At 72.1% G+C, this 91,498-nt stretch carries 86 protein-coding genes (1 of these 86 only partly in view); 30 read left to right on the forward strand and 56 right to left on the reverse strand.

Going from position 1 to position 91,498, the window contains the following annotated elements:
• Together ABZ899_RS13615 and ABZ899_RS13620 are read left to right on the forward strand one after the other, a co-directional pair.
• Positions 1-755, forward strand: the 3' portion of a protein-coding gene (locus ABZ899_RS13615; RefSeq protein WP_361345082.1) for an FtsX-like permease family protein. Its footprint begins 1,582 nt before the window's first position; 755 of the gene's 2,337 nt are visible here — the last part of the coding sequence; the start codon falls outside the window, past its left edge; it ends in the stop codon at positions 753-755.
• Between the two features lie 126 nt (positions 756-881).
• Positions 882-1,421 (forward strand): carboxymuconolactone decarboxylase family protein, encoded by a 540-nt coding sequence (locus ABZ899_RS13620; protein WP_361345083.1) that lies wholly within the window; start codon positions 882-884, stop codon positions 1,419-1,421.
• 15 nt (positions 1,422-1,436) lie between these two features.
• Here the strand turns inward: ABZ899_RS13620 and ABZ899_RS13625 are convergent, their stop codons facing one another.
• From ABZ899_RS13625 to ABZ899_RS13645, 5 genes are all read right to left on the reverse strand, one after another.
• Complete coding sequence (locus ABZ899_RS13625) at positions 1,437-2,828, reverse strand: AI-2E family transporter (protein ID WP_361345085.1); 1,392 nt, start codon at positions 2,826-2,828, stop codon at positions 1,437-1,439.
• 140 nt (positions 2,829-2,968) lie between these two features.
• On the reverse strand, positions 2,969-3,661 hold the full coding sequence (locus ABZ899_RS13630; RefSeq protein WP_361345087.1) for a transglycosylase SLT domain-containing protein: 693 nt from the start codon (positions 3,659-3,661) through the stop codon (positions 2,969-2,971).
• A gap of 438 nt (positions 3,662-4,099) precedes the next feature.
• Complete coding sequence (locus ABZ899_RS13635) at positions 4,100-5,425, reverse strand: PhoH family protein (protein WP_361345089.1); 1,326 nt, start codon at positions 5,423-5,425, stop codon at positions 4,100-4,102.
• 323 nt (positions 5,426-5,748) lie between these two features.
• Positions 5,749-6,522, reverse strand: coding sequence for an isoprenyl transferase (locus ABZ899_RS13640; protein ID WP_361345090.1), 774 nt, complete (start codon positions 6,520-6,522; stop codon positions 5,749-5,751).
• A 649-nt stretch (positions 6,523-7,171) separates the two neighbouring features.
• Positions 7,172-7,957 (reverse strand): class I SAM-dependent methyltransferase, encoded by a 786-nt coding sequence (locus ABZ899_RS13645; protein WP_361345092.1) that lies wholly within the window; start codon positions 7,955-7,957, stop codon positions 7,172-7,174.
• A 50-nt stretch (positions 7,958-8,007) separates the two neighbouring features.
• Here ABZ899_RS13645 and ABZ899_RS13650 point away from each other — a divergent pair, with 50 nt between their 5' ends.
• Positions 8,008-8,523 (forward strand): DinB family protein, encoded by a 516-nt coding sequence (locus ABZ899_RS13650; RefSeq protein ID WP_361345094.1) that lies wholly within the window; start codon positions 8,008-8,010, stop codon positions 8,521-8,523.
• 36 nt (positions 8,524-8,559) lie between these two features.
• On the opposite strand, the gene ABZ899_RS13655 is transcribed toward ABZ899_RS13650, so the two are convergent.
• Positions 8,560-9,477 carry an LLM class flavin-dependent oxidoreductase gene (locus tag ABZ899_RS13655; protein WP_361345241.1) on the reverse strand — a complete coding sequence of 306 codons (918 nt, stop codon included), beginning with the start codon at positions 9,475-9,477 and terminating at the stop codon, positions 8,560-8,562.
• Between the two features lie 27 nt (positions 9,478-9,504).
• On the opposite strand from ABZ899_RS13655, the gene ABZ899_RS13660 reads away from it, so the two are divergent.
• On the forward strand, positions 9,505-9,870 hold the full coding sequence (locus ABZ899_RS13660) for a DUF192 domain-containing protein (protein WP_361345095.1): 366 nt from the start codon (positions 9,505-9,507) through the stop codon (positions 9,868-9,870).
• 18 nt (positions 9,871-9,888) lie between these two features.
• On the opposite strand, the gene ABZ899_RS13665 is transcribed toward ABZ899_RS13660, so the two are convergent.
• The 13 genes from ABZ899_RS13665 to ABZ899_RS13725 all read right to left on the reverse strand — a co-directional run bounded on the left by ABZ899_RS13665 (position 9,889) and on the right by ABZ899_RS13725 (position 19,620).
• Positions 9,889-10,503, reverse strand: coding sequence for an OmpA family protein (locus ABZ899_RS13665; protein ID WP_361345097.1), 615 nt, complete (start codon positions 10,501-10,503; stop codon positions 9,889-9,891).
• A 7-nt stretch (positions 10,504-10,510) separates the two neighbouring features.
• Positions 10,511-11,098, reverse strand: a complete 588-nt coding sequence (locus ABZ899_RS13670; protein WP_361345098.1) for a hypothetical protein — start codon at positions 11,096-11,098, stop codon at positions 10,511-10,513.
• A 16-nt stretch (positions 11,099-11,114) separates the two neighbouring features.
• Positions 11,115-11,732 (reverse strand): pilus assembly protein TadG-related protein, encoded by a 618-nt coding sequence (locus tag ABZ899_RS13675; RefSeq protein ID WP_361345099.1) that lies wholly within the window; start codon positions 11,730-11,732, stop codon positions 11,115-11,117.
• On the reverse strand, positions 11,732-11,929 hold the full coding sequence (locus tag ABZ899_RS13680; RefSeq protein WP_361345101.1) for a hypothetical protein: 198 nt from the start codon (positions 11,927-11,929) through the stop codon (positions 11,732-11,734). Before ABZ899_RS13680 ends, ABZ899_RS13675 begins: the two co-directional genes overlap by 1 nt.
• Positions 11,930-12,062: 133 nt before the next feature.
• Positions 12,063-12,788, reverse strand: a complete 726-nt coding sequence (locus tag ABZ899_RS13685; RefSeq protein ID WP_361345103.1) for a response regulator transcription factor — start codon at positions 12,786-12,788, stop codon at positions 12,063-12,065.
• Between the two features lie 10 nt (positions 12,789-12,798).
• Positions 12,799-13,692 carry a DUF5936 domain-containing protein gene (locus ABZ899_RS13690; protein WP_361345105.1) on the reverse strand — a complete coding sequence of 298 codons (894 nt, stop codon included), beginning with the start codon at positions 13,690-13,692 and terminating at the stop codon, positions 12,799-12,801.
• A 12-nt stretch (positions 13,693-13,704) separates the two neighbouring features.
• Complete coding sequence (locus ABZ899_RS13695) at positions 13,705-14,652, reverse strand: type II secretion system F family protein (protein ID WP_361345106.1); 948 nt, start codon at positions 14,650-14,652, stop codon at positions 13,705-13,707.
• A 10-nt stretch (positions 14,653-14,662) separates the two neighbouring features.
• Entirely contained in the window at positions 14,663-16,000 is a 1,338-nt protein-coding gene (locus tag ABZ899_RS13700; protein ID WP_361345108.1) for a CpaF family protein, read from the reverse strand.
• 12 nt (positions 16,001-16,012) lie between these two features.
• A complete protein-coding gene (locus ABZ899_RS13705) occupies positions 16,013-16,363 on the reverse strand; it encodes a TadE/TadG family type IV pilus assembly protein (RefSeq protein WP_361345109.1) in 351 nt (116 codons plus the stop codon).
• A gap of 1 nt (position 16,364) precedes the next feature.
• Positions 16,365-16,691 carry a pilus assembly protein gene (locus tag ABZ899_RS13710; protein WP_361345243.1) on the reverse strand — a complete coding sequence of 109 codons (327 nt, stop codon included), beginning with the start codon at positions 16,689-16,691 and terminating at the stop codon, positions 16,365-16,367.
• 47 nt (positions 16,692-16,738) lie between these two features.
• Entirely contained in the window at positions 16,739-18,019 is a 1,281-nt protein-coding gene (locus ABZ899_RS13715; RefSeq protein ID WP_361345111.1) for a P-loop NTPase, read from the reverse strand.
• A 9-nt stretch (positions 18,020-18,028) separates the two neighbouring features.
• Positions 18,029-18,736, reverse strand: coding sequence for a Flp pilus assembly protein CpaB (gene cpaB, locus ABZ899_RS13720; protein WP_361345113.1), 708 nt, complete (start codon positions 18,734-18,736; stop codon positions 18,029-18,031).
• 74 nt (positions 18,737-18,810) lie between these two features.
• The gene (locus tag ABZ899_RS13725) at positions 18,811-19,620 is read right to left on the reverse strand and encodes a hypothetical protein (RefSeq protein WP_361345245.1); all 810 of its coding nucleotides are present in this window, start codon (positions 19,618-19,620) and stop codon (positions 18,811-18,813) included.
• A gap of 279 nt (positions 19,621-19,899) precedes the next feature.
• Here ABZ899_RS13725 and ABZ899_RS13730 point away from each other — a divergent pair, with 279 nt between their 5' ends.
• A complete protein-coding gene (locus tag ABZ899_RS13730) occupies positions 19,900-21,603 on the forward strand; it encodes a glycoside hydrolase family 18 protein (protein ID WP_361345115.1) in 1,704 nt (567 codons plus the stop codon).
• Positions 21,604-21,610: 7 nt separating this feature from the next.
• Here the strand turns inward: ABZ899_RS13730 and ABZ899_RS13735 are convergent, their stop codons facing one another.
• On the reverse strand, positions 21,611-22,054 hold the full coding sequence (locus ABZ899_RS13735; protein WP_361345117.1) for a hypothetical protein: 444 nt from the start codon (positions 22,052-22,054) through the stop codon (positions 21,611-21,613).
• 124 nt (positions 22,055-22,178) lie between these two features.
• Here ABZ899_RS13735 and ABZ899_RS13740 point away from each other — a divergent pair, with 124 nt between their 5' ends.
• Positions 22,179-22,694 carry a SigE family RNA polymerase sigma factor gene (locus ABZ899_RS13740; protein ID WP_361345119.1) on the forward strand — a complete coding sequence of 172 codons (516 nt, stop codon included), beginning with the start codon at positions 22,179-22,181 and terminating at the stop codon, positions 22,692-22,694.
• A 42-nt stretch (positions 22,695-22,736) separates the two neighbouring features.
• The gene (locus ABZ899_RS13745; protein WP_361345121.1) at positions 22,737-23,966 is read left to right on the forward strand and encodes a hypothetical protein; all 1,230 of its coding nucleotides are present in this window, start codon (positions 22,737-22,739) and stop codon (positions 23,964-23,966) included.
• A 7-nt stretch (positions 23,967-23,973) separates the two neighbouring features.
• Here the strand turns inward: ABZ899_RS13745 and ABZ899_RS13750 are convergent, their stop codons facing one another.
• Both ABZ899_RS13750 and ABZ899_RS13755 read right to left on the reverse strand, forming a co-directional pair.
• A complete protein-coding gene (locus ABZ899_RS13750) occupies positions 23,974-25,293 on the reverse strand; it encodes an Nramp family divalent metal transporter (protein ID WP_361345122.1) in 1,320 nt (439 codons plus the stop codon).
• 99 nt (positions 25,294-25,392) lie between these two features.
• Positions 25,393-26,307: an MEDS domain-containing protein gene (locus tag ABZ899_RS13755; RefSeq protein ID WP_361345124.1), complete on the reverse strand. Its 915-nt coding sequence runs from the start codon at positions 26,305-26,307 to the stop codon at positions 25,393-25,395.
• 341 nt (positions 26,308-26,648) lie between these two features.
• Between ABZ899_RS13755 and ABZ899_RS13760 the strand changes: the two genes are divergently transcribed.
• Positions 26,649-27,998, forward strand: coding sequence for a M14 family metallopeptidase (locus ABZ899_RS13760; protein ID WP_361345125.1), 1,350 nt, complete (start codon positions 26,649-26,651; stop codon positions 27,996-27,998).
• A 3-nt stretch (positions 27,999-28,001) separates the two neighbouring features.
• On the opposite strand, the gene ABZ899_RS13765 is transcribed toward ABZ899_RS13760, so the two are convergent.
• From ABZ899_RS13765 to ABZ899_RS13785, 5 genes are all read right to left on the reverse strand, one after another.
• Positions 28,002-28,553, reverse strand: coding sequence for a hypothetical protein (locus ABZ899_RS13765; protein WP_361345127.1), 552 nt, complete (start codon positions 28,551-28,553; stop codon positions 28,002-28,004).
• Positions 28,554-28,631: 78 nt separating this feature from the next.
• Entirely contained in the window at positions 28,632-30,116 is a 1,485-nt protein-coding gene (locus tag ABZ899_RS13770) for a gluconate:H+ symporter (protein WP_361345129.1), read from the reverse strand.
• Positions 30,117-30,239: 123 nt separating this feature from the next.
• Positions 30,240-30,650, reverse strand: a complete 411-nt coding sequence (locus ABZ899_RS13775) for a RidA family protein (RefSeq protein WP_361345131.1) — start codon at positions 30,648-30,650, stop codon at positions 30,240-30,242.
• Entirely contained in the window at positions 30,647-31,408 is a 762-nt protein-coding gene (locus tag ABZ899_RS13780; protein WP_361345133.1) for an IclR family transcriptional regulator, read from the reverse strand. Before ABZ899_RS13780 ends, ABZ899_RS13775 begins: the two co-directional genes overlap by 4 nt.
• Positions 31,405-32,454, reverse strand: coding sequence for a sugar kinase (locus tag ABZ899_RS13785; RefSeq protein WP_361345135.1), 1,050 nt, complete (start codon positions 32,452-32,454; stop codon positions 31,405-31,407). Before ABZ899_RS13785 ends, ABZ899_RS13780 begins: the two co-directional genes overlap by 4 nt.
• 134 nt (positions 32,455-32,588) lie before the next feature.
• Here ABZ899_RS13785 and ABZ899_RS13790 point away from each other — a divergent pair, with 134 nt between their 5' ends.
• The gene (locus ABZ899_RS13790) at positions 32,589-33,857 is read left to right on the forward strand and encodes an amino acid deaminase (RefSeq protein ID WP_361345137.1); all 1,269 of its coding nucleotides are present in this window, start codon (positions 32,589-32,591) and stop codon (positions 33,855-33,857) included.
• A gap of 13 nt (positions 33,858-33,870) precedes the next feature.
• Entirely contained in the window at positions 33,871-35,478 is a 1,608-nt protein-coding gene (locus tag ABZ899_RS13795; protein ID WP_361345139.1) for an amidohydrolase family protein, read from the forward strand.
• Positions 35,479-35,497: 19 nt separating this feature from the next.
• Here ABZ899_RS13795 and ABZ899_RS13800 read toward each other — a convergent pair whose 3' ends face one another.
• A complete protein-coding gene (locus ABZ899_RS13800) occupies positions 35,498-36,427 on the reverse strand; it encodes a serine protease (protein ID WP_361345141.1) in 930 nt (309 codons plus the stop codon).
• Between the two features lie 322 nt (positions 36,428-36,749).
• Between ABZ899_RS13800 and ABZ899_RS13805 the strand changes: the two genes are divergently transcribed.
• Both ABZ899_RS13805 and ABZ899_RS13810 read left to right on the forward strand, forming a co-directional pair.
• Positions 36,750-37,961: a pyridoxal phosphate-dependent aminotransferase gene (locus ABZ899_RS13805; RefSeq protein WP_361345143.1), complete on the forward strand. Its 1,212-nt coding sequence runs from the start codon at positions 36,750-36,752 to the stop codon at positions 37,959-37,961.
• 99 nt (positions 37,962-38,060) lie between these two features.
• The gene (locus tag ABZ899_RS13810; RefSeq protein WP_361345145.1) at positions 38,061-38,468 is read left to right on the forward strand and encodes a hypothetical protein; all 408 of its coding nucleotides are present in this window, start codon (positions 38,061-38,063) and stop codon (positions 38,466-38,468) included.
• A 224-nt stretch (positions 38,469-38,692) separates the two neighbouring features.
• On the opposite strand, the gene ABZ899_RS13815 is transcribed toward ABZ899_RS13810, so the two are convergent.
• A complete protein-coding gene (locus tag ABZ899_RS13815; protein ID WP_361345146.1) occupies positions 38,693-40,516 on the reverse strand; it encodes a phosphoenolpyruvate carboxykinase (GTP) in 1,824 nt (607 codons plus the stop codon).
• 324 nt (positions 40,517-40,840) lie between these two features.
• Here ABZ899_RS13815 and ABZ899_RS13820 point away from each other — a divergent pair, with 324 nt between their 5' ends.
• Positions 40,841-41,587 (forward strand): hemolysin III family protein, encoded by a 747-nt coding sequence (locus ABZ899_RS13820; RefSeq protein ID WP_361345148.1) that lies wholly within the window; start codon positions 40,841-40,843, stop codon positions 41,585-41,587.
• Positions 41,588-41,889: 302 nt separating this feature from the next.
• Positions 41,890-42,621 carry a Mut7-C RNAse domain-containing protein gene (locus ABZ899_RS13825; RefSeq protein WP_361345150.1) on the forward strand — a complete coding sequence of 244 codons (732 nt, stop codon included), beginning with the start codon at positions 41,890-41,892 and terminating at the stop codon, positions 42,619-42,621.
• Here ABZ899_RS13825 and ABZ899_RS13830 read toward each other — a convergent pair.
• The 5 genes from ABZ899_RS13830 to ABZ899_RS13850 form a co-directional block, all read right to left on the reverse strand.
• A complete protein-coding gene (locus tag ABZ899_RS13830; protein WP_361345152.1) occupies positions 42,618-45,023 on the reverse strand; it encodes a galactose oxidase-like domain-containing protein in 2,406 nt (801 codons plus the stop codon). The two genes, ABZ899_RS13825 and ABZ899_RS13830, sit on opposite strands and share 4 nt — an antisense overlap.
• On the reverse strand, positions 45,020-46,207 hold the full coding sequence (locus ABZ899_RS13835; RefSeq protein ID WP_361345154.1) for a glycosyltransferase family 2 protein: 1,188 nt from the start codon (positions 46,205-46,207) through the stop codon (positions 45,020-45,022). Before ABZ899_RS13835 ends, ABZ899_RS13830 begins: the two co-directional genes overlap by 4 nt.
• On the reverse strand, positions 46,204-47,850 hold the full coding sequence (locus ABZ899_RS13840) for a phospholipid carrier-dependent glycosyltransferase (protein ID WP_361345156.1): 1,647 nt from the start codon (positions 47,848-47,850) through the stop codon (positions 46,204-46,206). The genes ABZ899_RS13835 and ABZ899_RS13840 overlap by 4 nt, the downstream gene beginning before the upstream one ends.
• Entirely contained in the window at positions 47,847-49,124 is a 1,278-nt protein-coding gene (locus tag ABZ899_RS13845; protein WP_361345158.1) for a glycosyltransferase, read from the reverse strand. The genes ABZ899_RS13840 and ABZ899_RS13845 overlap by 4 nt, the downstream gene beginning before the upstream one ends.
• Positions 49,125-49,315: 191 nt before the next feature.
• Positions 49,316-51,349, reverse strand: a complete 2,034-nt coding sequence (locus ABZ899_RS13850) for a thioredoxin domain-containing protein (protein WP_361345160.1) — start codon at positions 51,347-51,349, stop codon at positions 49,316-49,318.
• A 211-nt stretch (positions 51,350-51,560) separates the two neighbouring features.
• Here ABZ899_RS13850 and ABZ899_RS13855 point away from each other — a divergent pair, with 211 nt between their 5' ends.
• Entirely contained in the window at positions 51,561-54,761 is a 3,201-nt protein-coding gene (locus tag ABZ899_RS13855) for a tetratricopeptide repeat protein (protein WP_361345162.1), read from the forward strand.
• A gap of 22 nt (positions 54,762-54,783) precedes the next feature.
• Here ABZ899_RS13855 and ABZ899_RS13860 read toward each other — a convergent pair whose 3' ends face one another.
• Both ABZ899_RS13860 and mca read right to left on the reverse strand, forming a co-directional pair.
• Positions 54,784-55,047 carry a hypothetical protein gene (locus ABZ899_RS13860; RefSeq protein WP_361345163.1) on the reverse strand — a complete coding sequence of 88 codons (264 nt, stop codon included), beginning with the start codon at positions 55,045-55,047 and terminating at the stop codon, positions 54,784-54,786.
• Complete coding sequence (gene mca, locus ABZ899_RS13865) at positions 55,040-55,921, reverse strand: mycothiol conjugate amidase Mca (protein ID WP_361345165.1); 882 nt, start codon at positions 55,919-55,921, stop codon at positions 55,040-55,042. Before mca ends, ABZ899_RS13860 begins: the two co-directional genes overlap by 8 nt.
• A 147-nt stretch (positions 55,922-56,068) precedes the next feature.
• Here mca and ABZ899_RS13870 point away from each other — a divergent pair, with 147 nt between their 5' ends.
• Positions 56,069-56,467 (forward strand): DUF4307 domain-containing protein, encoded by a 399-nt coding sequence (locus ABZ899_RS13870; protein ID WP_361345167.1) that lies wholly within the window; start codon positions 56,069-56,071, stop codon positions 56,465-56,467.
• 211 nt (positions 56,468-56,678) lie between these two features.
• The gene (greA, locus tag ABZ899_RS13875) at positions 56,679-57,179 is read left to right on the forward strand and encodes a transcription elongation factor GreA (RefSeq protein WP_055621740.1); all 501 of its coding nucleotides are present in this window, start codon (positions 56,679-56,681) and stop codon (positions 57,177-57,179) included.
• Between the two features lie 92 nt (positions 57,180-57,271).
• Here the strand turns inward: greA and ABZ899_RS13880 are convergent, their stop codons facing one another.
• The 3 genes from ABZ899_RS13880 to ilvA form a co-directional block, all read right to left on the reverse strand.
• Positions 57,272-58,072 (reverse strand): ABC transporter permease, encoded by an 801-nt coding sequence (locus ABZ899_RS13880; RefSeq protein ID WP_361345169.1) that lies wholly within the window; start codon positions 58,070-58,072, stop codon positions 57,272-57,274.
• Positions 58,069-59,049, reverse strand: a complete 981-nt coding sequence (locus ABZ899_RS13885) for an ATP-binding cassette domain-containing protein (RefSeq protein WP_361345171.1) — start codon at positions 59,047-59,049, stop codon at positions 58,069-58,071. Before ABZ899_RS13885 ends, ABZ899_RS13880 begins: the two co-directional genes overlap by 4 nt.
• A 182-nt stretch (positions 59,050-59,231) precedes the next feature.
• Entirely contained in the window at positions 59,232-60,461 is a 1,230-nt protein-coding gene (gene ilvA, locus ABZ899_RS13890) for a threonine ammonia-lyase (RefSeq protein ID WP_361345173.1), read from the reverse strand.
• A 163-nt stretch (positions 60,462-60,624) separates the two neighbouring features.
• Between ilvA and ABZ899_RS13895 the strand changes: the two genes are divergently transcribed.
• The 3 genes from ABZ899_RS13895 to ABZ899_RS13905 all read left to right on the forward strand — a co-directional run bounded on the left by ABZ899_RS13895 (position 60,625) and on the right by ABZ899_RS13905 (position 62,078).
• Positions 60,625-61,134 carry a MarR family transcriptional regulator gene (locus ABZ899_RS13895; RefSeq protein WP_361345246.1) on the forward strand — a complete coding sequence of 170 codons (510 nt, stop codon included), beginning with the start codon at positions 60,625-60,627 and terminating at the stop codon, positions 61,132-61,134.
• 198 nt (positions 61,135-61,332) lie between these two features.
• On the forward strand, positions 61,333-61,830 hold the full coding sequence (locus ABZ899_RS13900; protein ID WP_361345248.1) for a sigma factor-like helix-turn-helix DNA-binding protein: 498 nt from the start codon (positions 61,333-61,335) through the stop codon (positions 61,828-61,830).
• The gene (locus ABZ899_RS13905; RefSeq protein ID WP_361345175.1) at positions 61,827-62,078 is read left to right on the forward strand and encodes a hypothetical protein; all 252 of its coding nucleotides are present in this window, start codon (positions 61,827-61,829) and stop codon (positions 62,076-62,078) included. Before ABZ899_RS13900 ends, ABZ899_RS13905 begins: the two co-directional genes overlap by 4 nt.
• Before the next feature lie 8 nt (positions 62,079-62,086).
• Here the strand turns inward: ABZ899_RS13905 and ABZ899_RS13910 are convergent, their stop codons facing one another.
• Positions 62,087-63,244, reverse strand: a complete 1,158-nt coding sequence (locus tag ABZ899_RS13910) for a cystathionine gamma-synthase (RefSeq protein WP_361345177.1) — start codon at positions 63,242-63,244, stop codon at positions 62,087-62,089.
• A 153-nt stretch (positions 63,245-63,397) separates the two neighbouring features.
• Between ABZ899_RS13910 and ABZ899_RS13915 the strand changes: the two genes are divergently transcribed.
• Positions 63,398-64,516, forward strand: coding sequence for a hypothetical protein (locus ABZ899_RS13915; RefSeq protein WP_361345179.1), 1,119 nt, complete (start codon positions 63,398-63,400; stop codon positions 64,514-64,516).
• A 50-nt stretch (positions 64,517-64,566) separates the two neighbouring features.
• On the opposite strand, the gene msrA is transcribed toward ABZ899_RS13915, so the two are convergent.
• The 3 genes from msrA to ABZ899_RS13930 form a co-directional block, all read right to left on the reverse strand.
• Positions 64,567-65,079, reverse strand: a complete 513-nt coding sequence (gene msrA / locus ABZ899_RS13920) for a peptide-methionine (S)-S-oxide reductase MsrA (protein ID WP_361345181.1) — start codon at positions 65,077-65,079, stop codon at positions 64,567-64,569.
• A gap of 171 nt (positions 65,080-65,250) precedes the next feature.
• Positions 65,251-66,399: a DUF6596 domain-containing protein gene (locus ABZ899_RS13925; RefSeq protein ID WP_361345250.1), complete on the reverse strand. Its 1,149-nt coding sequence runs from the start codon at positions 66,397-66,399 to the stop codon at positions 65,251-65,253.
• 20 nt (positions 66,400-66,419) lie between these two features.
• On the reverse strand, positions 66,420-66,827 hold the full coding sequence (locus ABZ899_RS13930; RefSeq protein WP_361345183.1) for a YciI family protein: 408 nt from the start codon (positions 66,825-66,827) through the stop codon (positions 66,420-66,422).
• Positions 66,828-66,953: 126 nt separating this feature from the next.
• On the opposite strand from ABZ899_RS13930, the gene ABZ899_RS13935 reads away from it, so the two are divergent.
• A complete protein-coding gene (locus ABZ899_RS13935; protein WP_361345252.1) occupies positions 66,954-67,832 on the forward strand; it encodes a DUF5829 family protein in 879 nt (292 codons plus the stop codon).
• A gap of 48 nt (positions 67,833-67,880) precedes the next feature.
• Here ABZ899_RS13935 and ABZ899_RS13940 read toward each other — a convergent pair whose 3' ends face one another.
• Positions 67,881-68,795: a helix-turn-helix transcriptional regulator gene (locus ABZ899_RS13940; protein ID WP_361345185.1), complete on the reverse strand. Its 915-nt coding sequence runs from the start codon at positions 68,793-68,795 to the stop codon at positions 67,881-67,883.
• 181 nt (positions 68,796-68,976) lie between these two features.
• On the opposite strand from ABZ899_RS13940, the gene ABZ899_RS13945 reads away from it, so the two are divergent.
• Positions 68,977-70,017 (forward strand): NAD(P)-dependent alcohol dehydrogenase, encoded by a 1,041-nt coding sequence (locus tag ABZ899_RS13945; RefSeq protein WP_361345187.1) that lies wholly within the window; start codon positions 68,977-68,979, stop codon positions 70,015-70,017.
• 86 nt (positions 70,018-70,103) lie between these two features.
• Here the strand turns inward: ABZ899_RS13945 and ABZ899_RS13950 are convergent, their stop codons facing one another.
• The 5 genes from ABZ899_RS13950 to ABZ899_RS13970 form a co-directional block, all read right to left on the reverse strand.
• Positions 70,104-73,409 carry a S8 family serine peptidase gene (locus ABZ899_RS13950; RefSeq protein ID WP_361345189.1) on the reverse strand — a complete coding sequence of 1,102 codons (3,306 nt, stop codon included), beginning with the start codon at positions 73,407-73,409 and terminating at the stop codon, positions 70,104-70,106.
• A 195-nt stretch (positions 73,410-73,604) separates the two neighbouring features.
• Positions 73,605-74,288: an ABC transporter ATP-binding protein gene (locus ABZ899_RS13955; RefSeq protein ID WP_361345191.1), complete on the reverse strand. Its 684-nt coding sequence runs from the start codon at positions 74,286-74,288 to the stop codon at positions 73,605-73,607.
• A 46-nt stretch (positions 74,289-74,334) separates the two neighbouring features.
• Positions 74,335-75,792, reverse strand: a complete 1,458-nt coding sequence (locus ABZ899_RS13960) for an ABC transporter permease (RefSeq protein WP_361345193.1) — start codon at positions 75,790-75,792, stop codon at positions 74,335-74,337.
• Positions 75,793-75,926: 134 nt separating this feature from the next.
• Positions 75,927-77,174, reverse strand: coding sequence for an Ig-like domain-containing protein (locus ABZ899_RS13965; protein ID WP_361345194.1), 1,248 nt, complete (start codon positions 77,172-77,174; stop codon positions 75,927-75,929).
• A gap of 219 nt (positions 77,175-77,393) precedes the next feature.
• On the reverse strand, positions 77,394-77,756 hold the full coding sequence (locus ABZ899_RS13970) for a hypothetical protein (RefSeq protein ID WP_361345196.1): 363 nt from the start codon (positions 77,754-77,756) through the stop codon (positions 77,394-77,396).
• 109 nt (positions 77,757-77,865) lie between these two features.
• On the opposite strand from ABZ899_RS13970, the gene ABZ899_RS13975 reads away from it, so the two are divergent.
• Positions 77,866-78,210, forward strand: coding sequence for a hypothetical protein (locus ABZ899_RS13975; RefSeq protein ID WP_361345198.1), 345 nt, complete (start codon positions 77,866-77,868; stop codon positions 78,208-78,210).
• A gap of 43 nt (positions 78,211-78,253) precedes the next feature.
• The gene (locus ABZ899_RS13980; RefSeq protein ID WP_361345200.1) at positions 78,254-79,051 is read left to right on the forward strand and encodes a hypothetical protein; all 798 of its coding nucleotides are present in this window, start codon (positions 78,254-78,256) and stop codon (positions 79,049-79,051) included.
• Positions 79,052-79,127: 76 nt separating this feature from the next.
• Here the strand turns inward: ABZ899_RS13980 and hutH are convergent, their stop codons facing one another.
• The 5 genes from hutH to ABZ899_RS14005 all read right to left on the reverse strand — a co-directional run bounded on the left by hutH (position 79,128) and on the right by ABZ899_RS14005 (position 86,594).
• A complete protein-coding gene (gene hutH, locus ABZ899_RS13985) occupies positions 79,128-80,678 on the reverse strand; it encodes a histidine ammonia-lyase (RefSeq protein ID WP_361345254.1) in 1,551 nt (516 codons plus the stop codon).
• A gap of 81 nt (positions 80,679-80,759) precedes the next feature.
• Positions 80,760-81,908 carry a sensor domain-containing diguanylate cyclase gene (locus ABZ899_RS13990; RefSeq protein ID WP_361345202.1) on the reverse strand — a complete coding sequence of 383 codons (1,149 nt, stop codon included), beginning with the start codon at positions 81,906-81,908 and terminating at the stop codon, positions 80,760-80,762.
• An 81-nt stretch (positions 81,909-81,989) separates the two neighbouring features.
• Positions 81,990-82,790, reverse strand: coding sequence for an enoyl-CoA hydratase-related protein (locus tag ABZ899_RS13995; RefSeq protein WP_361345204.1), 801 nt, complete (start codon positions 82,788-82,790; stop codon positions 81,990-81,992).
• Positions 82,791-84,405: 1,615 nt separating this feature from the next.
• Positions 84,406-85,530: an adenylate/guanylate cyclase domain-containing protein gene (locus ABZ899_RS14000; RefSeq protein WP_361345206.1), complete on the reverse strand. Its 1,125-nt coding sequence runs from the start codon at positions 85,528-85,530 to the stop codon at positions 84,406-84,408.
• A gap of 203 nt (positions 85,531-85,733) precedes the next feature.
• Positions 85,734-86,594: a biotin--[acetyl-CoA-carboxylase] ligase gene (locus tag ABZ899_RS14005; protein WP_361345208.1), complete on the reverse strand. Its 861-nt coding sequence runs from the start codon at positions 86,592-86,594 to the stop codon at positions 85,734-85,736.
• A gap of 111 nt (positions 86,595-86,705) precedes the next feature.
• Here ABZ899_RS14005 and ABZ899_RS14010 point away from each other — a divergent pair, with 111 nt between their 5' ends.
• Positions 86,706-88,292, forward strand: a complete 1,587-nt coding sequence (locus ABZ899_RS14010) for an acyl-CoA carboxylase subunit beta (protein ID WP_361345210.1) — start codon at positions 86,706-86,708, stop codon at positions 88,290-88,292.
• Between the two features lie 17 nt (positions 88,293-88,309).
• Positions 88,310-88,519: an acyl-CoA carboxylase epsilon subunit gene (locus tag ABZ899_RS14015; protein ID WP_361345212.1), complete on the forward strand. Its 210-nt coding sequence runs from the start codon at positions 88,310-88,312 to the stop codon at positions 88,517-88,519.
• Here the strand turns inward: ABZ899_RS14015 and ABZ899_RS14020 are convergent.
• Positions 88,516-89,649: an SGNH/GDSL hydrolase family protein gene (locus tag ABZ899_RS14020; RefSeq protein ID WP_361345214.1), complete on the reverse strand. Its 1,134-nt coding sequence runs from the start codon at positions 89,647-89,649 to the stop codon at positions 88,516-88,518. The genes ABZ899_RS14015 and ABZ899_RS14020 overlap by 4 nt on opposite strands.
• Before the next feature lie 118 nt (positions 89,650-89,767).
• Between ABZ899_RS14020 and ABZ899_RS14025 the strand changes: the two genes are divergently transcribed.
• Both ABZ899_RS14025 and ABZ899_RS14030 read left to right on the forward strand, forming a co-directional pair.
• Positions 89,768-89,896, forward strand: a complete 129-nt coding sequence (locus ABZ899_RS14025) for a hypothetical protein (protein WP_086869350.1) — start codon at positions 89,768-89,770, stop codon at positions 89,894-89,896.
• A gap of 31 nt (positions 89,897-89,927) precedes the next feature.
• The gene (locus ABZ899_RS14030; protein WP_361345215.1) at positions 89,928-90,548 is read left to right on the forward strand and encodes a nucleoside triphosphate pyrophosphatase; all 621 of its coding nucleotides are present in this window, start codon (positions 89,928-89,930) and stop codon (positions 90,546-90,548) included.
• Here ABZ899_RS14030 and ABZ899_RS14035 read toward each other — a convergent pair.
• Positions 90,517-91,011: a hypothetical protein gene (locus ABZ899_RS14035; RefSeq protein ID WP_361345217.1), complete on the reverse strand. Its 495-nt coding sequence runs from the start codon at positions 91,009-91,011 to the stop codon at positions 90,517-90,519. The genes ABZ899_RS14030 and ABZ899_RS14035 overlap by 32 nt on opposite strands.
• 394 nt (positions 91,012-91,405) lie before the next feature.
• Here ABZ899_RS14035 and ABZ899_RS14040 point away from each other — a divergent pair.
• On the forward strand, positions 91,406-91,498 hold a 93-nt coding region (locus tag ABZ899_RS14040), incomplete at its 3' end, for a biotin carboxylase N-terminal domain-containing protein (protein ID WP_280842533.1).

Here is a 91,498-nt window from a genome sequence, read left to right on the forward strand (position 1 = left end):
TCTACGTCGCCGACTCCGAGTGGGACCAGGACACCCCGAAGGTGGCGAAGCAGCCGGGCCGGACGATGTACCTCGACCCGTCGTACGAGGGCAGTCCGCGGCGCCAGGAGATCGCCTGGAAGATCCCGGAGGGGATGCGGCCGGCCCACTCGCGCGAGGACCTGACGGGCGGCGAGCGCGGCGGCTTCCTCCTCACGCCCAAGGCACTGGACCCGTCGGCCGCGCCGGCACTGCGCGGCCAGGTGTACCTCCAGCTCGACGACACCGTGGCGAACGTGCACGACCTCGTGCGGAACGCGGCGGTGGCCGCCGACCCGCTGTCGTACCCGATGAACTGGTACGCCACCGAGACGTCCAAGCGCTACGCCACGATCCGCACCGGTCTGTTCGCCGGCGCCGTCTGCGTCCTGACGCTGATCGGGGCGAGCCTGCTGGTCTCCCAGCTGGAGCAGCTGCGGGACCGCAGGAAGCTGCTGTCGGCGCTGGTCGCCTTCGGCACCCGGCGGCGGACGCTGAGCCTGTCGGTGCTGTGGCAGACGGCCATCCCGATCGCCCTCGGGCTGCTGCTGTCCGCGGTGGTGGGCGTGACGCTGGGCGCGGTCCTGCTGAAGATGACGGACACGCCGGTCGTGGTGGACTGGGCGAGCATGCTGTCGATGACGGGCGTCGGCGCGGCCGTGATCGTCGTGGTGACCCTGCTCAGCCTGCCGCCGCTGATGCGGCTGATGCGCCCGGACGGCCTGCGCACGGAGTGACGCCCCACCCGCCCGGCCCGCGGCCGCACCGCCTCGCGCGGTGCGGCCGTACGGGCGCGGTGACCCGTACGGCCGCCGCCCGTGCCAGGATCGGTGGGGTACGCCGTCCCCCCAGGAGTGAGAGCCATGTCCATGGACTCCCTGAAGTCCCGTCTGCCGGGCTACGCCGACGACCTGAGGCGCAACCTCGACGCCGTCCTCGGCCGTACCGGCCTCACCGCGCAGCAGCTGTGGGGCACGGTGCTGGCCACCGCGATCGCCTCCCGCTCCCCCGTCGTACTGCGCGAGCTGGCGCCGGAGGCGAGGGCGAAGCTGTCGCCCGAGGCGTATACGGCGGCGAAGTCCGCCGCCGCCGTGATGGCGGTGAACAACGTCTTCCACCGCACCCGGCATCTGCTGTCCGACCCCGGGTACGGCACCCTGCGCACGGGCCTGCGGATGAACGTCCTCGGTGACCCGGGGGTGGCCAGGGTCGACTTCGAGCTGTGGTCGCTCGCCGTGTCCGCGATCAACGCCTGCGGTCTGTGCCTCGACGCGCACGAGCGGGTGCTGCGCAAGGCGGGCGTGGACCGGGTGACGGTCCAGGACGCCTTCAGGATCGCGTCGGTGGTCCAGGCCGTCGGCGTCACGCTGGACGCCGAGGACGTGCTGGCCGGCATCGAGTAGACGCCGGCCTTCCGCTCACCCCTGAGGTGCCGGCTCCCCGTCGGCCGCCGGACCCGCGGCGCGATCGTCCACGGCCTCGACGGGCTCGCCCGCGGGCTCGGGGACGGCCGGTGCCGGCGGGGCCTGACCGCCCGCCAGGTCCATCTCCTCCGAGTAGCGCCGCAGATAGCCCACGATGGTGTTCGTCACCGCCACCAGCGGTACGGCCACCACGGCGCCGCCGATCCCGGCCACCATGCCGCCGGCCGCCACCGCCAGCACGACCGCCAGCGGATGCACGCGGACCGCGCGGCCGAGGATGAACGGCTGGAGGATGTGGCCCTCGATCTGCTGGACCGCGAGCACCACGACGAGGGTCATCACGGCGGTGAACACGCCCTGGGTGACCAGGGCCACGACCACCGCGAGCGCGCCCGACGCCACCGCGCCGACCAGCGGGATGAAGGAGAACAGGAAGATGAATACGGCCAGCGGGACGGCCATCGGCACGTCCAGGAAGTAGATGCCGATGCCGATGAACACGGCGTCGATGAGGGCGACCACGACCGTGCCGCGCACATACGCCGTGAGCGTCGCCCAGGCCCGCGGTCCGGCGCCCGCGACACCGGGCCGGGCGGCGGCCGGGACCAGCTTGAGGGTCCACTGCCAGATCCGCTTGCCGTCGTAGAGCAGGAACAGCGTCGAGAAGACCGAGAGCAGGATGCCGGTGAGGGCCTCCACGATGACGGTCACGCCTTCGAGGCCGGCCGAGGTGATCTCGTCGGTGTTGGCGCCGACCGCGTCCCGCAGGTTCTCCGCGATCTCGTTGATCTGCTTGTCGGTGACGTGGAACGGGCTGTTCAGCAGCCAGTTGCGCAGTTCGTCGATGCCGTCCTGGATCTGGTCGGACAGGTCGTCGATGTTCTCCATGACCTGCCAGGTCACGAACCAGCCCATCAGCCCGATGACGACGAACCCGAGGATCGCGGTGAGGGCGGTGGCCAGTCCGCGCGGGACCCCGCGCCGGGTCAGCCAGGCCACCGAGGGCTGCATCAGAGCCGTCAGGAGCAGGGCGATGACGAAGGCCAGCACGACGAGCTGGACGGCGCTGATGACACGCATCAGCACCCAGACGGTCCCGGCGAGGATCAGCAGCCGCCAGCCCGCCTCCGCGGCGACCCGCATGCCCCACGGCACGGCCTGGGCGGGGTCGGGGCGCGGGACGAGGGCCCCGGGCGACTGCTCGGAGCGCCGCCGTGCCGTGCCCGGGGACGCCGGGGCGTCACCGACCGCGGGCCGGGCGGACGGCCGTTCGGACGCGAGGTCGTCGCTCTCCCGCTCCGCCGCGGCACGGCGTTCGTTCAACCGCTCGCTCATTTCGGTCAGTCCGGCACCGAGCCGGCCGAGCCACCCTGGCACTCGTGACATGATCCGTCCTCTTCCCCCGTCCGTGTGCACCACTCCTCCCCGGAGCCGTCGGTTCGACGCTACAGGGGCGGCACGCGGCAACGCGAAAGCCCCTCACCTGAAGACGGTGAGGGGCGTTGCGGGGTTGAGCGGGGCAGCGCCTAGTACCAGTGGTTGGCCTGCCAGAAGCTCCACGCGCCACAGGGGCTGTCGTAGCGCGAGTTCATGTAGTTCAGGCCCCACTTGATCTGGGTGGCCGGGTTCGTCTGCCAGTCCGCGCCGACGGACGACATCTTCGAACCGGGCAGCGCCTGGAAGAGACCGTAGGCGCCCGAGGACGGGTTCACGGCCTGGTAGTTCCAGCTGGACTCGTGGTCCACGATGTTGCTGAAGCACTGGAACTGGTCGGCCGGCACCATCTGGCGCGCCATCGCCTGGATCTGCGCGACCGTGTAGGAGCTCTGGACCGGGAAGTCGGCGGACGAGCGGGACGCCTTGGCCTGGGCGGCCTCGCGCTCCTTGGCTTCCTTCGCCGCCTGCTCCGCCTTCTCGGCGGCTTCCTTCTTCTCGATCGCGCTCTGGGCGGCAGCCTTGCGGGCCGCCTCCTCGGCGTCCTTCTTGGCGCTCGCGTCCGCGGCGATGGCCTGGACATCCGCCTGCGCCGACAGGGACTCCGTCTGCACCTGGGCCTGCTGGCCCGCGGGTATGTCCGCGAGGAGCGTCGTCTCGGCTGCCGTCGCCTCGGCGTCGTTGGTCTGCGCGGTGCTGCCCGAGGCAACGCCGACGACGCTTCCGACAGCGGTGACCGCGGTGGCCGAGGCCACTGCGAATCCCCTGACCGAAATCGGACTCACACGGTTTCCTTCCAGCATCGCCCGCTTCGGTGACCCTGGCGGACGCAATCGTGCCCCTGACGCTGGCCTCCCAACTGCGCGGTCACGGGAGGCGCGGACCCGCCGGGCAACTCCCTTGCGGGGAGCACCGCGTGTTGGCTCGGGCGGCATACGACGTCGCTATGCAGTTGGTGTGGTGCTGCCGTGGCGCCGTACCGCTGGGGGCACGGCTGTGTCGTATGCGGGGCCTGACAGGAGTGAGACTCTGCCGCACCCGGGCACCGCAAGGCAATTCTGTCTTGCGTGTGAAAGCTCACACGCCGTTTGTCCCTGAGCTTTTCCGGAAAGCGGCACACGCCAAGGCGCCGCCCGGCTAGGCTCTTCGCCTTTCCGGACGGCGCCAACTGACGCGTAACCGCTATGAAGTTGGGCAGCCCTCCCCAGGACCGCGCAGACCCGTCAGATCTGGCCGTCCTCGAGCATTTCGGTCACAAGGGCGGCGATCTGGGACCTCTCGGACCGGTTCAGCGTGACGTGGGCGAACAGCGGGTGTCCCTTCAGCTTCTCCACGACGGCGACCACCCCGTCGTACCGGCCGACGCGCAGGTTGTCCCGCTGCGCCACGTCATGGGTGAGAACGACCCGCGAGTCGGCGCCGATCCGGGACAGGACGGTCAGCAGGACGTTCCGCTCCAGCGACTGCGCCTCGTCCACGATGACGAACGCGTCGTGCAGCGAGCGTCCGCGGATATGGGTGAGGGGAAGCACCTCCAGCATCCCTCGCGCGGTGACCTCCTCGATGACCTCGCGGCTGGTGACCGCGGACAGCGTGTCGAAGACCGCCTGTGCCCAGGGGCTCATCTTCTCGGCCTCGGTGCCGGGCAGATAGCCGAGCTCCTGCCCGCCCACCGCGTACAGCGGCCGGAAGACCATCACCTTCTGGTGCTGCCGGCGCTCCAGCACGGCCTCCAGACCCGCGCACAGCGCCAGCGCCGACTTCCCGGTGCCGGCCCGGCCGCCCATGGAGACGATGCCGACGTCCGGGTCGAGGAGCAGGTCCAGCGCGATCCGCTGCTCGGCGCTGCGCCCCTTGATGCCGAACGCCTCGCGATCGCCGCGCACCAGGCGGACGTTGCCGTCGGGGGTGACCCTGCCGAGCGCCTTGCCGCGCTCGGAGTGGATGGTCAGGCCCGTGTGCACGGGGAGGGCGGCCGCTTCGGGCACATGGACGCGCCCCTCCTCGAAGAGGATGTCCACCTGCTCGCCCGGGAGGGTCAGTTCGGACATACCGGTCCAGCCCGAGGAGTCCGTGATGGCCAGTTCGGCGCGGTACTCCTCGGCGAGGAGTCCGACGGACGAGGCCTTGATCCTCAGCGGCAGGTCCTTGGACACGACGGTGACGTCGAACCCCTCGGCCTGCAGATTGCGGGCGACCGCGAGGATACGGGAGTCGTTGTCCCCCAGGCGGTAGCCGCTGGGCAGCACACTGGGGTCCGAGTGGTTGAGCTCGACACGGACGGTCCCGCCGAGGTCCCCCGTGGGGATGGGGGCGTCGAGACGGCCGTACCGGACCCGGAGGTCGTCGAGCAGGCGCAGGGCCTGCCGGGCGAAGTAGCCGAGTTCGGGATGGTGCCGCTTGGCCTCCAGTTCCGTCACCACGACGATGGGAAGCACGACCTCGTGCTCGTCGAAGCGGCTCAGGGCGTTCGGGTCGGCCAGCAGGACGCTGGTGTCGAGAACATAGGTGCGCCGGTCGGGCTTGTGGCGCTTTGTGCTGGTCACCACGGAAGGACGTACCCCCTCGGATGAGGTCGGGGAGCGACGGAGTGGAGCTGGACCGGTCGTCGGCCTCGGTGCACGCACCGCACGGGCCGGGGACCGGCCCTCCACTGCTTCTTCCGTGCCGTCACCGCACGGTCGGGCTGGTGCAAGGGGCCTCCCGGGCGGACGGCTCCGGCGCCGTCCGCTGAGATCCGACACCCGTGGTTCGGGCGTCGACCTGCTTGGACTATGCCCTCGAACACCCGCCGCCATGCCCACGGGTATGACGGCACGCCGGTGAACTCCTCATGACGTCCGCTCCCGCCCGCTCGCACGGGAGTGCGGTGTCAGCCGCCGTAACGGCGGTGCCGTGCGGCGTAGTCACGCAGGGCACGCAGGAAGTCGACCTTGCGGAAGGCCGGCCAGAAGACCTCACAGAAGTAGTACTCCGAATGGGCCGTCTGCCACAGCATGAAACCGGACAGCCGCTGTTCACCGCTGGTGCGGATCACGAGGTCGGGGTCGGGCTGGTCGCCGGTGTAGAGGTGGCGGCCGATGAGGTCGACGCTGACGGACTCGGCGAGCTCCTCCATGGAGGAGCCCTTGTCGTGCGCGTCGGTGATCATCGAGCGCACGGCGTCGGCGATCTCCTGGCGACCGCCGTATCCGATGGCCACGTTGACCAGTATCCCGTCGACGTGGGCGGTGGCCTCCTCGGCCTCCTTCAGCGTGGTCTGCATCGGGCCGGGCAGCAGGTCCGGCGTGCCGACGTGATGCACGCGCCAGCGTCCGTCGGCGGCGAGGGTGCGGACGACGTCCTCGATGATGCCGAGCAGGGGGACGAGCTCTTCCCGGGGGCGGTCGAAGTTGTCCGTCGACAGCAGCCAGAGGGTGACGACCTCGACGTCCGTCTCGGTGCACCAGCCGAGGAACTCCTCGATCTTCTCCGCGCCGACCCGGTGCCCGTGCACGGTGGAGGAGCCCGCCGCCTTGGCCCAGCGCCGGTTGCCGTCCATGATCACGCCGATGTGCTTGGGCACCTGAGCGTGGTCCAGGTGGCCTTCCACCCGGCGTGCGTACAGCCTGACCAGCAGGCCGCGCAGCCTGTCGCGCAGGTTCACGTGATTGTCAGCCCCTCCGTACGGATGCGGTCCCCGCGCATGGAGCGTACCGGGGTTCGGGGCGGGCGCGTCCCGGGGGTGCGGTCGCCGGAACAGAAAACGGGCCGGTCCGTGGGGGGGAGACGGACCGGCCCGAGGGGGGGTTTCCACCATAACCCTTCGTAAGGGATGCCGTGTGCATCGGCGCGAGACAACTACGCTCCGGAGTCGTCCGGCGACGGCCGGATGCGAGGGAAAACGATCCCTCAGGAGGGCGCTCCAGCGAGAAGCAGGCCCGTGACCAGGGGGAACGCAAACCCCATGGCCGGTAATGGTGGGTTTGGCCGATTGTGCGCACCGCTCGGCCGTCCGGGGGGCCGTCCCTCCCAGGGGTGACCCCGGCCGCGAACGTCCGCTTGACGCCCCGGGGCCGGGCCGTCGGCGGGTCGCAGCAGGGCAGGGCACCGCGCAGCCCCCTCCACCGCGCGGTGCCACCGCGCAGCTTTGCTTACGCGAATTGCCTTGGTCTGAACTTACGCGAGGGCCGCACGGAAAGCGAGCCGGCCCTCATAACAATGTGGGCAAGGTGAGGTTCCTTGGATGTGGAGGGCGGAAGCGGCCCTCGCCCCCTCGATGTGCGATTTGCACCGTTTGACGACAAGACGGCGGCTCACGGCCCCGGCCTGCGTGCCACGACCAGATGGCGGGTGCTGTGCGCCACGAAGGGGCCCTCGGCCTCGATCCGCTCGTGCAGGGCGCGCAGCCGGGGGCGGTACGCCTCGACGGTGAAGCCCGGCACCATCCACACCACCTTGCGCAGGAAGTGGACGACGGCGGCGATGTCGTGGAACTCCACCCGCAGGGTCTCGGCGCGCAGTTCGGCGACCTCCAGGCCCGCGGCCTCCGCCGCGGCGCGCTCCCGGTCCGGGTGCCGGGCGTCGCGCACCTCGTCGGGCTGGGGTCCCAGGAAGTACTCGACCAGCTCGAAGACGCTGCGCGGGCCGACGTGCTGGGCGAAGTAGGTGCCGCCGGGCCGCAGCACCCGGGAGATCTCGGCCCACGGCGCCCGGACCGGGTGCCGGCTCGACACCAGGTCGAACGCCGCGTCGGCGAACGGCAGCGGCGCGTCCTCCGGTACGGCGACGACCGCGACCCCGCGCGGGGCGAGCAGCGCGGTGGCCTCGGCGACGTTCGGCGGCCAGCCCTCCGTGGCGACGGTGAGCACCGGGGCCTCGGGCGCCCGTCCGAGGGCGAAGGCGAGGACCTCCCCTCCCCCGGTCTGCAGGTCCAGCGCGGCGGTGACGGCGGCCAGGCGGCCGGCCAGCGACACGGCGTACCCCCAGCTGGGCCGCTCCTCGGTGGCCCGCCCCTCGAACCAGGAGAAGTCCCAGCCCTCGGTGGGCACGGCGGCGCCCTCCGCGACGAGTTCCTCGAACGACCTGCTGCGCTGCCCCATGCGGTCATGGTCGCAGGGCGGTGTCGGTGGCCGCTGATAATTTCCGCCCCATGACGAACCCGACGCATCCGACGGACCCGACGTACACGGCGGACGAGAAGGCGGTGCTCCGCGAGAGCCTGGACCGGCACCGGGACGCGGTCCTGTGGAAGCTGGAGGGCCTGGACGACGAGGCGCTGCGCCGCCCGATGACACCGACGGGGACGTCCCTGCTGGGGCTGGTCAAGCACCTTGGCTCCGTCGAGTACGGCTGGTTCGTCGAGAGCTTCGGCGGTGAGGCCGAACCGCTGTGGTTCGACCCCTACAGCGACGAGGACATGCGGGCCGACCAGGGCGAGACGACCCAGCAGATCATCGACTTCTACGGCCGGGCGCGGGCCGCCGCCGACCGCGTGATCGCCGGCCGGCCGCTGGACGCGCTGGGCCGGCCGGACTGGCGGGACACCGAGGTGTCCCTGCGCTGGGTGCTCGTCCACATGATCGAGGAGACGGCACGGCACGCGGGTCACATGGACATCGTGCGCGAGCTGATCGACGGGGCGACGGGCAGCCGCCGGCCCGCGTGACGGGCGGAGCGGGAGAGAGCGGGGACGGCCGCCGGGTCACGGGACCAGCGGCCGGACCTCCTCGGCCACGAACCGCACGAACCCCTCCGGGTCCGGCTCGTCGGCCGTCGGCTGCAGGACCACGGTGTCCGCCCCGGCCTCCGCGAACCGCCGCACGGCCGCGGCGACGGCGGCCGCGTCTCCCGCGACCCCGAGCCCGGGCACGGACGCGACCCCGTCCGTGGCCAGTTCGGCCCGGACACGCTCGGGGCCGTCCGGGCCGGTGGCGGCGAGCAGGTAGACGACGATCCGGTGCGGCTCGGCCTCGGAGCGTCCCGCCGAGCGCCGTCCCCCGTCGATGAGCCCGCGGGCCCGGCTCACCCCCTCGGGCGGGGTCCAGGCGGTCAGCAGCGTCCCGTCGGCGGCCTCGCCGGACAGCCGCAGCGAGCGCGGCCCGGTCACCCCGGCGACGACCGGCACCGGCCCGTCCGGCGGCCAGTCCAGGGCCACGCCGTCGAGCCGGACGTACCGTCCCCCGGTCGTGACGCGTTCCCCGCGCAACAGGGCGCGCAGCGCGTCGAGGTACTCCCGCAGCAGGGTCACCGGCGACTCGGCCCGGACGCCGACCTGCCCCATCCAGTCCTGCACACCGTGTCCGAGGGCGAGGACGGGCCGGCCCGGGAACATCCGGTCCAGGGAGGCGGCCTCCATCGCGGTGAGCGCGACGTTGCGCAGCGGCACGGGCAGCAGGCCGATGCCGACCTTCACCCGCTCGGTCCACGCGAGGGCGGCCGCGGCGGTGGAGACACCTCCCTCGCGGAAGCAGTCCTCCCAGAGCCAGAGTTCCTCGAGGCCCGTCTCATCGGCGATCCGGGCGACGGATCGCAGTCGTTCGGGGGCGAGTTGGGGGCGGAACACCGCGCCGAGTCCGGTCATGGCATCTTTCCTACCCGGGCAGCACTCAGGACAACGCAGTATCCGCGAGGGGCGGGAGGGACCGCGATGGCTCGGCGGTGGCAGGACGGACGGGGCACGCTGACGGTCCACGGAGAGCACGGCGAGGTGACGGTGCCGCTGGAGATCGCCGCTTCCTACCGGGCCCGTACGAAGGGGCTGCTGGGGCGGGACTCCGTCGACGGGGCGATGCTGCTCACGCCGGCCGGGAGCGTGCACACCGTGCGCATGCGCATGCCGATCGACGTCGCCTACCTCGACCGGCGCCTGCGCGTCATCGCCGTCCGCACCATGCCCCCGGGCCGGCTGGGCCTGCCCCGCCCGCGGTCCCGGCACGTGCTGGAGGCGGAGGCCGGAGCGATGGCCGGGTGGGGTCTGCGGACGGGGGTGCGCGTCGCCGTCGAGGCGGGCTGAGGTCTCCCGTCGCCGGCCTCACGAGCGCGGGAAGGAGACCTCGACCCTGCGGTTCTTCTTGCGGCCGGCCTCGGTGGCGTTGGAGGAGATGGGGTACTGCTCGCCGTAGCCGCGGACCTCGTAGGTGATCGTGGAGTCGTCCAGCTCGGACTCCAGGACGCCCTGCACGGCGTTGGCCCGCTTGCGGGAGAGGACGTCGCCGTGGGCCGAGGAGCCCAGGTTGTCGGTGAAACCGAAGACCCGGATGCGGGTGGCGTTCTGCTTGCCGATCTCCTCGGCGATCGACGCGATACGGGCCTTGGCCTCGCCGGTGAGCTTCGCGCTGTCCTTGGGGAACAGCACCTCGGCCTGGAGCGCGAACTTCACGTCGGCGTTGGTGTCCTCGCGGCGCTCCTCCCCGGCCTGGTCCTCGACGACCTGCTTGATGTCCAGCACCTTGGCGGCGGCGAGGGTGGCGCCCTCGGGCAGCTTGAGATCCGGGTCGTTGGCGTCGACCTCGACGGGCGCGGCGGCGGACGCCTCGGTGCCGGGCGGCACCACGGGGTCGTCGTCGGCCTCGGCCGTGGTGGCGGTCAGGAGATGGGCGGCGATCATGACGCCGACCGCGGTCAGGGTGAGGGGGAGGCGGGTCATGGGCGGCTCATCCGGAGATCGTGATCGGGGCGCCGGCGAACGTCGGCAGCTGCAGCGTCACTTCCGAGGAGCCCGCTGGCGGCGCGGGGAACTGGATGAAGACCGCCAGGGATTCCCCTGCCTTGAGTGAGGTGAAGCCCGTGGTGGTGAGGGGCCGGCCGTCGGTGTCGCGCAGCACGTAGTACCGCTTCTTGTCCTTGCTGTCCACCAGGGTCGCCCCACCGAGCGACATGCCGTGTCGCAGAATCTCCGTCTCGTCTCCGCGCACGGCCGGGGGAACGGTGACACGCTCCGCGCCGTCGTTCTTGAGCGTGCCGTTGACGGTGACGAAGCCGCCGGCATCACGTTGCGCGGAGGTGATCTGGAGAATGAGCCCGTTCGACCCCTTCAGCTCGGCCAAGGGGGTGTCGGACTGCCCTTCCTGCGTGCTGGGGTCGGGAGCTCCGTCCTTCGACGCCGAAGCGGACTTCTGCGGCTTCCTGTCGCCGCTGTCTCCCCCTCCGCCTCCACAGCCCGACGCGCCAAGGGCCAGGCCGGTCGTGAGCGCCAGCGCGACCAGCACCCTGCGGCCCCTCGCCGTGAACCGAATGCCCATCACTCCGCTTCCTTCGTCACTCGTCATTGCCTTGCCCGTCGGTCAGATGGACGTCGAAGAGGTCCTCGGGGCCGGGGAGGTCGTCGAGGTTCTCCGGGTCGAGTTGCCAGTCGGTGTCGTCGCACCTGAGTTCCGGCAGGACCTCGTCCTCGGCGTCCTCTCCCGGGAGGTCGAACTCGCACCGCGGCTCGATCACGGCAGTGGCGGTCGCCGTGGAGCGGATGTCCTCTGTCCCGGGCACGATGGAGTCGCCGACGGGCTCCGTGGTCGTGACCTCGACCTGGTAGCCCGGAGGCAGTCCGGGTTCCGAAACGCAGAACGCGGTGGCGTTGTTCTGCGCCGCCAGCTCCTGCGCTCGTCCGCACCCGTCGAGGGGGAATCCCTCACCGTCGAAGATGTCCTGCCACTGCTCGGGGTCGAGGACGTTCTCCAACCAGCCGTCCGTGAGCTTGTCCCGGGTGTCCAGAGCCGCGGCGAGGGCCGCCGCGTCGGCCGCGGTCTGAGCACCGTTCCGGTTCGCTGCCGCCTGACCGACCGCCAGGTAGGCGAACGCAAGAAAGAGCAGGCCGGCCACCACCGTGAGATAGATGGGGAAAGCCTGCCCAGCGTCGCCGAGCCGGTGGGACCGCCGCATCAGCCTCCGACGACCTCGGCGATTTTGTCGGTGATCGCCGTGTAGATGGTGTTGCCGATGTCCGTCCCCGTGATCGCCAGCACGATCGCCACCACCACCGCGATGATGCCCAGGTACTCCACCGCCGTCTGTCCCCTGTCGTCCCGTGCGGTGCGGGAGCGCAGGTACGCGACGGTCGCGTTGATCCAATTGCTCATGGGGGTCCCCTCCGGTGTCCGGCGATCGTTGAGCGCTCTGGGGAGAAACGTAGGCGGGAACGGCCGGAACGCCAGAGGGTCCCTGGGCCCGATTCCGCGCCATGGCCGAAAACAGTCGTCGCGTCATCGCCCCTCAGCTCCGTCCTGACGGTGAACCCGGCGCCGTACCACGCCATTTGGCTGCGGCCTCCGCCCGGCTCGTGCTGTGAAGTTTGGCGAAGATGCGGTTGATGTGGTTCTTGACCGTCTTTTCGGTGATGAAACAGGTGGCGGCGATCTGCTGGTTGCTCAGGCCCGACGCGATGAGGTCCATGATCTCCGCCTCCCTCCTGCTCAATCGGAACCGTGACCGGTACGACGACTGTGCCACAGATGGTTGCACCTGCGAAAGCGGTTCCGGCAAAGTCCCAGCACGGGCGGCCCGTTCGGCGTTTGCTTGCGCGAGCAGGGTCGCGACGGAGGGCGTCAGCGGGGTCCTGCCCCGCTTCACCTCGCGTACCGCCGCGACCAGTTCGTCCGCCGTGAACTCGCCGTGGACCAGGTAGCCGCAGGCGCCCCGGCGCAGCGGCTCCCGTACGGCTTCCGGTTCCTGGCTGTAGGTCAGCATCAGCACCGGTGCGACCCGGGCCAGTTGGGGGAGGGCCGTGAGGCCGTCCATGCCCGGCGTCCGCACGTCCAGCAGGATCACGTCGGGGCGGTGCCGGCGGGCCGCCTGCTGGGCCTCGTGGCCGTCGGCCGCCTCCGCCACGATCCGCAGGTCGGCGTGGCCGGACAGCAGGTCGGTCAGGCCCGCCCGCACCACGGGGTCGTCGTCCGCCACGACGATCCGCAGCGCCTCCTGCGCCGGAATGCCGGTCATGTGCCTCCCCCTACTCCCCCGTCAGCGTCCCGAAGTCCGTGCCCGACCCGAGCAGCAGGCCCGCGCCCAGCAGGATCAACGTCGCCGGCACCATGAAGGTGGTGATCATCAGCGTGGCCCTGGGCACCGCGCGGGCCGCCTTGCGGCGGGCGTTCTGCGCGTCGGTGCGGCGCATGTCCTTGGCGAGGGCGACCAGGGTGTCGACGATCGGCGCGCCCAGCTCCTCGCCCTGCTGGAGCGCCGTCACGAACATCGCCACCTGCTCGGAGTCGTTCCTGCGGCGCAGTTCCGCGAACGCCTGGCGGCGGCTCATGCCGAGGTCCATCTGGCGCAGGGTGATGCGCAGTTCGTCGGCCCAGGGGCCCTGGTACCGGCTCGAGACGCGGTCGAGGGCCTGCCGGAAGCCGAGGCCGGCGCTGACCACGACGGCGAGGACGTCCAGGAAGTCCGGCAGGGTCCGTTCGATCTCGTCCTTCCTGATCCGGATGGCCGACCAGATGCCGACCTCCGTCCAGAAGGCGCCGAACGCGAGCAGGAGCAGCGCGACCAGCACCTGTCCGCGCAGCAGGAAGACGAGGAAGCCGAGCGCGCCGAGGAAGCCGTACACGGCGCGCCGGGCCGCGTAGCGGTCGATGGTCAGGCCGCCGGGGTTGCCCGCGAGGTCGATCCTGCGCCGGTACCGGGCGACCAGCTTGGGTCCCATGAGGCGCAGTACGGCCGGGGCGTAGCGCATGCCCATGCGGTCGATCAGGGAGTCCACGGCGCCGGTGCGGGTGGAGCCGACCTCCAGCGCGAGCGCCAGGTCGGCGGGCAGTTTCGTCTCCGCGCGGTACATGCGGACGCCGGCGAAGACACCGGCGACGGCGAGGGCCATGACGGTGGCGAGGAGAAGTCCGATTCCCATGGCGCGGCCCCCTCAGACGTCGATCCGCGAGAGGCGGCGGATCAGCAGGAAGCCGAGCGCGTACAGCCCGAACGCGACGAGGACGGCCGCCTGTCCGAGCGGGCTGCCGGTCATGCGGTCCAGGGCGCCGTCCTTCACGCCGTTCATCAGGAACAGCGATCCGACGCCCAGCACGGGGACCGCGTACGACGTCATGCTGACCTGGGAGAGCTGGGTGCGGACCTCGCGCCGGGTCTCCTTGCGCTCCTCCAGCGTCTCGGTGAGGTTCCGCAGGGCGCTGACCACCTGGCCGCCGGCCCGGTTGGACAGGACCAGCGTGGTGACCAGGACGACGAGTTCGCGGGAGGGGAGGCGTTCGGCGAGCTCGCCGAGCGCGTCGTCCGTGGAGGCGCCGAGCGCCAGCTGGTGGGAGACCTTGGCGAGCTCCTCCCCGGCGGGGGCCTCCAGTTCCTCCGCGGCGAGGCCGATGGCGGTGCGCAGGGCGAGACCGGCGTGGGCGGCGTTGGCGAGGATGCGGGCGAGTTCGGGAAGCTGGTTGATGAAGCGCTCGATGCGTTTCTGCCGCTGCCAGTTCAGGAACTGCACGGCGGCCCACACGCCGAGCAGCCCGGCGATCGGTCCGAAGAAGGGGGCGAGGGCCGCCTGCCCGACGAGCCAGAGGCCGGCCACCACGGCCAGCAGGGTCACGAAGAACTCGCCGGGGGTGATCTCCAGGCCGGTCGCGGCCAGCCGCAGCTCCAGGCGCCTGCCCAGGCGGGTGCGGCGCAGCCGGCGGTCCAGGCCGGGGAAGCGGCGTCGGCGTCCCCCGGCGCCGGTGAGCCCGCCGGTCGCGGACAGGCGCTCGACCAGGGCCTGGCGGCGGGCCCGGCCGGCGGCGTACGCCTGGACGCCCAGGACGGCCAGGACGCAGGTCAGCAGCGCGATGCCGGTGGTGAGCGTGATGCGGGTCTGCAGGTCCATGGGCGGGGTCCTACCTGGCCTCTCGGGTGGCGAGCTCGAGCGGGGACGCGGCGACGCCGAACGCCTGCGGGATCGGCTGGTTCGCCATGTAGAGGCGGTCGGCGGTGCGGCGCGGGAGCGGGTAGCAGGCGAAGGCGCCGTGGACGCGGCCGTCCGGCGTCATGGGCTGGGCGTTGAACCGGGCCACCGTCACCAGCCGGTACGGCTCCGCCCCGTGGCTGTCCAGGACCGCGATCTCGGTGATGCGGCGGGCGCCGTCCGGGAACCGGGTCAACTGGATGATCACGTCGACGGCGCTGTTGATCTGGTCGTGCAGCGCCTCGAAGGGGACGGCGACCTCGGACATGGACGCGAGGGTCTTCAGCCGCATCAGGGCGTCCTCGGCGCTGTTGGCGTGGACGGTGGCCAGCGAGCCGTCGTGGCCGGTCGACATGGCCTGGAGCATGTCGAGGGACTCGCCGCCGCGCACCTCGCCGACGACGATCCGGTCGGGGCGCATCCGCAGGGAGTTGCGGACCAGGTCGCGGATGGTGACCTGCCCCTTGCCCTCGACGTTCGGCGGGCGGGACTCCAGGCGGATCACATGCGCCTGCTGGAGCTGGAGTTCGGCGGAGTCCTCGATGGTGATGATGCGCTCGGAGGACGGGATCAGGCCGGACAGGGCGTTCAGCAGGGTCGTCTTCCCGGTGCCGGTGGCACCGGAGACGATGACGTTGAACTTGGCCTGCACGAGCCCGGCCAGCAGGAACACCATGGGTTCGTCGAGGGAGCCGAGGCCGGTCATCTCGTGCAGGGTGAAGGAGCGCGGGAAGCGGCGGATGGTGAGGGTGGCGCCGCTCAGGGACAGCGGCGGGATGATGACGTTGACGCGTTCGCCGGACGGCAGCCGGGCGTCCACCATCGGGTTGGACTCGTCGACCCGGCGGTTCACGGTGGAGACGATCCGCTCGATGGTCTGCATCAGCTGGTCGTGGGAGGCGAAGCGCAGCGGCAGCTGCTCGACGCGGCCCGCGCGTTCGACGAAGATCGCGTCGGGTCCGTTCACCATGATCTCGGTGATCGACGGGTCCTCCAGGAGCGGTTCGAGGATGCCGAGGCCGAGCGCCTCGTCGACGACCCGGCGGATGAGCTGGGCGCGCTCGGACGTGGACAGCACCGGGCCCTCGCGGCTGATGATGTGGCCGAGCACCCGCTCCAGGCGGGCCCGGCGCTCGGCCGCGGCCAGGGAGCTCATCTCCGCGAGGTCGATTTCCTCGAGGAGCTTGGCGCGGTAGGTGGCGACGAGGTGGGCGTCCTCGCCCCGGCCGCCCTTCTCCTCGGGGGTGGTGATGCGTGACCTCAGGCTCATGGGGTTCCTCGTTCAGTGGTCGAGCGGCATGATCGCGGTCTTCTCGGCGGGGTCGAACTCCCAGCCGGGGACGATCGACGGGATCTCGACCGTCGCGGTGACGGAGACCTCGTCGCCGCCCACGACGGGCGGGCAGCTGACCTCCACCCATTCGCTGACCGCGGCGGAGCAGGCCGCCTGCGCGCTCTCGTCCAGGGAGGCCGCGCGTGCCCCGGCCCGTGCCGCGGTGCCGGCCTGCTGGGCGGCGTAGGCGATGAGGCCGAGCTGGATGCCGGCCAGGGCGACGAGGATCAGCAGGGGGAGGAACCCGAGGTACTCCAGGGCGACCTGCCCGCGGTCGCGGTGCTTCCCGCCGTACGCCATCTCAGTCCCTCCCCTCCTCCTCGACGGCCCCGGCGTGGCCGTCGACCGTGAACGGGAAGCCGATGGACCCGGGGAAGAGGACCGGCACCTCGAGCCGCACGTCGGCCGTCACCATCCCTCCGCCGGTGCCGCACCGCACCTCGCCGGCCCACGCGCCCGGCAGGTCCGCGAAGCCGGCCTCCTCGCACGCGGCGTCCCGGGCCCCCCGGTGCGCGGCCGTCGCCGCCCGCACCGCCTCGTCGGCGGCGTGCCCCGCGAGCGTGTACGTGTATCCCACCAGGACGCACTGCCACAGCAGCACCAGCGTCAGCAGGATCAGCGGTGTCATCCCGAGGAACTCGATCGCGACCTGCCCCCGGTCCCCCCGCCGCCGCCTCACCGCCCTATCTCCTTGCGCCGCCGGAACGTCACCGCGGGGCGCTCCCCGCCCCGGGCCCGCTCAGCGCCCCGGGCCCGTCCGCCGCGCCGCGGGGCGGCGCTCCCGGTGCCCGCGACCAGGCCCAGTTCGCCCGCGAGGGCCCACAGGGCCTGCTTCACGGTCGACTTGGCGTCCAGTTCGTGCACCCGGCCGGCGTCGACGGCGCCCTGCAGCTCCTTGTAGTTGGCCGGGACGGCGGTGGCCGCGACCGCGGTGCCGGTGATGCGCTGGATCAGGGCGGGCTGGATCTCCGTGGACCGGGTGTGGCGGTTGACGACGATCGTGGTCTCCTCCGCCTTGCGGATCTGCAGGCGGTCCCACATCCGGACGGTGCGCTTGGCGCCGCGCACCGCGACCACGTCGGGGGTGGTGACGAGGAGCGCGGCGTCGGCCATCTCCACGGCGGCCGCGCTCGCGCCGCTGAGCTGGGCGCCGCAGTCGACGACGACCACCTCGTAGCGGGAGCGCAGCGCGCCGACGATGTGCCGGGCGGCCGCGTCGGTGACCTCCTCGCCGCGCTCCCCGTCGCCGGGGGCGAGGAGCAGGGCGACCCCGGTGTCGTGCCGGAACACCGCGTCGGCGAGGACGCGCGGCGAGATGTCGGTGATGGCGGCGAGGTCGGCGACCGAGCGGCGGAACTGGATGTCCAGGTAGGAGGCGATGTCGCCGGTCTGGAGGTCCATGTCGAGCAGGGCGGTGCTCCGGCCGGACGCCTGCGCGGCGAGGGCGAGCTGGATGGCGGTCAGGGTCGTGCCGACGCCGCCCTTGGCGCCGCTGACCGTGACGACGGTGCCGCCGGCTCCGCCGAACACGTCGGGTCCGGCGCCCAGGTGCCGTCGTACGCCCACCGACCACTGGGCCACGGCGTTGACGCGGCTGGCGAGTTCCTCGTAGTGCAGGGGCAGCGCGACCAGGCCGCGGGCGCCGTGGTCCATGGCGGCCTGGAAGAGGCCGGGGCTCGCGTCGGAGGTGACGAGGATGACGCCGACGGCCGGGAAGCGCAGGGCGACCTCGCGGATCAGCTCCAGGGCCGGTACGGGGCCGACGCGTTCGTGGACGACGACGACCTCGGGCAGTTCGTCGACGGACTCGGCGGCGAGGCGGGCGAGGGTGTCGACGAGCTGGGTGGAGTCGGTGACGGGGGTGACCGGCTCGGCGTCGGGGAGCTGGCTCAGCAGGCTGGTGAGGGAACGGACCGCGTCCGCGTCGCCGACGGCCGGGAGGATCCTCGTGGGCATGGGGGCCTCTCACTTGTCCTTGGCGAGTTCGTAGGTGCGGTCCGACGGGGCGACGTCGGGGGCGGCACCGGGCGCCACCAGCGCGAGCCGCACCTCGTCGGCGAACGACTCGGCGTAGGTGATGCGCTGGGCGTCGACGGTCCTGAGCGCGAAGGTGATGGGGACGGCCTCGACGGTGCTGCGGTCCCGGTCGTCGCGGTCGGGCTCCAGGGAGGTCAGGTCGCCGACGTCGATGACACGGGCGTTGGCCACGATGAGCTTGGACTGGTCGGCGGCGCCGTCGCGCTCGCCCTTGAAGGTGGCGTAGACGTTGACCGTGGAGCCGGGGGTGATCTTCCCGGCGACGCCGGTCGCCGCGTCGATCATGATGGCGAGTTCCTGCTCGTCCGACTTCAGGGCGGGCTGGTCGACGATCATGTCGCTCTGGAGGAGGGAGCCCTCCTTGAGCGTGGTGACGGCGATCTTGCCGCGGATGTCGCGCAGGTCGGTGACGGCGTTCGGGCTCAGCCACCGCTCGGGCATCTCGATCTTCTCGAACTGGGCCGCGCCGAGCGGGGTGTACGGGGGTACGTCCCGGGTGAGCCGGTAGGCGGTGACCTCCGGGCCGACCTGGGACTTCACGTCGCTGATGACGGAGAGCACGCCGGCGAAGGCGCCGAGGGCGCACAGGACCGACAGGAGCAGGAGTATCACGCCGCGGCGCTGACGGGAGTTCATGAACCGTGCAACCTCATTGGGGGAATCGGTCGGGGGCGGTCGGTGGGTCCGGCCGGGGGCCGGTCCTGGTCCGGTCAGCCTGCGCGGGCGGGCTGCTCGTGGGCGGGCGGGGTGGCGGAGCAGAAGACGCAGCGGTCGCCGATGACGTCGATGCCGCACCAGTGGCAGGAGCTCTGCCGTACCGAGCTGACGAGTTGGTAGAGCACCGACAGGTCGGGCAGGAAGGCGCAGAACTCGATCAGTTTGGCCGTCCCCCACCAGGGGGCCGACTCGGCGGGCAGCACCACCTCGCGCAGGCCCTGGGCGCGCCACGACGGGGCCAGGGTGCCGGCGACCCAGTCGGACTGGAGCTGGCCCTGGGCGACCAGCATCGCGGTGCCGAACTCGGGTCCGGGCAGGGTGACTCCGGGGGCGGCGCGGACCAGCCGGGGGGACGGGTGGGCGAGGACGCCGAACTGGCTGCCGGGCATCCAGGACCGGGCGTGCGAGCCGAGGTCGACGGGGACGCGGTCGAGCTTGGCGACGGAGCCGAGGAGCGCGCCCGCGTGCAGGTAGTGGGTGAGCAGCCGGCCGGCCGAGGCGAGGATGCCCGGGCTGAGGTCGCAGGAGGCGAGCTGCCGCAGCTGGCGGGCGAGGACGGCGAGCGCGAGCGGGGGCAGCGCGGGTTCGAAGACGGCGATGCGGTCGCTCTCCAGCAGGGACCGTACGGTGTGCAGCCGCTGCCGGGCGCGCCGGGAGGCGGCCTGGGAGCAGACCACGATCACATGGCCGTGCTGGTCGGTCAGGGTCTGCAGGTGCGCCAGCGACCGCTCCAGCGGCTCCCGTTCGAGGTCCGGGAGCACCACGGCGGGCACGGTCCGCTCGTCCTGCGCCGGCAGTGCCATGTCGGCACTGGTCACGGCAATGGCAGTTGGCACGCGTCGCTCCCCGTCTCCCCGCCTGGCCCCGGCGCTCCCGTGTCACTCCGGTGCACCGGGACGACTTCGTTGCGTGACTGTCCTTGCACTGTATCCACGGCTCGATGACCGGAGAACAGCGTTTCCGCAGCCGGGAGATAACTGTCCACCCCCAACTCCCGCCAAAACGGGGCAGGTCGCGCGCACAAACTCTCCACGACCGGAACCTCTTGACAGTTGGATTGGTCTGGACCAACGTGTTTTGGCATGTTCATAAACAGATCCCGGCGCCTCCCCGGACGGCCGGCGCGCCTCTGGGCCGCGGTCGCCGCCTCCGCCCTCTCCCTGACCTTCCTGGGCGCCGGTCAGGCGTCCGCGGCGGACGTCAACAACGCGAAGAACGCCGGCTTCGAGTCCGGCCTGAGCAACTGGACCTGTACCGCGAACAGCGGCACGACGGTCCCCTCTCCGGTGCACGGCGGCGCGACCGCGCTGAAGGCGACACCGGCCGGGCAGGACAACGCCCGGTGCTCGCAGACCGTGGCCGTGAAGCCCAACTCCACCTACACGCTGAGCGCGTGGGTCCAGGGCGGCTACACCTACCTGGGCGTCACGGGCACCGGCACCACCGACGTGTCGACCTGGACCCCGGACTCGGCGTCCTGGAAGCAGCTGTCGACGACGTTCACCACCGGCGGATCCACCAGCTCAGTGACGGTGTACACCCACGGCTGGTACGGCCAGGCGGCGTACTTCGCCGACGACATCTCCGTGTACGGGCCGGACGGCGGCGGGGGCACCGACCCCGCTCCGACGGTCCCCGGCGTCCCGGGCGGGCTCAGCGTCTCGGGCCGCAACTCCTCCTCCATCTCACTGGCCTGGAACACGGTGTCCGGCGCCACCGGCTACAACGTCTACCGCAACGGCACCAAGGTGACGGCGGTCGGCGGCACCTCGGCGACGGTCACCGGCCTCGCGGCCTCCACGTCGTACTCCTTCCAGGTCACCGCCACGAACTCGGCCGGTGAGTCGGCGAAGTCGGCGACCGTGACGGGGACGACCACGGCGACCCCGACGGGCCCCGCCCTGCCCAAGCACGCGGTGACCGGCTACTGGCAGAACTTCGACAACGGCGCGGCCGTGCAGAAGCTGGCCGACGTGCAGTCCCAGTACGACATCATCGCCGTCGCCTTCGCCGACGCGACGGGGACGCCGGGCGCGGTCACCTTCAACCTGGACTCGGCCGGGCTGGGCGGCTACACCGTCGACCAGTTCAAGGCCGACGTCCGGGCCAAGCAGGCCGCCGGGAAGAAGGTCATCGTCTCGGTCGGCGGCGAGCGCGGCACAGTGGCCGTGAACGACTCCGCCTCGGCGGCGAACTTCGCGAACTCGGTGTACGCGCTGATGCAGGAGTACGGCTTCGACGGCGTCGACATCGACCTGGAGAACGGCCTCAACGCCACCTACATGACGCAGGCCCTGCGGTCCCTGTCGGCGAAGGCGGGCTCGTCGCTGATCATCACGATGGCGCCGCAGACCATCGACATGCAGTCGACGTCGAACGCCTACTTCCAGACGGCGCTGAACATCAAGGACATCCTGACCGTCGTCAACATGCAGTACTACAACAGCGGTTCGATGCTGGGCTGCGACGGCAAGGTCTACAGCCAGGGCTCGGTGGACTTCCTGACCGCCCTCGCCTGCATCCAGATGGAGGGCGGCCTCGCCCCCTCCCAGGTGGGCCTCGGCCTGCCGGCCTCCACCCGGGGCGCGGGCAGCGGGTACGTGTCGCCGGCGGTCGTCAACAACGCGCTGGACTGCCTCGCCAAGGGCACCAACTGCGGCGCGTTCAAGCCGTCGCGGACGTACCCGGACCTGCGGGGCGCGATGACCTGGTCGACCAACTGGGACGCGACCGCGGGCAACGCCTGGTCCAACGCGGTGGGACCGCACGTCCACGCCCTGCCGTAGGGACCTCTCACCCCGCCGGACGGTAGTGGCCGAGCACCCAGGCCAGCTGCGGGAACCACTCCTGCAGTCTGGCCCGGGGCTTGGCCTCCACCACGCACTCGTAGAACCGGCCGTCCTGGTGGATCACGCCGACCATCAGCGCCTTGCCGTTCGGGCTCGCCTGGTAGTGGACGCTGCGGATCTCCGGCCAGCGGAACTCGACCGACAGGCCGTACATCTCGAAGACCACACCGGAGGCGTCGACCACGACCGCGTTGCGCTTGTCGACGGCCAGGAACTCCGGACCGGCCGGCGCCGCCGGCTGCGGCGGCACCGGGCCGTATCCCGGCTGCGCGGGAGCGTAGGAGGGCGGCGCGGGGGCGTAGGAGGGCGGCGCGGGCGCCTGGTGCGGCGCGTACTGCGGCGGGGGCGGGCCGAAGCCCGGGCCGGGTGCGGGTGGCTGCTCGCTCATCGGGGGTCCTGCTCCTCGTCCTCGCGGGATACCCGGCTGACTTCCGGGTGCTGCGGTGAAACATTCTCCCCGCTCCACCGCATCAGTGAGGTGAGGGCCTGACCGCACAGCCGCAGGGGGACGTATGAGACAGCCGCGCGCGGACGAGTACGCGCAGTTCGCGGCGGCCAGGGCCGGGCATCTGTACCGCTCCGCCTGTCTGCTGACGGCCGGGGACACCCACCTCGCCGAGGACCTCGTCCAGGAGGCGCTCGGCCGCATCTACGTCCGCTGGGGCCGGATCTCCCGGGTGGACAACCCGGCCGGCTACGCGCAGACCGTCCTCACCCGCGTCTTCCTCGCCCACCAGCGGCGGCGCAGCAGCACCGAGCGGGCCACGGACACGATCCCCGACCGGGCCGCCGCCGACGGCGGCCACGGCGACCTGCCGCTGCGGCTGACCCTGCTCCAGGCGCTGGCCCGGCTGCCCGCCAAGGACCGTGCGGTCGTCGTGCTGCGCTACTGGGAGGACCGCTCCGTCGAGGAGACCGCCGACGTCATGAACGCCAGCTCGGCCGCCGTGCGCACCCGGTGCACCCGGGCGCTGGGCCGGCTGCGCGAGCTGCTCGGCGAGGAACTCGGCGAGTACGCCACGTCCTGACCCCGATGCCCGACCCCTCCTTCTGAGAACGGTGGATCCGCCATGCCCGTGGAACACGACCAGGAACCCTTCGAGACACGGCTCGGGCACGCCCTGCGCGACGCCGGTGACCACTTCACGGCCGACCGCACGGCACTCGTCGACGGGGGACTCGCCCGAGGTCGCCGGCAGCGGCTGCGCCGGCGCACGGCGGTCCTCGGCGGGGTCGCCGGGGTCGCGCTGGCCGGGGTCGGCGGGACACTGCTCACCACGCCCTGGGACGACGGCTCCGCCCCCCGGCCCACTACGTCCGGACGGCCCTCCACGCAGGCGCTGGTGGCGCCCGTCACCGGGCACGAGCTGATCAGGTCGCTGAAGGAAATGCTGCCCGACGGCAAGGTGAGCGGGCAGGAGGCCCAGGGCGGCGCGGACCGCTCACCGGCGCCGTACGCACGTCTCGTGTTCGACGACGGCAAGGGGGCCGCGGCGGTCGTCGTCGGCCTGGACCGCATCGGGTTCGGCGGTCAGCACGCCCGCCAGACGGTCGACTGCCCCGACCGGGCGCTGGTGCGGCACGACGCGTGCGTCTCCACCAAGCTGTCCGACGGCTCGCTGCTGAGGCTGTTCCAGGGGTACGTGTACGGCGACCGGCGCGCGAAGACCAAGCTCTGGTCGGCCGACCTGGTCACCCCGGCCGGCCAGCACGTCTTCGTCAAGGAGCTCAACGCCGCGGCCGAGAAGGACTCGCCGGTGACCCGGGCCGAGCCCCCGCTGTCCACGGCCCGGTTGAGGAAGCTGGTGACGGCGCCGGTGTGGCGCGGCTACGTCGACTCGCTCCCCGAGGACCCGCTGGAGGCGTCGGACCCGCCCGCCGAGCCGTCCGTCGACTCCGTGCTGGACACGCTCGCGGCCCTGCTGCCCCGCGGGGCGAAGGTCGTGGAGCGGGGCGAGGACTACTCGTTCCTCGTCCTGGACGACGGCGAGGGCCGCGGCTATGTGCAGGTCGACGTCCAGCAGGACATGGGCGACGTGGCCGGGGACCTCTTCGGGGAGGGGTCCGGGACGCTTCCGGACGGGACGCTGGTGGACTTCCGCGAGAACGGCGGTGACAAGGGCGTGCCCGGTGCCGTGATGTGGACCGTGGACTCCCTGCGCACCGACGGTTTCCGGGTCGTCGTCAGCGCCCTCAACGCGCCGAGCCAGCACGACGCCCCCAGCCGCACGGCACCGGTCCTCACCCAGGCACAGCTGCGGAAGATCGCCCTGAGCGCGCGGTGGGACCGGTACCGCTAGGGGGTGTCTAGAAGAAGTCGGCCCACGGCTGGTCCCAGATCTGCTTGACGCACAGGACCAGGAACAGCAGTCCGGCGATCGTCAGCATGACGTTGCTGAGCACGCCGTTGCGCCAGGGGGCGGGTGTGCGGCCGGAGTTGAGCAGCCAGAGCAGGGTGCCCGCGAGGAACGGCAGGAAGGCCGCGCCCAGCACGCCGTAGAGGATGATCAGGCGGAAGGGCTGGCCCTGGAACAGCAGGACGATGGGCGGGAAGGTCAGCCACAGCAGGTACGCGCGGAACGGCCAGGAGCGTTCGCGGGCGCCGGAGGCGACCTCCTCGCCCTTCTGCGCGGCCTCGCCCCGGTAGCGGGCGACGAAGTCCGCGAACATCAGGCTCACGCCGTGCCAGACGCCGATCAGTGAGGTGTAGGAGGTGGCGAAGAAGCCGATCAGGAAGAACTTGGCGGTGGCCGTGCCGTACTCGTCCTCCAGGATGTCGCCGAGCTGGAGCAGCCCCTTGTCGCCGCTCGCGATGGCCACGTTCGCCGAGTGCAGCAGTTCCGCGCCGACGAAGAGCATCGCGACGACGAAGATGCCCGTCGTGAGGTAGGCGACCCGGTTGTCGAGCCGCATCACCTTCATCCAGCCGGTGTCCGTCCAGCCCTTGGCGTTGACCCAGTAGCCGTACGCGGCGAGCGTGATGGTGCCGCCGACGCCGCCGATCAGGCCGAGGGTGTTGAGGATCGAGTCCTTCTCGTCGGGCAGGACGGGCAGAAGGCCCGCGAAGGCGTCCCCGAGGTTCGGCGTGACGCGGACCGCCAGGTACACGGTGACGACGAACATGACGCCCACCAGGACGGTCATGACCTTCTCGAACACCGCGTACTTGTTGAACCAGACGAACACCAGGCCGGTCAGGCCGCAGGCGATCGCCCACCACTCCAGGTCCATCACGTCCGGGAACAGTGCCTGCAGGGGCAGGGCGCTCGACGACATCGCCGCCGCGCCGTAGACGAAGCCCCAGATCACGACGTACGCGGCGAAGAACCAGGTGGTCCAGCGGCCGAGGCTCGCCCAGCCGTCGAAGAGGGTGCGGCCGGTGGACAGGTGCCAGCGTCCGGCGGCCTCGGCGAGGGAGATCTTGACCAGGCAGCCGATGACGGCGGCCCACAGCAGGGTGTAGCCGAAGTTGCTGCCCGCGATCAGCGTGGCGACCAGGTCTCCGGCGCCGACACCGGTCGCGGCGACGACGATGCCGGGGCCGATATAACGCCAACTGGACTTGCGGGGCCGGGAGTCCGCCGCGCCGACCGGTGATGCCTCTGTGCTTCCCGTGGTGTCCGCCATGCAGGTCAAGTAAGCGCATGGACGCCGGGGCGACAAGAGGGCGTGCCGCGATCTGCACCCGATGTCCGCACGGGCGCTACGAGCGCGCCCCGGGGCCGCTCAGCCGTACTGGAGCCGTACGCTCGTCCCGCCCGGTTCGTCGCGGACGTCCACGTAGGCGCACACCTGACGGGCGAACCACAGGCCCCGGCCCTGCCCGGGTGCCGAGTCCCGCGGCGGCACGAAACCCGCCAGCGGGTCGTCGACGCGGCGCACGGGCCGCAGTTCGCAGACGCAGGCCGGGCCGTCGGTCCACAGGAGCGTGCGGTCGACGGGGCCGAGGGCGGCGGCCGCCTCGACGACGGCCGTGGCGAACACCTCCGCCTCGGCCGGGGCCAGCCCCCGCCCGGTGGCCCAGGTGCGCACGGCACCGGCGGCGGGAGCCGGGCCGGGGACGGACTCGGCGCCGGCGGGCGGCGGCGGCAGCGGTACGGCGTCCAGTTCGGCGGCGATCCGCAGCGGGTCCTCGTACACCGCGCAGTCCGGGTGGGTGCGGCGGGCGGCGGCGACGACGGTGGCGCCGGCGACCCGGGTGTCGTAGGCGCACAGCACGGTGGTGGCGAGGGGCGCGAACAGCAGGTTGGCGAGGGCCTCGTAGCGGATCCACTCGGCGCTCTCCCGGGGCGAGCGGCCGGCCCGGCCGCCCCACACCGGTTCCATCAGCAGGTGGATCCGGCCGCCGGGGCCGGCGTGCGCGGCGAGGTAACCGGCGCCCTGGGCGATCGCGTTGGCGGCGGAGCCCGTGTACCACTCGGTGTGCGGGAGCAGTCCGATGTCGCCGGCCCCGGGGCCGAGGGCGTCGCGCAGCAGGTCCAGGTTGCCGGGGGCCGCGATGACCACGGGCGGCGGTTCGTGCCGCGCGGCGAGTCCCTCGGCGACGAAGGGGAGCGCCTGGGCCAGGAACTCGTCGTCGGAGCCGAAGACGGCCATGCGGTGGTCGAACGGGCTGGATCCGGGTCCGGCCGGAGAGGTCATCGGCGGGCTCTCCTGACGTCCTGGGGAGGCCGGGGGAGCCGGGGGGAGCGCCGGTCCCCGCCGCCGTCGCTCCACCCGCTCCCCCCTTGCGCGGACCCTCACCCTTCCCGGGCCGCGCGCCGCCGCGCACGCCGGGATCACACCGGCGGGTGGAATTCGCCCGGGAACGCGCCGGGCGCATGCCGCACGCGTACACTGCGCGGCCATTTTCGGCCTGTTCCGGGCATCGGCCGGTTCTCCACTCTTGAACTGTTCATGCCATGCACCGACCATGAGCCCCGCACCCCGCACCACGTCGTACGTCGCACTGAACCCCACCCCCACTCCTCCAAGGAGACTTCATGCGACTTCGCACACGCGGCCCGGGCGCGCGTGGCGGCAGACGGGCCGCCGCACTCGCCGCCCTGCTCTCCCTCGCCCTCGCGGCACCCCTCACCGAAACCGTCTCCGCGTCCGCCGACAGCGCCGCGAAGGCCGCCCCCTCCGCCGACGACATCCGTCAGTACGAGGTCCGGCTGCACGCGACCGCCGCCGACCGCACGGCACTCCAGCGCACCGGCGTGAGCGTGGACTCCGCCGACGACCACGGCGTCGTCGTCTCCGGCCGCGCCGGCCAGATCAGGAAGCTGAGGGCGCTCGGCTACGACGTCACCCCGCTCGGCGCGGTCCCCGACCGGTCGGCCGGCGAGGACGACGTGCGGCTCTACGACTTCCCCACCGCCGACTCGCGCTATCACAACTACGCGGAGATGACGAGCGAGATCAACACGATCGTCGCGGCCCACCCGTCCATCGCGAGCCGCCGCGTCATCGGCACGTCCTACCAGGGCCGTGACATCGTCGCCGTCAAGATCAGCGACAACGTCGGCACCGACGAGGCCGAGCCCGAGGTGCTGTTCACGCACCATCAGCACGCCCGTGAGCACCTCACCGTCGAGATGGCCCTCTACCTGCTGCGCGAACTGACCTCCGGCTACGGCGGCGACGCGCGGGTCACCGGCCTGGTGAACAGCCGGGAGATCTGGATCGTGCCCGACCTCAACCCGGACGGCGGCGAGTACGACATCGCCACCGGCTCCTACCGGTCGTGGCGCAAGAACCGGCAGCCCAACTCCGGTTCCTCGGCCGTCGGCACCGACCTCAACCGCAACTGGGCCTACCGCTGGGGCTGCTGCGGCGGCTCCTCCGGCTCCGCGTCCTCCGAGACCTACCGGGGCACCTCCGCCGAGTCGTCCCCCGAGGTGAGGGTCGTCGCCGACTTCGTGCGCAGCCGGATCGTCGGCGGCAAGCAGCAGATCACGGCCGGCATCGACTTCCACACCTACAGCGAGCTGGTGCTGTGGCCGTTCGGCTACACGTACTCCGACACCACCACCGGGATGACGGCCGACGACCGCAACGCCTTCGCCACCGTCGGCCGCAGGATGGCGGCCAGCAACGGGTACACGGCCGAGCAGGCCAGCGACCTCTACATCACCGACGGGTCGATCGACGACTGGCTCTGGGGCGACCAGCGGATCTTCTCGTACACCTTCGAGATGTACCCGAGGTCCGGCGGCGGGGGCTTCTACCCGCCCGACGAGGTCATCGAGCGGGAGACCTCCCGCAACCGGGACGCCGTGCTCCAACTGCTGGAGAACGCGGACTGCATGTACCGGTCCATCGGGAAGGAAGCCCAGTACTGCTCCTAGGAGTCACTCCTTCTCGGCCGCGGCGGCCTCGGTCTCCTCGGCCGCGCCCTCCTCGAAGTAGGCGTCGAGGACGGCGTCCAGCTGCTCGTCCCACTCCGTGAAGCGGCTCCTGGCCGTCGCCTCGATCTCGATCGGGTACCAACGGCGGTCAGGAGTGTGCACCGTGACGGTGAACCGCTTCCCGAAGCGCGGGGACTCCGTCTCGACGGCGGCGACCTCGTCCCAGCGGAACTCGCACTCCTGGTCGTCCAGGCGGAGCCGGACTCCCCGGTGGTCGGCGACGATCCGCGCCCGGCGGTCGGCGGCCTCGAAGACCGGGCCGTCCACGGGCACCTCGTCGGCGGCCGCGTCCTCCGGGACGTCCGCGCTCTCGTCGCTCTCCTCGGCGGCGACCACCTCGGGCACCGTCTCGCCGGCGTCCGCCGCGGCCGTGTCGTCCTTCTCCAGCGGGCCCTTGGGGGCGGCGGACGCGGGCGGGGTGAGCCCGGGGACGAAGGCCGGGTCGAACCCGGCGCCTTCCAGGGGCTGGCTGCCTGAACCTATGCGCTGCTCCACAGCCGAGCAGTATGGTCGACAACCCTGTGCTCCGCGCAACCAGCCCCCGCATCGTTACCGAACCCGCGAGGTGCGGGACTACACGAACAGGCTGAGCACCGCCGCCACCGCGAACCCGGCCAGCGACAGGACGCTCTCCAGCACCGTCCACGACTTCAGCGTGTCCCGCTCGGTGATGCCGAAGTACTTGGCCACGATCCAGAATCCGCCGTCGTTGACGTGCGAGGCGAAGATCGACCCGGCCGAGACGGCCATGATGACCAGGGCGGTGAACGCCTGCGAGTGGTGGCCCTCGGAGAGCAGGGGCGCGACGATGCCCGCCGTGGTGACGATGGCGACCGTCGCGGAGCCCTGCGCGACCCGCAGCACCAGCGAGATCAGGTACGACAGCACGATGACCGGCAGACCCACGTCGTTGAAGGTGTCCGACAGCGCCTGGGCGACGCCGCTGGCCTTGAGGACGGCGCCGAAGACACCGCCCGCGCCGACGACCAGCAGGATGTTGCCGACCGGCTTCAGCGACGAGGTCGACACCGTCTCCAGGGACTTGCGGGACCAGCCGCGCCGGATGCCCAGCAGGTAGTACGCGAGGAGCAGGGCGATCGTCAGGGCCACGAACGGGTGCCCGAAGAACTCGATCACCGAGCGGGTGGTGGACGGGTCCAGGCCGATCGAGGAGAACGTCGCGGCGAGGATCAGCACCAGCGGCGTGCCGATGATCCCGAGGACCGTGCCGAGCGGCACGGGGGCCTCCCGGGGCTCCACGCCGGCCGCCCGCTGCTCGGCGACGACCGACTGCCGGGCCTCCTCCGCCGCCTCGACCATGTCCTGCGGCACGGCGACGAAGACGCGCCGCCCGATCCAGGCCGCGTACGCCCACGCGGCCAGCACCGCGGGGATGCCGCAGACGACGCCCATGAGGATGACCCAGCCCAGCTCGACGTGGAGCAGACCGGCCGCGGCCACCGGGCCGGGGTGCGGGGGCAGGAAGGCGTGGGTCATCGACAGGCCCGCGAGGAGCGGCAGGCAGTACAGCAGGATCGACTTGCCGGAGCGCTTGGCGGCGGCGTAGACGAGCGGCGCGAGGACGAAGATGCCGACGTCGAAGAAGACCGGGATGCCGAAGATCAGGCCCGTCACGCCCATCGCGAGCGGGGCCCGCCGTTCCCCGAAGAGCCGCAGCAGACGCGAGGCCAGCACCTCGGCGCCGCCGCTGACTTCGAGGATGGCGCCGAGCATGGTGCCGAGGCCGATGATGATGGCGACATGGCCGAGGATGCCGCCCATGCCGGACTCGATGGTCGACACCGCGTCGGACCGCTGGACGGTGCCGAAGAGTTCGGTGACGGACAGGCCGGCCATCAGGCCGACGGCTATGGAGACCGCGAGCAGCGCGACGAAGGGCTGGAGCCGCACCTTGATGATCAGGTAGAGCAGCAGCGCGATGCCGAGGGCGGCGACCGTGAGCAGTCCGGCCGTGCCGTCGACGAGGTGCAGCAGACCGCCGGTGTGCGGGGGTGTCTCGGGGGCCTGCGCGGCGAGCGGAAGGAGCGAAGGGGGCATTCGGGGGTCCTCGGGGTGAGTGCATCCGGCTTTCGGGCAGGGGGCATCGCGGCACGGCGTCGCGGGGGTGGGCGGACACCGTGCCGTGCGGGGGGGGTGCGGCGGGGGGGTGCGAGCCGGGCGTCAGCCGAGGACGGCCAGCGCGTCGATCTCGATGAGGAGACCCGCGGGCAGACCGACGTACACGGTCGTGCGGGCGGCGGGCGGCTGGGTGAGGCCCTGCTCCTCGAAGTAGGCGTTGTAGAGCGTGTTCATCTCGGCGAAGTGGTCCACGTCCGTCAGATAGACGCGGATCATCATGACGTCGTCCCAGGAGGCGCCGCCCTCCTCGAGGATCGCCTTGACGTTGGCGAGGGTCTGGAGGGTCTGCTCGCGCAGGGTGGGGCCGGCGGGCGTGGGGGCCTGGCCCTCGACGGCGGGGAGGAAGCCGACCTGACCGGCGACCTGGAGGATGTTGCCCTTGCGCACCCCGTGGGAGAACTTCGCGGGCGGGGTGGTGTGGGTCTTCGGGGTGAGCGCGGTCTTGTCGGTCACGGGGTGTCCTTCGCTGGGGTTCTGCCGGAGTACTCGCCGCTGATCGCGTCCGCGGTGCGGCGCACGAGCGGGAGCAGGGTGAGGAGTTCGTCGGCGGTGACGACGACGTTGGGCGCGGACACCGACATCGCGGCGACGACCCGGCCGTCCGCGCCGCGGATCGGCGCCGCGACGCAGTTGATGGACTCCTCGTGGCCGCCGAGGTCGGTGGCCCAGCCCTGTTCGCGGACCTTGTCCAACTCCCTCAGGAAGGCGGGGGCGTTGGGGGTGGAACGGGACGTGTACATGGGGTAGTCGAGCTGTTCGGCGAGGGCCCGCCGCTCATGCTCGGGCAGGTCGGCGAGGAGCAGCTTGGCGACGGCCGCGACGGTGATGGCGACGGGCTTGCCGATCCGCGAGTACATCCGCACGGGGTAGCGGCTCTCGACCTTGTCGATGTAGAGCACCTCGTCCTCCTCGTACACGGCGAGGTGCACGGTGTGCCCGCAACTCTCGTTCAGCCGGACCAGGTGGGGGTGGGCGATCCCGCGGATGTCGAGGTTCTCCATCGCCTCCTGGGCGAGGGCGATGAGGCGGGCGCCGAGCCGGTAGCGCTGGTCGGACTGGCGGTAGACCATGCCGTGTTCGTGCAGGGTGCGCAGCAGCCGCAGCGCGGTGGACTTGTGGACGCCGAGCCGCTCGGCGACCTTGCCCAGGTCGGCGGGGCCCTCGGCGAGCAGCGGCAGGATGCTCAGCGCGCGGTCGACGGTCTGGCTCATGGCGTGGGTACCTCCTCGTCGGCCCGGTCCGTGGCGTGGGTCCGGCCGGGGCCGAGTCGAAGTTTCTCCCACCCGGCGTCGTCGAGGGCCACCAGGCCGTCGGCGGTGTCGCGGGCGGGGGGCGCGGCGAGGTCGGCGGGGCTGGTGAGGGTGGCGGCGGCCCACAGGTGCCCGTGGCGCAGTCGGTCGCGCGGGGGGAGGCCGCGCAGGGTGGCGGAGAGGAACCCGGCGGCGAAGGCGTCCCCGGCCCCGGTCGCGGCGGCGACGCGGACCCTGGGGGCCGGCACGTACACGGCCGGGCGCGTGGCGCCGTCGAACAGGGTCGCGCCGCGCGGGCCGTCCTTCACCACCAGCAGCGGTGGCTGCGGCAGCGCCGCGCGGACCGCCTCCGGGCCCCCCGTGACGCCCCAGGCCTCCTGCGCCTCGTCCACGCCCACGAACACGAGGTCCGCGGCGCGGGCGAGGTCCAGCAGCACCGGGCCGCCGGCGTCCCGCCACAGGCCGGGCCGGTGGTTGACGTCGAAGGAGACGAGCGGGCGGTCCTCGCGCGGTGCGGTCAGTTCCCGCAGCAGGTCCAGGCAGGTGCCCGACAGCGCGGCGGTGATCCCGGACAGGTGCAGGACGCGTCCCGCGCGCACGGCGTCGAGGTCGACGTTCTCCGGGGACATGGCGGACGCCGCCGATCCGGCCCGGTAGTAGGCGACCTCGTGCGCGTCGGTGGCCCGGTCGCCGGCGGTGCGGAAGTACACGCCGGTCGGGCGGGCCGGGTCGCGGCGCACGGCCGAGACGTCGACGCCGTGGCCGCCGATGGCCTCCACGAGGTGGTCGCCGAAGCCGTCGGCCCCCACCCGGCTCACCCAGCGCACCCGGTGGCCGGCGGCGGCGAGCCCGCAGGCCACGTTGGACTCGGCGCCGCCGATGGCCCGCTCGAACGAGGGGACGTCGGCGAGGCGTCCCGGCCGCGACGGCAGGAACGTGACCATGGACTCGCCGAGCGCGACGACGTCCACGACGCCGGGGGCGTCGCAGGGTCCGGTGAGGGTCACGATCGTCGTAGCTCCAGACCTTGGGCGGATATGCGGTTCCGTTGACCCGCGGTTGGCCGAGATGTTAGACAGCGACAAGCGAAATACGCAATGAGTGTTGCACTCACTGCAACGTCACTGATCAGGGAGGTTCCATGGGGAACGAGGCGCTGGCCCGCCTGTCCGAGGAACGCGTCGACCACCGCTTCAAGGGCCTCCCGCCCGACGCCGACGGCCTGACCGTCGGGGAGCTGGCCGCCCAGCGGCGCAACCTCTTCACCGACGGCTTCACCACCCCGGTGCTCGCGCTCTCCGCCGAGCGCCTGGAGCACAACCTCGCCCTGATGGAGACGTACGCCGACCGCCACGGTCTGGCGTTCGCCCCGCACGGCAAGACCTCGATGGCGCCCCAGCTGTTCCAGCGGCAGATCGAGCGCGGCGCCTGGGGCATCACGCTCGCCGTGCCCCACCAGGTGCGGGTGGCCCGGGCGTTCGGCGTCCGGCGGATCTTCCTCGCCAACGAGCTCGTGGACGCCTCCGCCCTGCGCTGGATCGCCGGTGAGCTGACCGACCCGGACTTCCGCCTCGTCTGCTACGTCGACTCCGTGTCCGGCGTACGGCTCATGGACGCCGCGCTGCGGGCCGCCGGGGCCGGCCGGCCCTTGGACGTCGTCGTGGAGCTGGCGGCCGGCGAGGGCGCCCGCACCGGCGTCCGCACGGACGAGGAGTGCGCGGCCGTCGCGGACGCGGTGGCCGCCACGGACACGCTGCGCCTCGCCGGGGTCGCCGGGTACGAGGGCGAGGTCCCGGGGGCGGACCCCGAGCGGGTGCGCGCCTGGCTGCGCCGGCTGGTGGCGCTGGCGGTGTCCTTCGACAGGGCGGGCCGGTTCGTGGGCCTGGACGAGATCGTCGTGAGCGCGGGCGGCAGCGCCTGGTTCGACGCGGTGGCCGACGTGTTCGCCGAGATCCCCGGGCTCTCCGTGCCCGTGCTGAAGCTGCTGCGCTCGGGCGCGTACGTCTCGCACGACGACGGCCACTACCGCGAGCTCACCCCGTTCAACCGGGTCCCCCAGGAGGGCGCCCTGGAGCCCGCCTTCCGGCTGTGGGCGCAGGTCGTCTCCCGCCCCTCCCCCGGCCAGGCCTTCGTCAACGCCGGCAAGCGCGACGCGGCGTACGACCTCGATCTGCCGGTCGCCCAGGTGGTCCGCCGGGACGGCGTCGAGCGCCCCGCCACCGGCGTCACCGTGACCGCGCTGTCCGACCAGCACGGCTGGCTGGAGACGACCGGGGAGGCGGACCTGGAGGTCGGGGACTGGCTCGGACTGGGCCTGTCCCACCCGTGCACGGCGTTCGACAAGTGGCAGCTGATCCCGCTCGCCGAGGCGGACGGGACGGTCGTCGACTACATCCGCACGTTCTTCTGAGGAGGGGCCGGTCGTGGAAGACCTCGTCATCCGGGACGCCGACGTCGTCGACGGCAGCGGCGGTCCGTCCTACCGCGCCGACGTGGTCGTGGACCGCGGCAGGATCGTGTCGATCGTCCAGGAGGCCGCCGCGGCCGGCTGCCAGCGGCCCGAGGCGCGCCGCGAGCTGGACGCGGAGGGACTGGTCCTCTCCCCCGGCTTCGTCGACATGCACGCCCACAGCGACCTGGCGCTGCTGCGGGACCCCGACCACAGCGCCAAGGCCGCCCAGGGCGTCACCCTGGAGGTGCTCGGCCAGGACGGGCTGTCGTACGCGCCCGTCGACGACCGCACCCTGGGCGAGGTGCGGCGCGCGATCGCCGGCTGGAACGGCTCCGGCGACGACATCGACTTCGACTGGCGGTCCGTCGGCGAGTACCTGGACCGGCTCGACCGGGGCATCGCGGTGAACGCCGCGTACCTCGTCCCGCAGGGCACGGTCCGGGCGCTCGTCGTCGGCTGGGAGGACCGGGAGGCGACGCCCGCCGAGCTCGACCGGATGCGGGCCCTGGTCGCCGAGGGACTGGAGCAGGGCGCGGTCGGACTGTCCTCGGGACTCACGTACACGCCGGGCATGTACGCGCGGGACGCCGAACTGACCGAGCTGTGCCGGGTCGTCGCCCGGTACGGCGGCTACTACTGCCCGCACCACCGCTCCTACGGGGCCGGGGCGCTGCGGGCATACGAGGAGATGGTGGCGCTGACCCGGGAGGCGGGCTGCGCGCTGCATCTCGCCCACGCCACCATGAACTTCGGCGTGAACCGGGGCCGGGCCCCGGAGCTGCTGTCCCTGCTGGACAAGGCGCTCGCCGAGGGCGCCGACATCAGCCTCGACACCTACCCCTACACGCCCGGCTGCACGACCCTGGTCGCCCTGCTGCCGAGCTGGGCGAGCGAGGGCGGCCCGGAGGCGGTCCTCGCGCGGCTCGCCGACGACGCGACGGCCGAGCGGATCCGGCACCATCTGGAGGTCGTCGGCGCGGACGGCTGCCACGGCGTGCCCGTCGAGTGGGAGACCGTCGAGATCTCGGGGGTGGGCGAGCCCGCGCTGGCGGACCACGTCGGCCGCACGGTCCGGGAGACGGCGGACGCGCGCGGCGAGGAGCCCTGGACGACCGCGCGCCGGCTGCTCTTGGAGGACCGCCTCGGCACGACGATCCTGCAGCACGTCGGCCACGAGGAGAACGTCCGGGCGATCATGCGGCACCGCGTCCACACGGGCGGTTCCGACGGCATCCTGCAGGGCAGCAAGCCGCATCCGCGCGCGTACGGCACCTTCCCGCACTATCTCGGCCACTACGTGCGGGAGTTGGGGGTGCTGTCGCTCGAGGCGTGCGTGGCCCGTCTGACCTCGCGTCCGGCGGCGCGGCTGCGGCTGCCGGACCGGGGTCTGGTCCGCGAGGGGTACCGGGCGGACCTGGTGCTGTTCGACCCGGAGACGGTGGCGGCGGGCTCCACGTTCGCGGAGCCGCGCACACCACCGACGGGTATCCCGCATGTGCTCGTGGACGGCCGTTTCGTCATCGAGGACGGCCGCCGCACGGACGTACTGGCGGGACGGGCGGTCCGCAGGACCGGCTAGCCGGTCCGCGTCGCGGCGGTCACGGCCTGGGCAGGACGCAGCCGCTCGCGTTCAGGTTCAGCTTGTTGCCGGTGCCGAAGCAGGCGGGGATCTGGTACGTCTGCTGGGCGTAGTTGATGCCCTGGCGGACGGTGACCTTGCCGTTCTCGTCGACCTCGCACGGGTTGTTGACCGTGCAGGACTGGCCGTCCTCGTTGCCGGTGTTGTTGACGGCGACGACCCGCTTGGTGGCCTGGTCGATCACCGGGGAGCCGGAGGTGCCGCCGATGGTGTTGCAGGCGGAGGTGTAGCGGACCGAGTCCTTGAAGGTCCAGTCGCCTTCCTTCAGGCGGTACGCGAAGCCGTCGACGTTGCAGTTGTACAGCCGCTTCCAGTAGCCGGAGGCGACGGTGATGGCGGTGCCGGCGGCCGGGCGGGTGTCGGACACGGTCAGCGCGCTGATCCCGTACGCGCTCTTGATCTGCGCGTACGTGGTGGTGAGCTGGTAGATCGACACGTCCGTGTCGGTCATCGTGCCGTAGGCGATCTTGCCGGCCCGCAGGGTGGCGACCCTGGAGCCGGACGCGTTCAGCAGGCTGAAGGTCCTGCTGGACGCCCGGTCGACGACGACCTGGCCGGGGCCCGGCATGCCGGTCTCCAGACAGTGGCCGTTCGACATGACGAGCGCCGGGTCGCCGTCCTGCGACTTCGGGAAGCGCACGACGGAGCCGGAGCAGTTGCTGAGTGCCACGGTGCCGGCGAAGTCGACGGCCTGGACGGACGGCTTGAGCGCCTGTTCGAGACCGGCCGTGACGGAGGCGACGGTGTCCCGGACCACCGAGGTGACCGAGCCCGTTCCGGCACCCTTGCCGAAGGACGGCGCGGTGTCCGCGGGAGCCGCGGCCACGGGTGCGGCGCCGGCCCCGGCCATCGCCAGGGCGAGGAGGGTGGCGCCGAGAGGTTTTCTCATGTGGGGGTCCCCTCATACGAGGAGGGTGACCGGAGAACCTCCGGCCACCCGCGCTTTTGTCATGCGCATTCTCACTCAGGAGGAGGACCCGGACAAGGACTTGATGACCGATGGGTCCGGGTCGTAGGGCTTTCCCTACCACCGGGTACGGGAGGTTTCGGCGCGGCGGCGCAGGACCTCCACGGGAGGGTGGCCGGATCCCCACAGCCGGCCCGGCGGCGCCTCCCGCCGTCCCCCGTCCGGCCGTACACGGGCCGCCCCGCGGTCTCACGTGGCGGAAAACACGGGCCTTCGCCCGGGGCGCGGCCGTAAGCTCCCAGACATGCAGGTGATCCAGTCGACCAAGCTCGCCAACGTCTGTTACGAGATCCGGGGCCCGGTGCTCGAGGAGGCGATGCGGCTCGAGTCGGCAGGGCATCGGATCCTCAAGCTGAACACCGGCAACCCGGCGGCGTTCGGGTTCGAGTGCCCGCCCGAGATCCTGGAGGACGTCCTCCGCAACGTGTCGTCGGCCCATGGCTACGGCGACGCGAAGGGCCTGCTGGCCGCACGCCGGGCCGTCGTCATGCACAACCAGACCCTCGGCATCGAGACCGACGTCGAGCACGTCTTCATCGGCAACGGCGTCTCCGAGCTGATCGTCATGGCGATGCAGGGTCTCCTCGACGACGGGGACGAGGTGCTGGTCCCGGCGCCGGACTACCCCCTGTGGACCGCCGCCGTGTCCCTGTCCGGCGGCACCGCCGTGCACTACCGGTGCGACGAGCAGTCCGACTGGATGCCCGACCTCGCCGACGTCGAGCGCAAGGTCACCGACCGCACCAAGGCCATCGTCATCATCAACCCCAACAACCCGACGGGGGCCGTGTACGACGAGGCCGTCCTGCGCGGGCTGACGGACATCGCGCGACGGCACAACCTCCTCGTCTGCTCCGACGAGATCTACGACAAGATCCTCTACGACGGCGCCACCCACACCCCGACCGCCGCCGTCGCCCCCGACCTGCTGACCCTCACCTTCAACGGCATGTCCAAGGCGTACCGGGTGGCCGGCTACCGGGTGGGCTGGATGGCGATCTCGGGCCCGCGCGCGCACGCCGACTCCTACATCGAGGGTCTGACCATCCTCGCGAACATGCGGCTGTGCGCGAACATGCCCGGTCAGCACGGGGTCGTCGCCGCCCTCAGCGGCCGGCAGACCATCGACGACCTGGTGCTGCCCGGCGGGCGGCTCAAGGAGCAGATGGACGTCGCCTACGAGATGCTGACCGCCATCCCGGGCGTGAGCTGTGTCCGGCCGAAGGGCGCGCTCTACCTCTTCCCGCGCCTGGACCCCAAGGTCTTCAAGATCAAGGACGACCGGCGGATGGTCCTGGACCTGCTGCGCCGCGAGAAGATCATGGTCGTCCAGGGCACCGGCTTCAACTGGCCGGAGCCGGACCACTTCCGGGTGGTGACCCTGCCGACGACCACGGACCTGCGGGACGCGATGGGCCGGATCGGCCGCTTCCTCGACGGATACGGCCAGCCGTGACCGTACGTACATGCACGGTCCACTTCTTGCATACAGCTCAACTTTAGACGAGATCCAAGCTAGGATGGCTTCCTGTCAGCGCACAGGAGGCCATCCCCCATGTACGAACCGATCCGCACCAAGTCGATCCACAGCACGATGGCCGGCGGCACCGACTTCCCCCACCGCTCGCGCGAGGAGGAGCTGGACATCCAGCTCGCCGGTCACCTCGCCGCGCTGCTCGCCGTCACGGACGAGCTGCGTGCGACGGCACCCTCGCAGGACCTGGACCTCGCGGCCGAACGGCTCGCCGAGCAGGTGACCCGGCTCCGGGAAGGACACCCTCCGGCCCGCTCCGCCGTCGCGGCCGACCCGGCGCGGCTGGTCACCCTGCACCGGCGGGCGCACGCCCTGGCGGGCCGCGCCCTGGTCGTCGCCGCGTCCCGCGCGGACACCGCCGCGGCGATCCTCGCCGCCGAACGCATGGACGCGCACGCCGCGGCGCAGAAACTGACCGGGGTCGGCTGAGACCCCTCACCCCTGGCTTCTCGCAGGCCCTCGCCGTCAGGCGAGGGCCTGCCGCCGCTCTCGTCCCGTCGGGGCGGACGGGAACCGGCGGCGGCAGGCCCGGGGCCCCGCACGCCGTTGTACGGAGCCTCGCCGGTCCGGGAGGCGGTCACCGCGGCCGGCCGTGACGATGTAGCTGGTCAGGGCACGATCGGAGCCGGCCGCGGCGTCTTGGGGGGCTGTCCTCAGCCCAGGCGCTTCACGAGCGCGTCGTACTCGTCCCACAGCTCCTTGGGCGTGTGGTCGCCGAAGGTGTCGAGGTGCTCGGGGACGAGCGCCGCCTCCTCGCGCCAGACGTCCCTGTCGACGGTGAGCAGGAAGTCCAGGTCGGAGTCGGACAGGTCGAGGCCCGCGGTGTCGAGGGCGCCCTTGGCCGGCAGGACGCCGATCGGCGTCTCGACGCCCTCGGCCCTGCCCTCCAGGCGCTCGACGATCCACTTCAGGACGCGGCTGTTCTCGCCGAAGCCGGGCCAGACGAACTTGCCCTCGTCGTTCTTGCGGAACCAGTTGACGTAGTAGATCCTCGGCAGCTTGGACGGGTCCTTGTCCTTGGCCACGTCGACCCAGTGGGCCATGTAGTCGCCCATGTTGTAGCCGCAGAACGGCAGCATGGCGAACGGGTCGCGGCGCAGCTCTCCGACCCTGCCCTCGGCCGCGGCGGTCTTCTCGGAGGCCACGTTGGCGCCGAGGAAGACGCCGTGGTTCCAGTCGAAGGACTCCGTCACCAGCGGTACGGCGCTGGCGCGGCGCCCGCCGAAGAGGATCGCGGAGATCGGCACGCCCCTGGGGTCCTCCCACTCGGGCGCGATGATCGGGCACTGCGAGGCGGGGGTGGTGAAGCGGGCGTTGGGGTGCGCGGCCGGCGTGCCGGACTCCGGCGTCCAGTCGTTGCCCTTCCAGTCGGTGAGGTGGGCGGGAGTCTCCTCCGTCATGCCCTCCCACCAGACGTCGCCGTCGTCGGTCAGCGCGACGTTGGTGAAGACCGAGTTGCCCCACAGCGTCTTCATCGCGTTGGCGTTGGTGTGCTCACCGGTGCCGGGCGCGACGCCGAAGAAGCCGGCCTCGGGGTTGATCGCGTAGAGGCGGCCGTCCTCGCCGAAGCGCATCCAGGCGATGTCGTCGCCGATCGTCTCCACCGTCCAGCCGGAGATGGTGGGCTCCAGCATGGCGAGGTTCGTCTTGCCGCAGGCGCTCGGGAAGGCGGCGGCGACGTACTTCGACTCGCCCTGCGGCGGGGTCAGCTTGAGGATCAGCATGTGCTCGGCGAGCCAGCCCTCGTCGCGGGCCATGACCGAGGCGATGCGCAGGGCGTAGCACTTCTTGCCGAGCAGGGCGTTGCCGCCGTAGCCGGAGCCGTAGGACCAGATCTCGCGGTCCTCGGGGAAGTGCGAGATGTACTTGGTGCTGTTGCAGGGCCAGGGGACGTCCTCCTGGCCGGGCTCCAGCGGGGCCCCGAGGGTGTGCACGGCCTTGACGAAGAAGCCGTCGGAGCCGAGCTCGTCCAGGACCGCCTGTCCCATCCGGGTCATCGTGCGCATGGACACGGCGACGTACGCGGAGTCGGTGATCTCCACGCCTATCGCGGACAGCGGCGAGCCGAGCGGGCCCATGCAGAAGGGCACGACGTAGAGGGTGCGGCCGCGCATGGAGCCGCGGAACAGGCCCTGCTCCCCCTGGAAGATCTCCCGCATCTCCGCCGGGGCCTTCCAGTGGTTCGTCGGGCCCGCGTCCTCCTCCTTCTCGGAGCAGATGAAGGTCCGGTCCTCGACACGGGCGACGTCGGTCGGGTCGGAGGCGGCGTAGTACGAGTTGGGGCGCTTGATCGGATCGAGCTTCTTGAAGGTGCCCTTGGCGACGAGCTCCTCGCACAGGCGCTCGTACTCGGCCTCGGATCCGTCACACCAGACCACGTTGTCCGGCTGCGTCAGTTCGGCGATCTCGTTCACCCAGGTGACGAGTGCCTGGTGCTGGGTGGGAACGACGGGGGGAGCCGTGTTGTCACGCGCCACGGTTGCTCCTAAGTGAGGATTTTGTCCTTGATATGCCCTTGTGTACCCCGTGGGGGCCTCGACCCGGACGCCGCACTGACTGGATCGCGCCGCGCTCATCCGGTGCCGACCGCACTCATTTGATCATCCGATGCGTCCGCGCATATGTCCAGAGGGCGTCACAAGTGAGCGGCGTGAGGATCGCCACTCATTCGGATGTTTTCGATCCGCCATCGCGGATTCACCCGGGCGCGCACACCCGGCACCCGTGAGACGATGGACACTTCGGGCCCTCATCAGGCCACCGCGCGGCATAACTTACGGTTCCGTAGGTACGATTTCCCCATGACTACGCCCGTCCCCGACGCGCCCACGGACACGCCGGCCGCCGGCCGGGACTCCGATGGGCCCTCCCTGCCCCATCAGATCGCCCACCAGGCCCAGCAGCTCGGCGAGGAGATCAAACCGAGGCTCCGCGGCTGGCTGCACCTGGGCATGTTCCCCGCCGTGCTCGTCGCCGGGCTGATCCTCACCGCCCTCGCGGACTCCCCGCGCGGCCGGCTCGCCTGCGGGATCTACACCCTCACGGCCTGCCTGCTGTTCGGCGTGAGCGCGCTGTACCACCGGGGAACCTGGGGCCCGCGCATGGACGGTGTCCTGCGCCGGCTCGACCACGCCAACATCTTCCTGATCATCGCGGGCACCTACACGCCGCTGACGATGCTGCTCCTGCCCGGCGCCAAGGGGCAGTGGCTGCTCTGGGGCATCTGGAGCGCCGCCGCGGCCGGCATCGTCTTCCGGGTCTTCTGGGTCGGCGCGCCCCGCTGGCTCTACACGCCCTGCTACATCGCGATGGGCTGGGCCGCCGTCTTCTTCCTGCCGGACTTCATGCGCACCGGCGGCGTCGCCGTGTTCGTCCTGGTGGTCGTCGGCGGCCTCCTCTACAGCGCCGGCGGCGTGGTCTACGGCATCAAGCGCCCGAACCCGTCACCGCGCTGGTTCGGTTTCCACGAGGTCTTCCACTCCCTGACGCTGGCCGCGTTCACCGCGCACTACATCGGCATCTCCCTCGTGGCCTACCAGCACGCCTGACCGGCGTCCGGGCCGGCAACGCGCCCGTGGCCACGGCACGCACCCCCGCGACGGCCCGCCCCGCGGTCCCGCGGGAGCGCGAGCGGGACGAAGACGCGCCTCGCCGTCCGCGAGGCCGCCCACGCCCTGACCGCCGAACAGGGCGTGGGCGGCCCCCACGATCGAGCAGCCGGTACGGGGCGGAGCACGGCTTCCAGGACGACCTCCCCGGCCTCCTCGACCGGGCTCCGGACGTGGCCGGGCACGGCGTCCCCGCGGAGAATCCCCGGGGGGCCCGCCCCCTGCCGTGACATCCTGACCAGGTGAACGGTCCCGAGATCCACGTCGAGTTCGCGCCCGAGCTGCACCTGTTCGTCGCCGGTGCCCGGCGGCGCGGCGCCACCGCGCTCACCACCGACGGCGCCTCCACCCTCGGCCATGTCGTGGAGTCCCTGGGCGTCCCGCTCACCGAGGTCGGCACCCTCCTCGTGGACGGCCGTCCCGTCCCCGTCGGGCACGTTCCCCAGGCCGGCGAGTCCGTGACCGTGCGCCCCGTCGAGCGCCCCCAGCGGGTGCCCGGCGCCCCCCTGCGCTTCCTCCTCGACGTCCACCTCGGCACCCTCGCCCGCCGGTTGCGCCTGCTCGGCGTGGACACCGCGTACGAGTCGACCGACATCGGCGACCCGGCGCTCGCCGCCCGCTCCGCCGCCGAGAGACGGATCATGCTCAGCCGCGACCGGGGCCTGCTGCGCCGCCGCGAGCTGTGGGCCGGCGGCTACGTCTACAGCACCCGCCCCGAGGAGCAGCTGCGGGACGTCCTCGACCGCTTCCGCCCGGAACTGCGTCCCTGGACCCGCTGCACCGCCTGCAACGGCCTGCTGAAGGAGGCCACCAAGGACGAGGTCGCCGACCAGCTGGAGGGCGGCACCCGGCGGACGTACGACGTCTTCGCGCAGTGCACGGCGTGCGGGCGCGCCTACTGGAAGGGCGCGCACCAAGAACAGCTCGAAGCCATCGTGGAGCGCGCCCTCGCCGAGTACGCGAGCCGGCGCTAACGCCTGCTCCTCACATCACCCTTCCCGCAGGCCACGCCGTCCCGGTTCGGGTCGAGGCGCAGCGGGTCGTCCTTGCCGTTGACCTTCAGCCGGCCGTAGTCGTTGTCCTTGAGCCAGTCGCAGCGGGCCTTCGTCGTCGCCTTCACGGCCGGCGGGAAGTCCGTCGGCACACAGACGTTGACCGAGCCGTAGTGCCGGTCGCAGCCGGAGACGGCCGGGCCGACCTTCTGCGCCGTGCGCTTCTTGCCCGGGCCCGTGACCTTGCCCTCGAGGTCGTCGGCGAAGGCGTGGACGTGCGGCGAGGCGTCCTTGGCGCTCAGCGCCCGGGGGCCGTCCAGGTGCACCCACTTCGCCACCGACGGCACCCCGTTGGCGTCCACCGCGAAGAGCATGTACCAGCCGGGCGGCGCCAGGTCGGGGTTGCTCGTCACGTTCAGGTCGACGTCGTTCCCGTCCACCGACAGCGGCAGGTCGACGAACCGCTGGTTGGGGTCGGAGGAGTGGGTGACGGCGGCCGGGCGGATCAGCTCGGCCTTGGCGATGGGCCGGTCGACGGTGATCCGCTGGGTGTCGCCGTACGTCCACTCGGTGTCGATCACCGAGGTGATCGTGGGGCGTGCGCCCTTGAGCAGATAGGGCGGGGTGTAGATCGACACGTCGTGGTTCCAGGAGCCGTTGCCCGGGTTGTCGCCGGTCGCCATGACCCGGCCGTCGGGCAGCAGGAACGCCGAGGAGTGGTAGCCGCGCTCCTCCGGGTCGGCCGCCACCGGGTCGAAGGTGCCGGTCGCCGGGTCGTAGATCGACGACTCGTACACGGGGTCGGCCCGGTTGTGCAGGGCGCCGCCGGTCTCCAGCACCTTGCCGTCGGGCAGCAGCACCGCGGAGACGTACATCTTGCCCTGGGCGCCGGTCTCGGCGACCTTCCCGGCGCCGAGGTCGACCGTCCCCTGCGGGAGCGGCGGCCCGGCCACGTACGACGGGTTCGGCTGCTTGAGGTCGATGACGTCGGTGAGACGGTTGGCGTCCGGGTTGGACTCGATGTTCCCGCCGCCGATGGTCAGGACCTTCTGGTCCTGCGCGGGCGGCAGCAGCACGCTCGCCGACTGGTCGCGCTCGTCCTTCTTCCGCAGGCCCGGGACCTGGGTGACGGTGTTGGCGTCGTAGTCGTAGATCGCCGCGCCCGTGCCCGGGATGTTGTTGCCGAAGACATGGCTGCCGGAGTAGAAGAGCCGCCCGTCCTGCATGAGGATCATCGACGGGTACAGACCCCAGTACGACCAGGTCTGGTTGACCTTCCAGAGCTCCAGCCACTTCTGCTCGGCGTCCGACCACAGCTCGGCCGTCACCGAACCGGTCGAGTCCTCCCGCAGCCCGCCGAAGGAGATGACGTCGCCGTTGCCGAGGATCGTCGCCGACGGGTACCAGTGCCCGTCGTTCATGTCGTTGGTCCTGCTGTAGGTCTCCGTGACCGGGTCGAAGACGTACGAGTCCTTGTAGCCCTGGTAGCCGACCCTGCCGTCGGCCGACGGATAGCCCTTGTTGCCGCTCATCACGAGCACCCGGCCGTCCTTCAGCTGGACGTGCCCGGCGCAGAACATGTCCTTGGGCGTGGGGATCTGCTTGTACGTGCCGTTCCGCGGGTCGTAGACCGCGCTGGTGAACGTGCCCGCCTCGAACATCTCCTCGCTGTTGCCGGACCCGGCGATCAGCAGCACCTTGCCGTTGTTGAGGACGACGGAGTGCATGGAGCGGACCGGGTTCCGCGTGGGCAGCACGTCCCAGCGGCCGTTCGCGCACTCCTCGGCGGTGCCCGTGCACACCGGGTCGGGCACGGGCTCGGCGACCTGCTCCATCGTGTAGTCGTCGGTGGTGACCGAGCCGGTGCCGTAGACGGAGACGCCCCACGCGATCCGGTCGGTGCCGGCCGGCACCTCGGGGGTGCGGACCGTCGCCTCGGTCCAGCCCGCCGCCATCTCCAGCGTCTTCAGGTCCGTCCAGTACTGCCAGCCGCCGGTCGCGTCGTGCCGGAACAGGGTGACCGAGGTGTCCGGCGTCGTCGACTTGTACCAGAGCCCCAGGTCGTACTGCTTTCCGGTCGAGACGACCGGCGCGCACGCGGCGGACTCGGTGATCAGCGCCTTGCGGTCGCCCTCGGTCCGGCGGGTCAGCGTCACCTTCATCGCCTTCGAACCGGAGTGCGCGTCGGCCACCGTCTCGAAGGCGAAGTCGTTGTCCCCCCACCCGGACTTCTTCCAGCAGTACGGCATGTCGTCGCCGCCCGCGGTCTCGAAGCCGGGATTCTTCACGAGGTTGGCGGCGGACGCGGGCTGGGGCGCGGTGAGCAGCAGCCCTCCCGTGAGGCCCATCACGGCCACCAGGGCCGTTCTCGTTCTGGATCTCATGCAGTACTCCTTGCTGTGCGGCTGCGGCTCCTGCGGGGCAGATAGACCAGCGCCTCGGTACCCACGAAGCGCAGGACGAAGGTGATGACGAGGGCCAGCGCCGTCGCGGGCAGCACGGCGAGCCCGAACTGGCCGACGAGCAGCGCGATCAGCGGGATGCGCAGCACCAGGTCGGCGTTGGCGAGCAGCGCGAACCGGACCGTGCGGTCGGCCCAGTGCCGGTGGACGCGCCGCTCACGGAACAGCAGCTTCTCGATCAGCAGGAAGTTCCAGGCCACCCCGAACTGGTTGGCGATGATCTCGGCCGGCAGATAGTGCAGGCCCGCCTCGGTCATCGCCCACAGCGCGGCCAGGTTGGGCACGAAGCCGGTCAGCCCGATCAGCCCGAACACCACCATCCGGGCCAGCGGACCGGCCGTGCGCAGCCCGGCGAGGTGCCGCAGGAAGCGGCGTCCTTCCGCGGCGGTGGACTTGGACTCCCCCGCGAACCGCTCCTGGAAGACGAACGGCACCTCGGTGACCGCCCGGGGGCGGCTGCGGACCGCCAGCTCCAGCAGGATCTTGTAACCGAGCGGCTTGAGGGCCTCCGCGGCGATGTCGCTGCGCCGGATCGCGAAGAAGCCGCTCATCGGGTCGCTGATGCCGTGCAGCCGGCGCGGGAACAGGGCCTTGGTCAGCCACGTCGCGCCCCGGGACACGGCGATCCGGTAGCTGCCGGCGAGCCCGGCCCGGCTGCCGCCCTTGATGTACCGGGAGGCGACCACGAGCCCGGCGTTCGCGCGTTCGCCGGTGGCCACCAGCTCCGGGACCAGGGACGGCGGATGCTGGCAGTCGCCGTCCATGACGACGATCCAGTCCGAGCCGGCCGCCTTCATGCCCTCCACGACCGCGCCGCCGAGCCCGCCGACCGGCTCCTCCCGGTGCAGGACGGTGACGGGGAACGGGCAGTCCTTGGCGGCCTCCTCGATGACCTGCGGGGTGTCGTCGGTGGAGTCGTCCACGAAGACGACCTCACAGGGCAGCCGGGACGGCACCGACTCGGTGATCTGGTGCAGCAACTGCCGTACGTTCGCCGACTCGTTGAACGTCGGGACGACGATGGTGACGGCTCCCGGCTCGGGAACCTCGGTGGCCTCGACGGCCGGATCGCCCAGCCGGCCGGGGACGGTGTACTCGTGGGTCATCGAACGCCTCCGGCGGAAGTCTGGATCTGGCGGATCTCGATACGGTCCTCGCCGCTGCCGAAGACGGCGACCGGCTCGGAGTGCTCGATGGCCGCCCTGACGTTGGGCAGGTCGACGGCGTCACGCCGGACCGTCGGGGACGCCACGACGTAGTCGAGGTCCTTCCAGCCGCGCGGCATCGTCTTGGTGACGGCCGGGTCGAGGTCGGCCTTGTAGAACCAGATGACGCCCCGTCCCGGTTCGTACCCGGCGTGCACCAGGTCGAGCCAGAGCGCGTCGTCGACCAGGACGCGGGTGTCCGCCGGGTCCTCCACCTCACTGGCGAGCCACTTCGAGGCGGCCTGGTAGGGGGCGTTGGCGTCGGCCGTGACGGCCGTGCGGTCACCGTCGTACCAGCGCGGCACGACATAGGCGCCGGCCGCGATCGCCAGCACCGCCGCCAGGGCGTACCGGCCCCCGGTGACCGCGCGGGGCTCGCCCTCCGAGCGCCGGCGCCGCAGCACGGCGTGCGCCACGGAGGCCGTACCGCCGGCCAGCACCAGGGCGAGGAACGGCAGCGCCTGGATGACGTACATGGCCGGCAGGTAGCCGCTCGGGCGCAGGGCGACCAGGGCGAGGATCACCACGGCGGCCGACGGCCCGGCCAGCGCGCGGGCGGTCACCGACCAGCGCCAGGTCACGAGCAGCAGCAGAGCGCCGGCCAGACCGCCGACGATGAGGACACGGTCGTAGTAGAGCCACGACTGCAGCACGCCCCAGGAACCCGAGCCCTCGTCGAGGATGAAGCCCGAACCGGGCCGGGTCATCTGGTAGGTGACGCCGTCCCACAGCGAGACGTGCCCGCTGCCCGGCAGCAACTCGCCCTTCAGCAGCGCGAACAGCGGATAGGACAGACCGATCAGCGCACACGCCGTGACCGCCCCGGTGACGGCGAACTTGCGGGTGTCGCGGTGGCTGTGCCGCCACATGGTGACCAGCACCGCCGGCAGCACGAAGAGCATCGTCTCCTTGGTCAGCACGGCCGTGGCGGCCGCGACGCCCGCGCCGAAGTGGTGCCACAGATGGCGGTTCGGCGAGGCCGCCAGCGCGAACGCCAGCAGCGTCCACATCACCGCGAGGTTGTCGAGGAAGATCTCCCGCTGGAGCACCACCGACAGCGGCGACAGACCGAACAGCACCATGCCGAGCCCGGCCGCCCAGCGCGGCAGGGACAGCCGCCGCCCGAGGACGTAGACCAGCACCGCGCTGATCGCGCTGACGACGAGCATCGCGGCCCGCATGGTGCCCACGGTCATCGACTCGGGGCTCAGCGCGGCCGGGATCCAGGTCAGCACGGCGATCTGGATCCAGCCGAGCGGGGGATGGTCGTACCAGTAGGTGTAGTGGGCCAGGCCGCGGCCCTCCTGGACCGCCCAAGCCTGGGCGAGATAGGTGCCCTCGTCGTCGCTGAGGGTCGGGTAGTCGGCGATGTTCCAGCCCTGGACGACGAGGATCGCCACCAGCAGGACACCGCACAGGAGCAGGTCGGAGCGGGACGAACGCAGCCGCGACGGCGCTGTTCGACCGGTCGGACGTGCCGTGGACGCAGGCCGGCGCTGCGCGGGGACCTTCGGAGTGGTCACCGCGGGAAGGGTGGAGGTCACGCAGGGACGTCCTCTCGGAGGTCACGGGTCACGTCGACGGCGTCCAGATGCGCCCCGACATGGCTGGTCAGCTCCCAGTCGTTGCGGCCGCGCTGCTCACGCCACACGGCGCGCACGGCGGCCCCGGCGAGGAGCACCTGGTAGAAGGGGCCGCCCACCACGAGCTTCAGATAGTGGACGAAACGCACCCGCAGCCCGTACTGCCGCCCGAAGTCGTGCAGTCCGACGATCTCGAACACGAACGTGACGAGCGCGGTGACGGCCGGCAGGAAGGTGATGAACGCGATGCTCACCGGCACGTCGAGGAACACCGCGATCGCGATGTTCAGCGGAATGACGAGCCCGGTGAACGCCTGCATGAACGGCGTCATCAGCGTGTAGCGGGCGAGCAGCCGCTGCCCGAACGTGGGCAGCTGCTTCCAGTCCTTCTTCCGGTAGACCTGCAGGAAGCCCTGGTTCCAGCGGGTGCGCTGCTTCAGCAGCGACATCAGACTGCCGGGCGTCTCCTCCCGGGTCACCATGTCGGAGTCGTAGGCGACGACGACCTTCTTGCCGACACTGGACAGCCGGACCCCCAGGTCGCAGTCCTCGGCCAGGCAGTCCGGGTCCCAGCCGCCGGCCTGCCGCAGCACGTCGGTGCGGACGAAGACCGTGTTGCCGCCGAGCGGGATGAACCCCTTCTGCGCGTGCAGATGCAGCCGCGAGCGGAACCAGAAGAAGTACTCCAGGCAGTTGCGCAGGCTGTACCAACTGGAGTGGAAGTTGATCAGCTGGACGCCGCCCTGGACGACGTCCGCCCCGGTCGTGCGGAACGCGTGGTCCACGTGGGCCAGCAGCTCCGGATGGACCTGGTCCTCGGCGTCGAAGACCCCGACGACGTCACCCCGGCAGTGCGGCAGCGCGGTGTTCATCGCCTTCGGCTTGTTCTTCTTCTCGTGCGTGTCGACGACGACACGGACCCGCGGATCGCGGGCCGCGGCCCGCTCGGCCACCTCGGTGGTCTCCGGGTCGTCGTGCCCGACGATGACGATGATCTCGAAATCGGTGTGAGTGGACTCCAGCAGCCGCTGGATCGTGTGGTCCAGCACGGCCTGTTCGTGCCGGGCCGGCAGCAGCAGGGAGAACGACACGTGGTCGTCCCCGTCCGGTCTGCTGAACCGGGTGGAGGCGAGCACTTCGGGCGTACGCCACGCGTGCATCTGCCACCACAAGGTGAAAGCCGCCATCCAGAACAAGGCCAGCGAGACGACGGCTATGAAGACAGACGTCAGCAACAGATCCCCCCAGATCCCCAATGCCCCCTGTCGCGACGGTGAGTCACACCCGTCGCGGCACTGTGCAGACATTAGGGGGGAACTGTGAAGCCCGCAGGCCGTTTCGATGAAGAGCGCGTTTCATCACAACGGAACGCGAGAGTGAACAATTCGAACACGCCTCACGTAACCGCCGCGATACGACCCCTGTTTCAGCTGCTCAGCGTCTCCCGCAACCGCTCCGGATCCGTGATCGGGGCGTCGCAGGTGAAGTTACGGCAGACGTACGCGGCCGGCGCCCCCTGCTGCAGCGGCCGCCCGGCGAGCAACGGGAACTCGTCACGCTCCGCAGCCCCCACGGCCACCACCGCGCCCGGCGCCGTCCCCAGAAGCGCCGCACGGTGCAACGCCTTTGTCGCCTCGTCCGACAGCGCGGGACCGACGACCGCGACCTCGCGCGGCCCGTCGAGCAGCGCCTCCGCCACCGCGAGCCCCCACCCGACGAACCGCGGCACCCGCGGACCGAGCGCCTTCACCACGCCCAGCGCCCGCTCGGCAGCCCGGCGATGGGGCTCGGACCCGGTGTGCGCCGCATAGCCGAGCAGCGCCCCGGCCGCCGCGCTCCACCCGGACGGCACCGCGTTGTCGGTCGGGTCCTGCGGCCGCCGGATCAGCCGCTCGGCGTCCGCGGCCGTGTCGTACAGCGCGCCCGACTCCTCGTCCACGAACCGGGTCAGCACGTGGTCCAGCAGGAACCCGGCGAAGTCCAGCCAGACACCCTCCCCCGTGACGGACGCCAGTGCCAGGAAGCCCTCGGCGACATCGCCGTAGTCCTCCAGCACCCCCGCGTTGGCCCCGGCCCTGCCGTCCTTGCTGGTCCGGGTCAACCGCGCCTGCTCGTCCAGATGCACCCGCACCAGCAGGTCGGCCGCACCGAGCGCGGCGTCCACCAGGTCCGGGCGGTCGAAGTAGGCGCCGGTCTCGGCCAGCGCGGCGATCGCCAGGCCGTTCCACGCGGCGACGACCTTGTCGTCCCGGCCCGGTGCGGGCCGCCCGGCCCGCCGCTCCAGCAGGCGGGCGCGCACCGACGCGACCCACCCGGCGTCGAACACCTCGTCCCGCTGCGGGAGTTGCAGCACCGAGGCGCCCTCCTCGAACGTGCCCTCCTCGGTCACCCCGAAGTACCGCGCGGCCGGCTCGGCGTCGTCGTCCCCGAGCGCCTCGCGCAGCTGCTCCGGCGTCCACACGTAGTACGCGCCCTCGACGTGCCGGCCGGTCCCGTCGTCGCTGTCGGCGTCGAGCGCGGAGGCGAACCCGCCCTGCTCCGTGCGCAGTTCGCGGACCATGAAGTCCGCCGTCTCCAACGCCACCCGCCGCGCCAGATCCGACCCGGTGGCCCGCCACAGGTGCGCGTAGACCCGGCACAGCAGGGCGTTGTCATACAGCATCTTCTCGAAGTGCGGGATCACCCAGTCCCGGTCCACCGAGTACCGCGCGAAACCGCCGCCGAGCTGGTCGTAGATACCGCCCCGGGCCATCCGCTCGCAGGTGTCCCGCGCCATCTGCAAGGCGCCCTCGGCGCCCGTGCGCGCGTGGTGGCGCAGCAGGAACTCGATCACCATGGACGGCGGGAACTTGGGGGCGCCCCCGAACCCCCCGCGCTGCGGGTCGTACTCCCGGGTGAGGCCGAGCAGCGCCTGCGCCAGTTCCTGCTCGCCGGGGGCCTCGGTGCCACCGTAGGAGATCTCCCGTCCGGCCAGGTCCCGCACGATCTTCCCGGCGACGTCGGCGACCTCGTCCCGCCGGTCGGCCCAGGCGCTGCGGACCCCTTCCAGCACCTGCTGGAAGGACGGCATCCCGTGCCGGGGCGCGGGCGGGAAGTACGTGCCGAAGTAGAAGGGCTCGGCATCGGGGGTGAGGAACACCGTCATGGGCCAGCCGCCCTGGCCTGTCGCCGCCTGCACGGCCTCCATGTAGACGGCGTCCACGTCGGGACGCTCCTCGCGGTCCACCTTGACGCTGACGAAGTGGGTGTTGAGGAAATCGGCCGTCGCCTCGTCCTCGAAGGACTCGTGCGCCATGACGTGGCACCAGTGGCAACTGCTGTACCCGACGCTCAGCAGGACCGGCCGGCCGCTTCTGCGGGCCTCCTCGAAGGCCTCTTCCGACCACGGCCACCAGTCCACCGGGTTGTCGGCGTGCTGGAGCAGGTAGGGGGACGTCTCGTGGGCCAGTCGGTTCGGCATGTCCCCATCCTGCCCCACCTCCCCCGGCCGGTCCCGGGACGGTCCGCGCCCCGCCTGTCGGCGGCCGGACTCGGGTGTCTGTCCGGGTGTCGTACGGGTGCTCGGACGATCACCGGTCCTGGAGGGGGTCGTGATCGTCGCCCTCTCGCGCTCGCGTCCGTCCCGAAGCACACTCGTAGGCGCTGGAGTTGCCGCCGGAGGGGGACATGCCATGCGGGACAGCCACCGGGCAGAGGCGGAGCGGCTGCTGGACCGGGCCGTGGAGGAGGAGGTCCGGCGTTCGGGCGGGCGGGTGGACAGGCAGGTGCTGTCGGAGCGGGCCCGCACGTCGCTGGACGCGCTGGCGCGGACGGCGGCCGAGGAGTACGAGGCGTACACGCGGGCGCTGGACGAGGCGGAGGCCGGGCGGCTCACGTTCGGCGGGCGGTCCGCGCGGGAGGGCGGGCGGACGCCGCTGATGGTGGCCGGGGTCGCGGCCCTCGCCGCCACGGTCTGCGACCTCGCGCTGGGCACCGGGGCGGGCACCGCGCTCGGGGCGGGCGTGACGGTGGGGGTGGTCGGCGCGGCGGCGGCGGTGGTGAAGGTGGCGGGTGCCCATCTGCCCGCGGCGCACCACCGGGCCGGGGCGGCGGGGCAGCCGGGCGGTCCCGAGCAGTTGCGGTTGCAGTGGCTGACGGCGCTGGAGGTGCGGGGCATCCGTCCGTTCCTGGACCAGCAGCGGGTGCTGAGCGCGGCGACCGGGCCGGTGGCGGCGGGGCCGCGGCTGAAGGGGGCGGACAAGAGCGCGGCGGCGCGGGGCCGCGGTGTGCTGGAGCAGTCGTTCGGGCAGCTGCCGGATCCCGTGGAGCCGTTCGCGGGCCGGCGGCGGGAGCTGGCCCGGGTCCGGCAGTGGGTGCAGGCGGGGCGGGCGAGCACGGAGACCCGGCCGACGGTGGTCGTGCTGCACGGGCCGCCGGGCAGTGGCCGTACGGCGCTGGCGGTCCGGGCGGCGCACGATCTGAAGGACCAGTTCCGGGGCGCGTGCGTGGTGGATCTGCGCGGGGACAGCCCGGAGGAGCCGCCGCTGACGACCAGGGAGGCGCTGCTGCATCTGCTGAACCGGCTGGGCGCTCCGCGCGAGCAGTTGCTGTTCCGGGAGCGCGCGTCGGCCGTTCAGCAGGTCAAGCGGCTGAGCGAGCTGTACCACCGGCATCTGGCGGGGGTGCCGGTGGCGGTGATCCTGGACGACGCGCGCGACGCCGAGCAGGTCGCCGCGCTGGTGCCGGAGCGGTCCGACAGTCTGGTGCTGGTGACGGCCCGGGAGCCGCTGGAGCTGCCGGCGGGGTCGGCGGCGCGGGTGCACCGGCTGCCGGTGGGGCCGCTGGACGCGGCGGGGTCGGAGGAGCTGCTGACGGCGGTCGCGCGGGACGCCTCGGGGCCGTACGACGCGCGGGCGGCGGACCGGATCCGTGAGCTGTGCGGCGGGCTGCCGCTGGCCCTGCGGATCGCGGGGTCGTCCCTGGGTCCGAGATCGCCGCGCGCGCTGGCGGCCGATCTGGGGGCGTACGGGCCGGTGGAGCCGGGTGAGCGGGTGCTGTGGCTGCGCTACACCGACCAGGGCGAGACGGGCCGGCGGCTGCTGCGCAGGCTGGCGCTGGCGGGCCGTGCCTCGCTGGGGGCGGCCGCCGCGGCGGCGCTGCTGGCCACGGACCGGGCGGAGGCGGGCCGGCTGCTGGCGGGCCTGGCGGACGCCGGTCTGATCGACCATGTGCGCGGCGACCGCTACCGGCTGCACGACGTGGTGCGGGCGTTCGCCCACGCCCGTCTCCTCGACGAGGAGGAGCCGGCGGAGCGTACGGCGGCGCAGGAGCGGCTGATCACGAGCTACGCCGAGCTGGCGGACTCGGTGCTGCGGCTGGTCGACGGCAATGTGTCGACCCGCTCGGACCGGTTCAGCCCGCACGGCTTCGCGTCGCCGGACGAGGCGCTGCGCTGGCTGGACGACGAGTCGAGCTTCATCACGGCGGCGCTGCGGCACGCGGAGGGGGTGGACCAGGGGCCGGTGGTCAGTCTCCTGGGCGCGCTGTGCGACTACTGCCTGCTGCGCGGCGACCTCTACCGCCTGGGCGAGATCAGTGAGCTGGCGCAGGCCGTGGACCAGGGGCTGCTGGTGCGGTCGGTGCGGTGGCGCACGGGGATCGCGGCCCGGCAGCTGGGTGAGCTGGACAAGGCGCGGGCGACGCTGGCGTCGGTGGTGGATCTGTACCGGGAGGCGCATCACGACGCGGGGGCGGCGCGTGCGCTGTGTTCGCTGGGGATCACACTGCACCACCAGGGCGATCTGACGGAGGCGGCGGCGCGGCTGCGGGAGGCGCTGGATCTGCAGGCGGCGCCGGCGCTGGCGACGGACCGGGCGTGGACGATGCACGCACTGGCGGCCGTGGAGCGGGACCGGGGCCGGGTCGTGGAGTCCCGGGAGCTGCTGACGGAGTCGTTGGCGCTGCACCGCGCGGGCGAGTCCCTGCACGGGGAGGCGTGGGCGCACTTCCAGCTGGGCCAGCTGGAGCTGCGGATGGGGGACACGCCGGCGGCGGAGGCGGGTCTGCGGGCGGCTCTGGAGCTGTACGGGCGGACGCGGGACGCGCGGGGCGAGGCGTGGGCGCTGACGCAGTTGGCGCGGGCGCGGCTGGTGGCCGGTGATCCGGAGCCGGCGGTGGAGGGGCTGCGGCGGGCGGCGGCCCGGCACCGGGACAACGAGGACGCGCGGGGTGAGGCGTGGTCGGTGTACTACCTGGGGCAGGCGCTGGAGGAGAGCGGGGTCCTGGATCCGGCGGTGCGGGAGCTGGAGCGGTCGCGGACGATGTTCTCCCGGATGCGGGACGTGTACGGCCTGGCGTGTGCCCGGCACCATTCGGCGCGGGTGACGCGTGACCAGCGGGCGGTGCAGACGGGGTCGCTGCGCAACTCCGGCTTCGCGCGGCAGCTCCTGGTGGACGCGCGCGCCGACTTCCAGCGCATCGGTGTGGCGCACGGGGAGGCGTGGACGTGCCTGGAGCTGGCGGTGGTGGACGGCGGGAACGCCCGCACGCGGCAGGCGCTGGCGCTGTGCGACGAGGCGGTGACGCTGTTCGCGTCCTACGGGGATCTGCGCGGTGGGGACTGGGCGCGTTTCCTGCGCTGCACGCTGCTGCCGTACGCGGCTCCGGGCGGGGTGGAGGTGGGTACGGCGGTGGCGCTGGAGGAGCTGGCGCAGCTGGCGCGGTCGGGGCATCCGCTGCGGGACGGCAGGCTTGCGGAGTGTCTGGAGGCGTACCGGCTGCTGCTGGAGCGGGGCGTGGAGCTGGAGGCGGGGTGGCAGGCATGGCGGCTCGGCATGGTGCCGAACCGCCATGCGCGGGAGGTCATGGGCGTCACGTCGGCGGCCCCGCGCTGACGGGGCCGTCGGCGCGGCGCCGTCAGTCCTGCTTGCGCCCGTCGGCGCCCGTGGTCGCCCCGGTGGCGTCGGCGGTGGCCTCGGCCTTCGGGTCGGGGGCCTCCGTGAACTCGACCCGGCTCATGTGCCGGTTCATCGACTTCATCAGCGCCCACACCGCCAGGGCCATCACGGCGAAGACGATGAAACCGAGGACGCCGGGGGTGACCTTGTCCTCGTCCACCTCCTTGGCGAGGGTGGCGAGGTGGGTCATTGCCAGGCTTGCGCTTGCGGTCATGTCAGGCATTGTCCCGGATGCCCGCGAAGAGGTCGTCCTCGGGGAGGGAGGTGGCGACGAGGGACTTCGCCAGCTCGTACTCCTCGGTCGGCCAGACCTCCTTCTGGAGGTCGAGCGGGACGCGGAACCAGCCGCCGTCGGGGTCGATCTGGGTGGCGTGGGCGATCAGCGCCTTGTCGCGGATCTCGAAGAAGTCCGCGCACGGGACGTGCGTGGTGAGCGTGCGCTCGACCCGCTCGAACTCGTCCCAGCGCTTGAGCCAGTCCCCGTACGGCGACTCCAGGCCGCGGTCGAGCATGGCGCGGTGCAGGGCCTCGGTGCGGGGGCGGTTGAAGCCCTGGTTGTAGTAGAGCTTCTGCGGCTGGTACGCCGGGCCGAACTCGGCTTCCGGGTACTTCTCGGCGTCCGCCGCGCCCTCGAAGGCGACCATCGAGATCTTGTGGGTCATGATGTGGTCGGGGTGCGGGTAGCCGCCGTTCTCGTCGTAGGTGGTGATCACCTGCGGGCGGAACGAGCGGATCTGCCTCACCAGCTCGCCGGCCGCCTTGTCGACGTCCTCCAGGGCGAAGCAGCCCTCGGGGAGCGGGGGCAGCGGGTCGCCCTCGGGCAGGCCGGAGTCGACGAAGCCGAGCCACTCCTGCTTCACGCCGAGGATCTGGCGGGCCTCGTCCATCTCCTTCTTGCGCACCTCGTGGATGTGCTCCTCGACGTACTTGTCGCCCTGGAGCTTCGGATTGAGGATGGAGCCGCGCTCCCCGCCCGTGCAGGTCACGACCAGCACGTCCACCCCCTCGGACACGTACTTCGCCATGGTCGCCGCGCCCTTGCTCGACTCGTCGTCGGGGTGGGCGTGGACGGCCATCAGTCGCAGCTGGTCAGTCAAGACTCAATCCTCGTAGTCGGCGCCCCGGCGTGCCCCGGTGCGATCGGCGGCTTCTATAGTGACCGAATCGGGGGGCGGATAATTCCGGGGTACGGCCCGGAGGCCCTGTTTCGGGACATCCGTTCCGCTCCGGCCGGGAGGACGATCATGAGTACGGTGGGCACGCGACCGCCCGAGGGCCGTTACGGCCGTTCCTCGGACGCGCGCGCGGACCGCACGCTCAAGGTCGTCGGCGGGGTGCTCGGGGTGCTGCTGCTGGCGCTGGTCGGGTACTTCGGCTATCACTACGTCGGTCAGAACGAGATCAGCGCCGAGGTGATCGAGTTCGACGTCCGCAAGGACGCGGTGGACGTGCATCTGGAGGTCCGCAAGGACGCCGGGGCCTCCGGCTACTGCACCCTGCGGTCGCAGGCGCGGAGCGGCGCCGAGGTGGGCCGGGCGGACTTCCGGTTCGACGGGGACGACACCCGGATCGACAAGGTCGTCACACTGCGGACGACGGCCCGGGGGACGACGGCCGAGCTGCTCGGCTGCCACGCCGACTGAGGGCGCCGGCACACCGGGGCGAAGACGCTCGACACTGACCAGATTCGTCCGGAATACCTCGCCTTTGACCTGCGGCGATGTAAATCTGGTGGCTTATGTCCTCCCCCTTCGGGCATCCAATTGTTAGGCTCGTGGTTTCGCCCTTCCGTGAAGGAACAGTCTTCTTGGGTAGGGCGATGCTTTGTATTCCCAGTACCGACGAGGAGCACCTGTGACCCAGACCAGCGAGAACGTCACCTGGCTGACCCAGGAGGCGTACAACCAGCTCAAGGCCGAGCTGGAGTACCTGTCTGGTCCTGCGCGCACGGAGATCGCAGCCAAGATCGCGGCGGCGCGCGAGGAGGGGGACCTGCGGGAGAACGGCGGGTACCACGCGGCCAAGGAGGAGCAGGGCAAGCAGGAGCTCCGCGTGCGCCAGCTGACCCAGCTCCTGGAGAACGCCAAGGTCGGTGAGGCCCCGGCGTCGGCGGACGGCGCGGTGGCGCCCGGGATGGTCGTGACGATCGCCTTCGACGGCGACGAGGACGACACGATGACCTTCCTGCTGGCCTCCCGCGAGTACGCGAGCTCGGACATCGAGACGTACTCGCCGCAGTCGCCGCTGGGCTCCGGCGTGATCGGCCACAAGGTCGGTGAGGACGCGGAGTACGAGCTGCCCAACGGCAAGAAGGCCTCGGTGCGGATCCTGAAGGCCGAGCCCTACAGCGGCTGACCCGACCCCTTCACCTTCACGAGAGCCCCCGGCGCCGCTCGGCACCGGGGGCTTCGTCGTGTCCGTGTGTCCGGGGCGCTGCCCCGTGTCGGTCAGGCCGTCGCGGAGCGGTACTTGCGGACGGCCAGGGTGCGGAACAAGGCGATGATCAAAACCGACCAGATCAGCGACGCCCACACGGGGTGCTGCATGGGCCACGCGTCAGGTGCCTTGAAGCCCGGCGGCAGGTTCCCGAACAGCTCACGGCAGGCCTGGACCGTGGCGCTGAACGGGTTCCATTCCGCGATGTGCCGCAGGAAGGTGGGCATCTGGTTGGCGTCCACGAAGGCGTTCGAGATGAACGTCAGCGGGAACAGCCAGATCAGACCGCCCGAGGTCGCCGCCTCAGGGGTGCGCACGGACAGGCCGATGAGCGCGCCGATCCAGGAGAAGGCGTACCCGAGGAGCAGGAGCAGCGCGAAGCCGGCGAGGACCTTCCCCGCGTTCTCGTGGGTGCGCCAGCCGACGATCACGGCGACGACCGCGAGGACGACGAGGGTGAGCGCGGTCTGCACGAGGTCGGCGAGGGTGCGCCCGGTCAGGACTGCGCCGCGGGCCATGGGCAGGGAGCGGAAGCGGTCGATCAGGCCCTTGTGCATGTCGTCCGCGATACCGGCGCCCGCGCCCGCCGTGGCGAAGGTGACGGTCTGGGCGAAGATGCCGGCCATCAGGAACTCGCGATAGGCCTGGGTGGAGCTGGACGAGCCGACCTGGATCGAGCCGCCGAACACATAGGTGAACAGCACCACGAACATGATCGGCTGGATGAGCCCGAAGATGAGCATCTCGGGGATCCGGGCCATGCGGATCAGGTTTCTGCGGGCGATGACCGCGGAATCGTTGATGGCGCTCACTTGGCCGTCTCCTCCTTGCCGTTCTCCTCGCTCTTGGCCTCGGCGACATGTCCGGTCAGGGACAGGAAGACGTCGTCGAGTGTGGGGCGGCGCAGGCCGATGTCGTCGATCTCGATGCCCCGGGCGTCGAGCTCGCGGATGACCTCGGCGAGGAGCTTGGCTCCGCCGGTCACCGGCACGGTGAGCTTGCGCATGTGGTCCTCGACGGTGGTCTCGCCCTTGCCGAAGCCGCGCAGCACCTCGGACGCGGGCTGTATGTCCTCGCGCTCGTGGACGACGACCTCGACGCGCTCGCCGCCCGTGCGGGCCTTGAGCTGGTCGGAGGTGCCCTTGGCGATCACCCGGCCGTGGTCGACGACGGCGATCTCGTGCGCGAGGTGGTCGGCCTCCTCCAGGTACTGCGTGGTCAGCAGCAGCGTCGTGCCGCCGGAGACCAGGCGCTTGATGACCTCCCAGAGCAGCTGGCGGTTGCGCGGGTCGAGGCCGGTCGTCGGCTCGTCCATGAACATCACGGGCGGGGAGACCACCAGGGCCGCCGCGAGGTCGAGCCGGCGGCGCATGCCGCCCGAGTAGGTCTTGGCGGGCCGGTCGGCGGCGTCGGCGAGGTCGAACTGCTCCAGCAGCTCGGTCGCGCGGTCCTTCGCCGGCTTCGCCTTCATCTGGTAGAGCTGGCCGACCATCTGGAGGTTCTCCCGGCCGGTCAGGTATTCGTCGACCGCCGCGAACTGGCCGGACAGGCCGATGGAGCGGCGTACGGCGTCGGGCTGCCGCAGGACGTCGAGTCCCGCGACGACCGCCTTGCCGCTGTCGGGGCGCAGCAGGGTCGTCAGGCAGCGCACGGTCGTCGTCTTGCCCGCGCCGTTCGGCCCGAGCAGACCGAGGACCGTGCCCTCGCGGACATCGAGGTCGACGCCGTCCAGAGCCCTTACGTCACCGAAGGTCTTCACCAGGCCTTCGGCGTAGATGGCGCCTGGCATATGGATCTCCACGTCGTCGGGGAAAGTTCGGAAAGCCTAGGTTTGCACTTCTCATGCCGCTCGAGAGCGGAATTTCGGGACACACCATAACGCGATGTATCGCGTCTCTCAATGGGTTTCCCGAACGAGTGACACAAGGGTCCCAGGAGCGTTCGGCCGGTGCCCGGGCCGCGTCGGCCGGCTCAGCCGATGACGGTGTAGCCCGCCGCGCGCAGCGCCTCGCCGACCTCGGCGCAGTGCTCGCGCCCCTTGGTCTCCAGGTGCAGCTCGACCTCCGCCTCCGTGAGCCCGAGCCGTGGATCGGTCCGGACATGGCTCACGTCGAGGACGTTAGCGTCCACCACTGACAACGCCCCGAGAAGCGAGGCGAGCGCGCCCGGCCGGTCCGTCAGCCGCAGTCGTACGGCCAGGTAGCGGCCCTGCGCGGCCATGCCGTGCCGCAGGACGCGCTGGAGCAGCACCGGGTCGACGTTGCCGCCGGAGAGCACGGCGACGACAGGGCCCTCGAAGGCGCCCGGGTCGCTCAGCAGCGCGGCGACCGGGCTCGCCCCGGCCGGCTCCACGACCAGCTTGGCCCGCTCCAGGCACAGCAGCAGGGCGGCGGCCAGCTCGTCCTCGGTGACCGTGCGGACCTCGTCCACCAGGTCGCCGATGATCCGGAACGGCACGTCGCCGGGCCGGCCCACCCTGATGCCGTCCGCCATCGTCGCCGGGTGCTCGACCGGCATCGGACGCCCCGCCGCCAGCGAGGGCGGGTAGGCCGCCGCGCCCGCCGCCTGCACGCCCACGATCCGCACGTCCGGGCGGAGCGTCTTCAGCGCCGTCGCGATCCCGGCCGCGAGCCCTCCCCCGCCGATGCCGACGACGACGGTGCGCACCTCCGGGCACTGCTCCAGGATCTCCAGCCCGACCGTGCCCTGACCGGCGATGACGTCCGCGTGGTCGAAGGGGTGGATGAACACCGCGCCGGTCTCGGCCGCGTACTCCTGGGCGGCGGCCAGCGTCTCGTCGACCACCTGGCCGTGCAGGCGCACCTCGGCGCCGTAGTCACGGGTGGCGCTGATCTTCGGCATCGGGGCGCCCTTGGGCATGAACACCGTGGACCGCACCCCGAGCAGCGAGGACGCGAGGGCGACGCCCTGCGCGTGGTTGCCGGCGCTGGCGGCGACGACGCCCGCGGCCCGCTCCTCGGGGAGCAGCCCGGCGATCCGCACATAGGCACCGCGCAGCTTGAACGACCCGGTCCGCTGGAGGTTCTCGCACTTGAGGTGCACCGGGGCGCCGACCAGCTGCGACAGGTACCTGCTGCCCTCCATCGCCGTCACCCGGGCCACGCCGCTCAGCATCTTCTGGGCGCCGCGCACGTCGTCGAGGGTGACCGGGGGCAGCGCGTCGGACGTGCGGTGGTTCATGTTCCAAGTCTCGCAGTTCACAGCCGCTACTTTGCGGTGCGACCAAGCAGCGAGACGGGATTGCGCAGCGCCGGTACACCCCGCGTCCCGGCCGCGTACCCTGTCCCCCAACCCAGCACCCCCTTCATGAAGTGAGCCTCCGGCCATGCCCACAACACCTGACATGTCGACGGACATGACGACCGTCGCTGACAGCGGTCTCCTCGACACGCTGCAGCACGAGGTGGCGGTGTTCGCCCGCCGTGCCGAACAGACCCGCCTCGGTGGGGTCGGCCACGTGCGCAACTCCATGGACCGCGCCGCGTACCTGCTGCTCAACCGCCTGCACAAGGAAGGCCCCATGGGCGTCAAGGCGCTCGCGGCGAGCATGGGGATCGACTCGTCGACGGTCACCCGGCAGGTCGCCCCGCTGGTCGACACGGGTCTCGTCAAGCGCACCTCCCACCCGGAGGACGGGCGCGCGGTCGTGCTCCAGCTCTCCCCGCGCGGGCAGTCCCGGCTGGAGGAAGTGCGGGCGTCGCGCCGTCAGTTGATGGCCGAACTGACGGAGGACTGGGCGCCGGAGGAGCGCGAGGCGTTCTGCTCGCTGCTCACCCGCTTCAACGTCGCGCTGTCGGCGCGGATGGCCCCCCAGTCGGTGGGCACGGCCGCTGAGACGCCCGGCGCCTCCTGAGCCGGAGCCTGGGAGGGGGCCTCGCGCGCGGGCGGGCACCCGCGTGTGCCGGGAGGACGGCTCCCGGCCCTTGACCCCCGGGCCACCGCTGGCTTCCCATGAGACCGGGCCCTCCCGACGCACGGCAGACGTGTCGCGCGGCCGGCGGGGCGGTCCTCGGCACGCGGTCCGGCGGGAGGGGCGGTGGGACGACGGCACATGCTCGGCGACGCCCGCCGCCGCCGCGAGTTCGAGGCGTTCGTCGCGGGCGCGGCGGGACGCCTGCTGCACACCGCGACCCTGCTCACCGGCGAGTCGCGGGACGACAATCCGCGCGCGTGTCGCCTGCTGACGCTTTCGCTCGCGCACACGTACGCGTGCTGGGACCGGCTGCGCGGCGAGGACCCCTACGGCGTCGCGCGGCAGGAGCTGGCCACCCGGTTCGCGCGCTCGGTCTGGCACCGGTACGGCGGTCCGTGCGCGCTGGGCCGCAGCCGCCCGCACCCGGACAGCCCGCTCGCCCGGCTCTCCCCGAGGGAACGCCTGGTGCTGGTGCTGCGGCTGTACGAGGGGGTCGGCGAGGAGCAGACGGCGGCGCTGCTGGGGCTGCCCAGGGAGCGCGTCGAGGTGATCTGCTCGCGGGCGACCGCCACCCTGCTGCACCGGCCGCGCGAGGCCGCTCCCGCCGTGCTCGGGGCGAAGGCGGTGGCGCGGTGAACCGGGTCCGGCGGGAGGCGGCCGCACGGCGGATCATGGAGGCCGCGCCGCCCCCGCGGGTGCCGCCGGAGCTGTACCCGGAGATCGTGCGGCGCGGGGAGCGCCTGCTGTGGCGCCACCGGGTGGCCGTCCGGCTGATGTGGCTGGTGCTGTGCGCCGCGGCGGTGGCGTTCACGGTGTGGGCGCTCACCGCCCAGCCGTGGGTGGAGCCGCCGTCGCAGACGACTCCACCGCTCACCGGCTGGTGAGACGCCGCCTACTGCTCGAGCGCCTGCTTGAGGTCCTCGACCAGGTCGTCGACGTTCTCGATGCCCACGGAGAGGCGGACCAGGTCGGCCGGGACCTCCAGGGCCGAGCCGGCCACGGAGGCGTGGGTCATCCGGCCGGGGTGCTCGATCAGGGACTCGACGCCGCCGAGGGACTCGCCCAGCGTGAAGACCTGGGCACGGTTGCATACCTCGACGGCCGCCTGCTCGCCGCCCTCGACGCGGAAGGAGATCATGCCGCCGAAGGCGCGCATCTGCTTGGCGGCGACCTCGTGGCCGGGGTGCTCGGGCAGCCCCGGGTACAGGACGCTCGTCACGCGCGGGTGCCGGGTGAGCATGTCGGCGATCTTCGTGGCGTTCTCGCTGTGCCGGTCCATGCGCACCGACAGCGTCTTGGCGCCGCGCAGCACCAGCCACGAGTCGAAGGGACCGGCGACCGCGCCCATCGCGTTCTGGTGGAACGCGAGCTCCTCGCCCAGCTCCGCGTCGGCGGCGATCAGCGCGCCGCCGACGACGTCGGAGTGGCCGCCCATGTACTTGGTCAGGGAGTGCACCACGACGTCCGCGCCGAGGGACAGCGGCTGCTGGAGGTACGGCGTCGCGAAGGTGTTGTCGACGACGAGCCGGGCGCCCGCGTCCCGCGCCACCTGGGCGACGGCGGCGATGTCGGTGATGCCGAGCAGCGGGTTGGAGGGGGTCTCCACCCAGATCACCTTGGTCTTCGGGGTGATCGCGGCCCGTACGGCGGCCGGGTCGGAGGTGTCGGCCACCGACCACTCCACGCCCCAGCGGGCGACGACCTTCGCGAAGAGGCGGAACGTGCCGCCGTAGGCGTCGTTCGGGATGACCACGTGGTCGCCGGGGCTGAGCAGCGTACGCAACAGGCAGTCCTCGGCCGCCAGTCCGGACGCGAACGCGAGGCCGCGGCGGCCGCCCTCCAGGGCGGCGAGGTTCTCCTCGAGGGCCGTGCGGGTCGGGTTGGCGCTGCGGCTGTACTCGTAGCCGCCGCGCAGGCCGCCCACGCCGTCCTGCTTGTAGGTCGAGACCTGGTAGATCGGCGGGACGACCGCGCCGGTCAGGGGATCGGCGGTGTTGCCCGCGTGGATCGCGAGGGTCTCGAAGTGCTGACTGATGTGCCTGTCGCTCATGGGAACCGAGGGTAGTGCGCCCGGGCCCGGGATGCGGTGCGGGCGGAACGCGGCGGGCCCGAGGCCGCCCGTACGCCGTGTCCGCCGGACCGTTTTTCCACAGGTCGCCGACCTCGTTGGCCAAGTGGCGGCGGCGTCTGGAACGCTTGAGGCATGGAGATTCTCTGGGTCCTGATCGCCGCCGCCATGATCGGCTTCGTGCTGGTGCCGTTCATGCGGCGCAGGAGGGGCATGATCGAGCAGGTCTCGCCGGGCCACCCGGACGCCGCGGACCCGGCGAACTACGGCTTCGTCCGCCAGGAGGAGCTGGACATCCGGATGCCCGGTCCCGACCAGGACCTGCTGGACGTCCTCGACCTGGTGCAGCGCACCCAGGACTACCGGGCGGCCGCGCAGCTGCTGGCCGGCACCGAGGCCGAGGGGGAGCGCCGCTGGCAGCGGGTGCAGGCCTTCGCGGGCGCGGCGGCGCTGGAGCTCCAGCGGCGGCCGGGCGGGGGCGGCGAGGCGCCGGGCGGGCAGTGGCTGCGGGTGTGGCGCACCGAGCAGCCGAAGGACGCGGGCGGCGCGGCCGTGCAGGCGGAGTTCCTGGTGCAGCAGGCGTGGCGTACGGCGACGCCGGGCACGGACGAGTTCCGGATCATCATGGAGGAGGCGAAGGCCGCGTGCGGCCAGGCCGCGCTCCTCGCCCCGGGCGACCCGGTCCCGTACATCGTCGAGCTGTCGGTCGCGCGCGGGCTGGCGTACTCACGCGCCGAGTTCGAGCAGCTGTGGCTGAAGATCCTGGACCGCGCCCCGGCCCACATGGGCGCGCATCTGGCCGCCCTGCACTACTGGTGCGAGAAGTGGCACGGCTCGCGGCAGCTGGCGTACGAGTTCGCGGAGGCGGCGGCCGCCCGCGCGCCCCGGGGCTCGCTGCTCGCCGCGATGCCGCTCTTCGCCGTCTTCGAGCACCTGCCCGAGGTGACCCTGGTCGCCGGCTTCTACCAGAGCGAGGTCGTCACCAAGGCGATCCACGGCGCGCTGTACGCGGTGGGCGCAGCCCGGCCCGACGACCCGATGCTGGCGCATGTCCGCCATCTGCTGGTGTTCTTCCTGGTCCGCGGGGAGCGCTGGGCGGAGGCCATGGACCAGCTGGTGCACGTCGACGGGCATGTCGGTGCCCTGCCGTGGACGCTGTCGGCCGACCCGGCGGCGGAGTTCGCGGTGTACCGGGCGCTGGCGGTGGCGGGCTACGAGGCGAACGGCGGCAGCCCGGCGACGCTGCCCCACTGACACACGGCGGCCCCGCCGCGTCACGCGCGGCGGGGCCGTGAGGCTCGCGGTCAGCTCGCCTCGCGGGCGGGCAGGCGCCAGCCCGGGCGGGGGAAGTGGCAGGTGTAGCCGTCGGGGTAGCGCTCCAGGTAGTCCTGGTGCTCCGGCTCGGCCTCCCAGAAGGGGCCGACCGGCTCCACCTCGGTGACGGCCTTGCCCGGCCACAGGCCCGAGGCGTCCACGTCCGCGATCGTGTCCTCGGCGATCCGCTTCTGCTCGTCGTCCACGTAGTAGATCGCCGAGCGGTAGCTGAGGCCGATGTCGTTGCCCTGGCGGTTCTTCGTGCTCGGGTCGTGGATCTGGAAGAAGAACTCCAGGATCGTCCGGTAGTCGGTCCGCTCGGGGTCGAAGAGGATCTCGATGGCCTCCGCGTGCGTGCCGTGGTTGCGGTAGGTCGCGTTCGGCACGTCACCCCCGGTGTATCCGACCCGGGTCGCCGTCACGCCGGGGAGCCGGCGGATCAGGTCCTGCATCCCCCAGAAACATCCGCCCGCCAGCACGGCCCTCTGCGTCTGCGCAGCCATTGCGGCCCTCCATCCTTGTCGCTTCACACACTCGGGCTTCTCGGCTGGCATGTCCACCGGCATCGATGCCCACCAGCGACAACACGCCGGGGGCCGCCGCGATTCCGCGGGCGATCCCTGATCGGCGCCGGGCCCGCGTCCGCGGCACGGTCGGGGGCACCTCGGCTGGGGCTAGGCGGTGTCCTCCGCGGTGTTGAGCCGGGCCGCCTGACGGGTCAGGTGGTCGCGTTCCGCCAGGTTCGGGGCCTTGAAGGCGGCCTCCGCGTACAGGCGTGCCGCCGTCGGGAGGTCTCCGGCGCGTTCGTGGAGGTGGGCGGCCACGGCGGTGTGGCGGGGCAGGGCGGGGTCGAGTTCCGCGAGGGCGGCCAGTCCGGCCCGCGGGCCGTCGGCCTCTCCCACCGCGACCGCGCGGTTCAGGCGGGCGACGGGGCTGCCGGTGAGGCGGACCAGTTCGTCGTACCACTCGACGATCTGCACCCAGTCGGTCTCCGCGGCGGTGAGGGCGTCGGCGTGCAGCGCGGCGACGGCGGCCTGGGCCTGGAACTCGCCGAGCCGGTCGCGGGCGAGGGCCGCCTGCAGGATGCCGATGCCCTCGGCGATCGACCGGGTGTCCCAGCGGGAGCGGTCCTGCTCGGCGAGCGGCACCAGGCTGCCGTCGGGAGCGGTCCGGGCGTCGCGCCGGGCGTGGTGCAGCAGCATCAGCGCGAGCAGCCCGGAGACCTCGGGGTGGTCGACGGCCGCCGCGAGCTGCCGGGTGAGCCGGATGGCCTCGGCGGCGAGGTCGACGTCGCCGGAGTAGCCCTCGTTGAAGACGAGGTAGAGGACGCGCAGCACGGTGGCGACGTCGCCGGGCCGGTCGAGCCGGAAGCCGGACACCGTGCGCTTGGCCCGGCTGATGCGCTGCGCCATGGTCGCCTCGGGGACCAGGTAGGCCTGGGCGATCTGGCGGGTGGTGAGCCCTCCGACGGCGCGCAGGGTGAGCGCGACCGCGGAGGACGGGGTCAGCGACGGGTGGGCGCACAGGAAGTACAGCCAGAGCGTGTCGTCCGCGGACGGCACGGGTCCGGGGGCCGGTTCCCCGTCGGCGCGGTCCTGGCGCCGGCGACGCGCGGTGTCGGCGCGGGCCGCGTCGAGGAACCTGCGCCAGGCCACGGTGACCAGCCACCCCTTGGGGTCCTCCGGCGGGTCGGCGGGCCAGACCCGGACGGCCTCGACCAGCGCGTCCTGCACGGCGTCCTCGGCCGCCGCGAAATCGGCTCCGCGGCGGACGAGGACGGCGAGGACGCGCGGGGTGAGGCTTCTGAGCAGGGCCTCGTCCAGCGACGGGGGCATCGGCGCGGTCACTCCGTGATGGTGGGCGCCGCGTGCAGGAAGGGACGGAGCTCCAGCCACTCGTGGATCGGCTTCCCGCCCGCGCCGGGGGCGGCGGACAGCTCGCCGGCGAGTTCGACGGCGCGGTCGTGGCTGTCGACGTCGATGACCATCCAGCCGGCGATGAGGTCCTTGGTCTCCGCGAACGGCCCGTCGGTGACCGGCGGGCGCCCCTCCCCGTCGTAGCGGACCCAGGTGCCCTCGGGGGCGAGGGCCTGCCCGTCGACGAACTCGCCGGTCTTCTCCAGCCGCGCGGCGAAGTCCTCCATGTACTGGATGTGCGCGGAGATCTCCTCGGGGGTCCAGCGGTCCATCGGCACGTTGTTCACCGCGTCGGGGGCGCCGCGGTAGTGCTTGAGAAGCAGGTACTTGGCCATGACGGTCTCCTCGGTACGGACACGAACCATTGTGGTCGCGTTCACACCGGGGACGGAGCCCGTCCCGGGTTCTCGACATCCCGGTGGAAATTTTCTCGGGGAATTTTTCATTCGAAAGTGTCTGCGATTTCGCGCCGGTCGTGCCGGGACGGCCGGGTCCCCGCCGATCGGCGCCCCCGGCACGACGGGCAGTTGCTCTCCTACAACCATGCCTACGGCGTGCTCGATCGGGAGACCGCCGACGCCATCGAACACTCCGCGTATCTGCGGGAGTTCGCGAACTTCCAGGTCCGCACCACCACCGGCGCCGGCGGTCAGGTCCGGACGGGCCGGTACCTGATGGGCCGCGAGACCTATCTCGAACTGTTCGGCGTGGGGGACCTGCCCGGCCAGGACGGCGAACCGGGCGCGGGCGGCCTCGGTGTCTCCGCGGAGCGGTCCGGCGACCTGGCCCGCGCGGCCGGGCGGCTGCCGGGCCTGGGTGTCCCGGACCCCATCGCGTTCCGGCAGACCCGGGACTTCGGCGACGGCGTCCCGGTGCCGTGGTTCGACGCGGTCCTCACCACCGCGGAGTACGACGGCTTCGGCGCCTGGGGGATGGAGTACCGCCCGGAGTACTTCGCCGACCCGCGCGGCAGTACCGAACCGGCCGCGTACCCCGGTGACGTGGGCCGGGAGCGCTATCTGCCCGACGCCTACCGCGACCACCTGATGCGGGACGTCACCTCGATCCGGTCGGCGGTCACCCGGCGCGACCTCGACAGCACGGTGCCGCTGCTGCGGGCCGGCGACTTCCGCGTCCACCCGGCGCCGGGCGGCGGGATCGTCGCGCGGGGCGGCGGTACCACGATCCGGTTCGACGCGATGCCGCGCGAGGAGGCCGGCCTGCGGGAGGTGACGTTCGCGCTGAACGGCGCCGTGGCGTCCCGGCACGTGGAGCGCGTCGGCCGTTCGGTCCTCACCGTGGGCCCCGGCGCCCGCGCCGTGTGGACGTTCGGCCACTGAGCGGGGCACGGCCCGGCGGGGCGGTGGTCACCGGCCCCGCCGGCCACCTCACAGAGCCGTGCCCCGGCCCGCCCTGGTCGCGTCCGCGCCCCAGCTCGCCAGCAGCCGCAGGCCCTCCGCGGACGGGGAGCCGGGCTCCGCGTAGTACGTGGTCAGATGCTGCTCGGTGCCGTCGGCCAGCCGGAACGAGTCGTAGTTCAGGCGCAGCTCACCGACGAGCGGGTGCCGCAGGCGTTTGACGCCGTAGGTCTTCTCCTTGACGTCGTGGACGGCCCACAGCCGCCGGAACTCGGCGCTCTTGACGGACAGTTCACCGACCAGCGCGGACAGCCTCGGGTCGTCGGGGTGGCGGCCGGCGTCCATGCGCAGATAGCCCACCATGTCGGACGCCTTCTCGTCCCACTCCACGAACAGCTCGCGGTAGTCGGGCCGCAGGAACACCATCCGGGCCCAGTTCCGCTCCTGCGCCGGCAGCTCTCCCCAGTCGCCGAAGACGGCCGCGGTCATACGGTTCCAGGCGAGGATGTCCGAGCGGCGGCCCGTGATGTACGCGGGGATGCCGTCGATCGACTCCAGCAGATGCCGCAGCGCCGGCCGCACCTGCTCGGTCCGGGCGGACGGCTTCCTCTTGTGCTGCTTCGGCTTGGCCAGGTGCATGAGATGCGCGTGCTCGGCGTCGCTGAGCCGCAGCGCCCGCGCGATCGCGTCGAGGACCTCGGCGGAGACGTTGCGTCCGTTGCCCTGTTCCAGGCGCGTGTAGTACGCCACGGACACCCCGGCCAGCTGCGCCAGCTCCTCGCGCCGCAGCCCCGGCACCCGGCGGTGCCGCCCGAAGTCCGGCAGCCCCACGTCCTGCGGCTTCAGCCGGGCCCGCCGGGTGCGCAGGAACTCGCTGAGCTCGGCGCGCGGATCCAGCCCCGCCCCGGCGGAGGACCCTGTCTCGGATACGGGCTGCTCGTCCATGCCTCGAGTATTCCTGGTCCTACGCACGGGAGGCTGACCCCGCTGGTGGTAGGACCGGCGGACGTACGTACACCCGGGGGCTGGGTGGCCGCGGCGTGTCCGGGCAGGCTGGACGCCGTGCCCGGACACAGCACCACCAGGAGGTACCGGGCGCGCCGACCCCCGCGAGGAGATCCCCGGCATGACCACCGTCGCCGCGTACGCGGCCCCCGCCGCCAAGGCTCCGCTGGAGCGCACCACCATCGAGCGCCGCGAGGTCGGCGCGCACGACGTCCTGATCGACATCAGGTTCGCCGGCATCTGCCACTCCGACATCCACCAGGCCCGGGAGGGCTGGGGCGAGGCGATCTTCCCGATGGTGCCCGGCCACGAGATCGCGGGCATCGTCGCCGAGGTCGGCTCCGAGGTGACGACGTTCCAGGTGGGCGACCGGGTGGGGGTCGGCTGCCTGGTCGACTCCTGCCGTACGTGCGAGAACTGCGCGGCGGGCCTGGAGCAGTACTGCCTCCAGGGCAACACCGGCACCTACAACGCGATCGGCAGGGACGGCCGGCCGACCTACGGCGGCTACTCGGAGAAGATCGTCGTCGACGAGAACTTCGTCCTCCGCATCCCCGACGGCCTGTCCCTGGACGTCGCCGCGCCCCTGCTGTGCGCCGGCATCACCACGTACTCCCCGCTGCGCCACTGGAACGCCGGCCCCGGCAAGAAGGTCGCGATCCTCGGCATGGGCGGCCTCGGCCACATGGGCGTGAAGATCGCGCACGCGCTCGGCGCCGAGGTGACGGTCCTGTCGCAGTCCCTGCGCAAGAAGGACGACGGTCTGCGGCTGGGCGCGGACCACTACTACGCCACCAGCGACGACGCCACCTTCAAGGAGCTGCGCGGCACCTTCGACCTCATCCTGTCCACGGTGTCGGCGCCGCTGGACCTGGACCGGTTCCTGTCCCTGCTGCGGACGGACGGCGCCTTCGTGAACGTCGGCGCCCCCGAGGAGCCCGTCGCGCTGAACCTGTTCTCGGTGATAGGCGGCCGCAAGACGCTCGCGGGCTCCGGCATCGGCGGCATCCGCGAGACCCAGGAGATGCTGGACTTCTGCGCGGAGCACGGCATCGGCGCGGAGATCGAGCTGATCGGCGCCGCCGAGATCAACGAGGCGTACGAGCGGGTGCTCGGCAGCGATGTGCGGTACCGGTTCGTGATCGACACGGCGACGATCTGAGCCGGACCGGACCGGGGGCCCCGTGGCGGATGCGCCACGGGGCCCCCGGCGTTCCGGTCGCCGCATCAGGGCCCTGCGTGCGGGCGCTACTTGCCGTAGTAGGCGTTGTAGATCGAGATCGTCGCCTTGTTGCCCTTCTTGTCGGCGACCTTGCCGTGGAAGGAGATCCCCTTGCCCTTCGCGGGGTTCGTCACGGTGATCTTCCCGTTCCGCACGTCGAGCTTCTTCCAGGTCTGGCCGTAGTCGTACGACACGTAGACGTGCAGCGACTTCAGGTTGCGGCCGGCCGCGGCGCCGACGACGGTGACCGGGAAGGTGACCTTCTTGCCGGCGTCCACCCGGCTGTCCAGCCCGGTGCCGGCGCCGAACCGCACGGTGGAGACCGGAAGGGCCACCTGGTCACCGGACGGCTTCTTGGAACGGAAGGTCCAGCTCGCGTCGATCCGGGTGGAGGCGGCGGCGACCTTGACGCTCCGCTTCACCGAGGTCGTCAGCCGGTACTCCGCGTCCGCCGCGGGCACCTTGAACGTCTCCCCGAGCAGCGGATCGTCGTTGGTGCCGATCCGGGTGCCGTTGCGGTAGAGGTTCGTGGTGACCGAGGTGACGTCGGACGACCCGGCGTGCTTGTTGGCGTCGGCGAACAGCGGCAGGAAGCCGTAGATCTCGTTCCCGTCGCGGAACAGGCCGTAGTCCTTGTTGATGTGCGGGCCGAAGACGGCCGTGTTGAACGTCTTCGTGTAGCTCTTGCCCGCCGTGAAGGTCTGCGGGTCGCCCAGCGTGTAGAAGGCGTCCACGATCCGGAGGCCGTCGGCGTTCCGCCCGGAGTACTGCTCCATGTCGAACGTCCACTGGATCCTGTCGGACGTCGACAGGTACAGCGTCCGGGTGCCGGGCAGCTTCTGCTCCACCGGCGTGGCGAAGACGACGTCGTCGGGGAGGAAGCCCACGGGCAGCAGGGCACCGGTCTTGCCGGGGGCGGCGGCGCCGAGGCCATTGGTCACCTTGGCGAACTCGCCCGCCGTGAAGTGGCGGACCTTGTCGCCCTGGATCTTCTTGACCTTGGCCGCGGTGGCGACGTCGTACTCGGTGGCCGCGCCCTTGGTGTACTGGGCGTTCCAGGTCTGGGTCAGACCGCCGGCGACCTCCGGGCCCAGGTGGGCCATGCGCAGGTCGGCGAAGGAGCCGAGGCCGACGCCGAAGCCGATGCCCGCCGTGTCGTAGAAGTAGCCGGACGAGGCGAACACCGGTGTGGCCCGCGGGTCCGGCACGGTGATGTCGGCCGATCTCGTGGTGCGCGCGTCGATGGTCAGGGTGGTGTTCCGGGTGACGTTCAGCTTGGGCTGGACCACCCAGTCGAGGCCGCCCTCCAGGGTCACCCAGTCCTTGGCGATCCAGGCGTCCATCAGGTACGCGCCCTTGGGCACCCGCAGCCTGACCGTGCCGGAGGGGGTCGTCGGCACCTGGTAGGCGCGCTCGCTCGCCAGGCCGGAGAAGCCGATCAGGGCCGTGTTGTACTCGGGCGCGGGCTTGCCGTCGCGGCCGATGTGCTTGACGGTGACGTCGTACGACTCCACCTCGCGCTGGACCGCGGCGGCCGTACGGACGCTCTGCCCGCCGCCCGTCGCCGTCACGTACGCGGAGTAGGCGCCGTCCAGGGTGCCGCCCAGCCGGGTGTCGACGGTGAAGTCCACCGTGGCCCTGCCGCCCGCCGGGACCGTCACCTCGGTCGCGCCCAGTGCGAAGAAGCCCGCCGGGGCGGCGTGCCCCTTGGGGTCGGTGGCCGTCACGGCGAGCTGGAGCGTGACGTCCTTGGTGCCGAGGTTGCGGTACGTCAGCTTCCGGGTGTCCGGCTTGTCGTCGGTGTGCGGCCACTGCTGGGTGCCGAAGCCCACCGACACCGGCTCGGCGATGACGTTCTGCTTGATGGCCTTGTCGACCTGGACGCGGCCCGCGCCCTGCTGGAACGGCGTGTACGCGCCGCCCTTGGCGGAGGCGGTGAGGGCGCCCTTCAGCTCGGTGTAGGTCCAGTCCGGGTGCTGCTGCTTGAGGATCGCCGCCGCGCCCGCCACGTGCGGGGTCGCCATCGAGGTGCCCTCGATGGTCACATAGCCGGGCGGGTTCTCCCCGACCTCCTGCGCGATGGCGCTGCCCTTGGCGGAGGCGGCCGTGATGTCCACGCCGGGAGCGGTCACGTCCGGCTTGACCGCCCCGTCGCCGGCCCGGGGGCCGGTGCTGGACCAGGGCGCGAGGGCGTCCTTGTCGTCGACGGCGCCGACGGTGAGCGCGGCGTCCGCGCTGCCGGGAGAACCGATCGACTCCGGGCCCGCGTTGCCCGCGGCGATGGTGAACAGGACGCCCTTCTCGGCGGACAGCTTGTCGACCGCCGCCTCCAGGGGGTCGACCTCGGGGGTGTCGGTGCCGCCCAGGCTCATGTTGACGATCTGCGCGCCCTGGTCGGCGGCCCACTCCATGCCCGCGAGGATGCTGGAGTCGTCGCCGTAGCCCTCGTCGTCGAGGACCTTGCCGTTGAGGATGCCGGCGCCGGGCGCGACGCCCTTGTACTTCCCGCCGGACTTGGCTCCGGTGCCCGCCGCGATGGACGCGACGTGGGTGCCGTGCCCGACCTTGTCGCCGGTGTCCGGGGCGGGGCTGAAGTTCTTGGCGGCGACCACCTGGTCCTTGAGGTCCGGGTGGGTCGCGTCGACCCCGGTGTCCAGGACGGCGATCTTGACGCCCTTGCCGTCGTAGCCGGCCGCCCACGCCTTGGGGGCGCCGATCTGCGCGACGGACTTGTCGAGGCTGGCCCTGCGGACACCGTCGAGCCAGACGTGCGCGATGCCGGAGGCGGTCCGGTCGCCGTCGGTGAGCGCGTCCCACAGCCCGGGGGCGCCCTGGTCGGTGGTCTGCACGGCGTCCGCGTTGAGGGACTTCAGGGTGCGGCGCAGGGTGCCCGCGTCGCGGACGTCCGCCTTGGCGCCGGCGGCGGCCCCCCGGTAGCCGACGATGACCTTCGGGCCCTTGGCGCCGGAGGCGCCGGTGCGCGACCTCGTCAGCTCGGTCACGTCGAACAGGCGCCGGTCGAGCGTGCCGTCGGCGACCAGCCTGACGGCGTCGGCCGGTATCACGAGGGTGTGCCCGTCGACCCTGCGTATCTGGACGGGTATGTGGGTGCGCCCCTTCGCCCGCTCCAGGCCGACGACCCGGCCCTTGGCGTCGACCGAGACCCGGTCGCCCGTGATCAGGGTGACGCGGTGCGGGGACGGGGCGGAGGCGGCGCCCGACGGGCGCCGCTCCGGCTGGGCGGACGCGGGGCCGGTCGTTCCCGCGGTGAGGGCGAGGGCGGCCGCCGAGGCGACGGCGGCCACGCATGCTCGTCTGACGTGTCTGCGCAAGTTTCCCCCTTGCAGAAGATCCGGGTGGGTTACCCGTTCACCCGTCCAGGGGTGGTCCCGTACGCATGCGCGTCGCCCCCCGGATCACGCAGTATGCCGAGGGGCGATCTCACGACTCAAGGGAGCGGGGGGAGTTGGCGGGCGCACCGGGCGACTGTTACGTGACCTGCCCAACTCCGTTACGCAGTCGCCGGGTCAGGCCTTGGCGTTCTCCTTGACAGTGATGCGTCCCTTGCGGATGGTCGCCAGCCGCGGGGCCTTCCGCGCGATCGCCGAGTCATGGGTGACCAGGATGAACGTCAGCCCCAGCTCCTGCCACATGCGTTCGAGCACCTCCATGATCTCGTCGCGCATCGACTCGTCGAGGTTTCCGGTGGGTTCGTCGGCGAGCAGCACCTTGGGCCGTTTCACGAGGGCGCGGGCGACGGCCACGCGCTGCTGCTGCCCGCCGGACATCTCGGACGGCAGATGGCCCAGCCGCTCGCCGAGGCCCACGGAGTCCAGCGCCTCGGCGGCCCGCTCACGCCGCTCGCGGGCCTTCAGGCCGAGCGGGACGAGCGCGGTCTCGACGTTCTCCTGGGCGGTGAGGGTGGGGATGAGGTTGAAGGACTGGAAGACGAATCCGATGGTCTCGCTGCGGACCCGGGTCAGCCGGGCCTCGGGGAGCCCCGCCAGGTCGGTGCCGTCGAGGACGACCTCGCCCGAGGTCGGCCGGTCGAGGCCGCCGAGCATCTGCAGCAGCGTGGACTTCCCGCCGCCGGTGGGGCCCTGGATGACGAGCCGGTCGCCGTCCGGGATGGTGAGGTCGATCCCGTCGAGGGCGAGGACGGTGTCCTTGCCGCGGGTGTAGCGCTTGGTGACGTTTCTGAGTTCGTACATGGTGGCTCCTGGTTCGGGTCGGGGTGGTGCGCGTCGTTCCCGGCCGCTACGCGACGCGGCGCAGGGCGTCCGCGGGGCGCAGCCGCGAGGCCCGCCAGCCACCGAACGCGCCCGCGATCAGGCCGCCCGCCACCGCGAGGCCGACCGCCAGGCCCACCGTGGTGAGGCTGACCGGGGCGGTCAGGGCGACCTCGAGCGTCCGGGACGCGCTCTCCCGCCCGGGACCGCCGACGAAGCCGCCTCCGCCGCCGGGTCCGCCCAGGCCGCCGCCCCCGGGGCCGCCGCCCAGTTCCGCCTGGAGTGTCGGGCTGACCGCGGTCACCGCGTAGGCGCCGGCCAGGCCGACCGCGATGCCCAGGACGCCGCCGAGCAGCCCGTTGACGACCGCCTCGCCGACCACCTGCCGGGTCACCCGGCCCGACTTCCAGCCGAGCGCCTTGAGCGTGCCGAACTCCCGCACCCGGCGCGAGACCGCCGAGGAGGTCAGCAGTCCGGCCACCAGGAACGCGGTCACGAGCACCGCGACGGACAGCCAGGTGCCGACGCGGGTGGCGAGCGAGGACGCCGTCGACAGGGAGCCGGACACCGTGTCCGCGAGGTCGGCGGAGGTCGTCACCGTCGTACCGGAGACGTTCTTCTGGATGGCCGACTTGACGGCGTCGATGTGCTGGGAGTCGGTGGCCTGCACATAGACGGTGGTGACCTTGTCCTTGGCGTCGGCGAGGGTCTGCGCCCGCTTCAGCGGCATGTACAGGTTGGCGGCCGCGTCCCCGCTGTCGGGCGTGGCGATGCCGATGACCGTGAACTTGGTGCCCTTGACCGTGACGGTCGAGCCGGCCTTGAGCTTCTTCTCCTTGGCGTAGGAGGTGTCGGCGATCACCACCTTGGCGTCGGTCTCCGTCGCCTTGAAGGTACGGCCGCTGGTGATCTTCGAGGAGGTCAGGGGGCCGAGGCCGGTCCGGGTGACGTCGGCGCCGTAGACGGAGTAGGTGTTGACGTCGAAGTCGGCGCCGCCTCCGCGCACTTCGCCCTGCGGCTGCCCGGTGCCGCTCTGCCCGGGCGGCCCGTCGTTCGGGTCCTGCTGGAACTGGCCGCGGGTGAACTCGCCGCTCACCTTGAGGACTTGCAGGCTCAGTCCGCCGACCGCGTCGGCGACACCGTCCTGCCCGCCGACCTCGGTGACGGTGGAGGCGGGCAGCGTCTGGAAGCCCTGGACCATGACGCGGTCGCTGGACTGCTCCCCGCCGGAGTCGTCGTCCCGGGCGTCGAACCGGAAGCGCGGGCGCTCCGAGGCGCTCGACGCGGGCTCGGCGGCCTTGGTGACGGTCATGTCCGTGCCCAGGCCGTACAGGGACTGCAGGACCTTGTCCTGGGCCTTGCTCATGCCGGAGGACACCGAGGTGACCAGGATGACCAGCGCGATGCCCAGCGCGAGCCCGGAGGCGACGACGAGGGCCGCCTTTCTGCGGCGGCGCAGTTCGCGCCTCAGGTAGGTGAAGAACATGCGCCGCAAGCTAAGGGCCGCGCCTGATGAAGCGATAAGGCCGCGATAAGAGACGGATGAGAAGGCCCGCGCGGCCCGGAAACGCCGATGCCGCCCCTGGGGGCGGCATCGGGTCGTGCGGGGGACGGTGTGGCTCAGACGGCCGAACCGGCCTTCCACTGGGCCCAGTCGAGGTTCCAGCCGTTGAGGCCGTTGTCCGGGGCGATGGTCTTGTCGCCGGTGTTCCGGACGACGACGACGTCACCGACGATGGAGTTGTTGAAGAACCAGTAGCCGGCGGTGCCCTTGTCGTTGGCGCCCTTGGTGTCGGACAGGCCGACACAGCCGTGGCTGGTGTTCACGCTGCCGAAGATGGACTTGGCGCCCCAGTAGTTGCCGTGGATGAAGGTGCCGGAGGTGGACAGGCGGATGGCGTGCGGCACGTCCTTGATGTCGTACTCGCCCTTGCCGTCGTCGTCCGTGAAGCCCACGGTCGCGCCGTTCATGCGCGTCTCCTTGAACTTCTCCGACATCACCATGACGCCTTCGTACGTCTTGTTCTCCGGGGAGCCGGCCGAGATCGGGATGGTCTTGACGACCTTGCCGTCCTGCGTGACGCGCATCTGCTTGGTCTTCGCGTCGACGTAGGAGACCTGGTTGCGGCCGATCGTGAAGGTGACCGTCTTCTGCTGGACGCCGTAGACGCCGGCGGCGCCCTCGACGCCGTCCAGGGCCATCTTCAGGGTGACCGTGGAGCCTTCCTTCCAGTAGTCCTGGGGGCGGCAGTCCATGCGCTTGTCGTTGAACCAGTGGCAGACGACTTCCTGGCCGCTGGTGGAGTTGACGGAGACGGCCTTCTGCACGGCGGCCTTGTTGGTGATCGCCTTGTCGAAGTTGATCGAGACGGGCATCCCGACGCCGACGGTGGAGCCGTCCTCCGGCGTGAAGTAGCCGAGGAAGCTGTTGTCCGGGGAGACGGTGGTGAAGGAGCCGTTCTCGTGGGCTTCGAGGCCCTTGGCGTCCTTCGCGGTCACCGTGATCTTGTAGGTGGTCGAGCGCTGCAGCGGGCCGCTGGGCTTCCAGCTCTTCTTGTCGGCGGATATCCGGCCCTCGACGGCGGCGCCGTCGGCGGTCGTCATCTTCACGTCCGTGAGTGAGCCCTTGCTCACGGTGACGGCGGCGGAGCTGTTGATGGAGGCGTTGTCGGTGCCGTCCTTCGGCGTGATCTTGATCTGCGCCTCGGAGGTCTTCTTGGCGGCGGCCTCGTCGACCTTGGCCTGCGAGGTGTCGCCGCCGCCGCCGGAGGCGTCGGCGTCACCGCCCGAGCAGGCCGAGAGCACCAGGACACCGCCGAGCAGAGCGGACGCGGCCGCCAGGCCCTTGCGCCGCTTGCTGTTCGTCATCACACGCTTCTCCATCGTTCCCGAATCCCCAAAACGCCCGAGAGCCCCGTCAAGGATCTTCAACGCCACGACCGGTCCGTCCCGTTCCACATCCCTGCCATGTGTGGGGCACACCACCTCGGTCGTGGCCGGTGGTGCTGATCGCGGTGCACGCCCCCATGAGACGACACAACCCCGGGCGGCGGTTGCCGCCCGGGGTCACGATTTCCCCAAGACGCCTCAGCCGGCCCGCGTGGGCTCTTCGTCGTCGAAGTCCTCCTCGCCATCATCCCCGCCGAGGTCCCACTCGGGCGAATGCGGGTCGTAGTCGATGGCCTCGGTCGACCAGGAGGCCTGGGCGAGCTCGATCCCCGGCACCTCACTGACCAGGTCGAACGGATCCACGAGATAGGCCAGCGCCTCCGCAGTGTCTTCCGTCACAACGGTCTCGGCGTGTGCCCGCTCGTCGTCGGGCAGGCCGCCCTCGGCCGCCTCGTCCTCGATGCGCCCCAGCGCGGCGGCCCGCACGGCCGCCTCGTCGGCCACTTCCAGGACGAGCTCCAGACGAAGCCGTACAAAGCGTGTGTTTTCCGGTGTACTCATACCTGGAGCGTACGGCTCATTTCCCCCGTGACTTTCCCGTGACCCGCGACTTTCACTACCATCGGCCCACACGGCCAATTCGCCAGTAGCGCAAGGGGATCGATATTCCGTGTCCGCCGCTCACCGATCGTCGTCCACCGCACGCCGATCGCTGCTGACCGCCACCGCCGCGGGAGCCCTGCTGGGCGCCCTGTGGTTCGTGCCCTCCGCCAACGCCACGGGCGGGGAACCGGCGAGAACGGAACCCACGGCGGCCCCTTCCGTCCAGGTCACCCAGCAGGCGCGCGCCGCCTCCACCGGCGCGGACGGCACCGCCGAGACCGCACAGGACACCCGGCTCGCCGATACCGGAAGCTTCGACACCACCCCGTACATCGTGGGCGGGACCGCCTTCCTCGCGCTCGGCGCGGGCTTCGTCGCCTACTCGGTGCGCCGCGAACATCTCGGGTTCTAAAATGTCTTGACGATTCTTTGACTCGCCGTTCATAGTCCCGATCATGAAGAGATCATCGGGCGTGCGTGTAGCCGCCACGGTTGCCGTGAGCGCGCTGTCGCTCGCCCTTGTCACGGGTTGCGGTGGGGGGTCTGACGACGCGTCGAACGGCTCTGACGGGCAGACCGCGAAGGACACGAAGGCCGCCAAGGCGCTCAGCGCCGCGGAGCTCAAGAAGTCGATCATCGCTCAGGGCGATGTCGAGGGTTTCACGGTGGACGCCTCCGGCAAGAAACTGCCGAAGTCCAAGGACGAGGTGAAGGCCGCGGACGCCAAGTGCGCGCCGATCGCCTACGCCATGGCCGGTCTGGCGCCCGGCGACGCGGCGGCGAGCGCCTCCGTCCTCGCCACGCAGGAGAAGAAGCCCAGCGCCGACGCCTCCAAGGCCCTGGAGGACCTGACGGAGGGTGAGATCGAGGATTCGCTGACCTCCGCGATGAGCCTCGACATGACGGCGGTGAGCCTGTCGTCGTACGACGGTGACGGCGCCGAGCAGACCTTCAAGTCCGTGTCGGACGCGGTGGACGGCTGCGCCGGCGGCTTCTCCACGGCCACGCAGGGCGCCGAGCAGAAGGTCACCAAGGTCACCTCGGAGAAGGCGTCCGGCGCCGGCGACGAGTCGGTGGCGTTCACGGTGGTGAGCGACGAGGAGGGCGAGAAGTCCACCACGCACGCCCAGGTGGTGCGGCACGGTTCGACGATCGTCACCTACCACACGATCAACATCGGCCTGATGATGACGGGCAAGCCGTACACCGTCCCCGCCGCCCTCGTCGAGGCGCAGACCGCCAAGCTGAAGTAATCCGGTCCGGTACACGACGAGGGGCCCTGCCGCACGCGGCAGGGCCCCTCTCGCCGTCACGGGGACGGCCGCCGGTTCACAGGAGCGGGCCGGTGACCTTCTCCACGGCCGCGACCAGCTGCCCGGTGCGCACGAAGGCGTCCGCCGCGGCGAGGTCGGGGGCCAGGAACCGGTCGGGCCCGGCACCCTGGACGCCCGCCGCCCGGACGGCGCCGATGACCTCGCGGGAGGCCGGTGCCGGGGTGAGCCCGTCGCGCAGCTCTATCGCGCGCGTGGCCGCGTACAGCTCGACGGCGAGGACACGCGCGAGGTTGCCGACGGCGGTGCGCAGCTTGCGGGCCGCCGACCAGCCCATCGAGACGTGGTCCTCCTGCATGGCGGACGACGGGATCGAGTCCGTCGAGGCGGGCACGGCCAGCCGCTTCATCTCGCTGACCAGGGCGGCCTGCGTGTACTGGGCGATCATCAGGCCCGAGTCGACACCGGCGTCGTCGGCCAGGAACGGCGGCAGCCCGTGGCTGCGGTTCTTGTCCAGCAGCCGGTCGGTGCGGCGCTCGGCGATGGACGCGAGGTCGGCGGCGGCGATGGCGAGGAAGTCGAGCACATAGGCGACGGGCGCCCCGTGGAAGTTGCCGTTGGACTCCACGCGCCCTCCCTCGGTGCCCCCGGGCAGCACCACCGGATTGTCGACGGCCGCGGCGAGTTCGCGCTCGGCGACCAGCCGGGCGTGCGCCATCGTGTCCCGCCCGGCGCCGGCGACCTGCGGGGCGCAGCGCACGGAGTAGGCGTCCTGGACGCGGGGCGCGTCCTCCTGGTGGTGCCCGGTGAGCTCCGAACCCTTCAGCACGGCGGCCATGTTGGCGGCGGACGCGCCCTGCCCGGGGTGCGGGCGGATGGCGTGCAGCTCGGGCGCCAGCACCCGGTCGGTGCCGAGGAGCGCCTCCAGCGACAGGGCGGCGGTGACGTCGGCGGACTTGTAGAGCGTGTCCAGGTCGGCGAGGGCCATGATCAGCATGCCGAGCATGCCGTCGGTGCCGTTGAGGAGGGCGAGGCCCTCCTTCTCGCGCAGTTCGACGGGCTGGATGCCGTGCGCGGCGAGGAGGTCGCGGGCGGGCCGCACGACGCCGTCGGGGCCCTCGGCGTCACCTTCGCCCATCAGTGTGAGGGCGCAGTGCGACAGCGGGGCGAGGTCACCGGAGCAGCCGAGGGAGCCGTACTCGTGGACGACGGGCGTGATCCCGGCGTTGAGGACGTCGGCCATGGTCTGCGCGACCTCCGGCCGTACGCCCGTGTGGCCCGAGCAGACGGTCTTCAGGCGCAGGAACATCAGCGCCCGGACGACCTCCCGCTCCACCCGGGGGCCCATGCCCGCGGCGTGCGAGCGGACGATGTTGCGCTGCAGCTGGGCCCGCAGCTCCGGGCTGATGTGGCGGGTCGCGAGGGCGCCGAAACCGGTGGAGACGCCGTAGACGGGCTCGGGCTTGGCCGCCAGCGCGTCCACGATCTCGCGCGCGGCGGCGAGGGCCGCGAGCGCCTGCGACGACAGCTCGACGCGGGCTCCGCCGCGTGCCACGGCGAGGACGTCGGACGCGGTGACCCCGGACGTCCCCACCACCACAGTGTGCATATCCATATTCAGGAGCGTACGCAGTGAAGATGAAGATGTCACTAGTGGGTGGCCGTTCCACCCCTTACCGGGCGGCGCCGGTCACGGCAGCCGCCCGCGGAACCGCCGCCGCTCCAGGGCGCCCTCCCCGGAGGGCTCGGTGTCGGCGAGCCGCAGCACCGGATCGTCCGGCCCCTCGCGCCCCGCGACCACGGGCCGCTCGGCCCGCAGCGCCTTGGCACGGTACTGGGCGGCGTCCGCGAGCCGGAACAGCCGCCGGGCGCTGCGCACCGGTCCGATCGGGTCCTCGGTGGACGCGACCCCGCACGCCACCCCCTCGCCCAGTTCCAGCTCGGCCGCCCTGCGGCACAGCTCGTCGGCGGCCTTGACCACGTCGTCCGCCGGGGAGCCGACGGCCAGCAGACAGAACTCGTCCCCGCCGAGGCGGGCGGCGAGCGCGCCCGGGAGCATGGCCCCGCACAGCGACAGCACCGACCCGAACCGCTCCAGCAGCCGGTCGCCGACGGCGTGGCCCTGGGTGTCGTTGACCCGCTTGAGCCCGTTCAGATCGCACACGACGAGGGAGACGACGACCCCGTCCGCGCGATGCCGCTCGACGGCCTCCTCCAGCCGCACATCGACGGCGCGGCGGTTGGCCAGTCCGGTGAGGGAGTCGGTGAACGCCAGCCGCCGGGCCTCCTCCAGCCGCTCGCTCTGCGCGAGCCCGGCGGCCACCACCGAGGCCAGCACGGTCGCGAAGTCGGCGTCGCCCCGGTCGAAGACGGGGACCCCCGCCGGGCGCGCCACATAGAGCTCCCCCCAGGCCCGCCCGTGCAGCACGATCGGCGCGACCACACAGCAGCCCCGGCCGCGGCGCCGCAGCGCGGCGACCCGCTGGTGGCAGTACCCGGGGTGGCCCGCGGCGGGCCCCTCGGCCGTCTCCACCCAGGCGTCGGGCTCGCCGCCGGCGGCCCACCGCTCGTGCAGGAACTCGGTGATCTCCGGGAACTGGTGGACGGGATACGTCTCCTCGGCGGGGAACTCCTCCTCGCCCTGGGTGCGGTCCCCGACGTTCACGAGGACCCGCAGCCGCCCGAGCTCCCGCTCCCACACCGACAGCGCGGCGAAGCTCCCCGCCAGCGCCCGGCACGCCCCGAGTGCCGCCGCCCGCCAGGACTCACGCGCGGTGTGCGCCGCCGCCATCCCCTGGGCCAACGCGACCACGGCCGCGAGCCGTCTGTCCTCACCCATCACCCCAGGCTAGGGAGCTTTGCCCTTCTTTGGGACATTGGTGTGGCGAACGGGGCGCTCACCGGGACTCCGCCGCGCCGGTCACTCCCCCGGCCACCGGGGCTTGCGCTTCTCGTTGAAGGCGGCCACGCCCTCCGCGCGGTCCCCCGAGAAGGCCACCGACCGCCAGGCCGCGTCCTCGACCTCCAGGCCGGCCGGCAGATCCAGCCCGAAGCCCAGGCGCAGGGCCTTCTTCGCGGCCCGCAGCCCGACCGGCGAGTTGGCGGCCATCCGGGCGCCCAGCGCCAGCGCCTCCTCGCGGTCGCGCCCCTCCTCGACGAGCACGTCGACCAGGCCCAGCTCACGGGCCTCGGGGGCCTCGACCCGGCGCGCGGTGAAGATCAGCTCGGCCGCGCGGGCGGCCCCGACCCGGCGCGGCAGCAGCTGTGTGCCGCCGCCCCCGGGGATCACGCCGACCGACACCTCGGGCAGGCCCACCACGGCCGTGGGGTCGGCCACGATCACGTCGCAGGACAGCGCCAGCTCGAAGCCGCCGCCGAGCGCGAAGCCGTGCACGGCCGCGACGGTCGGCACGGGCAGCTCCAGTACGCCCGTGTACGCGCCGCGCGCCACCGGGCGCTGCCGCACCAGGTCGGCGTCGCTGAAGGAGTTGCGCTCCTTCAGGTCCGCCCCGACGCAGAACGCCCGCTCGTGCGTGGACGTGAGCACCACGACCCGTACGTCACGGTCGGCGCCCAGCGCGGCGCAGGCACCCGCGATCGACCGGGCCATCTCCGTCGAGACGGCGTTCATGGCCTTGGGCCGGTCGAGGGCGAGCTCCGCGACATGCCCGTCCCCATGCCGCCGCACCAGGACGAACTCCCCGAACCGCTCCTCACTCATGACACCCTCCGGTTAACGCGGGTTAACAACACTCGCCCCGATCATCGCAGCCCGGCCCCTCCGGGGAAAGGCCCACCACGCGCGGGGCCGTCCCCGTCCCCGACACCCGTTCGAGTGACATCCCGCCCAAGTCCCGCTCCTCCTCCCACAGCACCGCATAACGTGCCCGACACCACGGCGCCCAGGGAGCACGGGCGCGTTGGGAGGGGTCGCGATGGGCAGCACGGCGGACAGACCGAAGGAACGGGCACCGGGCCGGATAGCGGAGGCGCCCGAAGCGGGCGCGGGCAAGGCGCGACAGCCGAGGCCGCAGCCGGCCCAGGGCACGACGTACGGGACAGGGGCGCCGCAGAGGACCCCGGGCACCGGCCCGGCCGGCACTCCGGAACCGGTGCCGCCGGCGGACGAGGCGCGGCCCGCGCGGCAGGCCCCGCCCTCCGCCGGGACGGACACCGAGCCGCCACGGCCGGCAGGGGACACGGGCACCGCAACCGGATCCCCCCGACCCTCCACAGAAGCCGCTGCCGCCGTGAAACCCGGCCAGGACCCACGGCCGGCCGGGGACACGGGCACCGCAACCGGATCCCTCCGGCCCTCGAAAGAAGTTGTTGCCGCCGCTGCCGTCAAACCCGGCCAGGACCCGCGGCCGGCAGGGGACACGGGCACCGCAACCGGGTCCCTCCGACCCTCGAAAGAAGCCGCTGCCGCCGCTGCCGTCAAACCCGGCCAGGACCCGCGGCCGGCAGGGGACACGGCCGCGAAGCCGACCCCGGACCCGGCCGAGCACCCGGGGTCGCCCACCGCCACAGCCAGGACTCCGCGGCCGCCGGGGAAGACGGGTGCCACACCCGGGTCGTCCCCGCCGGCGGAGGCAGCCGCTGCCGCGACCGGGAAGCCCCGCCAGGACCCACCGCCGGTCAGGACACCGGGTCCGCCCGCGGCGGCAGCCGCAGCCGCGCAAGCGCAGGACCCGAAGGTCACCGAAGACACCCCCGACGCGTCCGGGACGGCCGCGCACGCCCGGCTCTTCGGTACCCGGGGCCGGCACCGGCGGCGGCCGCACCGCAAGGCCCTGCTCGCGGCCGGAGGTCTGGCCCTGGCCGCCGGGGCGCTGGGTCTCGTACGGCTGGCGCCCGAGACCGGCATTCCGGGGCTGGGCCCGGCGGACCCCGGGGACACGCCGGACCTCGCCATCGACGCCGGCACCGGTCCGGACCGCTCCACGCGGGCCGCCGCCACGCTCGCCCCGTCGGCCCGTGCGCATCCGAGCCCGTCGGCCACCTCGGCCATGGGCGGCCCCGGCACCACGCCCGCTGCCGGCTCGATCCTCGTGCCGACCGCGACGGCGAGCGAGGCGCGGTCCCCCGCACCCGGCGCGACAGCTGACGCCTCGACGCCGGTGCGCCCTCCTCAGGCGCCGCCGGCCGCCACGGAGCCGTCCCGGCCCGCGCCCACGACGCCGCAGCACCCCCCGGCGCCCGGCCCCACCGCGTCCCCGGCACCGGCTCCGCAACCGTCGGAGCCCGACGACCGCGGCGTCTGCGTGCCGGTCATCGGGCTCTGCGTCGATCTGTTCGGTTCCCGCGGCCAGGGCTAGACGGCCGCGGACCGGGGATCACTCCTCCCCGGCGGGCGTCCTGCGGGTCAGCAGCCAGGGTTCGACGACCCCGAGGCCACGCACGGGACGCTGCCACATCGGCTGGAGCGCGAACCGGTACGCCGGTGGCTCCTCGCCCTCCTTCTCGGCGGCGGCGGCCGCCTCCGCCGCCTCGGCCTCCGAGGCGGGGGCCTCGCCGCTCCGGATCAGTTCCTCCGCGAACGCGCTGTCCACGAGGACCGCGTCGCGGGGGGCTATGGAGGTCAGCCGGGAGGCGAGGTTCACGGTCGTGCCGAAGACATCGCCCATCCGGGTGGTCACCGTGCCGAAGGCGATGCCGACCCGCAGCTCCGGCATGGTCTCGTCGTTGGCCATCGTCTCGATGAGCCGCAGCGCGATCTCCGCGGCGACGCCCGCGTCGTCGGCGGCGTACAGCACCTCGTCGCCGAGCGTCTTGATCAGGCGTCCGCCGTTCGCCGCCACCAGGTCGGCCGCCGTGGTCTCGAAGGCCTCGACGAGCTCGCCGAGCTCCTCCTCCTCCATACGGCGGGTCAGCCGGGTGAAGCCGACGAGGTCGGCGAAGCCCACGGCCAGCCGCCGGTCGACCATCTCCTCGTCGTCGGCGGCCTGCACGACCCGGCCGGTCGCGGCGGCCAGCTGGCGCCGCCAGACGTAGACGAGGAACTCCTCCAGCTCGGGCAGCAGCAGCTCGACCAGCGGATAGGTGACCTCGGTGCGGGTCATGCCGGGCTCCGGGGGCTCGGTCAGGCCCTCCAGGAAGGAGTCGATCTGCCACTCCGCGAGCCGGGCCGTGGTCTGCCCGGTGGACCGGGCCACCTGCACGGCCATGGCCTCGCTGAGCAGCCCCGCCTCGACCAGACCGGCCAGGCGCCGCAGCGCCAGCACGTCGGCCTCGGTCAGCGCCTTGGCCTGCCCGATGTCGGCGAAGCCCATGGCCCGCCAGAAGCGGGAGGCCAGCTCCATGGAGACCCCGGCACTGCGGGCCGCCTGAAACGGCGTGTAGCGCCGCTCGGCGCCGAGGATGAGCTGTTCCAGGCGCAGGGCGAGGGGGTCCTCGCCCGGTTCGGCGGCGTGGGGGTCCACGCGGCCGTCCCCGCCGGAGCCCGTGTCGTCGACGGTCACGCCTGCTGCCCTTCCGATCTGCCGCGGTCGAGTAAGCGACCGGCCTTCACTTTACGGCAGGTGTGCGCCAGCTCACTCCGCCGGGGAAAGCCGGCCCTGCCGTACCGCCGCTGGTGGGGTACCCGGGCGGCCGCGATCCGATCCCGCGCACGCCGTCCCGGCCGGGCTTCCGCTTGGCCCCCCGTGCGTCCGTACGCCCGCCGTCACGCCCTGCGCAGGTGCACGATGTCGCCGGCGCCCACCGGCTCCTGCACGCCCTCGCCGGTCGCGATCACGAGCCGCCCGTCGCCGTCGAGCGCGACGGCCTCCCCGGTGATCGCCCGGTCGCCCGGCAGCTCCGCCCGTACCTGTTTCCCCAACGTCGCACACCCGGCCGCGTACGTCTCCTGGAGTCCGCTGACCACCGGGTCGCCCGACGCGGCCCGCCACCGTCCGTACCACTCCTCCAGGGATCGCAGCACGGCCCGCAGCAGGGGGTCCCGGTCGGTGCTGACGGCGCCCGCGAGCGCCAGTGAACCCGCCTGGGGCACCGGGAGCTCGTCCGCGCGCAGCGTCACGTTGATGCCGACGCCGATGACCACGCCGTCGTCACCGGCCCGCTCGGCCAGGATGCCGCCGGCCTTGCGCTCCTCGCCGCCGATGGTCAGCAGCAGGTCGTTCGGCCACTTGAGTGCCGTGTCCACGCCCGCGGAACGCGACAGCCCGGTCGCCACGGCGACGCCCGTGAGCAGCGGCAGCCACCCCCAGCGGGTCACCGGCACCCCGGCCGGGTTCAGCAGTGCGGAGAAGAACAGCCCGGAGCGGGCCGGCGCCGTCCAGTCGCGGTCGAGGCGGCCCTTGCCGGCCGTCTGCTCCTCGGCGATCAGGACCGTGCCCTCGCCCGCCTCGCCCTTGGTGGCCAGCTCCACCAGGTCGGTGTTGGTGGAGCCGGTGCGCGCCACGACCCGCACGTCGCGCCAGAGTCCGCCCTCCCGGACGAGTCCCCGGCGCAGGGCGGCGGCGTTGAGCGGCGGACGGTCCAGGTCCGACCAGCGGCTGTCGTCTGATGCATCTCGCGGCGTCATGCAAGCCACCCTAGGTGTGTGAAACGCCGCACTGCTGATCCGCGGACCCCCCACTACTCTACGGATGAGTAACCGTCCCCCCTTTTGAGCAGGCAGGGAGCCGCGATCCCGATGTCCGAGCCGGAAGAGCAGATCGACATCCACACCACCGCGGGCAAGCTCGCGGATCTCCAGCGCCGCATCGGAGAAGCGACGCACGCCGGCTCCGCACGCGCCGTCGAGAAGCAGCACGCCAAGGGCAAACTGACGGCCCGTGAGCGCATCGAACTCCTCCTCGACGAAGGGTCCTTCGTCGAGCTCGACGAGTTCGCCCGGCACCGCTCCACCAATTTCGGGCTGGAGAAGAACCGCCCGTACGGCGACGGCGTGGTGACCGGCTACGGCACGGTCGACGGCCGTCCGGTGGCCGTGTTCTCGCAGGACTTCACCGTCTTCGGCGGCGCGCTCGGCGAGGTCTACGGCCAGAAGATCGTCAAGGTCATGGACTTCGCGCTGAAGACCGGCTGCCCGGTCATCGGCATCAACGACTCCGGCGGCGCCCGTATCCAGGAGGGTGTGGCCTCGCTGGGCGCGTACGGCGAGATCTTCCGCCGCAACACGCACGCCTCCGGTGTCATCCCGCAGATCAGCCTGGTCGTCGGCCCGTGCGCGGGCGGCGCGGTCTACTCCCCGGCGATCACCGACTTCACGGTGATGGTCGACCAGACCTCGCACATGTTCATCACCGGTCCGGACGTCATCAAGACGGTCACCGGTGAGGACGTCGGCTTCGAGGAGCTGGGCGGCGCCCGCACCCACAACTCGGCGTCCGGCGTGGCCCATCACATGGCGGGCGACGAGAAGGACGCCATCGAGTACGTCAAGCAGCTGCTGTCGTACCTGCCGTCCAACAACCTGTCCGAGCCTCCGGCGTTCCCCGAGGAGGCGGACCTGTCGGTCACGGACGAGGACCGCGAGCTGGACACGATCGTGCCGGACAGCGCGAACCAGCCGTACGACATGCACGCGGTGATCGAGCACGTCCTGGACGACGGCGAGTTCTTCGAGACGCAGGCGCTGTTCGCCCCGAACATCGTCACCGGCTTCGGCCGGGTCGAGGGCCGTCCCGTCGGTGTCGTCGCCAACCAGCCGATGCAGTTCGCCGGCTGCCTGGACATCGCCGCCTCGGAGAAGGCCGCGCGGTTCGTGCGGACCTGCGACGCCTTCAACGTGCCGGTGCTGACCTTCGTCGACGTCCCCGGCTTCCTGCCGGGCGTGGACCAGGAGCACGACGGCATCATCCGCCGCGGCGCCAAGCTGATCTACGCGTACGCCGAGGCGACCGTCCCGCTGATCACGGTCATCACCCGCAAGGCGTTCGGCGGCGCCTACGACGTCATGGGCTCCAAGCACCTGGGCGCCGACCTCAACCTGGCCTGGCCGACCGCCCAGATCGCCGTGATGGGCGCACAGGGCGCGGTCAACATCCTGCACCGCCGCACGATCGCCGAGTCGGACGACCCGGAGGCGGCCCGCGCGAGGCTGATGCAGGAGTACGAGGACGCCCTGCTCAACCCGTACGTCGCGGCCGAACGCGGGTACGTCGACGCGGTGATCATGCCGTCCGACACCCGTCTGCACATCGTGCGCGGCCTGCGTCAGCTCCGGACGAAGCGGGAATCCCTGCCTCCGAAGAAGCACGGCAACATCCCCCTCTAGTCCCACTGGGAGCCGTCATGAACATCAAGGTGCTCCGGGGCAACCCGACACCGGAGGAGCTGGCCGCCGCACTGGCGGTGGTCCGCGCCCGCGCCGCGGCGGCGTCAGCCGTGCCGCCCGGCGCACCCGAGCCGCGGGACGGGTGGTCGGACCCGTCCCGCATCGCCGCACACCGGCTGCCGCAGCCGGGCCCGTCGACGTGGGCCCGGACGTACTGGCCCGGTTAGCAGACGGCCGCCGCGACGGCTTCGGCCATCACCTCGTACCCGGCGTCGTTCGGGTGCAGGTGGTCGCCGAAGTCGTAGGCGGGCCGCAGCCGGTCGGGGTCCGCCGGGTCGGCCAGCGCCCGGTTCAGGTCCACGACCGCGTCGTACTCGCCCGAGCCGCTGATCCACGCGTTCAGCTCACGGCTGACCTCGGCCGCGTGCCGGCCCCAGTGGTCGGAACCCGCGAACGGCAGCAGGGTGCAGCCGGCCACCCGCAGCCCGGCGGCCCGGGCCTGCCGCAGCACCTCCCGGTGCCCGGCGATCAGCTCGGCCGTCTCCACCACGGGCGCCGGCTTGTAGGTGGGCTGTTCGTCCGTCTCGCTGAAGCCGATGTCGTTGAGCCCGAGCAGCACGACCAGCGTGTCCACGCCCGGCCGCTCCAGCACGTCCCGGCGCAGCCGGGCCACGCCCCGCTCGCCGTACCAGGCGGAGTCGTGGAGCAGCAGGTTCCCGCCGATGCCCGCGTTGAGGACGGGCCGTCCGGTGCGGGCGGCGAGCGCGTCGGACCAGCGCCGGTCGGCGCCGGGTGTGGAGCCGAACCCGTCGGTGATCGAGTCGCCGAGGAGCGCGACGGCGTCCGTGCGCCCGGCGTCGGTCTCCACCGCCGTCAGGAAGTACCAGGACGCGCTGACCTCGTCGAAGCCCGCCCCCGCGGGATCCGCCGTCAGGTCGCCCGGGCCTCGGTGGGCGTCGGCGAAGGCCTGGGCGTGGAACGTGGCGGGGCCGGTGGCGGCGTCGAAGTACAGGGTGACGGTCAGCGACTCCCCGGCGGCGACGGCGAGCGGCACGTCGTCGCTGACGAGTTCCCCGCGCTCCGGCACGGCCGCCTCGGGTGAGCCCCCGAAGGTGAGCCGGGTGAGCGTCCCGGGCCGTACGGCCCCCCCGGGTGCCGTACGGCCGACGCTCGCGGCCGCGATCCGCACGGGCGAGCTGCCGTACGCGTGCCCGAGGCGTATCCGCAGCCGTTCCCCGCCCGCCGACAGCCGGACGGCCTGCCGCAGCGACTGGCGCCAGAAGCCCTCCCGGGACCAGTTGGGGGTGAAGCCCTCGCTGGGCAGCTGGGGCGAGGCGCTCCAGGACGTGGTGAACACGCGAGCCTCCAAACGGAATCACAGTCCCATTAGTTAATGGCACAGTAGCACCGTTAGGAGAAAACCTGAGTACGCGTACTCAGGCGCCGGGCGCTCCGCCCGGCCGACGATGGAAGGCATGCTGTGGTCCGACCCCGAGAACGAGCCGCCCGAGGAACTGCGCGAGATGCAGGACAGGTTGCGGCGGCTGGGCGTTCTCATGGCACTGGCCATGGTCCTGACGATGATCGTGATCGGGCTGAGGTGAGCACGGCCCTGCCCGCCGATACGCTGACGGCATGACTGATCAGCCGCGCCGCCGACTCGTCCTCGCCTCCCAGTCCCCCGCCCGGCTCAACCTCCTGCGCCAGGCCGGACTGAGCCCCGAGGTCCTCGTGAGCGGCGTCGACGAGGACGCCGTCACCGCGCCCACCCCCGCCGAGCTGGCACTGGCCTTGGCCGAGGCGAAGGCCTCCGTCGTCGCGGCACGGCCCGAGGTCCAGGGCGCGATCGTGATCGGCTGCGACTCGGTCCTCGACCTCGACGGGCAGCCGCTCGGCAAGCCGGCCGACATCGAGGAGGCCGCCGCACGCTGGAAGGCCATGCGCGGCCGCGCGGGCACCCTCCAGACCGGCCACTGCATCTACGACACCGCCATCGGCCGCTACTCCTCGGCGACCGCCTCCACGGTGGTCCACTTCGGCGAGCCGACCGACGACGAGATCGCCGCCTACGTGGCCTCCGGCGAACCGCTGCACGTCGCGGGGGCGTTCACCCTGGACGGCCGTTCGGCCCCGTTCATCGACGGCATCGAGGGCGACCACGGCAACGTCATCGGCATCAGCCTGCCCATGGTCCGGCGGCTGCTCGGCCGGCTCGGTGTCGGGATCACGGAGTTGTGGGCGCCGGCGGAGGCGTGACCGGGGAACCGCCGCCCGCGGAGCCGTCGCCGTCCCCTCCGGACGGGGCGTCGGCCGGCTTCGCGGGCGCGCCCTGACCGTCGTACGTCATCAGCACCAGCACGATCAGGGCGAACACGACGACCATGAAGAGGAACGCCGTCCAGCCCACCAGGCCCCAGGCGAACGCGCCCAGCAGCGCGTGCACCACGGCGGCGCTGATGAGCAGGACACGCCCGAATCCGGCCGGCGCGCGGTCGCGCAGGGCCACGAGCAGGGCCACCAGACCGCACAGCGCGAAGTAGGCGCCGAAGACGACACCGCCCGCCTTCGACGACACCGACATCACGTCAGGATCCAGACCGGCCAGGGACATGTCCTGGCGGTCCACGACGATCCCGAGGAACCAGTTCAGCGCCCCGACGCCGAGCGCCTCGACGAAGAGCACGACCGCCACGACCCACGCCACCGGTCTGCGCACCACCGGTCCCACCCACTTCCGAGCTCACCGAGCGCCGCCCCGGCCCATCCGGGCGCGGCCGCTGTTACCCCAAGTACGTTTCGAGACATCGCGAACGCTACTAACGGGTAAACCCCGGGACAAGGGTCCGGGCGGGGGCAAAGAATCATTGGGCCATTCGTAGGGATTCCACAAAGAAACCAAGTGGCCCGCAGCACGTGATGACAGAGACCTTGACCACAGCGGAGGGCTAGGGTTTTCCGGGAGAGACCTGCGTGCCGAGGCGCGACATGGGATTTCGCAGGGTGGGCCGGCCCCGAATCACGCTCCGTGTGGGCAAGGTCACCACTGGGGACGGGTCGAAGTGCCGTGTCGGCAGTCCCTAAACTCGGCTTGTTTCAAGGAGGGAGCCTCAATCGTGCGCAAGGTGCTCATCGCCAACCGTGGCGAAATCGCTGTCCGCGTGGCCCGGGCCTGCCGGGACGCCGGGATCGCGAGCGTGGCCGTCTAC

The organism is Streptomyces sp. NPDC046859, from assembly GCF_040645135.1.
Lineage (GTDB): Bacteria > Actinomycetota > Actinomycetes > Streptomycetales > Streptomycetaceae > Streptomyces.

What these genes read in the sequence shown, in the direction of transcription:
- ABZ899_RS13650 (WP_361345094.1), top strand. Translation starts at nt 8,008, where the DNA reads ATGACGAACCCGACGCATCCGACGGACCCGACGTACACGGCGGACGAG.
- ABZ899_RS14005 (WP_361345208.1), bottom strand. Translation starts at nt 86,594, where the DNA reads ATGACGCCGCGAGATGCATCAGACGACAGCCGCTGGTCGGACCTGGAC.
- ABZ899_RS13680 (WP_361345101.1), bottom strand. Translation starts at nt 11,929, where the DNA reads ATGAGCAATTGGATCAACGCGACCGTCGCGTACCTGCGCTCCCGCACC.
- ABZ899_RS13910 (WP_361345177.1), bottom strand. Translation starts at nt 63,244, where the DNA reads ATGAGCGACAGGCACATCAGTCAGCACTTCGAGACCCTCGCGATCCAC.
- msrA (WP_361345181.1), bottom strand. Translation starts at nt 65,079, where the DNA reads ATGGCTGCGCAGACGCAGAGGGCCGTGCTGGCGGGCGGATGTTTCTGG.
- ABZ899_RS14025 (WP_086869350.1), top strand. Translation starts at nt 89,768, where the DNA reads ATGCTGTGGTCCGACCCCGAGAACGAGCCGCCCGAGGAACTGCGCGAG.
- ABZ899_RS13710 (WP_361345243.1), bottom strand. Translation starts at nt 16,691, where the DNA reads ATGACACCGCTGATCCTGCTGACGCTGGTGCTGCTGTGGCAGTGCGTC.
- ABZ899_RS13780 (WP_361345133.1), bottom strand. Translation starts at nt 31,408, where the DNA reads ATGAGCCAGACCGTCGACCGCGCGCTGAGCATCCTGCCGCTGCTCGCC.
- ABZ899_RS13695 (WP_361345106.1), bottom strand. Translation starts at nt 14,652, where the DNA reads ATGGACCTGCAGACCCGCATCACGCTCACCACCGGCATCGCGCTGCTG.
- ABZ899_RS13805 (WP_361345143.1), top strand. Translation starts at nt 36,750, where the DNA reads ATGCAGGTGATCCAGTCGACCAAGCTCGCCAACGTCTGTTACGAGATC.
- ABZ899_RS13700 (WP_361345108.1), bottom strand. Translation starts at nt 16,000, where the DNA reads ATGAGCCTGAGGTCACGCATCACCACCCCCGAGGAGAAGGGCGGCCGG.
- ABZ899_RS13830 (WP_361345152.1), bottom strand. Translation starts at nt 45,023, where the DNA reads ATGAGATCCAGAACGAGAACGGCCCTGGTGGCCGTGATGGGCCTCACG.
- ABZ899_RS13915 (WP_361345179.1), top strand. Translation starts at nt 63,398, where the DNA reads ATGGAGATTCTCTGGGTCCTGATCGCCGCCGCCATGATCGGCTTCGTG.
- ABZ899_RS13855 (WP_361345162.1), top strand. Translation starts at nt 51,561, where the DNA reads ATGCGGGACAGCCACCGGGCAGAGGCGGAGCGGCTGCTGGACCGGGCC.
- ABZ899_RS13755 (WP_361345124.1), bottom strand. Translation starts at nt 26,307, where the DNA reads ATGACCTCTCCGGCCGGACCCGGATCCAGCCCGTTCGACCACCGCATG.
- ABZ899_RS13800 (WP_361345141.1), bottom strand. Translation starts at nt 36,427, where the DNA reads ATGAGAAAACCTCTCGGCGCCACCCTCCTCGCCCTGGCGATGGCCGGG.
- ABZ899_RS13770 (WP_361345129.1), bottom strand. Translation starts at nt 30,116, where the DNA reads ATGCCCCCTTCGCTCCTTCCGCTCGCCGCGCAGGCCCCCGAGACACCC.
- ABZ899_RS13895 (WP_361345246.1), top strand. Translation starts at nt 60,625, where the DNA reads ATGTCGACGGACATGACGACCGTCGCTGACAGCGGTCTCCTCGACACG.
- ABZ899_RS13900 (WP_361345248.1), top strand. Translation starts at nt 61,333, where the DNA reads ATGCTCGGCGACGCCCGCCGCCGCCGCGAGTTCGAGGCGTTCGTCGCG.
- ABZ899_RS13870 (WP_361345167.1), top strand. Translation starts at nt 56,069, where the DNA reads ATGAGTACGGTGGGCACGCGACCGCCCGAGGGCCGTTACGGCCGTTCC.
- ABZ899_RS13645 (WP_361345092.1), bottom strand. Translation starts at nt 7,957, where the DNA reads ATGGGGCAGCGCAGCAGGTCGTTCGAGGAACTCGTCGCGGAGGGCGCC.
- ABZ899_RS13850 (WP_361345160.1), bottom strand. Translation starts at nt 51,349, where the DNA reads ATGCCGAACCGACTGGCCCACGAGACGTCCCCCTACCTGCTCCAGCAC.
- ABZ899_RS13725 (WP_361345245.1), bottom strand. Translation starts at nt 19,620, where the DNA reads ATGGCACTGCCGGCGCAGGACGAGCGGACCGTGCCCGCCGTGGTGCTC.
- ABZ899_RS13955 (WP_361345191.1), bottom strand. Translation starts at nt 74,288, where the DNA reads ATGTACGAACTCAGAAACGTCACCAAGCGCTACACCCGCGGCAAGGAC.
- ABZ899_RS13690 (WP_361345105.1), bottom strand. Translation starts at nt 13,692, where the DNA reads ATGGGAATCGGACTTCTCCTCGCCACCGTCATGGCCCTCGCCGTCGCC.
- ABZ899_RS13790 (WP_361345137.1), top strand. Translation starts at nt 32,589, where the DNA reads ATGGGGAACGAGGCGCTGGCCCGCCTGTCCGAGGAACGCGTCGACCAC.
- ABZ899_RS14010 (WP_361345210.1), top strand. Translation starts at nt 86,706, where the DNA reads ATGTCCGAGCCGGAAGAGCAGATCGACATCCACACCACCGCGGGCAAG.
- ABZ899_RS14015 (WP_361345212.1), top strand. Translation starts at nt 88,310, where the DNA reads ATGAACATCAAGGTGCTCCGGGGCAACCCGACACCGGAGGAGCTGGCC.
- ABZ899_RS13810 (WP_361345145.1), top strand. Translation starts at nt 38,061, where the DNA reads ATGTACGAACCGATCCGCACCAAGTCGATCCACAGCACGATGGCCGGC.
- ABZ899_RS13675 (WP_361345099.1), bottom strand. Translation starts at nt 11,732, where the DNA reads ATGCGGCGGTCCCACCGGCTCGGCGACGCTGGGCAGGCTTTCCCCATC.
- ABZ899_RS13760 (WP_361345125.1), top strand. Translation starts at nt 26,649, where the DNA reads ATGCGACTTCGCACACGCGGCCCGGGCGCGCGTGGCGGCAGACGGGCC.
- ilvA (WP_361345173.1), bottom strand. Translation starts at nt 60,461, where the DNA reads ATGAACCACCGCACGTCCGACGCGCTGCCCCCGGTCACCCTCGACGAC.
- ABZ899_RS13960 (WP_361345193.1), bottom strand. Translation starts at nt 75,792, where the DNA reads ATGTTCTTCACCTACCTGAGGCGCGAACTGCGCCGCCGCAGAAAGGCG.
- ABZ899_RS14030 (WP_361345215.1), top strand. Translation starts at nt 89,928, where the DNA reads ATGACTGATCAGCCGCGCCGCCGACTCGTCCTCGCCTCCCAGTCCCCC.
- ABZ899_RS13930 (WP_361345183.1), bottom strand. Translation starts at nt 66,827, where the DNA reads ATGGCCAAGTACCTGCTTCTCAAGCACTACCGCGGCGCCCCCGACGCG.
- ABZ899_RS13995 (WP_361345204.1), bottom strand. Translation starts at nt 82,790, where the DNA reads ATGAGTGAGGAGCGGTTCGGGGAGTTCGTCCTGGTGCGGCGGCATGGG.
- ABZ899_RS13965 (WP_361345194.1), bottom strand. Translation starts at nt 77,174, where the DNA reads ATGACGAACAGCAAGCGGCGCAAGGGCCTGGCGGCCGCGTCCGCTCTG.
- ABZ899_RS13860 (WP_361345163.1), bottom strand. Translation starts at nt 55,047, where the DNA reads ATGCCTGACATGACCGCAAGCGCAAGCCTGGCAATGACCCACCTCGCC.
- ABZ899_RS13670 (WP_361345098.1), bottom strand. Translation starts at nt 11,098, where the DNA reads ATGGGCATTCGGTTCACGGCGAGGGGCCGCAGGGTGCTGGTCGCGCTG.
- ABZ899_RS13665 (WP_361345097.1), bottom strand. Translation starts at nt 10,503, where the DNA reads ATGACCCGCCTCCCCCTCACCCTGACCGCGGTCGGCGTCATGATCGCC.
- ABZ899_RS13885 (WP_361345171.1), bottom strand. Translation starts at nt 59,049, where the DNA reads ATGCCAGGCGCCATCTACGCCGAAGGCCTGGTGAAGACCTTCGGTGAC.
- ABZ899_RS13940 (WP_361345185.1), bottom strand. Translation starts at nt 68,795, where the DNA reads ATGGACGAGCAGCCCGTATCCGAGACAGGGTCCTCCGCCGGGGCGGGG.
- ABZ899_RS13625 (WP_361345085.1), bottom strand. Translation starts at nt 2,828, where the DNA reads ATGTCACGAGTGCCAGGGTGGCTCGGCCGGCTCGGTGCCGGACTGACC.
- ABZ899_RS13685 (WP_361345103.1), bottom strand. Translation starts at nt 12,788, where the DNA reads ATGACCGGCATTCCGGCGCAGGAGGCGCTGCGGATCGTCGTGGCGGAC.
- ABZ899_RS13735 (WP_361345117.1), bottom strand. Translation starts at nt 22,054, where the DNA reads ATGAGCGAGCAGCCACCCGCACCCGGCCCGGGCTTCGGCCCGCCCCCG.
- ABZ899_RS13980 (WP_361345200.1), top strand. Translation starts at nt 78,254, where the DNA reads ATGAAGAGATCATCGGGCGTGCGTGTAGCCGCCACGGTTGCCGTGAGC.
- ABZ899_RS13740 (WP_361345119.1), top strand. Translation starts at nt 22,179, where the DNA reads ATGAGACAGCCGCGCGCGGACGAGTACGCGCAGTTCGCGGCGGCCAGG.
- ABZ899_RS13750 (WP_361345122.1), bottom strand. Translation starts at nt 25,293, where the DNA reads ATGGCGGACACCACGGGAAGCACAGAGGCATCACCGGTCGGCGCGGCG.
- ABZ899_RS13660 (WP_361345095.1), top strand. Translation starts at nt 9,505, where the DNA reads ATGGCTCGGCGGTGGCAGGACGGACGGGGCACGCTGACGGTCCACGGA.
- hutH (WP_361345254.1), bottom strand. Translation starts at nt 80,678, where the DNA reads ATGCACACTGTGGTGGTGGGGACGTCCGGGGTCACCGCGTCCGACGTC.
- ABZ899_RS13945 (WP_361345187.1), top strand. Translation starts at nt 68,977, where the DNA reads ATGACCACCGTCGCCGCGTACGCGGCCCCCGCCGCCAAGGCTCCGCTG.
- cpaB (WP_361345113.1), bottom strand. Translation starts at nt 18,736, where the DNA reads ATGAACTCCCGTCAGCGCCGCGGCGTGATACTCCTGCTCCTGTCGGTC.
- ABZ899_RS13745 (WP_361345121.1), top strand. Translation starts at nt 22,737, where the DNA reads ATGCCCGTGGAACACGACCAGGAACCCTTCGAGACACGGCTCGGGCAC.
- ABZ899_RS13990 (WP_361345202.1), bottom strand. Translation starts at nt 81,908, where the DNA reads ATGGGTGAGGACAGACGGCTCGCGGCCGTGGTCGCGTTGGCCCAGGGG.
- ABZ899_RS13715 (WP_361345111.1), bottom strand. Translation starts at nt 18,019, where the DNA reads ATGCCCACGAGGATCCTCCCGGCCGTCGGCGACGCGGACGCGGTCCGT.
- ABZ899_RS13835 (WP_361345154.1), bottom strand. Translation starts at nt 46,207, where the DNA reads ATGACCCACGAGTACACCGTCCCCGGCCGGCTGGGCGATCCGGCCGTC.
- ABZ899_RS13620 (WP_361345083.1), top strand. Translation starts at nt 882, where the DNA reads ATGTCCATGGACTCCCTGAAGTCCCGTCTGCCGGGCTACGCCGACGAC.
- ABZ899_RS13970 (WP_361345196.1), bottom strand. Translation starts at nt 77,756, where the DNA reads ATGAGTACACCGGAAAACACACGCTTTGTACGGCTTCGTCTGGAGCTC.
- ABZ899_RS13820 (WP_361345148.1), top strand. Translation starts at nt 40,841, where the DNA reads ATGACTACGCCCGTCCCCGACGCGCCCACGGACACGCCGGCCGCCGGC.
- ABZ899_RS13705 (WP_361345109.1), bottom strand. Translation starts at nt 16,363, where the DNA reads ATGGCGTACGGCGGGAAGCACCGCGACCGCGGGCAGGTCGCCCTGGAG.
- ABZ899_RS13730 (WP_361345115.1), top strand. Translation starts at nt 19,900, where the DNA reads ATGTTCATAAACAGATCCCGGCGCCTCCCCGGACGGCCGGCGCGCCTC.